98 protein-coding genes, 1 tRNA gene and 2 pseudogenes (2 of these 101 running past the window's edge) are annotated in these 115,343 nt (G+C 68.1%); 60 read left to right on the top strand and 41 right to left on the bottom strand.

Annotated features, from left to right (window positions below; genetic code table 11):
- Positions 1-143: the final stretch of a CCA tRNA nucleotidyltransferase gene (locus tag DFQ14_RS02745; protein ID WP_114451374.1), read on the top strand. Its footprint begins 1,354 nt before the window's first position; 143 of the gene's 1,497 nt are visible here — the last part of the coding sequence; its start codon lies beyond the left edge, outside the window; it ends in the stop codon at positions 141-143.
- 195 nt (positions 144-338) lie between these two features.
- Positions 339-911, top strand: a complete 573-nt coding sequence (locus DFQ14_RS02740; RefSeq protein WP_114451373.1) for a YqgE/AlgH family protein — start codon at positions 339-341, stop codon at positions 909-911.
- 30 nt (positions 912-941) lie between these two features.
- On the opposite strand, the gene DFQ14_RS02735 is transcribed toward DFQ14_RS02740, so the two are convergent.
- From DFQ14_RS02735 to DFQ14_RS02725, 3 genes are all read right to left on the bottom strand, one after another.
- Positions 942-1,376 carry an SdpI family protein gene (locus DFQ14_RS02735; protein ID WP_114451576.1) on the bottom strand — a complete coding sequence of 145 codons (435 nt, stop codon included), beginning with the start codon at positions 1,374-1,376 and terminating at the stop codon, positions 942-944.
- A 175-nt stretch (positions 1,377-1,551) separates the two neighbouring features.
- Positions 1,552-3,855, bottom strand: coding sequence for an N-6 DNA methylase (locus tag DFQ14_RS02730; RefSeq protein ID WP_114451372.1), 2,304 nt, complete (start codon positions 3,853-3,855; stop codon positions 1,552-1,554).
- Entirely contained in the window at positions 3,852-4,268 is a 417-nt protein-coding gene (locus tag DFQ14_RS02725) for a hypothetical protein (protein ID WP_114451371.1), read from the bottom strand. The genes DFQ14_RS02730 and DFQ14_RS02725 overlap by 4 nt, the downstream gene beginning before the upstream one ends.
- 527 nt (positions 4,269-4,795) lie before the next feature.
- On the opposite strand from DFQ14_RS02725, the gene leuS reads away from it, so the two are divergent.
- Both leuS and DFQ14_RS02715 read left to right on the top strand, forming a co-directional pair.
- Positions 4,796-7,717: a leucine--tRNA ligase gene (gene leuS / locus DFQ14_RS02720; protein ID WP_114451370.1), complete on the top strand. Its 2,922-nt coding sequence runs from the start codon at positions 4,796-4,798 to the stop codon at positions 7,715-7,717.
- A gap of 110 nt (positions 7,718-7,827) precedes the next feature.
- Entirely contained in the window at positions 7,828-9,801 is a 1,974-nt protein-coding gene (locus tag DFQ14_RS02715) for an acyl-CoA dehydrogenase family protein (protein WP_114451369.1), read from the top strand.
- Positions 9,802-10,026: 225 nt separating this feature from the next.
- Here the strand turns inward: DFQ14_RS02715 and DFQ14_RS21755 are convergent, their stop codons facing one another.
- Positions 10,027-10,167 carry a hypothetical protein gene (locus tag DFQ14_RS21755; RefSeq protein WP_158546640.1) on the bottom strand — a complete coding sequence of 47 codons (141 nt, stop codon included), beginning with the start codon at positions 10,165-10,167 and terminating at the stop codon, positions 10,027-10,029.
- Positions 10,168-10,327: 160 nt separating this feature from the next.
- Here DFQ14_RS21755 and DFQ14_RS02705 point away from each other — a divergent pair, with 160 nt between their 5' ends.
- Positions 10,328-10,720, top strand: coding sequence for a hypothetical protein (locus DFQ14_RS02705; protein ID WP_114451367.1), 393 nt, complete (start codon positions 10,328-10,330; stop codon positions 10,718-10,720).
- 59 nt (positions 10,721-10,779) lie between these two features.
- Here DFQ14_RS02705 and DFQ14_RS02700 read toward each other — a convergent pair whose 3' ends face one another.
- Entirely contained in the window at positions 10,780-11,505 is a 726-nt protein-coding gene (locus DFQ14_RS02700) for a TetR/AcrR family transcriptional regulator (protein ID WP_114451366.1), read from the bottom strand.
- A 198-nt stretch (positions 11,506-11,703) separates the two neighbouring features.
- On the opposite strand from DFQ14_RS02700, the gene DFQ14_RS02695 reads away from it, so the two are divergent.
- Together DFQ14_RS02695 and DFQ14_RS02690 are read left to right on the top strand one after the other, a co-directional pair.
- Positions 11,704-13,851 carry an MMPL family transporter gene (locus DFQ14_RS02695; protein WP_114451575.1) on the top strand — a complete coding sequence of 716 codons (2,148 nt, stop codon included), beginning with the start codon at positions 11,704-11,706 and terminating at the stop codon, positions 13,849-13,851.
- 4 nt (positions 13,852-13,855) lie between these two features.
- A complete protein-coding gene (locus DFQ14_RS02690) occupies positions 13,856-14,179 on the top strand; it encodes a glutaredoxin family protein (RefSeq protein WP_114451365.1) in 324 nt (107 codons plus the stop codon).
- Positions 14,180-14,644: 465 nt separating this feature from the next.
- Here DFQ14_RS02690 and DFQ14_RS21620 read toward each other — a convergent pair whose 3' ends face one another.
- On the bottom strand, positions 14,645-15,106 hold the full coding sequence (locus DFQ14_RS21620; RefSeq protein WP_141921380.1) for a hypothetical protein: 462 nt from the start codon (positions 15,104-15,106) through the stop codon (positions 14,645-14,647).
- 218 nt (positions 15,107-15,324) lie between these two features.
- Between DFQ14_RS21620 and ptsP the strand changes: the two genes are divergently transcribed.
- Entirely contained in the window at positions 15,325-16,953 is a 1,629-nt protein-coding gene (gene ptsP, locus DFQ14_RS02680) for a phosphoenolpyruvate--protein phosphotransferase (RefSeq protein ID WP_114451574.1), read from the top strand.
- Positions 16,954-17,049: 96 nt separating this feature from the next.
- Here the strand turns inward: ptsP and DFQ14_RS02675 are convergent, their stop codons facing one another.
- Together DFQ14_RS02675 and macS are read right to left on the bottom strand one after the other, a co-directional pair.
- Positions 17,050-17,724, bottom strand: a complete 675-nt coding sequence (locus tag DFQ14_RS02675) for a response regulator (protein WP_114451363.1) — start codon at positions 17,722-17,724, stop codon at positions 17,050-17,052.
- A gap of 12 nt (positions 17,725-17,736) precedes the next feature.
- Entirely contained in the window at positions 17,737-18,993 is a 1,257-nt protein-coding gene (gene macS / locus DFQ14_RS02670) for a MacS family sensor histidine kinase (protein ID WP_246195761.1), read from the bottom strand.
- Positions 18,994-19,171: 178 nt separating this feature from the next.
- On the opposite strand from macS, the gene DFQ14_RS02665 reads away from it, so the two are divergent.
- Positions 19,172-20,368 carry a diguanylate cyclase gene (locus tag DFQ14_RS02665; protein ID WP_114451361.1) on the top strand — a complete coding sequence of 399 codons (1,197 nt, stop codon included), beginning with the start codon at positions 19,172-19,174 and terminating at the stop codon, positions 20,366-20,368.
- 2 nt (positions 20,369-20,370) lie between these two features.
- Here DFQ14_RS02665 and DFQ14_RS02660 read toward each other — a convergent pair whose 3' ends face one another.
- Complete coding sequence (locus DFQ14_RS02660; protein WP_114451360.1) at positions 20,371-21,660, bottom strand: AI-2E family transporter; 1,290 nt, start codon at positions 21,658-21,660, stop codon at positions 20,371-20,373.
- 273 nt (positions 21,661-21,933) lie between these two features.
- On the opposite strand from DFQ14_RS02660, the gene DFQ14_RS02655 reads away from it, so the two are divergent.
- Entirely contained in the window at positions 21,934-22,962 is a 1,029-nt protein-coding gene (locus DFQ14_RS02655) for a hypothetical protein (RefSeq protein WP_114451359.1), read from the top strand.
- A gap of 261 nt (positions 22,963-23,223) precedes the next feature.
- A complete protein-coding gene (locus tag DFQ14_RS02650) occupies positions 23,224-24,867 on the top strand; it encodes a hypothetical protein (protein WP_114451358.1) in 1,644 nt (547 codons plus the stop codon).
- Between the two features lie 137 nt (positions 24,868-25,004).
- Here the strand turns inward: DFQ14_RS02650 and DFQ14_RS02645 are convergent, their stop codons facing one another.
- Positions 25,005-26,303, bottom strand: a complete 1,299-nt coding sequence (locus tag DFQ14_RS02645; RefSeq protein ID WP_114451357.1) for a glycosyltransferase 87 family protein — start codon at positions 26,301-26,303, stop codon at positions 25,005-25,007.
- Positions 26,304-26,602: 299 nt separating this feature from the next.
- On the opposite strand from DFQ14_RS02645, the gene DFQ14_RS02640 reads away from it, so the two are divergent.
- On the top strand, positions 26,603-27,454 hold the full coding sequence (locus tag DFQ14_RS02640; RefSeq protein WP_114451356.1) for a GGDEF domain-containing protein: 852 nt from the start codon (positions 26,603-26,605) through the stop codon (positions 27,452-27,454).
- 52 nt (positions 27,455-27,506) lie between these two features.
- Here DFQ14_RS02640 and DFQ14_RS02635 read toward each other — a convergent pair whose 3' ends face one another.
- The 6 genes from DFQ14_RS02635 to DFQ14_RS02610 form a co-directional block, all read right to left on the bottom strand.
- A complete protein-coding gene (locus tag DFQ14_RS02635) occupies positions 27,507-29,546 on the bottom strand; it encodes a putative bifunctional diguanylate cyclase/phosphodiesterase (RefSeq protein WP_246195759.1) in 2,040 nt (679 codons plus the stop codon).
- A 452-nt stretch (positions 29,547-29,998) separates the two neighbouring features.
- A complete protein-coding gene (gene purL, locus DFQ14_RS02630) occupies positions 29,999-32,275 on the bottom strand; it encodes a phosphoribosylformylglycinamidine synthase subunit PurL (protein WP_114451572.1) in 2,277 nt (758 codons plus the stop codon).
- 140 nt (positions 32,276-32,415) lie between these two features.
- The gene (gene purQ / locus DFQ14_RS02625; protein WP_114451355.1) at positions 32,416-33,135 is read right to left on the bottom strand and encodes a phosphoribosylformylglycinamidine synthase subunit PurQ; all 720 of its coding nucleotides are present in this window, start codon (positions 33,133-33,135) and stop codon (positions 32,416-32,418) included.
- On the bottom strand, positions 33,132-33,371 hold the full coding sequence (purS, locus tag DFQ14_RS02620; RefSeq protein WP_114451354.1) for a phosphoribosylformylglycinamidine synthase subunit PurS: 240 nt from the start codon (positions 33,369-33,371) through the stop codon (positions 33,132-33,134). The genes purQ and purS overlap by 4 nt, the downstream gene beginning before the upstream one ends.
- A gap of 233 nt (positions 33,372-33,604) precedes the next feature.
- Complete coding sequence (locus tag DFQ14_RS02615; RefSeq protein WP_114451353.1) at positions 33,605-34,480, bottom strand: MaoC/PaaZ C-terminal domain-containing protein; 876 nt, start codon at positions 34,478-34,480, stop codon at positions 33,605-33,607.
- Position 34,481: 1 nt separating this feature from the next.
- Positions 34,482-35,819 (bottom strand): 3-oxoacyl-ACP reductase, encoded by a 1,338-nt coding sequence (locus DFQ14_RS02610; protein ID WP_114451352.1) that lies wholly within the window; start codon positions 35,817-35,819, stop codon positions 34,482-34,484.
- 235 nt (positions 35,820-36,054) lie between these two features.
- Here DFQ14_RS02610 and DFQ14_RS02605 point away from each other — a divergent pair, with 235 nt between their 5' ends.
- The 6 genes from DFQ14_RS02605 (at position 36,055) to DFQ14_RS02585 (ending at position 44,065) form a co-directional block, all read left to right on the top strand.
- Positions 36,055-37,332 carry an acetyl-CoA C-acetyltransferase gene (locus tag DFQ14_RS02605; RefSeq protein WP_114451351.1) on the top strand — a complete coding sequence of 426 codons (1,278 nt, stop codon included), beginning with the start codon at positions 36,055-36,057 and terminating at the stop codon, positions 37,330-37,332.
- Positions 37,333-37,872: 540 nt separating this feature from the next.
- Positions 37,873-37,995 (top strand): hypothetical protein, encoded by a 123-nt coding sequence (locus DFQ14_RS22150; protein WP_257233555.1) that lies wholly within the window; start codon positions 37,873-37,875, stop codon positions 37,993-37,995.
- Positions 37,996-38,105: 110 nt separating this feature from the next.
- Entirely contained in the window at positions 38,106-40,037 is a 1,932-nt protein-coding gene (locus tag DFQ14_RS02600) for an NHL domain-containing thioredoxin family protein (RefSeq protein ID WP_179951470.1), read from the top strand.
- 84 nt (positions 40,038-40,121) lie between these two features.
- Positions 40,122-40,442: a GroES family chaperonin gene (locus DFQ14_RS02595; RefSeq protein WP_114451349.1), complete on the top strand. Its 321-nt coding sequence runs from the start codon at positions 40,122-40,124 to the stop codon at positions 40,440-40,442.
- A 155-nt stretch (positions 40,443-40,597) separates the two neighbouring features.
- Positions 40,598-42,829 carry a VanW family protein gene (locus DFQ14_RS02590; protein ID WP_246195758.1) on the top strand — a complete coding sequence of 744 codons (2,232 nt, stop codon included), beginning with the start codon at positions 40,598-40,600 and terminating at the stop codon, positions 42,827-42,829.
- Positions 42,830-43,030: 201 nt separating this feature from the next.
- Positions 43,031-44,065, top strand: a complete 1,035-nt coding sequence (locus DFQ14_RS02585; RefSeq protein WP_114451348.1) for a zinc-dependent alcohol dehydrogenase family protein — start codon at positions 43,031-43,033, stop codon at positions 44,063-44,065.
- A 199-nt stretch (positions 44,066-44,264) separates the two neighbouring features.
- On the opposite strand, the gene DFQ14_RS02580 is transcribed toward DFQ14_RS02585, so the two are convergent.
- Positions 44,265-46,124, bottom strand: coding sequence for an acyl-CoA dehydrogenase (locus tag DFQ14_RS02580; RefSeq protein WP_114451347.1), 1,860 nt, complete (start codon positions 46,122-46,124; stop codon positions 44,265-44,267).
- Positions 46,125-46,448: 324 nt separating this feature from the next.
- Between DFQ14_RS02580 and DFQ14_RS02575 the strand changes: the two genes are divergently transcribed.
- Together DFQ14_RS02575 and DFQ14_RS02570 are read left to right on the top strand one after the other, a co-directional pair.
- Positions 46,449-47,462 carry an ATP-binding cassette domain-containing protein gene (locus tag DFQ14_RS02575; protein ID WP_170206375.1) on the top strand — a complete coding sequence of 338 codons (1,014 nt, stop codon included), beginning with the start codon at positions 46,449-46,451 and terminating at the stop codon, positions 47,460-47,462.
- The gene (locus DFQ14_RS02570; protein ID WP_114451346.1) at positions 47,459-48,259 is read left to right on the top strand and encodes an ABC transporter permease; all 801 of its coding nucleotides are present in this window, start codon (positions 47,459-47,461) and stop codon (positions 48,257-48,259) included. Before DFQ14_RS02575 ends, DFQ14_RS02570 begins: the two co-directional genes overlap by 4 nt.
- Before the next feature lie 181 nt (positions 48,260-48,440).
- On the opposite strand, the gene DFQ14_RS02565 is transcribed toward DFQ14_RS02570, so the two are convergent.
- Positions 48,441-48,773: a YnfA family protein gene (locus DFQ14_RS02565; protein ID WP_114451345.1), complete on the bottom strand. Its 333-nt coding sequence runs from the start codon at positions 48,771-48,773 to the stop codon at positions 48,441-48,443.
- A gap of 313 nt (positions 48,774-49,086) precedes the next feature.
- Between DFQ14_RS02565 and DFQ14_RS02560 the strand changes: the two genes are divergently transcribed.
- From DFQ14_RS02560 to DFQ14_RS02540, 5 genes are all read left to right on the top strand, one after another.
- On the top strand, positions 49,087-49,554 hold the full coding sequence (locus DFQ14_RS02560) for a fluoride efflux transporter FluC (RefSeq protein WP_338072560.1): 468 nt from the start codon (positions 49,087-49,089) through the stop codon (positions 49,552-49,554).
- Positions 49,551-49,928 (top strand): fluoride efflux transporter CrcB, encoded by a 378-nt coding sequence (crcB, locus tag DFQ14_RS02555; protein WP_114451344.1) that lies wholly within the window; start codon positions 49,551-49,553, stop codon positions 49,926-49,928. Before DFQ14_RS02560 ends, crcB begins: the two co-directional genes overlap by 4 nt.
- Before the next feature lie 87 nt (positions 49,929-50,015).
- On the top strand, positions 50,016-50,351 hold the full coding sequence (gene cmtR, locus DFQ14_RS02550) for a Cd(II)/Pb(II)-sensing metalloregulatory transcriptional regulator CmtR (RefSeq protein WP_114451343.1): 336 nt from the start codon (positions 50,016-50,018) through the stop codon (positions 50,349-50,351).
- Complete coding sequence (locus DFQ14_RS02545) at positions 50,348-51,040, top strand: cation efflux transmembrane domain-containing protein (protein ID WP_114451342.1); 693 nt, start codon at positions 50,348-50,350, stop codon at positions 51,038-51,040. Before cmtR ends, DFQ14_RS02545 begins: the two co-directional genes overlap by 4 nt.
- Positions 51,041-51,271: 231 nt before the next feature.
- Positions 51,272-52,177, top strand: a complete 906-nt coding sequence (locus DFQ14_RS02540; protein ID WP_246195757.1) for a mechanosensitive ion channel family protein — start codon at positions 51,272-51,274, stop codon at positions 52,175-52,177.
- Positions 52,178-52,247: 70 nt separating this feature from the next.
- On the opposite strand, the gene DFQ14_RS02535 is transcribed toward DFQ14_RS02540, so the two are convergent.
- The gene (locus DFQ14_RS02535; RefSeq protein WP_114451340.1) at positions 52,248-52,607 is read right to left on the bottom strand and encodes a LapA family protein; all 360 of its coding nucleotides are present in this window, start codon (positions 52,605-52,607) and stop codon (positions 52,248-52,250) included.
- Positions 52,608-52,729: 122 nt separating this feature from the next.
- On the opposite strand from DFQ14_RS02535, the gene DFQ14_RS02530 reads away from it, so the two are divergent.
- Together DFQ14_RS02530 and DFQ14_RS02525 are read left to right on the top strand one after the other, a co-directional pair.
- On the top strand, positions 52,730-53,287 hold the full coding sequence (locus DFQ14_RS02530; protein ID WP_114451339.1) for a GNAT family N-acetyltransferase: 558 nt from the start codon (positions 52,730-52,732) through the stop codon (positions 53,285-53,287).
- A 344-nt stretch (positions 53,288-53,631) separates the two neighbouring features.
- Positions 53,632-55,716 carry a putative bifunctional diguanylate cyclase/phosphodiesterase gene (locus tag DFQ14_RS02525; RefSeq protein WP_114451338.1) on the top strand — a complete coding sequence of 695 codons (2,085 nt, stop codon included), beginning with the start codon at positions 53,632-53,634 and terminating at the stop codon, positions 55,714-55,716.
- 116 nt (positions 55,717-55,832) lie between these two features.
- On the opposite strand, the gene DFQ14_RS21750 is transcribed toward DFQ14_RS02525, so the two are convergent.
- Positions 55,833-56,381, bottom strand: coding sequence for a DUF1697 domain-containing protein (locus DFQ14_RS21750; protein WP_158546639.1), 549 nt, complete (start codon positions 56,379-56,381; stop codon positions 55,833-55,835).
- An 80-nt stretch (positions 56,382-56,461) separates the two neighbouring features.
- On the opposite strand from DFQ14_RS21750, the gene DFQ14_RS21745 reads away from it, so the two are divergent.
- Positions 56,462-56,605, top strand: coding sequence for a hypothetical protein (locus DFQ14_RS21745; RefSeq protein ID WP_158546638.1), 144 nt, complete (start codon positions 56,462-56,464; stop codon positions 56,603-56,605).
- 159 nt (positions 56,606-56,764) lie between these two features.
- Positions 56,765-57,448, top strand: coding sequence for a class I SAM-dependent methyltransferase (locus DFQ14_RS02515; RefSeq protein WP_158546637.1), 684 nt, complete (start codon positions 56,765-56,767; stop codon positions 57,446-57,448).
- A 171-nt stretch (positions 57,449-57,619) separates the two neighbouring features.
- Here the strand turns inward: DFQ14_RS02515 and DFQ14_RS02510 are convergent.
- Positions 57,620-57,693: transfer RNA gene (locus tag DFQ14_RS02510), tRNA-Gly, on the bottom strand.
- Between the two features lie 119 nt (positions 57,694-57,812).
- On the opposite strand from DFQ14_RS02510, the gene dcd reads away from it, so the two are divergent.
- Positions 57,813-58,394 carry a dCTP deaminase gene (gene dcd, locus DFQ14_RS02505; RefSeq protein WP_114451336.1) on the top strand — a complete coding sequence of 194 codons (582 nt, stop codon included), beginning with the start codon at positions 57,813-57,815 and terminating at the stop codon, positions 58,392-58,394.
- Positions 58,395-58,594: 200 nt separating this feature from the next.
- Positions 58,595-59,998, top strand: a complete 1,404-nt coding sequence (locus tag DFQ14_RS02500; RefSeq protein ID WP_114451335.1) for a sugar porter family MFS transporter — start codon at positions 58,595-58,597, stop codon at positions 59,996-59,998.
- A 127-nt stretch (positions 59,999-60,125) separates the two neighbouring features.
- On the opposite strand, the gene DFQ14_RS02495 is transcribed toward DFQ14_RS02500, so the two are convergent.
- Positions 60,126-60,761, bottom strand: coding sequence for a Uma2 family endonuclease (locus DFQ14_RS02495; protein ID WP_179951469.1), 636 nt, complete (start codon positions 60,759-60,761; stop codon positions 60,126-60,128).
- Between the two features lie 145 nt (positions 60,762-60,906).
- Positions 60,907-63,222 carry a (Fe-S)-binding protein gene (locus DFQ14_RS02490; protein ID WP_114451334.1) on the bottom strand — a complete coding sequence of 772 codons (2,316 nt, stop codon included), beginning with the start codon at positions 63,220-63,222 and terminating at the stop codon, positions 60,907-60,909.
- 382 nt (positions 63,223-63,604) lie between these two features.
- Here DFQ14_RS02490 and DFQ14_RS02485 point away from each other — a divergent pair, with 382 nt between their 5' ends.
- The 9 genes from DFQ14_RS02485 to DFQ14_RS02450 all read left to right on the top strand — a co-directional run bounded on the left by DFQ14_RS02485 (position 63,605) and on the right by DFQ14_RS02450 (position 70,894).
- The gene (locus DFQ14_RS02485) at positions 63,605-64,060 is read left to right on the top strand and encodes a DUF1707 SHOCT-like domain-containing protein (RefSeq protein WP_114451333.1); all 456 of its coding nucleotides are present in this window, start codon (positions 63,605-63,607) and stop codon (positions 64,058-64,060) included.
- Between the two features lie 162 nt (positions 64,061-64,222).
- Positions 64,223-64,546, top strand: a complete 324-nt coding sequence (locus DFQ14_RS02480; protein ID WP_114451566.1) for a DMT family transporter — start codon at positions 64,223-64,225, stop codon at positions 64,544-64,546.
- A 125-nt stretch (positions 64,547-64,671) separates the two neighbouring features.
- Positions 64,672-65,187, top strand: a complete 516-nt coding sequence (locus DFQ14_RS02475) for a TetR/AcrR family transcriptional regulator (RefSeq protein ID WP_246195771.1) — start codon at positions 64,672-64,674, stop codon at positions 65,185-65,187.
- A 65-nt stretch (positions 65,188-65,252) separates the two neighbouring features.
- Positions 65,253-65,396 (top strand): PIN domain-containing protein, encoded by a 144-nt coding sequence (locus DFQ14_RS21740; protein ID WP_158546636.1) that lies wholly within the window; start codon positions 65,253-65,255, stop codon positions 65,394-65,396.
- 105 nt (positions 65,397-65,501) lie between these two features.
- Positions 65,502-66,290 carry a DUF4097 family beta strand repeat-containing protein gene (locus DFQ14_RS02470; RefSeq protein ID WP_114451565.1) on the top strand — a complete coding sequence of 263 codons (789 nt, stop codon included), beginning with the start codon at positions 65,502-65,504 and terminating at the stop codon, positions 66,288-66,290.
- A gap of 273 nt (positions 66,291-66,563) precedes the next feature.
- Positions 66,564-68,441, top strand: a complete 1,878-nt coding sequence (dnaK, locus tag DFQ14_RS02465; RefSeq protein WP_114451331.1) for a molecular chaperone DnaK — start codon at positions 66,564-66,566, stop codon at positions 68,439-68,441.
- Positions 68,442-68,506: 65 nt separating this feature from the next.
- Positions 68,507-69,214 (top strand): nucleotide exchange factor GrpE, encoded by a 708-nt coding sequence (gene grpE / locus DFQ14_RS02460; protein WP_246195756.1) that lies wholly within the window; start codon positions 68,507-68,509, stop codon positions 69,212-69,214.
- A 25-nt stretch (positions 69,215-69,239) separates the two neighbouring features.
- The gene (gene dnaJ, locus DFQ14_RS02455) at positions 69,240-70,430 is read left to right on the top strand and encodes a molecular chaperone DnaJ (RefSeq protein WP_114451329.1); all 1,191 of its coding nucleotides are present in this window, start codon (positions 69,240-69,242) and stop codon (positions 70,428-70,430) included.
- Positions 70,427-70,894, top strand: coding sequence for a heat shock protein transcriptional repressor HspR (locus tag DFQ14_RS02450; RefSeq protein WP_114451328.1), 468 nt, complete (start codon positions 70,427-70,429; stop codon positions 70,892-70,894). The genes dnaJ and DFQ14_RS02450 overlap by 4 nt, the downstream gene beginning before the upstream one ends.
- Before the next feature lie 65 nt (positions 70,895-70,959).
- Here the strand turns inward: DFQ14_RS02450 and DFQ14_RS02445 are convergent, their stop codons facing one another.
- The gene (locus DFQ14_RS02445; RefSeq protein ID WP_420810118.1) at positions 70,960-72,132 is read right to left on the bottom strand and encodes a globin domain-containing protein; all 1,173 of its coding nucleotides are present in this window, start codon (positions 72,130-72,132) and stop codon (positions 70,960-70,962) included.
- Positions 72,133-72,604: 472 nt separating this feature from the next.
- Here DFQ14_RS02445 and DFQ14_RS02440 point away from each other — a divergent pair, with 472 nt between their 5' ends.
- The 5 genes and pseudogenes from DFQ14_RS02440 to DFQ14_RS02420 all read left to right on the top strand — a co-directional run bounded on the left by DFQ14_RS02440 (position 72,605) and on the right by DFQ14_RS02420 (position 78,087).
- Positions 72,605-73,249 (top strand): pyridoxamine 5'-phosphate oxidase family protein, encoded by a 645-nt coding sequence (locus DFQ14_RS02440; protein WP_420810128.1) that lies wholly within the window; start codon positions 72,605-72,607, stop codon positions 73,247-73,249.
- Between the two features lie 386 nt (positions 73,250-73,635).
- Positions 73,636-74,091: a MarR family winged helix-turn-helix transcriptional regulator gene (locus tag DFQ14_RS02435; RefSeq protein ID WP_246195754.1), complete on the top strand. Its 456-nt coding sequence runs from the start codon at positions 73,636-73,638 to the stop codon at positions 74,089-74,091.
- 94 nt (positions 74,092-74,185) lie between these two features.
- The gene (locus DFQ14_RS02430) at positions 74,186-74,686 is read left to right on the top strand and encodes a MarR family winged helix-turn-helix transcriptional regulator (RefSeq protein ID WP_114451327.1); all 501 of its coding nucleotides are present in this window, start codon (positions 74,186-74,188) and stop codon (positions 74,684-74,686) included.
- The gene (locus DFQ14_RS02425) at positions 74,683-77,238 is read left to right on the top strand and encodes an MFS transporter (RefSeq protein WP_114451326.1); all 2,556 of its coding nucleotides are present in this window, start codon (positions 74,683-74,685) and stop codon (positions 77,236-77,238) included. The genes DFQ14_RS02430 and DFQ14_RS02425 overlap by 4 nt, the downstream gene beginning before the upstream one ends.
- A pseudogene (locus DFQ14_RS02420) lies at positions 77,235-78,087 on the top strand (YceI family protein). Before DFQ14_RS02425 ends, DFQ14_RS02420 begins: the two are co-directional and overlap by 4 nt.
- A gap of 118 nt (positions 78,088-78,205) precedes the next feature.
- Here DFQ14_RS02420 and DFQ14_RS02415 read toward each other — a convergent pair.
- Positions 78,206-78,367, bottom strand: a pseudogene (locus DFQ14_RS02415) (M24 family metallopeptidase); the annotation flags it as partial.
- Between the two features lie 347 nt (positions 78,368-78,714).
- Here DFQ14_RS02415 and DFQ14_RS02410 point away from each other — a divergent pair.
- Both DFQ14_RS02410 and clpB read left to right on the top strand, forming a co-directional pair.
- Positions 78,715-79,140 carry a type II toxin-antitoxin system VapC family toxin gene (locus tag DFQ14_RS02410; RefSeq protein ID WP_114451324.1) on the top strand — a complete coding sequence of 142 codons (426 nt, stop codon included), beginning with the start codon at positions 78,715-78,717 and terminating at the stop codon, positions 79,138-79,140.
- Between the two features lie 287 nt (positions 79,141-79,427).
- Complete coding sequence (gene clpB / locus DFQ14_RS02405; protein WP_114451323.1) at positions 79,428-82,010, top strand: ATP-dependent chaperone ClpB; 2,583 nt, start codon at positions 79,428-79,430, stop codon at positions 82,008-82,010.
- Positions 82,011-82,215: 205 nt separating this feature from the next.
- Here the strand turns inward: clpB and DFQ14_RS02400 are convergent, their stop codons facing one another.
- A complete protein-coding gene (locus DFQ14_RS02400) occupies positions 82,216-83,469 on the bottom strand; it encodes an MFS transporter (RefSeq protein ID WP_114451561.1) in 1,254 nt (417 codons plus the stop codon).
- Between the two features lie 215 nt (positions 83,470-83,684).
- Here DFQ14_RS02400 and DFQ14_RS02395 point away from each other — a divergent pair, with 215 nt between their 5' ends.
- The 4 genes from DFQ14_RS02395 (at position 83,685) to DFQ14_RS02380 (ending at position 88,414) form a co-directional block, all read left to right on the top strand.
- Positions 83,685-84,503, top strand: a complete 819-nt coding sequence (locus tag DFQ14_RS02395) for a type III secretion system chaperone family protein (RefSeq protein WP_246195753.1) — start codon at positions 83,685-83,687, stop codon at positions 84,501-84,503.
- Positions 84,504-84,512: 9 nt separating this feature from the next.
- On the top strand, positions 84,513-85,286 hold the full coding sequence (locus DFQ14_RS02390) for an SDR family NAD(P)-dependent oxidoreductase (protein ID WP_114451322.1): 774 nt from the start codon (positions 84,513-84,515) through the stop codon (positions 85,284-85,286).
- 201 nt (positions 85,287-85,487) lie between these two features.
- Positions 85,488-87,575 (top strand): PhoX family protein, encoded by a 2,088-nt coding sequence (locus DFQ14_RS02385; RefSeq protein ID WP_114451321.1) that lies wholly within the window; start codon positions 85,488-85,490, stop codon positions 87,573-87,575.
- Positions 87,576-87,727: 152 nt separating this feature from the next.
- Entirely contained in the window at positions 87,728-88,414 is a 687-nt protein-coding gene (locus tag DFQ14_RS02380; RefSeq protein ID WP_114451560.1) for an SDR family oxidoreductase, read from the top strand.
- Between the two features lie 62 nt (positions 88,415-88,476).
- Here the strand turns inward: DFQ14_RS02380 and DFQ14_RS02375 are convergent, their stop codons facing one another.
- Positions 88,477-89,808, bottom strand: coding sequence for an amidohydrolase family protein (locus DFQ14_RS02375; protein ID WP_179951467.1), 1,332 nt, complete (start codon positions 89,806-89,808; stop codon positions 88,477-88,479).
- Between the two features lie 245 nt (positions 89,809-90,053).
- On the opposite strand from DFQ14_RS02375, the gene DFQ14_RS21985 reads away from it, so the two are divergent.
- Positions 90,054-90,194: a hypothetical protein gene (locus tag DFQ14_RS21985; RefSeq protein WP_170206374.1), complete on the top strand. Its 141-nt coding sequence runs from the start codon at positions 90,054-90,056 to the stop codon at positions 90,192-90,194.
- Between the two features lie 77 nt (positions 90,195-90,271).
- Here the strand turns inward: DFQ14_RS21985 and trmB are convergent, their stop codons facing one another.
- Both trmB and DFQ14_RS02365 read right to left on the bottom strand, forming a co-directional pair.
- A complete protein-coding gene (trmB, locus tag DFQ14_RS02370) occupies positions 90,272-90,985 on the bottom strand; it encodes a tRNA (guanosine(46)-N7)-methyltransferase TrmB (protein ID WP_114451320.1) in 714 nt (237 codons plus the stop codon).
- A gap of 72 nt (positions 90,986-91,057) precedes the next feature.
- Complete coding sequence (locus tag DFQ14_RS02365; protein WP_246195752.1) at positions 91,058-91,555, bottom strand: hypothetical protein; 498 nt, start codon at positions 91,553-91,555, stop codon at positions 91,058-91,060.
- A 339-nt stretch (positions 91,556-91,894) separates the two neighbouring features.
- Between DFQ14_RS02365 and DFQ14_RS02360 the strand changes: the two genes are divergently transcribed.
- Entirely contained in the window at positions 91,895-92,362 is a 468-nt protein-coding gene (locus DFQ14_RS02360) for a universal stress protein (protein WP_246195751.1), read from the top strand.
- A gap of 346 nt (positions 92,363-92,708) precedes the next feature.
- Here DFQ14_RS02360 and DFQ14_RS02355 read toward each other — a convergent pair whose 3' ends face one another.
- The 6 genes from DFQ14_RS02355 to DFQ14_RS02330 form a co-directional block, all read right to left on the bottom strand.
- Positions 92,709-93,443 (bottom strand): hypothetical protein, encoded by a 735-nt coding sequence (locus DFQ14_RS02355; protein ID WP_114451319.1) that lies wholly within the window; start codon positions 93,441-93,443, stop codon positions 92,709-92,711.
- A gap of 4 nt (positions 93,444-93,447) precedes the next feature.
- Positions 93,448-94,407 (bottom strand): ABC transporter ATP-binding protein, encoded by a 960-nt coding sequence (locus DFQ14_RS02350; RefSeq protein WP_114451318.1) that lies wholly within the window; start codon positions 94,405-94,407, stop codon positions 93,448-93,450.
- Between the two features lie 197 nt (positions 94,408-94,604).
- On the bottom strand, positions 94,605-95,420 hold the full coding sequence (locus tag DFQ14_RS02345) for an HAD family hydrolase (protein ID WP_246195750.1): 816 nt from the start codon (positions 95,418-95,420) through the stop codon (positions 94,605-94,607).
- A 45-nt stretch (positions 95,421-95,465) separates the two neighbouring features.
- The gene (locus tag DFQ14_RS02340; RefSeq protein WP_114451316.1) at positions 95,466-96,119 is read right to left on the bottom strand and encodes a response regulator; all 654 of its coding nucleotides are present in this window, start codon (positions 96,117-96,119) and stop codon (positions 95,466-95,468) included.
- 5 nt (positions 96,120-96,124) lie between these two features.
- The gene (locus tag DFQ14_RS02335) at positions 96,125-97,351 is read right to left on the bottom strand and encodes a sensor histidine kinase (protein WP_246195749.1); all 1,227 of its coding nucleotides are present in this window, start codon (positions 97,349-97,351) and stop codon (positions 96,125-96,127) included.
- A 306-nt stretch (positions 97,352-97,657) separates the two neighbouring features.
- Positions 97,658-98,053: a hypothetical protein gene (locus DFQ14_RS02330; protein WP_114451315.1), complete on the bottom strand. Its 396-nt coding sequence runs from the start codon at positions 98,051-98,053 to the stop codon at positions 97,658-97,660.
- Positions 98,054-98,251: 198 nt separating this feature from the next.
- Here DFQ14_RS02330 and DFQ14_RS02325 point away from each other — a divergent pair, with 198 nt between their 5' ends.
- The 4 genes from DFQ14_RS02325 (at position 98,252) to DFQ14_RS02310 (ending at position 104,897) form a co-directional block, all read left to right on the top strand.
- Complete coding sequence (locus DFQ14_RS02325) at positions 98,252-99,817, top strand: dynamin family protein (protein ID WP_114451314.1); 1,566 nt, start codon at positions 98,252-98,254, stop codon at positions 99,815-99,817.
- Positions 99,818-99,877: 60 nt separating this feature from the next.
- On the top strand, positions 99,878-101,749 hold the full coding sequence (locus tag DFQ14_RS02320) for a dynamin family protein (RefSeq protein ID WP_114451313.1): 1,872 nt from the start codon (positions 99,878-99,880) through the stop codon (positions 101,747-101,749).
- A gap of 186 nt (positions 101,750-101,935) precedes the next feature.
- Positions 101,936-102,670 carry a DUF6802 family protein gene (locus tag DFQ14_RS02315; protein WP_114451312.1) on the top strand — a complete coding sequence of 245 codons (735 nt, stop codon included), beginning with the start codon at positions 101,936-101,938 and terminating at the stop codon, positions 102,668-102,670.
- A 403-nt stretch (positions 102,671-103,073) separates the two neighbouring features.
- Entirely contained in the window at positions 103,074-104,897 is a 1,824-nt protein-coding gene (locus DFQ14_RS02310; protein WP_114451311.1) for a phosphoenolpyruvate carboxykinase (GTP), read from the top strand.
- A gap of 49 nt (positions 104,898-104,946) precedes the next feature.
- On the opposite strand, the gene DFQ14_RS02305 is transcribed toward DFQ14_RS02310, so the two are convergent.
- From DFQ14_RS02305 to DFQ14_RS02290, 4 genes are all read right to left on the bottom strand, one after another.
- Positions 104,947-107,232 carry an oxidoreductase gene (locus tag DFQ14_RS02305; protein WP_114451555.1) on the bottom strand — a complete coding sequence of 762 codons (2,286 nt, stop codon included), beginning with the start codon at positions 107,230-107,232 and terminating at the stop codon, positions 104,947-104,949.
- Between the two features lie 156 nt (positions 107,233-107,388).
- The gene (locus tag DFQ14_RS02300) at positions 107,389-108,156 is read right to left on the bottom strand and encodes an amino acid ABC transporter ATP-binding protein (protein WP_114451310.1); all 768 of its coding nucleotides are present in this window, start codon (positions 108,154-108,156) and stop codon (positions 107,389-107,391) included.
- Complete coding sequence (locus DFQ14_RS02295; protein WP_114451554.1) at positions 108,153-108,968, bottom strand: amino acid ABC transporter permease; 816 nt, start codon at positions 108,966-108,968, stop codon at positions 108,153-108,155. Before DFQ14_RS02295 ends, DFQ14_RS02300 begins: the two co-directional genes overlap by 4 nt.
- Positions 108,969-109,077: 109 nt before the next feature.
- Complete coding sequence (locus tag DFQ14_RS02290; protein ID WP_420810117.1) at positions 109,078-109,887, bottom strand: transporter substrate-binding domain-containing protein; 810 nt, start codon at positions 109,885-109,887, stop codon at positions 109,078-109,080.
- Between the two features lie 288 nt (positions 109,888-110,175).
- On the opposite strand from DFQ14_RS02290, the gene DFQ14_RS02285 reads away from it, so the two are divergent.
- Positions 110,176-111,228: an NAD(P)-dependent alcohol dehydrogenase gene (locus DFQ14_RS02285; RefSeq protein ID WP_114451309.1), complete on the top strand. Its 1,053-nt coding sequence runs from the start codon at positions 110,176-110,178 to the stop codon at positions 111,226-111,228.
- Positions 111,229-111,306: 78 nt separating this feature from the next.
- On the opposite strand, the gene DFQ14_RS02280 is transcribed toward DFQ14_RS02285, so the two are convergent.
- A complete protein-coding gene (locus DFQ14_RS02280; RefSeq protein WP_179951466.1) occupies positions 111,307-112,725 on the bottom strand; it encodes a M20/M25/M40 family metallo-hydrolase in 1,419 nt (472 codons plus the stop codon).
- A 48-nt stretch (positions 112,726-112,773) separates the two neighbouring features.
- Positions 112,774-113,487, bottom strand: coding sequence for a GOLPH3/VPS74 family protein (locus DFQ14_RS02275; protein ID WP_158546635.1), 714 nt, complete (start codon positions 113,485-113,487; stop codon positions 112,774-112,776).
- A gap of 373 nt (positions 113,488-113,860) precedes the next feature.
- Between DFQ14_RS02275 and pdhA the strand changes: the two genes are divergently transcribed.
- On the top strand, positions 113,861-115,108 hold the full coding sequence (gene pdhA / locus DFQ14_RS02270; protein WP_114451306.1) for a pyruvate dehydrogenase (acetyl-transferring) E1 component subunit alpha: 1,248 nt from the start codon (positions 113,861-113,863) through the stop codon (positions 115,106-115,108).
- Positions 115,108-115,343, top strand: partial view of an alpha-ketoacid dehydrogenase subunit beta gene (locus tag DFQ14_RS02265; protein ID WP_114451305.1) — the 5' portion only. The gene runs 784 nt beyond the window's last position; only the first 236 of its 1,020 coding nucleotides appear in the window; it begins with the start codon at positions 115,108-115,110; its stop codon lies beyond the right edge, outside the window. The genes pdhA and DFQ14_RS02265 overlap by 1 nt, the downstream gene beginning before the upstream one ends.

Genomic DNA, 115,343 nt, shown 5'->3' with positions numbered 1-115,343 from the left:
CACCGGGTCCGGTCGTGGGCCAGGCGTGGCGGCACCTCAAGGACGTGCGGCTGGATCGGGGGCCGATGGAACACGACGAGGCTGTTGCCGAGCTGTACCGCTGGGCGCGTGACCAGGGAATCGAGTTCTCCGAGTCGGAGTGAGTACGAGCCGTTGATAATATTCGGTAGTACTGCCCTGTTGTACTGCCGAATATTGTCGCCCGGAAGTCATTCGCCGCCTTCGTGCCGGCCGCGAGGCAGGATGCCCCGCTTTCGCGGAAGCGGGTGCGACTGTGACGGCATGCGGACAACGGTGGGGCGCGCCCGAATCGGGCCGCGTAGTGAGATCATGCGTGTGTGGGAACCGACGCGGAAGTGAAACCGGGCATGTTGCTTGTCGCTGCCCCACAGCTGCTGGAGGACAACTTCCGCCGCACGGTGGTTTTCGTCATCCACCACCGGGAGCAGGGGACGCTCGGTGTCGTGCTGAACCGCCCGAGCGAGATCGCGGTGCACGATGTGCTACCCGAGTGGGGGAGCTACGCCAGCGAACCGCAGTCGCTGTTCGTGGGCGGCCCGGTGGAGCAGCGCACCGCGATCTGCCTGGCCGCTTTCCAGACGGGGGAGGATGTCGAGGCCCTCTCGGGAGTGGTCGGTGTCCGGGGGCCGGTGGGCCTGGTGGATCTCGAAAGCGATCCCGGCGGTCTGATGACCCGCACTCGGGGGATGCGCTTCTTCGCCGGTTACGCCGGCTGGGAGCCCGAGCAACTGGCCGGGGAGATCGACCGTGGTGACTGGATCGTCGTCCCGTCGCTGCCGGACGACGTCATCGCGGTTCCCGCGGGGAACCTGTGGGGGCGCGTCCTGCGAAGGCAGGGAACTCCCCTGGCGTTTCTGGCCACTCATCCCGGGGATGTCCAGCTCAACTAGGCAGAGAGGCGGCCCTGCGCAACCGTGTCCTCAGCCTCCCTGCAGGGAGCCGCAGCACCCTCCCGCGCAGCCGGCACACGGATTGGCCGAGACCGCTCCGGATGCCGTGCCCGTCGCCGGGACGGTTGCGGCGGCACGGTGGCCGAGCACGCCACCGACGATGGCGAGGGCCAGCGCGCCGACAAACCCGATGCCCAGCACCATGGCGGCGCTCAACGTCGTTGTGAGCATCGGCAGGGATGTGCCGGACAGCAGCAGCACCGCCCCGCTGCCCAACGTGGCCGGTGCCGCGACGCGGTTGCCGAGTTCGAAGGCGTCGCCGTTGCGCATCGTCGCGGGAGTGCGCACACCGACGTAGTTGTTCCGGGGAAGCCGCCCGCGCAGGCTGCGCCACCCGACGAATACCAGCGCGGCACCGCCGAGGAGCAGGAGCGCGCAGAGGATGAGCCGAACCACCGGTGTCACGGACACAGGGTAAGCTCCCGCCCGGATCTCGGCTGCCGGGCACCCGTCTCGGGTGTGCTCTTCCTCATGAAGTGCGAGCGGCAGGCAAGCCGGCTGTGGTTCCTTACCGGGCGGAATCTGCGCGGCTGTACTCGTCGCTTCGGTGACTCAGCGGTCGTTGCGCCGAGGCGCCCGGCTACTCGTCCAACGGGAATGTCCCTGTACCGAGCAGTGCTGTCAGGGAATCGCGGAGTTCGGCGGTGGATTGCTCGATCCGCTCGTATACCGCGATCTTGTCGTCCAGTGCCCCGAGGATCTCCCCGATCGCTTCTTGTGTCCGCAGCGGGGGGAGCGCGACGGGCATGGATCGCAGCATTCGGGCATTCAGGCTGGGAACGGTCGTTCCCGGCGCGTTACCGGCGATCCAGTCCTGTGCCGGTGGGGTGCCGAGCCAATAAGTGAGGTACCGACCTGTTATCGGACCTCGTGGACGTAACCGGAAACAGGCGGTTCCGAGTAATGCCCCGGCGTGCTCCGCGTCGACCAGGGCCTGGCGACCCAACGTGCCGGTTCGCACACACAGCACGTCACCGGCAGCGAGTCGATACCGGGACCATCTCTCGGCAGTGTCAGGATCGACTTTGTCCACGTCTTCGGTGATGAGGCGGTTGTCGCGGATGTTCTTGGGCTTGATGACCGATGTTCCTCCGGCTGAATACTCGAACTTTTTTCCGACTGCTCCCCCCGGGCCGGAAAGCACATCGCAGACTTCACCCAGTGTCACCTGCTCCCATGGTTCCGAGTCATCGCCCATGCGCGAGCTGATCCGATTCAGCTGGTGCTCGGCTTCCGTGTCGGCGCTTGTGCGCAGATTGGACAGTCTTACCAGGTCATTGCGGTGGGCACGTGTTGCTGTGGCGGCGTTGGAGGGAGTGACCTCGGCTGCCGCATCGCTGAGGTATCCCCGTGGGGAGAGGAGGTACTCGTGCTCACGAATTTCGGCAATGGGCACTGCTCGACAGAGCCCTGATTCTGCGGTAGCACTTCCCGCACGAAACTTTCGGTACAGGTCGGCAATCCGCTCGATTTCCTCATCAGCGAGAGCTCGACGGGTGCGCTCGACCATCCGTCCCATACCGGTTGCGTCGAGGAGGAACACCGTCTCCGGACTCTTGTCCTCCGGCTTCTTGAGCACCCAGACACTGACCGATATCCCTGTGGCTTTGAAGAGCTGACCAGGCAACGCGACGACGGCCTCGACCGCTCCGGCTTCGACCATCGCGGCGCGAATCTCACGTTCCCGTCCTCTGCGGAAGGAGGCCCCCTCGGGCATGAGCATCGCCGCACGTCCTTCCGGAGCGAGTGCTGCGATGCTGTGCTGGAGCCAGGCGAAATTAGCCCTGTCCTTTGGTGGAGTGCCGTAGCGCCAGCGTGGATCGCCGGCAGGGTCTCCCCGGAACCAGTCTTGCATGGCAAACGGTGGGTTGGACACGATCACGTCGAAGTCGTGATCTCCTTCGGGGGCATCGTGAAGAGCGTGTACCGCCCCGGGGCCGAGTTCGGCGTCAGCGCCGTGCACGGACAGGTTCATGGCTGCCAGTTTCCGTGAGGACTCCGTGAGTGCGTGGCCGGAAACCGACAACTCCGATGCACTCCCACCGTGCTCCCGAACGAACTTCACCACACCGGTGAGCAGGCTGCCTGTACCGCAACATGGATCATGGATTCTTTCACCGGTACGCGGTTCGACGAGTTCGACCATGGTGCGTACCACGGAGTATGGTGTGTGGAACTCCCCGTGAAATCTGTCGGTGGTGGCGAGCCGCTCCAGCAGGAATTCGAAGAGCCGGTGGGCGTCGGTGTCGGTACCGCTCACCGCATCCGGTGGCTGTACCTGATTCAGCAGGTGGACGATGTCGGCCAGCCCGGTCGCTTGTGCGTGTGATTCGAGTTGCGCCGGATCGACAAGGTCGGGAAGCGTGGATCGGTGGTCATCCGTCGCCTGTGTCAGCACTTCCCGGATTCGCTGCGGTTCTCCACGGGACGAAGCCACTGCCAGCTCACGCCAGCGGAAGGTGTCGTGGACTCGCAGGTAGAGCAGTCCGAGGACCAGATCGCGATAGAAGGGTGCTTCCAGATAATTGCGGTACCCGTCCAACTCCTGCCACAACCCCCGGAGGAAGTCCCCAGGTTTCGATGCGGATGTTTCCGGAGCATTCGGCTGCCGTGGAACCACGATGCCCGCCGAGTCGAGATTCCTTCGGAACCGCTGCCCGTATTCGGCATCCAGCGGCTCGCCGGCTTTGAGTGCGTTTTTCGGGATCTTGCGGCCATCGAGCCAGGCGGCCACATCGTCGACGGCAAACTGCTCACCATCGACGGTGTTCGCCGGGTCCGGGAAGCCCGGCGAGCGCCGTCTCCAATTACTGACCGCAGCCGGTTTGACCTCGGCCAGGCGTGCGATATCGGCCATCGAGATGTGGCCTTCAGAAGTGGTCATCGCAGATCGTCACTTTCGTTGCCGTCCGGTCGTTCGTCTCCGTTCCACACCTCGCCATACCGGACCAGTGCCTCCGGTATTCGATCGAGCGGCCGGACTCGGTCGGCGATGACCGGCGAAAGATGACCGAGCTGCCGGTAGATCCCGGCTCGATAGGAGTGGAGATCGTATTCGAAGATCGGTTCGTAATGCATGATCCGGTTGCGCAGTTTGCGGATATCCTCCAGCTCGCTGTGCAGCGGTCGCCGGGGACCCGAGTAGTGGGGAAAGGCCTTGTGCAGTACCGGGACCCAGAACCTACGATCATATGCTCGACCGCGACTGAGCAACGAGATCCAGAACCCGAGCGTGAGCTTGGCGACGATGTCGTCGGTGCAGGGGGCGATGGAGCTCCGTTCGCCCTGTTGATCCAATCGGATGAGGCGGTGTGCACGCTGTCCTCCGCAAGGTAGCTGTCGTACGGCGCTGAGATCGTGCTAAGCTGACGGTGTAGACCCCGGATTCGCCTCTGCAGCATCAGCTCGAGCTGCAAGCCGTCCGGGGTATTTTTCGTTTCGCCGGAGCTTCGTCGCACCCTGTGTGCTCACCCCGTTGTCGCGATGGCCGCTGTTGTCGATCACGGTATCCGGCAGGCCACTACAGGCCAAGCGCAATGCAATGCGCTCATGTTGTTAACACTCCTCGGAGGAGGAGTTCCCTGGTTCCGGGCGGTAGTGGCGTACGCGCTACCCTGGGCGCGTGAGTACGGCCCGACTGCTTCTTGCGTGGCCGCGCTGACCGCTCCCGCGAAAGCCGGATCTTGCGAGCGGACAGGTCGGCGCGGCAACCCCTCACGCCCGTAAGGCTGAGGGGTTTTCGACTTTTCGGGGGCGGCACCTTCGACAGGTCCAGGGGCCGAACCAGGCGCGCGTTTCGGGCGATGAGGGAAGGAACGCACACGATGAGTGGCGCGGCAGAGAACTCGGCCGACGGCAGGGCGGACCGGTCCGGTACCGAGGAAGTCCCGTCGTTTCGGTACACGGCCGAGATGGCCGGTGAGATCGAGCGACGCTGGCAGCAGCGCTGGGAGGAACTCGGAACCTTCCACACCCCGAACCCCTCGGGGTCGTTGCAGGGGGACACCTCCGGAGCGGAGAAGCTCTTCGTTCAGGACATGTTTCCCTACCCGTCGGGTTCCGGCCTGCACGTCGGCCACCCGCTGGGCTTCATCGGCACCGACGTCTACGCCCGCTTCCACCGGATGCTGGGCCGCAACGTGCTGCACACGATGGGGTTCGACGCCTTCGGTCTGCCCGCCGAGCAATACGCGGCGCAGACGGGTACGCACCCGCGCACGACCACCGAGAACAACATCGAGCGGTACCTGAGCCAGATCCGCCGCCTCGGTCTCGGACACGACGAGCGCAGGCGCATCGCCACCACCGACATCGATTTCTACCGGTGGACCCAGTGGATCTTCCTGCAGATCTTCCACGCCTGGTACGACTTCGACGCCGACGACGGCAAGGGACGTGCCCGCCCGATCGGCGAGCTGGAGCAGCAGTTCGAGTCCGGCGAGCGGGCCACTCCCGACGGTCGGCCGTGGGGAGACCTGACCCGCGCCGAGCAGCGAGCGGTACTCGACTCCTACCGGTTGGTGTACCTGTCCGAAGAGCCGGTGAACTGGTGCCCCGGGCTGGGCACGGTCGTGGCCAACGAGGAGGTCACCGCCGAGGGGCTCAGTGAGCGCGGCAACTTCCCGGTGTTCCGCCGCAATCTCAAGCAGTGGATGATGCGGATCACCGCCTATGCCGATCGACTGGTCGATGATCTGGACCGGCTGGAATGGCCGGAGAAGGTCAAGACCATGCAGCGCAACTGGATCGGCCGCTCGCGGGGTGCCAACGTCGTGTTCGAGCTGCCGGGCTCGACCTCCGGCATCGAGGTGTTCACCACCCGTCCGGACACCCTGTTCGGCGCGACCTACATGGTGCTGGCACCGGAGCACCCGCTGGTCGACGAGCTGATCGCCGCCCGGGGCGAGGACCAGGGCTGGCCGGAAGGCACCGACGAGCGCTGGACGCAGGGTGCGGCGAGTCCGGCCGAAGCGGTCGCCGCCTACCGGCATGCGGCGTCGATGAAATCCGAGCTGGACCGGCAGGAAACCCGGGAGAAAACCGGCGTGTTCACCGGTGCCCATGCGACGAATCCGGTCAACGGCGAGTCGATCCCGGTGTTCATCGCCGATTACGTGCTGATGGCCTACGGCACCGGAGCGATCATGGCGGTGCCCGGCCAGGACCAGCGCGACTGGGACTTCGCGAGCGTGTTCGGGCTGCCGATCGTGCGCACGGTCGAGCCGCCCCAGGACTTCGAGGGCGAGGCCTACACCGGGGACGGCCCGGCGATCAACTCGTCTTCGCAGGTCACCGGCCTGAGCCTGAACGGCCTCGACGTCGAGGAGGCCAAGAAGGAGATCATCTCCTGGCTGGAGGAGCACGGGCACGGTTCGGGCAGTGTGCAATACAAGCTGCGGGACTGGTTGTTCGCCCGCCAGCGTTACTGGGGGGAGCCGTTCCCCGTCGTCTACGACTCCGACGGCACCCCGCTGGGGCTGCCCGAGGATCAGCTCCCGGTGGTACTGCCCGAGGTCGCCGACTACTCGCCGCGCACCTTCGATCCCGACGACGCGAACAGTGAGCCGGAGCCGCCGCTGGCGCGGGCCGGCGACTGGGGCGCGGTCGAGCTGGATCTCGGTGACGGCCTGCGGAAGTACGAGCGGGACAACAACGTCATGCCGCAGTGGGCGGGGTCCTGCTGGTACCAGTTGCGCTATATCGACCCGGACAACGACGAGCGGTTCGTCGACCCGGACAACGAGCGGTACTGGATGGGCCCGCGTCCGGATCGGCACGGCCCCGACGACCCGGGTGGTCTGGATCTCTACGTCGGTGGTGTCGAGCACGCGGTGCTGCACCTGCTGTACTCGCGGTTCTGGCACAAGGTCCTCTACGACCTCGGGCACGTTTCCTCGGAGGAGCCCTACCGGCGGCTGTACAACCAGGGCTACATCCAGGCTTACGCCTTCACCGACTCGCGCGGGGTCTACGTTCCCGCCGAAGAAGTGCAAGAGCGCGACGGAAAGTTCTTCCACAACGGTCAGGAGGTCACCCGCGAGTACGGGAAGATGGGCAAGAGCCTGAAGAACTCGGTCTCGCCGGACGAGATGGCCGATGCCTACGGCGCCGACACGCTGCGCCTGTACGAGATGTCGATGGGTCCGTTGGAAGCCTCGCGTCCGTGGGCGACCAAGGACGTCGTCGGATCGCACCGGTTCCTGCAACGGCTGTGGCGCAACATCATCGACGAGCACACCGGGCAATTGCGGGCCGTCGACATCGAACCCGATCTCGAGATGCGGCGTGCCCTGCACAAGACGATCGCCGGGGTCCGGGAGGACTACGGCGAGTTGCGGTTCAACACGGCCGTGGCGAAGCTGATCGAGCTGAACAATCGGGTCACCAAGGAGTACTCCGCCGTTGCGGGCACCCCGCGTGAGGTCGTGGAGGCGCTGGTGCTGATGGTGGCGCCGTTGACACCGCATCTGGCCGAGGAGCTGTGGTCGCGGCTGGGGCACGAGGCCGGACTCGCGCACGGGCCGTTCCCGGTGGCCGATGAGCAGTACCTGGTCGAAGACACCGTCGAGTACCCGATCCAGTTCAACGGCAAGGTGCGCTCGAGGACCGTCGTGGCCGCCTCGGCCGGGCAGGACGAGATCCGGGAGGCTGCGCTGGCCGACGAGAAGATCGCGGCGGCTCTCGACGGCAAGGAGCCGCGCAAGGTCATCGTCGTGCCCGGCCGCCTGGTCAACGTTGTCGGCTGAGTCGCCTTCCGCGGGGGACGGGCATCACATGGTGAAGTTACCGGTGAGTAACTAGTCTGGGTGGGGAACGCTCCGGCCGGAGCGTTCCCCACACTGGACTGGAGAGGCCGATGCAGATCCCGAGGATGCCCGCAGGATTCGACGCGGCGAAACTCGGCGAGGTACTGGACGGGCGCTGGGCCGATGTCCGGGTGCAGGTACGCGAGACCCTGCGGGACACGGAACTGCCCCCCGGCGATGGCCTGGATGTCGACAGCCACCGGAAGCTCATCCTCGACCAGTTGCACCGCCTGGCCGCAAGCGGGATCCCCCGGCTGGGATTCCCGGGCGAGTACGGCGGCAAGGGCGACACCGGCGGTTCCGTGATCTCGCTGGAGATGCTGGCCGGGAACCTGTCGCTGATGGTCAAAGGCGGCGTGCAGTGGGGCCTGTTCGGTGGTGCCGTGGTGGCCCTGGGCACCGAGCGGCACCACAGCCGGTATCTCGAGCCGATCATGAACATGGAACTGCCCGGCTGCTTCGCCATGACCGAGACCGGGCACGGTTCGGACGTGCAAAGCCTGCGCACCACGGCGACCTACGATCCGGATTCCGAGGAGTTCGTCGTCCACAGCCCGCACGAGTCGGCGCGCAAGGACTACATCGGCAACGCCGCACGGGACGGTCGCATGGCCGTGGTGTTCGCGCAGCTGCACACCGCCGGGCAGGACCACGGGGTGCATGCGCTGATGGTGCCGATCCGCGACGAGAACGGGCATCCACTACCCGGTGTGCACATCTCCGACTGCGGCCACAAGGCCGGCCTCAACGGTGTGGACAACGGTCGCATCCTGTTCGACCGCGTGCGGGTGCCCCGCGAGGCCCTGCTCAATCGCTACGGGGACGTCGAACCGGACGGTACCTACCGCAGCCCGATCGAGGGGCGCAACAAGCGGTTCTTCACCATGCTCGGCACGCTGATCCGGGGGCGGATCTCGGTCGCGGGGACAGCGGGCAGTGCGACGAAGCTCGCGCTGGAGATCGCCCTGCGCTACGGCGATACGCGCAGACAGTTCGAGAACCCCGGCACCGGTGACGAGACTCCGGTACTCGACTACCTCGGCCACCAGCGGAAATTGCTCCCGGCGTTGGCGACGACATTCGCCCTGCACTTCGCCCAGGAGGAGCTCGTCTCGACCCTGCACGATCTGCACAACGCCGAGGAACACGACGAACGCGCCCAGCGCGAGCTGGAGTCGCGGGCAGCAGGGATCAAGGCGGTCACCACCTGGCACGCCAGCCGGACCATCCAGACGTGCCGGGAGGCCTGCGGCGGTGCCGGGTACCTCTCGGAGAACCAGCTTCCACAGCTCAAGGCCGACACCGACGTGTTCACCACCTTCGAGGGAGACAACACCGTCCTGCTCCAGCTCGTCGCCAAGGGCCTGCTGACCTATTACCGGGACCAGTTCGACGATCTCGGCACCCTCGGTCTGGCTCGCTACGTCGCCGACCAGTTCGTCGGCACGGTGATCGAGCGCACGGCAGCCCGGAGGCTGGTCCAGCGGCTGGTCGACGCCGCGCCCGGCCGGGACGACGAGGACGAGATCTTCGACCGCGGTTGGCAGCTCAGGTTGTTCGAGGATCGCGAGAAGCACGTCCTGGACGCTCTCGCGCGGCGCCTGCGCCGAGCGACCGGAGGTGACGCGGACCCGTTCGAGGTGTTCAACAACGCCCAGGACCACGTGCTGCGAGCGGCGCGCGTGCACGTGGACCGCGTCGTGCTCGAGGCGTTCGTCGCCGGCATCGAGCGCTGTGCCGATCCGGACATGGCCTCTGTGCTGGAACGGTTGTGCGATCTGTACGTGCTGTCCAACATCGAAGAAGATCGTGGATGGTTCCTCGAGCACGAGCGGATCGGCACGCGCCGATCGAAGGCCGTCACCGAGGCGGTGAACACGTTGTGCCAGCAGATCCGGCCGCACGCCGTCTCCCTCGTGGAGGCGTTCGGCATCCCGCGTCAGTGGTTGACGGCCCCGATCGCCACCGGTGCCGAATCCGCCCGCCAGGAGGCTCAGCGGGCTCACGACCGCCCTCGGGACTGAGAGGCTTCTCGGACGTGGCCGGGTGGTTGTTCCGATCCCGAGATCCCGTATCAGTGGGTCTTCGGAAGGCGTCCGAGGGATCACTCGCCTCGTTGTGTGCACGGTGGATCTCGGAACGTGATCACTCGGCTCTCCCGGCGTGCCAGGAGAGGAATCTCACGCACGGCGACTTCGGTGTGGCCGCTCGATGTTGGTATGTTGCGCCGCTATGAGGGCTCCCATGCGTCACTCCGTTCCCACCGCTGCTTTGCTGGCGCTGCTGGCCGGTTCCGGAGTCGCGGGTACGGTCACCCTGATGACCAGGGTGGTGCCCTCCATGTCGGAGGACAGTGCCGTGTCGTCGACGGAGTTTCCGCGGCACTCCACGGAAACTTCCCTCGCCGTACCGCGAGGGCCGCTGCCACAGGTGTCGCCGACCTCTCCCGGTCGCCCGCCGGTGGCCGCACCCTCCACGCCGACTTCCGTTCCCGCGCCGCCCCCGGCATCGTCGGATGACCGGAGTGCTCCGGCCGGTATCACAGCACCGATGCCGACCGAGGATTCCGGCTCCACGGAAACCGACGAGGATCCCGGCTCGATCGTGGAAGGGAATCCCGGTGATTCCTCCACGCGGGAGCAGGCCGGGAAGGAGCGGCTCGGCGGTGCGAAGCCTGATGACTCGTCCACGAAGAAACCCACACCGCCGACCGAGGGCGGGCAACCCCCTGCCGAGGGTGAGGAACCCCCTGCCGAGGACCAGGAACCCCCTGCCGAGGACCAGGAACCCCCTGCCGAGGACCAGGAATCCCCTGCCGAGGGTGAGGAACCCCCTGCCGAGGGTGAGGAACCCCCGGATGAGGACGACACCACCCCGCCCCCTTCGTCCGAACCGGACGCCTTGCTCCGGCTCCGGCTGTTGGGGTTGGAGGTGGAGCTGTAACGCGCCTTGCGCGGCTGGATCTCGGTGCGGCAGGCCGATGCCGGACCGAGATCCGGCGGTCAGCTCTCGCCGAGTCCGGCCTCGTGGGCGAGCTCGGACAGGATCGATTCGAACAATCGGTCGGCCTTCCTGATGTCGAAGGGGAAGCGCCCGAACACTTCCAGGGCGACGTGGCCGTACAGACGCGCCCACCAGCGGAGCAGTGAGTGGACCGCATCGGGACCGAGCGCTTCGGGGGGCATCTCGATGCCCTCGTGGGAAAACGCGCTGGCCAGTGCTTCCTGGTTGGTCGCCAACTCGGGCCCGATGTCCGCCGGTGCTTGCTCGGAACTCGCCAGGGAGGCCCCCTCGGCCATCAGGGGCCCGAGGATTCCCAGGAAGACACTGCCGAACTCGTCCTGGCGGATTTGCTCGTCACCGCCGATTTCGCCGGTGGGAGAGGCGAAGACCAGCGCGAATTCGCGAGGGTGGGCGAGTGCCCACTGCCGGAAGCCGCGGCAGACCGTGAACACCTTGGTCAGGTGGTCATCGGACCCCACCGAGTCCAATTTCCCGTCGAGTTCGGTGGCGAGGTCGGTGCAGATGTCCTTGCCGAGCCTGCGGAGCAGGTCCTCGCGGGAGCCGTAGTACCGGTAGAGCGCCGGGGCTGTGATGCCGAGTTCTCGAGCGATGGCGCGCAGGGTCACGGCATCCTGGCCTTGCTGGACGAGAAGCCGATGCGCGTGCTGGCGGATCTCCAGTTCCGTCGCCGCGCGGAGCCGCTCGCGCCGAGTGACTTCGGCCATGTGTCACCCCATCCGGTGTTCGCTGCGATTCGCTGCCCACTGCCGTGAGCAGTACGGTGTGAACGGCGTTTACTTAGTTCACGGCATTCACCTCACCGTAGTCGTTCCACCGGGCGCCCACCACGGATCCGGAGGTCGGAATTGTTCGCTCGCTGGGGATCCTTCGCGCACCGCCACCGGGTTCCGGTGGTGTTCCTCATGCTGCTCGCCGTCGTCGCCGGCGGGGTGTGGGGGCTCGGTGTCTTCGACCGGATGAGTCAGGGTGGCTACGAAACCCCCGGCAGCGAAGCCGCGAGGGTAGCGGAGATCGCCGGGAGTGTGCTCGACGCGCAAAGCGGGGACCTCACCGTCATCTACAGCGTGCCTTCCGGCCGTACCATCGACGACCCGGAGATCGCCGCGCGGATCGAGCGGACTCTGACCGACCTTCCCGACGGTCCCGTCGAGGGGGTCAACTCCTACTGGCACACGCAGAATCCGCAACTGGCCAACCCGGAACACACCAGTGGACTGGCCCTGATCGACCTCGCCGGTGCCGACATCAATGCCGAGAACGAGGCCTACCGGCAGCTGCAGGGGCGGTTCGGCGTCGCGGGAGCAGAGACCGACGTCGCAGGCCAGGTCCCGCTCCAGGTGTCCATCTCGCAGCACTCAACCCGAGATCTCGCCGTGGCCGAAGCGATCTCGATGCCGATCGTGCTGGTACTGCTGGTGATCATCTTCGGTGGTGTGGTCGCCGCCTCCCTGCCGGTACTCGTCGGTGGGATGGCCGTGTTCGGCTCGCTCGGCCTGCTGCACCTGATCTCGCTGCTGGCCGAGGTGAACGTCTTCGCGGTGAACGTGGCCAGCTTGCTCGGGCTCGGATTGGCCATCGACTACGGTCTGTTCCTCGTCGGTCGGTTCCGGGAGGAACTGGCCACCGGTACGGGCACCGGGGAAGCGGTCGGCCGCTCGGTGGCCACCGCAGGCCGCACCGTGGCCTTCTCGGCAACCCTGCTGGTCATCGCCCTGGGCGGCCTGCTGATCTTTCCACAGAGCTTCTTGCGGTCGCTGGCCTTCGGCGGCATGTCCGCGGTCGCCCTGGCCGCGGTGATCTCGCTGACCGTGCTGCCCGCAGTCATGAGCATGCTCGGTCACCGCATCGACAAGCTCGCCGTGCCGTGGCGCAGGAAGTCCGGTGCCGCGGCAGATGAGCAGCGCAGGAAGGAGCGCGGCTGGCGCCGATTCGCCGATGCGGTCATGAAGCGCCCGCTGTTGACAGCCCTACCGATCGTGGTGGTACTGGGTGCGCTCGCCACCCCCTTCGTCACCAGCGCCCGGTTCGGCACTCCGGACGAGCGGATCCTGCCGGAGAACGACCCGGCACGGCAGGCGATCGAGAGGCTGGCGCGCGAGTTCCCCGCCATGGCGGGCACCGACATCAGGGTGGTGCTGCGAGGAGAGGGGCGGACACCACCCGACAGGCAGGTTGTGCAGCGATTCCTCGACCGGATTGCCGACGTGCCTGCAGTCGGCGGGGTGCGGCCCGCCGGATCCGAGGGCGATGTGGTCGTCCTGCAGGCCTCGACCACCGCAGATCCCTACAGTTCCCCGTCGAACCGGGCCGTCGAGGACATCCGCGAACTGCCCCCGCCGCAGGGCGTCGACGTCCTGGTCGGTGGGCCGACGGCGCTGAACCTGGACAGCCTGCAGGCGACCGTGGACAAGCTGCCATGGGTCGCGGCTTTGCTGGTCGGTGCGACCCTGGTGTTGATGTTCCTGGCATTCGGCTCGGTCCTGTTGCCGATCAAGGCGGTCATCATGAGCGTGTTGAGTCTGTCGGCCACTTTCGGGGCGCTCACGTGGATTTTCGTCCAGGGACACGGTGCCGAGCTGCTCGGTGTGACACCGGCACCGATGGAGGTCGGCATCGCCGTGCTGATGGCTTCGGTGGTGTTCGGGCTGTCCACGGACTACGAGGTGTTCCTGCTGTCGCGCATGGTGGAGGCTCGTGCTCACGGCAGTTCCACGAAGGAGGCGGTCCGTACCGGGCTGGCCAAGACCGGACGGGTGATCACGGCCGCCGCCCTGCTGCTCATCGTGGTCACGGGCGCTTTCGCCTTCTCCAGCGTCACCGTGATGCGGCTGATCGGGGTCGGCATGATCATCGCGTTGGCTCTGGACGCGACGGTGGTACGAATGATTCTGGTGCCTGCGTTGTTGGCCCTGATGGGCAATGCCTCGTGGTGGGCGCCGGGCCCGTTGAAGCGGCTGCAGAAACGAGTCGGCGCCGGTGAGGCCGAGGCCGGGCAGCCGGCCGCGAGCGTGTCCGCCACTGATGAGCCGAGTCACAAGCCGGGAGGCTGAATCCATGGGATCGCAGGAAGTCACCGTCTACACCCGCCCCGGGTGCCCGTTCTGCATGTCGTTGCGTGCCGGGCTGCGGCGCCGGGGAATGGACTTCACCGAGGTGGACATCTGGCAGGATCCGGATGCCGCGGCCACCGTCCGCTCCCTTGCCGAGGGCAACGAGACGGTACCGACCGTCGTGATCGGCGAGTGGTCGGCGGTGAACCCCTCGGCGAGCCAGGTTGTGGAGGCTGCCGATACACACGCCCCCGAACGGGTACCGGACCGGAAACCGGGAGCGGTCGAGGGAGCGATCAACGCTCTCGGCTTCCGAAGCAACTCGTAAGAGAGTCCACGGATTGGCTTGCGTAGGGATCGGGTAGGGGAATCCCCCGGCGGTGCCGATTGCGTGCGTGGGAAGAAAGCGGCCGGTGCCGCCTACCCGAGGACCGATGTGACCAAGCAGATGGCTCTACCAATCCGCGCGACCACCAATCCGCGTGCCGGAGAAACCCGTGGTCGCGGCGATACCGCGGGACTTCGGCCCGAGGTCCGAGCTTTCGGCCGTGGTGGCTCGGATGACGGGCCGGGCCGCTGCTGTGGCCGTTCCCGTTCCCGGGGTTCGAGAGGCTGGGGCCGGACGTACGGGGGGCGTTACGGCCGACCCCAGCGGTTGCTGTTCGTCGGTGGCGCGAGACCGGCGAGCAGCAACCACCCCAGTCTGAGGCCTGTACCGTCCACAATGACGTGCCGTGCCCCGAAAGACCCCGAACGGGGGTGTGTTCGAAGGCGCCGAACCGTTCGCAGTACGTCAAACGGCGTACCGGAGTCCCGGAAGGCGTATTGCCGGCCCGGAGTTCCACAGCGAGCCGCAGTCCCGGAACGCCCGGCTGCTTCGTGGATACGAGCCGGGACAGCACTCGGGGCGACGGCGTGAGAGCGGTGCCCTCATCACCCACCGCAGCCCGTTGCGGGCACTGTCGGTGGTTTCCGGGTTCGAAGGGGACGCAGTCCCGGAGAACTCGGCGACCGGAGTTTGCTCGGGCCCCGCCCGGCTGGTGTCCACCGGCTCCCGGTGAAGCAGTTCCGGTCGGCGGGCACCCGTGGACACCGGGCCCCCTTCGGTGCTGTTGCCCTGGTGAGTCTCCCGAGAGCGGACGTCGGTCCGGGGGCGCACGCCCTCCTCGGGAGCGGTGCTCCGGGACTCCGGGAATCCGGCCGCTCTGGCGCCGGGGTCCGGTTTCGCGTTCCTGGTGTCCTGCTGTCGAGTCATGTCTCCAGCATGCGAGTCCCCCGCTCCGGGCGGATCCGTATGGCTGCTCATCAGTTACTCACCGACCATGACCTGCCTACTCCGTTCGAGCGAAGTAGAACTCGCCCGGCCGTGCTGAGTAAGACCGTCTCGGCCGGTCCGTACGGCCACGTCGCCTCCAGGCGTCACCACAGGTCGGAGAGTGTCGCAAACAGGTATGGTCTCCGACCATGGTGCGAATGAGCGGGGTGGGAGTGAGTTCGGGAAGGGCCGCGGGGCCGCTGGTGCGCGTGGCCGAACCACTGCCCGACCCTCCCACCACGCCGACTCCCGCGGACCCGGACAGTGAGGCGACCCGCATTCGCCCCGCTGCCGAAGCCGTCGCGAACCACCTGTTCACCCGTGCTGCCGGAGCCGGAAGTGCCGGGAGGACGATCCTGGAGACCACGGCTGCGATGGCGATGGACCCCGCTCTGATCTCCCGGGCCGAGCAGCAGGTCACCGAGCAAGCCTTGCCCGCGGCTCGCGCGGTTCTGGAAGCCGCCGACACCTTCGCCGATGCACTGCGCGAAGCGGGTGGTTACCTCTCCGAGCGCATCCGTGACGTGCGCGATGTGCGCGATCGGATCATCGCCGAACTGCTCGGTGTCGCCCCTCCCGGCGTCCCCGCCCTGGAGGGCCCCAGCGTGCTGCTCGCCCGCGATCTGGCCCCCGCCGACACCGCCGACCTCGACCCCGAGCTCGTACTCGCCCTCGTCACCGAGGAAGGGGGACCGACCAGCCACACCGCGATTCTCGCGCGGTCGCTGGGCATCCCCGCCGTGGTCGCCGTACGCGGCATCCTGTCCGTGGACAACGCCGTGGCGGCGGTCGTCGACGGGGAAGCCGGGACCGTGGAGGTCTCCGACCGGCCGGTCCGGATCGAGGCGGCCGAGCACGTCACCGATCGCGCATGGAACGGGATCGGCACCACCGCCGACGGCATGCGGGTCTCGGTGCTGGCCAATGTCGGTTCGGTGACCGACACGCAGACAGCGGTCGAGGCAGCAGCGCAGGGTGTGGGCCTGTTTCGCACCGAGTTCTGCTACCTGGCCGCGTCCGACGAGCCCGATGTCGATACACAGCGGTCCGCCTACGCCGAGGTGCTCACGGCTTTCACCGGTAAGCCGGTCGTGGTACGCACGCTGGATGCGGGAGCGGACAAACCACTGCCGTTCCTCGACTCCGGTACCGAGCCGAACCCGGCACTCGGCGTGCGCGGAGTACGGGTCTCCTTCGAGCGGACCGCGATGCTGGAGCGCCAGTTGGAAGCGATCGCGGCGGCCGCGGCCGACTCGGGGGCCGAGGTGGCGGTGATGGCGCCGATGATCTCGACCGTGAGTGAGGCCATCTGGTTCGTCGAGCGGGCTCGTGCCGCCGGAATCCGGCGGGCCGGGGTGATGGTCGAGGTTCCGGCGGCCGCGCTGAGCATCCGGGAGATTCTGGGAGCCGTCGACTTCGTCAGCATCGGAACCAACGATCTCGCCCAGTACGTGTTCGCGGCGGACCGGACGCTGGGGGCACTGGCCGAACTCAACGATCCGTGGCAGCCCGCACTGCTCCGGATGATCGCGACGATCGGGCACGCCGGTGAGGAGCTCGGCAAGCCGGTCGGCGTGTGCGGGGAGGCGGCAGCCGATCCCCTGCTCGCCCGCGTGCTGGTCGGGCTCGGTGTGACCAGCCTGTCGATGGTGGCGGCATCCGTGCCTGCCGTGGGATCGGCGCTGGCGGGGCACTCGCTGGCCGTGTACCGGCAGGCTGCCGAGGAAGCACTCGCCGCGCCGGATCCGGCGCGGGCACGCGAAGCGGTGCACGCCGTGCTGGGGTGATCAACCTGAGCGGTGACCTCGCCGATGTCGGGCTCTTCAGCAGTGAGGCGGCGCCGGACCGCTACCCGCATCGGCACGCGAGCCGCCCCGTGACCTCTACTGCTTCCCGAAGGCGCCGTCCTCGTCGAGCCCGTGCTCGATGGCGTAGCGGGCGAGTTCGACACGGTTGTGCAACTGCAGCTTGCGCAGCGTGGACTGCACGTGGTTCTCCACCGTGCGATGCGAGATCACCAGTTTGCTCGCGATCTGCCGTGCGGTGAGTCCCTTGGCCACCTGACGGAGCACATCGGTCTCGCGGTCGGTCAGTTGCGGGGCCTGCGATCCCGCATCCGGAGCAATGGCCATGCGCCGGTATTCGCCCAGAACCAGCCCGGCCAGTCCCGCAGTGAACACCGCATCCCCGACAGCGGTACGGCGCACCGCGTCCACCAACTCGTCCACGGAGGCGGATTTGACCAGGTAGCCGGACGCTCCCGCCTTCACCGCCTCCAGGACGTCACCGTGCTCGCCACTGGCGGACAGGACCAGCACCCGTGTCCCCGGGATTTCCTGGGTGATCTGCCGCGTCGCCTCGACACCGGAGGTGTCACCGAGGTTGAGGTCCATCAGCACGACGTCGGGTCGCACCGTCCGGGCGATGCGCAGCGCCGAGACCGCGTCCCCGGTGGTGGCTCCCACTTCGAAGCCGCGTTCTTCGAGGTCCCTGGCGACCCCGTTCCGCCACATCGGGTGGTCGTCGACCACCATTACCGAAATGTCCGGCCCGGTCATCGTGTCACTCCTTCACTGCGCTCCCGGGGATTTCTGCCGATGTCCTGCGGTGCCCTGTCCGATGCTGTTCGTATCACCGGGCCGGGGGACCCGGATCTCCCATTCGGTGCCGTCACCCGGCGCCGTGTCCAAAGTGGCCGTCCCGCCCCGGTCCTCGACCCGGCCCCGGATGGACTGGGCAACCCCCATCCGGCCTTGGAACTCCGCCGCGCTCAGTCTGCCCTCGGGAATACCGGGGCCGTTGTCGCGGATGCTGATGACGATCTCGTGCCCGAGGTCCTCGAGCAGAACCCACGCTTTCGCATCGTCTCCCGCATGCCGATCGACGTTGTCCAATGCCTCCCGGACCACCGAGAACAGATCCGATGCCATCGGCGCAGGCAGCAGGACCGGGGTCGCGGGCACCGACACCTGAACCCCGGCAGTGCCGAGGACCCGGATCCGGGCGGCGAGATCGGTCTCGTCGTGCTCGGTCGACTCGGGCGGGGCCGCGGCCATCAGCGAGCGCAGTGCGACCTCCTGCTCGCCGGCCAGCCGTCCGAGTTCGGCGGATTCGCCTCCCAGTTGAAGACCGCGCTTTCGTACCTGTGCGAGAACCTGCAGCACGCTGTCGTGGATGGAGCGGGCCAACCGCTCGCGTTCGGCTGTGGCGGCTTCCGCGCGCAGTGCCCTGCTCAGTCGCTCGGTGGAGGTGCGCGCCGTGTCGGAAGCCAGCCCGAGCAGCAGACCGGCGCCGACGTGCAGAACCGTGTCCATCCACATGTTGCTGTCGATGTAGCCGCGGAGCAGGAAATTCGACAGGGCCGCGACAGCGCCGACGACACCGCCACCGAGCATGCCCCACTGCACGGAAGCCGCGGTGACCATCGACCCGTGCCATACCGTGACCACCGTGGGCAGCCCGGCCTGCATCTGCTGCTCGGTCAGGACGAACTCGTTGGCCAGGAACAGGACCTGGGCCACGGCCAGGTCGATGAGCACCAGCCGGTTCGTCCGCCCGTTGGGCGTCCGGTACCGGTGGATGGTGAATGCGGTCCACACCGCCATGAGCACCAGCACGATCGAGCCCAGTACCGGCCGCGCGTAGTCGTTCACCAGCAGGGCGAACCACACCAGGGCATACAGGAACGCGACGGCACGCAGGCCGTTGTGTGCTCGCCACAGTGGCGATCGGCCGTCCGGTGCCTCGTGGGAACCCTGTTGCGCCGGTGCCTGTCGTGGTACGCGCTCGCCGCCCGGGTGTGCGGATCCTGCTCGTCGGCTGGTCAACCTGTGCTCCTTCCCGGCGCTATCGTGCCGTATACGCGTGTGGGGGCAACCCCTCACGGTGAGTCGAGCACGGAGAGTGCGTATTTTCGCAGGCTGCTTGACCCGAATGGATGGGATTGGCGGCCTTCTGCCCAGTCTCGCCATGTGCGAGGCTGCCGCAGGGGAGGTGGAAAGCTCCATGGGGGTATGGGCACTGTGGAAGCTGCGCCCACCGGCACTGGTCTACGTGCTCCTGGTGCAGGTCATCGCTGTGGTGACCGCTGCGGTGGTCATTGCCACGACCCCGCCCCCGGAGTCGCGTGCCCTCACGATGTTCGCCGTGCTCGCGCTCACGGCCGGCTTGGTGATCGTCGGGACGTCGGTATCGATTCACCTCCGGCATGACGTGCGGCGTAATCCGTGGATCGTCCACATCGCCTACTTGGCGGCCGGAATTCTGACCCTGCCCCCCAGCCTGCTCGTGCTGCTGCTGCTCGGACCGGCGTTGCACGGTGTGCTGGACGTACGGCCGGAGCTGTACCGGTGGTTGTTCACCACTGCCTCGACCACCTTGGCGGTCTTCGCCGCACGGTGGGTGGTCGGCTGGGAGCAGCCACGCTGGGAGCCTGCCCTGCTCGTACTCGCAGGTGCTGTTCTGCTGCTCGTCCGCGCGGTGCTCGTGGCCATCGGGCTGCGGTTGCGTGAGCCGGCGGCACGCCGGGAGGAGGTGCTGGGTGAACCGATCGACGTGCTGCTGGGCGTCGTCGCCGTCAGCCTGGGTGGCCTGATTGCGATCGCGGTGAGCTCCTACCCCGCTGCCGCGCTGCTGGCCGGGCCACCACTGGCGCTGCTGGACCTCGCCTGCCAGTTGCCGCAGTGGCGACGTTCGGCCCAGCGTGACGGCAAGACCGGGCTTGCCAACGCGGTGCACTGGGAGCGGATGGCGCGCGTGGAGTTGTCGCGCGCATGCACCCGGGCACAACCCACGGCGGTGTTGTTGCTCGATCTCGACCACTTCAAGCGGGTCAACGACGAGCTCGGTCATCTCGCGGGGGATACCGTTCTGGCAGCGGTGGCACTGGGATTGCGTGGCGGTGTGCGCAAGGAGGACGTCGTCGGTCGCTTCGGTGGTGAGGAATTCGTGGTGCTGCTACCGGGAGCCGACACCGACGTCGCATGCACGGTCGCACAGCGGCTGCGGCTGTCGACCGCCTCGCTGTCCGTGCCTGCGCGGGACACCCACGGCAGCCGGCGTGTACTCGACGACCTGACCGTGAGCATCGGTGTCGCCACCACACTGCGATTCGGTTACGAGCTGTCGGACCTGCTGGTGGCCGCCGACGCGGCACTGCTCGCCGCGAAGTCGAGCGGGCGCAACGCCGTCACCGTGGCGTGAGCTCACCGGTCCTCGTCCGGTCGCTCACCGGTGTTTCCGTCGTCCGGCGTCCGGTCCCCGTCGGGGCCGCCTTCCGTGCTCTCGTCCGTTGACGTGCCTCCCGTGGCCGACTCCGGGGTTTCTCCGTGTCGTGTGACCGCCGGCTTTTCGGGAGGTTCCGGGTCCTTCCGTTCCTCGGGGGGCAGGGACTCGTGCGAATCGGTGGGACGGACCTGCGTGTCCCCGTCCTCGTCGGAGACCAGCGATCGGATCGCCGAATTCAGTACGGCCATCAGCGGCACGGCCAGCAGCGCCCCCACGATCCCGGCCAGGACCACGCCCGCACTGACGGCCAGCACGACCGCCAGGACGTGCAGGTGGACCGCACGGCCGACGATCAGGGGCTGCATCACATTGCCCTCGAGTTGCTGCACTCCGAGCACCACCGCGAGTACCAGCAGTGCCGCGATCGGTCCTTTGGTCACCAGGGCCACCAGGACGGCGACGGCACCGGAGGCGATCGCACCGACGATCGGGACGAAACTGCTGAGGAAGATCAGGGCCGACAACGGAACCGCCAGCGGTACGCCGATGATTGCCAGGCCGATTCCGATCCCCACCGCATCGAAGACGGCCACGAGGGCGGTACCGCGGACATAGCCGACCAGCGAGGCGAATCCCCGCGACCCCGCGATGTCGACCCGGTGCCGGGCGGACCGCGGCACGATCCGCAGCAGGAACAGCCAGATCCGGCGGCCGTCGTGCAGGAAGAAGACCAGCGTGAACAGCATCAACAGCAGCCCGGTCAGGAGAGTCCCGAACGTCGTGGCCGTGGCCAGGGCGCCGGAGGTCAGTGCGGACTGGTTGCGCTGCAGCCACTGCCGGGCCTGATCGATGAAGTTGTCGAACTGCTGTTGGCTCAGGCGCAGCGGGCTGTTGGCCAGCCATTGCTGGATCTGGTTGAAGCTTGCCAGCACCTGGGACTGCAGATCGGAAAATCCGGTGATGAACGCGTTGATCACGAAGGTGAGTACGCCACCCACGGCGGCGAGTCCGCCGATCATCACGATCGCGGTCGCCAGGGCGCTCGGAACCCGCATCCGGATCAGCCTGGACACGGCGGGGGCCAGCAGTGCCGCCAGCAGCAGCGCGATCGCGACCGGAATCAGGACGACGTAGAACCTGCGCACGACCTGGCCGAGCACGTACAACATGCCGAGGACGACGAGCACGCGCCAGCTCAGAGCGGCCGATACGCGCAGGACGCCGGGGACCGCGTCATCATCCGAATCGGTGATCTTGGAGTTGCTCACGCCGACACAGTATCGGCAGTTCGGTGTTTGTGGGTCCCAATGCGCCGATAGCAGGAAGGACCGTGTGGTGGAGAACCGACACTGATCGCAGTGCGTGACAGGAAGCGGCCCGGCAGGGTGCTCCGGTAACACGATGTGGCGACATTGTTATGCGATGGATGCGGAAGCACGTTCGGTTTTGGAAGAGTGCCCCTCGGTGACCCGGCCGCCCTTTGGGGGCGGTGGGGCTCCCGAAGCAGAACAAGCCGACTGCCCGGAGGTTTCGCCCCCGCCATGTCCGGAGCCGATCAGTGTTCGGAAGGTACCCGCGTACGGCGGGTGCTGAACCGTGCTCTGGTTTTCACGGGTACGACGGTGGCGGGAACCTCGATCGCGTGGTTGCTCTGCACCGGAGTCGCGGCCGCGGCGGACAGTGACCCCTCGGATGCCCCTGACTGTGCCTCCCCGGTGTCCTCGGAGGAGAAGCGAGCCGCCCCGGAAAGCGATCCCCCCGTCGGTGAGGGACTCGGGAAAGCGGTGACGCTTGTTTCCTCCGGCCTCGGCTCCGCGGCACCGGACACGGACCGGTCCGTGTCGGACGATTCCACACGGTCCATACCGGACGGTCCCACTTCGGACGAGCCCGCAGCGCAGGGGCGTGGGGAGTCCTGTGGCGTGCTCGCCCCGGTGGCCGGTGCCGTCCGGGACACAGTGCACAGTGCCGACCGGGTTCTGACACCGGTGCGGCGAGCTGCCGACGAGGTCCTTGCCGGAGAAGGGGGCCACGAGTCACTGCCCGGGGCGATCGACCGGAGCCTGGACGCTCTGGAACGGCCCCTGCGGTCTCTCCTTCCGGGGACGTCCGCACCACCCCCGGAAGACCGGAACACGCCGGACTCGTCGCACGGTGGGGACGATGACGACGCGGGCGCCGAAGACGAGGTGTCCGCACCTCCGCGGGATTTCGCGGTGACGTCCCCCACCGGACCCGTGTCGTCCACCCCGAAGATCGAGGAACACTCCGCATCCGCCGAGGCGGGAGCAGCCTTCCACGCCGATTCGGCGTGGTCCGCACCGGGCAGCCGCGGAGCTCCCGACGTACCTCCGGGTCCCGGTCCGGTTCCCATGCAACCGATGGCAGCGGTTGTCCCCGCCGTGGGCAACAGCGGTGGCACCACGGACGGGCACGCGCACATCGGTCTCCTCCCCGGCCGTTCGGACGGCTCTTCGCTCTCCACCCCGCTGTCGAGCAGTGCTCTCGCTCGGAGCGCACTCGCCCTGGAAAGGGGAACACGCCCCCAACCGGGCATCACACCCGACTGATTCCGCTCTCTCGGCGGCGGATTGCCCGGTAGCTGCGATCCGGTTTCGTCCCCGGCCACCGCATGCCTCCGGCAGCTCGGCACGGGAAGAACCGACAGGATGCAGGTCTGCGAGGTAGGGCGATGCCTGTGGAGTCCTCGCCACCGGAGGCCGGCAGCAATCGGTCTCGACCGGCTCCTCCCCCCCCGCCGCAAGCAGCAGACCACAAGCACGGCTCATGTTTTCCCCTTCGACGGTGGAAACCACGCAAAGGAGAGTTCCATGCAGACTTGGGCGAAGCGCGGAGTCCAGACCGGATCGATGGCCGGTGGCATGCCCGCTACCGGTCACGGAGCCGCCTCGGCGACCGCGAATTGCTCCGACCGCTCGATCTCCGAAGGGACGGCTCCCGAACCCGGTGCCCTCGACAGGGCCGCACCCGGCCGTAGCGGCCACTGCTTCGCGGGCGAACTGCTCCCCGACGAAAACCGGTCGCTGCCGTCCCGGGGCTTCGGCAAGCCCGCACAGCAGACCGTGACTGCGCTGAGCGGCACCATCGACCCGCTTCGTGATCTGCTGCCTGCGATCGAGGACGCCCGCACCCGCGAACTCCCCCACATCACCAACCAGCCCAAACATGCGGCCCGTTCCGAACGCTCCGACAGGAACGTGTCCCGTCGAGCCGGACCGACCCTCCGAACCGAGCCGGCCCACGAGGCCGGGCGCACGTATGGCACCGGGCAAACCGGCCCGGTGAGCACGGCAGAACAAGTTTGGATCCCTCCGGAATCCGTGGACGATTCCCTCTCGACCACCCGGCCGTTCGCCCGGATCGGTCATCCGTTGACACTGGCCGGGTGGATCACCGACTCCCCGCAGTCCGGTGATGCTCGAGCCGGAGAGCTCACACCTGCTTCGGGACATCCCTGCGCGGCACTGGGCATCCTGCCGCACAACGACACGCGTGGCCGGCATGCGAGGGAAGCAGTGTCGGGAACTCCCTCCGAGGGTTTCCATCGCTCGCTGAGCTGGTCCGGTTCCATCGGCAATGTCGTCACGAACGGTCGCGGTACGAGCAGCGGCGCCACTGTCGGAAGTCCGGCGAGTACGGGCACGAGCGCAGCTCTCGTCGTTCCCAGCGGCGACCCCACCGTCGTCGAGGGGATACGGCAGCCCGGGAGCATCGTGGCCCTGTGGGAGGACACGCTCGGCCGGATGAAGTTACCCGGTCGGTTGTCGTCCCCGGCCGTGGTTCCTGCCCGGGACGTGGAGCTGACATCCGGCAGGCTGGGTGGCGGTGCGGAACTGCTGACGGTACCGCATTCCCTGCTCAGCGCGGCGCTGTCGAGCACACCGGACACGCGGGAACCGGCGGAGCAGAACTCCGATTCGCTGGAGATTCCCGGGCTGTGGCAGGAGCAGGCCACCGAGGTCCCGAATCTGTCCGGTCTCGTCCCGTTCGAGGCCCTCCCCTCTCCCGGTGCCGCCGCACACGGCGGTGCGGAGCTTCCGGAGGTCGAGGTGTCGCCGGCATCGGTGTTCGGCGAGCTCGACATTCCCGGGGAGAGCGAGACCACCGCGCCCATCACCGCGATCACCAGGGCACTGGAAGGCCACTGGTTCCGGGAAGAGCCGGTCGGGTTCTCGGAAGAGCCGATGTCGCCGGCCTTCTCGACTGATCCCCAACTCACCGATGTCCGGGTGACGGTGCTCGATGAACTCGTGGCCGCCATGCCCGAGCGAATGCAGGTCGTCCGCAATCCGTTCGGCCCGTCCCCGGCCACGCGCACCGCGCCTGCCGGGGGTATGGCCCTGCCGGTCCTCACCGGGGGCGTCCCGGACATCGCGGTCATGCAGGACGAGACCCGGCCGCTGCCGAGGCTCCGCTCGGACGGGGCTCCGGTGCTCACGGCAGTCGCTCCCTGATATGGCCCACAACGCAGCTTTGGCCTCGTGGGAGATCGAAAGTTCCGCCCGGCGACCGGAATGCTCGTCCGAGCAGGCTTGCACAGCGCTCTGCCGCTGCCGCAGTGGCGGACACCGCGGGCGTGTGCGGTATGTGCTTACTCGGCGGTCATCGAGCTTGTACTCGGCGGAACGGACGAGTTTCCCGCAACGGATTCGTCGATGGGTGTGGGGGCGGCCGGACCACGTGCCTGCCACCAGCCGTGGACGTGGTACAGCAGGAAGGCCACCCCGAAAAAGACGTAGGCGTTGCCGATCAGGAGTTCGAAGAAGTTCCAGGTCAGTTCCTTGCCGTCGCCCTGAGGCACGGTCCAGTGCGGGCCGAGCACGAAGAATTCGGCCACCAGCGTCCCTGCTACGACCAGGGGCCAGTGGCTCCGCATGATGGCGGCACCGAGCAGCAGCACCAGGCCGGGGACCACCCACACCCAGTGATGCGACCAGGAAATCGGTGAGATCAGCAGCGCCAGGATGCCGTTGACGGTCAGGGCCATGGGCAGGTTGTCCCTGCGTAGGTTGTGTCTCATACCGAGCAGGGCCAGCGCCAGCATGATCAAGACCAGCAGACCGAAGACCACGGTCAGCCACGGTTCGGGAATCTGAATCTGGGTCAGCAGCGAGCGCAACGACTGGTTGCCCGCGTAGACGGCCGCGTTGCCCTCGAATTGCGGACCGAACGACACTTCCCCGTTGGTCAGTATCTCATACGACCAGAACCGCGTGGCGGAGTCGAATGCCAGGACCAGCCCGATCAGCACCGTGCCCAGAAAGGTGGCCAGCGCCGTGGCGATCGATCGGTAGTCCCTGCGCAGGAGGAAGAACAGCAGGAACGCCGCCGGGGTGAGCTTGATACCCGCGGCCACACCGATGAGCATCCCGCGCGGGTAGGGCAGTCTGCGGTCGCCGCCGGTGCGCCACAGGCAGTCGACGGCGACCAGAGCCATCAGCACCACGTTGATCTGGGCGTAGGTGAAGGTTTCGATGACGGGTTCGGTGACCGTGGCCAGGGGGAGTACGGCGGCGGCGACCATCAGCACCTTGTCGCGATGCGCGGCGAGAAAAGGTGCGGTGTTCAGAACCACGTAGAGCGTGCCCAGCAGGGACAGATGTGTGATGATCATGATCATCACGACCGCCGTCGGCTTCGGCACCAGGGCGAGCGGGGTGAACACGATCGCCGCGAACGGCGGATAGATGAACGGCAGGTACAGGCCGGACTCGGTGGCGGGCAGTTCCTGGTAGAGATTCTGGCCGGACAGCCAGGTTTGAGCGCCGAGCCGGTAGACCTCGCCGTCGATATGGGCATGCGGGTTGATCGCGGAGACCATGATGACGGCGATCAGTTCGGCGAGGCCGATCACGGAAAGTAGCTTGCGATGCTCCCGAATCTTCTGCATCGGGCTGCTTCGGGGCGGAGAAGGTTCCGTCAACGCCACGATTCACCTTCCATGTCCGACCGTGGCCATCGAGGGAAGGGATGGCCGACGACCAGAGTAAGCGGTACGCCCGGTCGGCTCTGAATGCGGTCCGTGGTGTGTCGGCCGAGGCGGACGCGAGCACCGCGGGGGCCACACTCTGTTATGGGCAATGGAGAAGATATCACCTTGATGTGGGCACGATGTTCCCTTGAATTTCCCACCGCATGGCGGGGAGGCTCGAATGACACTGTGCCATCTGGCGGGGAGGACAGGGCCAAATGAGTGTTGTCGATGTTGCTGTGCCATCACAGTTCACAGGATTCTGGGATGAGCTCATCGCCGGCCTGGCAGTGGGTTTTCTGCTCACCGACGAGCGAGGTCAGGTCCTGGCCACCAATGACGCCGCAGCGGAGTTGATGCGGCTCGACAGATCCGATTTGCTGACGGGATCACGGCCGGACGGGTGGGTCATGCGAGATGACGCCGGGTCGGCGCTTCCCGATTGGGCGGAGCTGGCCGGTCAGGTCCTTCGCACGGGAACGCGCCTGTCGACACCGCTGGTGATCGCGCCGAACGGGCAGGTGTCGAGCCGGATCTGGGTGGATTACCAGCCCGTGCGCACGCATGGACGAGACAGAGTTCTGATGCTGCTGCAACCGGTGGACTCGGCGATCGCACACAGCAGGGGGCTGCTCGATCCGCTGACCGGGTTGCCGGGGCGTGCGCTGTTGCTCGATCGTCTGGAACAGGCATTGGTGCGGTCGCGGAATCGGGGAACGCTGACGACGCTGGTGCTCGTCGATGTCCGGCATCTGTCGGAGTTCAACCGGGATCACGGATTCGACCAGGGTGACGAACTGCTCGGGATGATCGCGGCGCGGATCCGCCAGGGCATGTCCGACGAGCACACGGTCGCCCGATACGGCGGTGACGAGTTCACGGTGGTCGCCGAACACGCGAACGGTACCGGTGTCCGGATCGCCGAGCAGGTCCGGGACTTCGCGGGTCGACCGATGCGAATCGGCCGTAGGAGGGTGCGCCCGAACCTGAGAGTGTCGTGGGTGACCAGCGACGGCCATGCCCCGGTGCATTCGGTCGTGTCCCGAGCGGAGCGCCAGCTCACGCACTGAGGCCGGTGTCGAAGCCGGTGCAGTACTCGTCGACGCACCTTCCGAGAGGTACCTAGTCCGTTCCGGATGTGAGCAGGGAGCGGAGTGTCTCGGCCGAGCAGGGACGGGCGAAGAACCAGCCTTGCCCGGTTTCACATCCCATATCGGTCAGGCACTGCGCCTGGGCATGTGTCTCGACACCTTCGGCGGTGACCGTCAACCCGAGCGTGTGCGCCAAATCGACGAGAGTGTTCACGATCCGCGCATTGATCGGATCGGTGCCGGCGACTTCCCGCAGCCCTTCCGTGAACGACCCCGCGATCTTGAGCTCGTGCACCGGCAGCCGTCGCAGGTAGGCGAGATTGGAGTAGCCGGTACCGAAGTCGTCGATGGCGATCCGCACACCCATCCGCGAGAGAGCGTGCAGTGCCTCGAGCGGTTCGTCGGCGGTGTCCATCACGGCGCTCTCGGTGAGTTCGAGCTGCAGCTTCGACGGAGGCAGTCCGGTCTCGGCCAGGATCTCGGCCACATCGGAGACCAGGCGTGGATCACGGGATTGCCGGACCGCGAGGTTGACACTGACGAACGGAGCCGCCGTGCCGAACTCACGCTGCCACTGCGTGGCCTGCCAGCACGCACGCCGGAGCACCCAGCGCCCCAGCGACACGATCCACCCGGTCTCCTCGGCCAGGCCGATGAACCGGTCCGGTCCGAGCCTGCCGAGTTCGGGATGCCACCACCGCACCAGTGCCTCCACGCCGGCCATCGACTGCTCGTGCAGGTCGATCAGAGGCTGGTACTCGACGTAGAACTCCTCGTGCTCCAGTGCGGCGGGCATCCTCGCCGAGAGCTGGAACTGCGCGACCTCGGCTGCGTTGCGTTCGGTGTCGAACAGTGCCCACTGATTCTTGCCATCGGCCTTGGCCCAGTAGAGGGTCACATCGGCATCGCGCAGCAGCCCGGCCGCTGTCTGGCCGTCGATGCACCGCTCGACAATGCCGATACTGCCCATGATCGACAGTTCTTGACCGGCGACCCGGAACGGCTCGACGAGTGACTCGAGTACCTGCTCGGCCACCTCGATGGCCTGGTCGGTGCCCTGCGACCCCTCGATCAGGACCACGAACTCGTCTCCGCCCATGCGGGCGATCAGTCGGTCGGAACCCTGCACCGAGGCCGCGAGGCGTTCGGCCACCACCTCCAGCAGGTCGTCGCCCACGGGATGGCCGAGACTGTCGTTGATGGTCTTGAATCCATCGAGATCCAGATAACACAGCGCGACGCGGTCGCCGGTGTTTCCCTGCAATGCCCGCTCGAGCCGTTGCAGGAACAGCGACCGGTTCGGCAGGCCGGTCAGCGGGTCGTGCAGGGCCTGGTGGCGCAGGCGCTCCTGCAGCAGTTTGTGGTCGGTGATGTCCTCCATCATCGCGACCTGGTACAGCGGTAGCTTGTTCTCTCCGCGCAGCAGGGACACGATCAGTTCGGTCCACCTCTTGCTGCCGTCGGGTCGGGTGAACGGCTTTTCCACCCGGAATTGCTCACGCTCGCCGCGTACCAGTTCCTCGTACTGGTGCCACACCTCGTCGGCGTCGTCCGGATCCATCAGTTCGTAGACCGTCATGGACTGCAGTTCCTCGTCGTCGCGCCCGACGATGCGCTGCAGGGAGGTGTTGGTTTCCAGGATCCGGCTCTCGGTGTCGGCGATGCCGATGCCGATGGCGGCTTCGGCGAAGATCGCCCGGAACCGGGCCTCGCTGGTGCGCAGTGCCTGCTCCACGGAATCCCGGGCGTCGAGTACCGCTTGTCGGATCGCTTCCTGCTCGTCGAGCGTGCGCTTGTGCGCAGCCCGCATGAACCCGGAGCAGACAGCCGCCTGTATCGACGAAACCCTGCTACGCCACTCGATGGTCTCCTCGATGCGCAGGAGCGGCAACGTACCTTCGCCGAGTGCCTCGATGGTGCGGGCGAGTGACTCGGCGCCGGTGAAGTGCATCGTCACGAGACCCGCGCCGATATCGCGGGCAGCCGTGGTGTCGAAGGGGTCGCTGAGCAGGGATTCGAGTAGTTCGTCCGTGTGGCGACGGAGCCGCTGTTCGACCTCGGCGCTGGTCATCGGGACATAACTCGTGCCGATGAGCGCCTCTGCCCAGGCAGAAGCGAAGCGCTGCCGCTCCGCTTCGCTTGCGGCCGCAGCCCCGTGCGAGCTCGGCACAGGCGCTCTCCAGCCGGTCATGCTCGCAGCGCCCTCCGCTCGTCGTGCCCGCCTGCGTCAGGTACGCCCCGGAGCATACGGCCGGGGTCACCCGGAGGTCGAACATCCATTCCGGACACCACCCGGAGTAGTGAGAGGGCCACTGCTGCCGAATCGGCAGCACACAAACCCGATACGGGTGCGCCGATCCGGTTGTGCGATCTGTTCCGGGGCTTGTCCGGGCAGGATTCGACGCGGTGAAAAATACTCGCCGGTCTGTTTGTGACACGACTTTCTCGATTCACCGCCGCCAAGACCGCTCCCGGTGGCAGGGCGGGTGGGTGGCGGCCGTGAGAACCACCCGCCCCGCTCGGTCACCCGAAAAGCTGCGGCAGGGTGCCTTCCCAGGCCTCGCGAAGCTCGGTGAGGGCGATCGCGGCGACGTCCTGGATCTCCAGGGACCGGGATTCGGTGTCGACGACACCGATCTTCGTGCACGGCAGCTCTCGCGCGCTGCACATTTCCGTGAAGCGCAGCTCCTCGCTGCGCGGGACGGCGACGAGTGCCCGTCCGGCGGACTCGGAGAACAGCCAGACGAAGGGGTCCGCTCCCTCGGGCAGCACCACGCGCGCACCCGTCTCCCCGATCAGTGCCGTCTCGACCAGCGCCTGCGCCAGACCGCCCTCGGACAGGTCGTGGGCGGCCGAGACCATGCCGTCCCGCGATCCCGCGCGCAGCACCTCGGCGAGCAGCTTCTCCCGTGCCAGGTCCACCTCCGGCGGAGTGCCACCGAGGTGATCGTGGGTGACCTTGGCCCATTCCGAGCCGCCGAACTCCTCGCGGGTGTCGCCGAGCAGCAGCAGCGTCTCCCCGTCTTCCTCCCCGATCCCGGTCGGGATGCGACGGGTGACATCGTCGATCGTGCCGAGCATCCCGACCACCGGAGTGGGCAGGATCGATTTGACGCCGGTCTGGTTGTAGAAGCTGACGTTGCCGCCGGTGACCGGGATGCCGAGCTCGACGCAGCCGTCGGCGAGGCCGCGCACGGCCTGCTGGAACTGCCACATGACTCCCGGGTCCTCGGGCGAGCCGAAGTTCAGGCAGTTGGTGACCGCCAGTGGAGTGGCGCCGGTGACCGCGACGTTGCGGTAGGCCTCGGCCAGGGCCAGCTGCGCGCCCCGGTACGGGTCGAGTCGGGTGTAGCGGGCGTTGCAGTCGGTGGCCACGGCGATCCCGCGGCCGCTGTCCTCGTCCACCCGCAGCACTCCGCCGTCGGCCGGCTGGGCGAGCACGGTGTTGCCTCGCACGTAACGGTCGTACTGGCCGGTGACCCAGTCGCGAGAGGCGAGATTCGGCGAGGCCGCCATCCGCAGCACCGTGTCCCGCAGTTCGTCCGGGGTACCGGGCCGGGGCAGGGTGTTCGGGTTGTCCTCGGCGATCAGGTCCTGCTCGGCGGGACGTGCCACGGGGCGCTCGTAGACCGGCCCCTCGTGGGCGACCGTGCGCGGCGGCACGTCCACCACGAGTTCACCCCCGGCATAGACCTCGAGGTTGTCGCCGTCGGTGACCTCGCCGATGACGGTCGCGGTAATGTCCCACTTCTCGCACACCTGCATGAACGCGTCCACGTCGGACGGTTGCACGACGGCGCACATGCGCTCCTGCGACTCGCTGGACAGGATCTCGGCCGGTGTCATGCCCGGTGCGCGCAGCGGGACCTCGTCGAGGTCGACCCGCATCCCGCCGTCCCCGGCGGAGGCGAGCTCGGAGGTCGCGCAGGACAGGCCGGCACCACCGAGATCCTGGATACCCACGACCAGCCCGGAGCGGTACAGCTCCAGGCAGCACTCGATGAGCACCTTCTCGGTGAACGGATCACCGACCTGCACGCTCGGCAGCTTTGTGCGTCCCGCACCCGACTCGTCACCGGAGAAGGTCTCCGAGGCCAGGACCGACACTCCGCCGATGCCGTCCAGACCGGTGCGGGCGCCGAACAGGACGAGCTTGTTGCCGGTGCCGCTGGCGTGGGCCAGGTGCAGGTCATCGGACTTGAGCACGCCGACGCACATCGCGTTGACCAGCGGGTTGCTCGCATAGGTCTCGTCGAAGACGACCTCGCCGCCGATGTTGGGCAGGCCCAGGCAGTTGCCGTAGCCGCCGATGCCGCCGACCACGCCCGGCAGCACCCGTGCGGTGTCCGGTGCGTCGGCCGGGCCGAAGCGCAGCGGGTCGGCCACGGCGACCGGGCGGGCCCCCATCGCCATGATGTCGCGCACGATTCCGCCGACACCGGTGGCCGCACCCTCGTGCGGCTCCACGTAGGACGGGTGGTTGTGGCTTTCCAGCTTGAACGTGACCGCCCAGCCGTCACCGATGTCGACCACACCGGCGTTCTCGCCGATCCCGGCCAGCATCTTGGCCCGCATCTCGGGTGTGGTCGTCTCCCCGAAGTACTTCAGGTGCACCTTGGAGGACTTGTACGAGCAGTGCTCGCTCCACATGACCGAGTACATGGCCAGCTCGGCCTCGGTGGGCCTCCTGTCGAGGATCTCGCGGATCCGGGCGTACTCGTCGTCCTTGAGCCCCAGTTCGCGGTACGGCTGGGTGTGTTCCGGTGTGTTCCTCGCGTGCCCGACGGAATCCGTCGGCACGCCCGCACCGTCGGGGCCCCACCCGTCGGTGTGGACGGTGCTCAGCTCGGTGCCGGTTTCGACGGTGGGGCCGTCGGTGGCTGCTTCGACGGCCGAACCGCTCGCGGCCACCGGCGCCTGCGGGTCTTCCGGATTGTTGCTCACGCTGCCACCAGTGCGTCGAGGGCGGACAGGAACATGCCGAGACCGTCGTCGGTCGGGCCGGTCAGCGGGTCGATCGCGTGCTCGGGGTGCGGCATCAGGCCGGCCACCCGGCCGCGCGCGTCGGTGATGCCCGCGATGTCGCGCGCGGAGCCGTTGGGGTTGCCGTCGACGTAGCGCAGCAGCACCCGGCCCTCGCCTTCGAGCTCGTCGAGGGTCGCCCTGTCGGCCATGTAGGAGCCCTCACCGTGCTTGACCGGGATGAGCAGCTCGGCACCGGGCTCGTAACGAGTGGTCCACAGGCTGGTGGTGTTCTCCACCTGCAGCCACTGGTCGCGGCAGACGAAGTGCAGCCCGGCGTTGCGGGTCAGCGCCCCGGGCAGCAGTCCGGCTTCGCAGAGCACCTGGAAGCCGTTGCAGATGCCCAGAACCGGCAGGCCTTTGCCCGCTGCCTCGACGAGCTCGGTCATCACCGGGGAGAACTTCGCGATGGCCCCGCAGCGCAGGTAGTCGCCGTAGGAGAATCCGCCGGGCACGATGACGGCGTCGACGCCGTGCAGGTCGTGGTCACCGTGCCACAGGGCGACGGCTTCGGCGCCGACGCGGCGTACCGCGCGCTGGGCGTCCACGTCGTCCAGCGAGCCGGGGAAGGTGATGACCCCGATCCTGGCGCCGTCGGCGGCGGGAGTCCGGGAGTTCTCGGTGGCGGGGGCGCTCATGAGTCGACCCTGCGCACGGTCCAGTCCTCGATCACGGGGTTGGCCAGCATCGTCTCGGCGATCTTGGCCAGCGTCTCGTCGTCGACCGAGTCGGCGACCTCCAGCTCGAAATGCTTTCCCTGGCGAACTTCGGAAACTCCCTCGAATCCCAGGCGCGGCAGTGCGCCTGCCACCGCCTGTCCCTGCGGGTCGAGGATCTCCTGCTTGGGCATGACGTCGACAACGACTCGGGCCACGGGTGCTGCTCCCGGTTTCCGTGCAGATCCACTGCCGTCCGCGTGGCAAGCGCCACGTACGGCAGTGAATGGCCAGCAGTACGCCAAAAGGGTAACTGACCTGCACGTTCGCTCCGTCCCACAGGGTGCGGAGGTGCGGTATAGGTCACGCTGCGGTGCGGCGCTCGATACGAGTGAACGCCAACTTTCGTCACTTCTGTGCGGGTGAAAGTTGGCGTTCACTCGCCACGGAATCAGCGCACCGATCCGCGCAGGTGTGGTTTGCCGGAGCGGGAGTGCAGGGCGAAGTCCCTGTTCTGCCCGTGGTTCTCCCGCCCGGAGCTGTCCTGCCCGGTGTCCCGCTCGGTGAACTCGACCGTCGACGGCAGCAGCACCGGCTTGGCGAAGGAGACCTCGGCGGTGTAGGTCTCCGGCAGGCGCCCCTCGAACACCGCGAGGCAGCGCGCCTTCGACCACATGCCGTGCGCGATCGCGCGGGGAAACCCGAACGCCTTGGCCGTCAGCGGGTGCAGATGGATCGGGTTGCGATCCCCCGACACCGCCGCGTAGCGGCGCCCCAGATCGCCCGGAAGTCGCCACGTCGCCGTGGGACTGCCTGCCTCGATCGTCGCGGTCCGCTCGGATTTCGCGGCGGACTCGTCCGGCTTGCCCCGACGCAGGTAGGTACTGCTCTCGGTCCAGACCGTCTCACCGTCGGCGTCGGTCTCGGTGACGATGTCGAACTGCCTGCCCTTGGGGTGCGGCCGCAGATTCGCCAGGTGAACCCGCTGGGTCAGTGTCTCGGTCACCAGCAGCGGCCGGCGCTGGGTGATCGTGTTCGCCACATGCACCAGACCGACCAGCGGGAACGGGAATCCGGGATCGGTCATCAGCCGCACCGCCGCGCCGAAGGACAGGATGTGCGGATATGTCGGGGGCAGCTCGTCGCGCATCCCGAAGCCGCACACCCGGTTGTACTCGGCCAGGTGGTCCCGGTCGACGGTGATGCCCCGGCGCACGTACTCGGTGTCCGGTAGCTCGTTGCCACCACGACGGGTGGGCGTCGACGCCACCGCCTTGAGATACAGCGCGGCCAGGTTCGGTGCCTCGTTCAGCTCCGTCGCCGTCATCTCACGCTCCCAGCAGGCTCTGCCCGCAGACGCGAACCACGTTGCCGTTCACTCCCCCCGAGGCGGGGTTGGCATACCACGCGATGGTCTCGGCCACGTCGATCGGCAGGCCGCCCTGGGACAGGCTGTTCATCCGCCTGCCCGCCTCGCGGACCACGAGCGGGATCGCGGCGGTCATCGATGTTTCGATGAAGCCCGGTGCGACGGCGTTGATCGTCACTGCACGCTCGGCCGCGCGGGGAGCGAAGCTCTGGACATGGCCGATCACGCCGGCCTTGGAGGTCGCGTAGTTGGCCTGGCCGACGTTGCCCGCGATCCCGGCGATCGAGGCAACCCCGATCAGCCTTCCGCCCCGGCGCAGCGGTGACGATTCGGCCAGCAGGGCCTCGTTGATGCGTTCCTGCGCCCCCAGGTTCACCGTCAGTACCGAGTCCCACTGCTGCTCGGACATTCGGGCGAGTGTCTTGTCCCGGGTGATTCCGGCGTTGTGCACCACCACGTCGAGTCCGTCGTGGCGTTCGGCGAAGTGGTCCATGATCCGCTGCGGAGCGTCCTCGGCGGTGATGTCGAGCTGCAGGGTCGAGCCGCCGATGCGGTTGGCCACGCGCGCCAGGTCCTCACCCTGGGCGGGGATGTCCAGGCAGACCACGTGAGCGCCGTCGCGGGCGAGGGTTTCGGCGATCGACTCGCCGATGCCGCGCGAGGCTCCGGTGACCAGCGCGGTCCTGTCACGCAGCGGGTGGGATCGGTCGGTGTGGGGTACGTCGGCTGCCCCGATGCGGATGACCTGCCCGGACACGAACGCCGACTTCGGCGAGAGCAGGAACCGCAGTGTCGAGTCGATGGCGTCCTCGGCGCCCGCGGAGACGTAGACGAGCTGGGCGGTTGCCGCCTGCTTGAGTTCCTTGCCCACGGTGCGGACGAAGCCCTCCAGGGCGCGCTGCGCGGTCCGCTCGGCGGGATCGGTGATGTCCTCGGGAGGGGTTCCCAGGACGATCACCCGGCCGCAGGTGTCCACCTGCCGGACCGACGGGGAGAAGAACGCGTGCAACTGCCGGAGCTGGTCGCTGGACGTGATGCCGGTGGCGTCGAAGACGAGTGCCGCATAGCGGGTGTCCTCGTCGGGGGCTTCCGCGACCTGTGCGGGCAGCTCGTCGAGCGTGCCCGCCACGGCTTTGCCCAGCCGGGAGTTCTCGGCAGCGGCAGCCAGCACCGTTCCCGAGAGGACGGGGTCGCCCGTGCGGTGGCGCCGCAGGGGTGTGGGGGTCGGCAACCCGGCCCACCGGGCGAGTTGCCGTCCGAGTCCGGACGAGGTGAGCTGCTGATACCGGTCGGCCATGGAATCTCCCTGGATCGTGGACGAGAGTTCGACGCATAAGCTACCCGTCGGTAGGTTAAGTTGGCGAGGTAGACCACACTATCCGTGCGGGTCTCCTTGTCGGGGGATGTGACCATCGACTCGGACCTGCACACTGCCACCTGCGTCGGACGGTCGGCCCCGTGTGGGAGCGGACCCGGGAACGAGCCGAGCCGCACCGGCCGGACCTGCACACAGATCAGTCGAGGAGTCGGGCATGTCAACCATTCGCCGGGTCGCCATCGTCGGAGGCAACCGGATTCCGTTCGCGCGTTCCGGAGGGCCCTACACCCGAGCATCCAATCAGGACATGCTCACGGCCGCGCTGGACGGGCTCATCGCGCGTTTCGGTCTGCAGAACGAGCGGGTCGGCGAGTTCGTCGCGGGGGCGGTCCTCAAGCACAGCCGGGACTTCAACCTCGCCCGCGAGACCGTCCTCGGCTCCCGTCTCGATCCCCGCACGGTCGCCCACGACGTGCAGATGGCTTGCGGAACCGGGCTCGAATCGGTCATCTCGGTGGCCAACAAGATCGCCCTCGGACAGATCGACTCCGGTATCGCCGGGGGCGTCGACTCGGCCAGTGACGCCCCCATCGCGCTCAACGACGAGTTGCGTCGCGTGTTGCTGCAGGTCAACCACGCCAAGAGTCTCGGTGGGCGCTTGCAGGCACTCACCGGGGTACGGCCGCAGCACGTCGTGCCCGAGATCCCGCAGAACGCCGAGCCGCGCACGGGGTTGTCCATGGGCGAGCACGCGGCGAAGACCGCTGCCGCCTGGCAGATCGAACGCGCCGAGCAGGACGAGTTCGCCGCGCGCAGTCACCAGCGCCTTGCCGCTGCCTACGACCGGGGTTTCTTCTCCGACCTCGTGACGCCGTTCCAGGGATTGTCCCGTGATCAGAACATGCGGCCGGACAGTTCGGCGGACAAGCTCGCCAAGCTCAAGCCGGTCTTCGGGCGCGACGAGAACGCGACGATGACCGCAGGCAATTCCACTCCGCTGTCCGATGGTGCCTCCACCGTGCTGCTGGCCAGCGAGGAGTGGGCCGAGCAGCGGCGGCTGCCCGTGCTGGCCTACCTCTCCGACTTCGTCTCGGAGGCCGTCGACTACGTCAGCGGTGAGGAGGGGTTGCTCATGGCGCCGGTCTACGCGGTGCCGAAGTTGCTCGACCGTGCCGGTGCCGGTCTCGGCGACTTCGACTTCTACGAAATACACGAGGCCTTCGCCTCGCAGGTGCTGACCACGCTGAAGGCCTGGCAGGACCCCGAGTTCTGCAAGGACCGCCTCGATCTGGACACGCCGCTGGGTGGGATCGATCCGGAACGGCTCAACGTCAACGGTTCCTCGCTGGCTGCCGGACACCCGTTCGCGGCGACCGGAGGCCGTATCGTGGCGACGCTGGCGAAACTGCTCGCCGAGCGCAGCTCCGGTCGTGGGCTGGTTTCGATCTGTGCCGCCGGTGGTCAGGGCGTGACCGCCATCCTCGAACGCTGAGGTCCGGCGGGAGCACAGGACGAGGGCTCGCGACATCCGGCGGGCACCCGCGAGCCCTTCCCGGATCACCCTGCTCGGTACTGGGCCGTCGCCATGACGTCCCGACGCTCCCGTACGCCGAACGATCCTGGTCAAGCCGTTGATGCGGAGTGACGGCACGCCTCGGAGAGCGGCCGTGAGCGCGCTCCTCCTGTGAGCTGAGTCATATCGAGACATAGTTGTAACGCTCACGTGGCAACCCACGATGAACAGGGTGACTCCGCGATGCTGTCGGACCCCCGACCTGGCAGCATCGCGGGGCCTTCCACCTCCTTGATGTTTTTCCGGGTTCGACGTTTCGAATCCGGGCCAACATTCAAATGTCCTCGCCCCCGGAGTGGCCTCCACGCCGTCGGTCGAGGTGTCTCTTCGTCACCGTCTCGGTGATGAATCCGATCAAAGCAGCTCTGTGTCAGCAGAGCTGCTCCCGCAGCTCTCATATCGGTTACCCGCGGTGGTCACCTGATCACCCGGCTCTTCATTGGCGAAGGGGAGACACCCATGCAAACCACGGTCACGATTCTCGGTGCGCTGGTGCCGATCATGGCGGCGAGCATGTTCTACCTCAGTGATCACCGAGTGCAGCAGGAGCAGCAGTCCTCCTTCGATTCCGAGCAGGACTGACCGGGGCTGACCGGTTGTCCGGATCACCCCCGGGCCCGGGAACAGCGGCCGCAGCGCAGTGGTTCGATGCGGGTGTGGGTACTTCCGCGCAACAGAGTCATCGCGCACGCGTGCGTGCGCCCGAACTCGTCGGGCGCCGGTGGTTGAACACCGGTGGTGAGTCCTGTTCGATCAAGGACTTCCGGGGCAGAGTCCTCCTGCTGGACTTCTGGTCCTTCTGCTGTATCAACTGCCTGCACGTGCTCGACGAGCTGCGGCCGTTGGAGGAGGAGTTCGCCGACGAGCTGGTCACGGTCGGTGTGCACTCGCCGAAGTTCGAACACGAGGCCGACCCCGATGCCCTGGCGGCGGCCGTCGAGCGCTACGCCGTCCGGCACCCCGTCCTCGACGATCCGCAACTGTCCTCGTGGCAGAACTATGCCGTCAAGGCATGGCCGACGCTGGTCGTGGTGGACCCCGAGGGCTACATCGTCCATGTCGCGGCAGGTGAGGGCCACGCCGAGGCGCTCAGGGCTGTCATCGGGGATGTGGTCGCCGAGCACGACGCGAAAGGCACTCTGCAGCGTGGCGAGGGCCCCTACGTCCCGCCGGAGACCCCCACGACCACGCTGCGCTTTCCCGGCAAGGTGATCGGGCTCGAGGGCGGGACCGTGCTGGTGTCCGACTCGGCGCAGCACTCGCTGGTCGAGTTCGCCGCCGATGGCGAGACCGTGGTGCGCCGTATCGGCAGTGGAGAGCGGGGCAGCACCGACGGTCCCGCCGCCGACGACTCGTCCGCCGACGACTCGTCCGCCGGCGGCCCGTTCACCGAGGGGCGGGCCGAGGTGGCGAGGTTCAGCGAGCCGGCCGGACTGGCGTTGCTGCCCGAGTCGGTCGCGTCCGAGGTCGGCTACGACGTCGTGGTGGCCGACACCGTCAACCATCTGCTGCGGGGAGTGTCCCTGGCCGATGGTCGGGTGACCACCGTCGCCGGGACCGGGCAGCAGTGGCGGTCCGGTCCCGCACAGCCGGGAGAGGAATCCCTGCCCGCACTGCAGGCCCCCCTCACCAGCCCTTGGGACGTGTGCTGGTGGGAGCCCGCGGGTGGGCTCGTGGTCGCCATGGCGGGCAACCACACGCTCGGCCTGTTCGATCCGGTCGCGGGCGAGGTGCGCCGGTTCGCGGGTACCACTGTGGAGGGCTTGCGCGACGGCGAGACCACCGAGGCCTTCTTCGCCCAGCCCTCGGGGCTGGCCGACGGTGGGCGGCGGTTGTGGCTGGTGGACTCGGAGACCTCGGCGCTGCGCTGGATCGAGGCCTGCCCGCACGGAGCCGAACACGGATTCGAGGTGCACACCGCCGTCGGAACGGGACTGTTCGACTTCGGGCACGCCGACGGGCCCGCCGATCAGGCGCTGCTGCAGCACCCGCTCGGTGTCGAGGTGCTCCCGGACGGCACGGTCGCGGTCTGCGACACGTACAACGGCGCGATCCGTCGCTACGACCCCGGAACGGGTGAGGTCTCCACCCTGGCCACCGATGTCGCCGAACCGTCCGGGGCGACCGTGCTCGACGGCGAGTTGGTGGTGGTCGCCTCGACGGCACACCGCTTGGAACGTCCCGTGCCGCCCGGGGTGACCGCGCAGCTCATCCGGGGGGCGGCACAGCAGGTCACGCGCCCGGCGACCGAGATAGCACCGGGCGAAGTGGAGCTGGCGGTGGTGTTCACGCCGCCACCGGGGCAGAAACTCGACGAGCGTTACGGTCCTTCCACCCGTCTGGAAGTCAGCGCTTCACCGGAAGGGATGTTGCTGGAGGGTGCGGGTACGGGTACCGAGCTGACTCGCCGCCTGGTGGTGGCCGAGGGACGAGAGTCCGGAGCGGCGGCGGACGGTGTTCTGCATGTCGTCGCGCAGGCTGCCAGCTGCGACGATGATGCGGAGGTCGAACATCCTGCCTGCCGCCTGACCCGCCAGGACTGGGGTGTGCCGATCCGGGCCACCGCCGCGGGAGCGGACCGTCTGCCGCTGGTGATGGGTGGGATGGATCACCCGGAGTCGTAGAGGTCGAGCGAGAGGCAAACCGCCGTTCCCGAGGTGACGACCCTGTGCGGCGGTGCCGTCGGCGACAGCACGTAAACTTTTCGGGTGACCGATGCCAAGCTTGAGATCCAGATGCTGCATGACCGGGTCATGGTGCGGGTCTCCGAAGACTCCGGAGAGCGCCGCAGTAGCGGCGGTATTGTGATCCCCGCGACCGCCCAGGTGGCCAAACGGCTGGTCTGGGGGGAAGTCTTCGGGGTCGGTAACCATGCCCGCTCCGTTCAGGTCGGGGATCGGGTGCTGTTCAACCCCGAGGAGCAGTTCGAGGTCGAGGTACAGGGGCAGTTGTACTTGGTGCTGCGAGAGCGCGACCTGCACGCGGTGGCCTCGGAGCGCCCCGAGCAAGGAACGGGTCTGTACTTGTAATAGGCAGGACCGCCGAATCGATATCCACAGCAGCGTACGGCGGAAACCGGCCGTGCGCCGAGTACGCCGGCGCAGCGAACGCTTTCCCGACCGGAGCTTCGGTCTGCTGCCGTTCGCCGTCGGCACCACCGCACGACCGACGAGAAGGGAACGCGGTGCCGGAAGACGACGAATACCCCGACCACGTGGGTGCGGGATCGGACGACCACGTGCGGTCACCCACCGAACGGATGGACCGGCAAGCGGGTTCCGGCGACGGCAATGGCGAGTCCTCCGGGGAGGAGCCCGGGCAGGAATCCGCGAGCCCGTCGGAGTCCAAGCGGGAATCCGGCGGTGGCTCGGCCGGTGGTGAGCGAACCGTTCGCATCTCGGGTGGCCTCGCCGGTCCCGAGGAGCCGACTCACTCGCATCGGGATCCGTCCCGGCCGGGTCCGTCCGAATCGGATTCCGAACGTACGCAGCGGATTCCGGCGGTTCCCGCCGAGCCGACCGACGCATTCTCCGAATCCGACACCGAACGCATCCATGCGGTCCCCGCGGACGAGGGGCTGTATCGGAACCCGGCCGCGGAGAGTCCCACGGTCTTCACCGCCGATGGCCGGACGATGTCGATGTCGCAGGCAGGTGGCGCGGTCCCGCCGCCCGGCCCGGCCGACGGGCAGCAGGGTGCCGCCGGCGAAGGTGGCCGGAACCGTGCGAGGCTCCTTCGCGCGGGTGTGGCCGCGGGAATTGCCGTGGTCCTGCTCGCCCTGCTGTACCTGGGGGATCTGGCATTCAGCAGTGGCCTGGTGCCGCGCGGTACCACCGTGGCCGGCGTCGATATCGGCGGCCTGAACAAGGCAGCGGCCGAGCGCAGACTGCGGGCGGAGCTCGGTCCGAGCCTCGACGAGCCGATCCGGCTCCGGTCCGGTGACGCCGAAGCCTCGATCGACCCGGCCGCTGTGGGCCTGTCGCTGGACTGGCGAGCGACCCTGGACAGGGCCGGTTCCCAACCGCTGAATCCGATCACCCGGGTGACCTCGTTCTTCACCACCCGAGAGATCGGCCCGGTCAGCAATGTCGACCGGGACAAGCTCACGGCGGCGTTGCAGGAGGTCAAGCCGGAGCTGCAGCGGAAGCCGAAGGAAGGCACGATCAAGTTCGAGGGCACCGAACCGGTCGCGGTGGAGCCGACACCCGGGCGGAAGATCGACATGCAGCGAGCCCTCGATGTGATCGTGGCCGAGTGGACCGGGTCCGGCGCGGTGCGGTTGCCGTCCACCAGTCAGCCGGTGAGCACGACCAGCGAGGGCGTGCACCGGGCATTGAACGAAATCGCCGTACCCGCGGTGTCGGCGCCGGTGACGGTGCTCGGAGACGGCGCGAAGGCCACGCTCGACCCCGAGGCGATCGCGGACTCGCTGCGCTTCGAGCCCGATGGCAAGGGCGGGCTGAAGGCGCACATCGACGTCCCGACCGCGGTCGAGGCCGTGAAGCCGCAGCTGGCGGAGACCATCAAGCAGGGCAAGGACGCGAGCTTCGTCATCGAAGGCGGCAAGCCGGTCGTGCAGCCGTCGGTGCACGGCCGCACCGTCAACTGGGAGAAGAGCTTCGCCCCATTGATCAAGGTGCTGCGACAGCAGGACGGGCGCCAGGTGCGGGCGGTCTACGAGGACCAGCCCGCGAAGCTCACCACCGAGGAGGCCAAGCAACTCGGCATCAAGGAGCAGGTCAGCACCTTCACCACCGGAGGTTTCAGCCCGGACTCCGGGGTGAACATCAAGCGGGTCGCCGAGGAGGTCGACGGGGCCATCGTGAAACCGGGCGAGACGTTCAGCCTGAACGGCTACACCGGCGTCAGGCAGAAGCCGCAGGGCTACATCGCCTCGGGCATCATCAAAGACGGTCGCCCGGCCAAGGCCGTGGGCGGCGGGATCTCCCAGTTCGCCACGACACTGTTCAACGCCTCCTACTTCGCGGGCATGAAGGACATCGAGCACCGCGAGCACAGCTACTACATCAGCCGCTACCCGATGGGTCGGGAGGCGACGGTGTTCCAGCAGCCGGACGGCACCAGCCTCATCGACGTCAAGTTCAAGAACGTCTCGGACAGCGGCATCCTGATCGAGACCGCGTGGACTCCGCAGTCGGTCACCGTCACGTTCTGGGGTACCAAGCAGTTCGAGGTGACTTCGCACACGAGCCCGAAGAGCAATTTCAAGCCTCCGGAGGTGGTCCCGATTCCGCCGGGAGAGCCGTGCAGTCCCGCCGGCGGCCAGAAGGGCTTCACGGTCTACAACACCCGGACGGTCAAAAACCTCAAGACCGGTGAGGTGACCAAGCAGCGCGAGCGGACCGATTACGAACCGCAGCCGATCGTGAAGTGCGGACAGCCACCGACTCCATAACGGTTCGGCCCGCACCGTTTTGCCGGTGCGAGCCGAGCACCGTCGGGTGTTCGGCTCGCACCCGCTTTCACGAGGGCCGGAGTGCGCACGGCGAGCGTCCGGGACCTCGTGTTCTTTCCCATACGCGTCGCGGGAAATGCCGCCGCCGTTCGTGGCGTCCTGCGTGGGTGGAAACGTCAACTGCAAGAGGAGTGGTCTTCAATGCGTGCCACCGTGATCCACGGTGCCGGCGACGTCCGGGTGGAGCAGGTGCCCGACCCGGTCCTGCGCGAGCCGACCGACGCGCTCGTGCGGGTGAGCCTGACGTGTATCTGCGGCAGTGATCTCTGGCCGTACAAGAGCATGGACCACGATGCGGCAGGCAGGCGCATCGGCCACGAGTTCGTCGGCATCGTCGAGGAGACCGGTTCCGAGGTCACCGGGGTGCAGCCGGGCGATCTCGTGGTGTCCCCGTTCACCTGGTCCGACGGCGAATGCGAATTCTGCCGGGAATCCTTGCACACCTCGTGCGTGCACGGCGGCCTGTGGGGCCAGCCCGGTTCGGACGGGGCCCAGGGTGAGGCGGTCCGTGTCCCGTTCGCCGACGGGACCCTGGTCAAACTCCCGGTCGAACCGGACGACAAGCTGCTACCCGCGTTGCTGACCCTGGCCGATGTCTTCCCCACCGGTCACCACGCCGCCGTCTCGGCCGGGGTGCGGCCCGGACACACGGTGGCGGTCGTGGGAGACGGTGCCGTGGGGTTGAGCGGTGTCCTCGCCGCCTCCCGGCTCGGTGCGGAGCGCATCATCGTCATGGGTCGGCACACCGAACGCACCGATCTGGCTCGCGAGTACGGTGCGACCGATGTGGTGCCCGAACGTGGTGACGAGGCCGTCGAGCGGGTGCGTGAGCTGACGAAGGGACAGGGTGCTCATTCGGTGCTGGAGTGCGTCGGCACGGGTGAGTCGTTGAGTACCGCACTGCGGCTGGCCCGCGGTGGCGGCAACGTCGGCTATGTCGGTGTCCCGCAGGACGGCGAGGGTGTGGACGTGCGCACGATGTTCATGCGCAATGTGGGGCTGCGGGGCGGGGTGTGCCCGGCGCGGGCCTACATCGACGAGCTGATGCCCGATGTCCTGTCCGGGCGGTTCGACCCGTCTCGGGTGTTCGACCACACGACCGGTCTGAGCGGGGTGCCCGACGGGTATCGCGCCATGGCCGATCGGAAGTCCCTGAAGGTCCTCGTCCGGCCCTGATTGCAGTTCGTCCGGTTGGCTCGAGCAGCGGTGCCTGTGGCAGAACCCCGCGGCGGTGCCGGTTGCTTGCGTGGCTGAAAGCAGCTCTACGCCGCTCGCCCGACATCCGGGGTGGGACCGGCCAACGACAAGAGGGCGCCCCTTACCGAACCCGTCGGTAAGGGGCGCCCTTCGTGTCCGGACCGCCGGTGGCGGCTGATCAGAACGCGGCCTCGTCGACCTCCATCAGGCTGTTGTCGGCCGCCTCGACGATCGTGCGGCGCGAGCTCAGCTCGGGCAGCACGTTCTTGGCGAAGAACTGTGCCACGGCGACCTTGCCCCGGTAGAAGGGCTCGTCCTTAGCCATCCCATGGCCCTCTGAGGCTCCCGCGTCCAGCGCCTGCAGCGCGACCTCGGCCTGGCGCAGCAGCAACCAGCCGATCAGCAGGTCACCCATGCTCATCAGCAGCGTGACGGCGTGCTGACCGACCTTGTAGACGTTGTCGAGCTCCTCCTGGGCCGAGGTCACGTAGCCGATCATGGAGCCGAGCATGCCCTGGGCGTCGTCCAGTGCCTGTCCGAGCAGCCGGCGCGTCTCCTTGAACCGGTCGTCGGCGCTGTCGACCGACAGCGAGTTCTGCACCTGCTCGGCGATGTGGCCGAGTGCCTGACCGTTGTCCTTGACGATCTTGCGGAAGAAGAAGTCCTGTGCCTGGATCGCCGTGGTGCCCTCGTACAGGCTGTCGATCTTGGCGTCCCGGATGTACTGCTCGATCGGGTAGTCCTGCAGGTAACCGGAGCCGCCGAGGGTCTGCAGCGACAGGGTCAGCATCTCGGAGGCGCGTTCCGAGCCCACGCCCTTGACGATCGGCAGCAGCAGGTCGTTGACCTTCTCGGACAGTGACACGTCGCTGCCGTCGGCCTTGCCCTGGGCGATTTCGTCCTGGAACGTCGCGGTGTAGGTGTAGACCGCGCGCAGCCCCTCGGAGTAGGCCTTCTGCAGCATCAGGATGCGTCGCACGTCGGGGTGGTTGGTGATCGTCACCCGCGGCGCGGTCTTGTCGGCCGCCCGTGTCAGGTCGGCGCTTTGCACCCGCTCCTTGGCGTAGTCCAGGGCGTTGAGGTAGCCGGTGGACAGGGTGCCGATGGCCTTGGTACCGACCATCATCCGCGCGTACTCGATGACCTGGAACATCTGGGCGATGCCGTCGTGCACCTCGCCGAGCAGCCAGCCCTTGGCGGGAGTGCCGTGCTGGCCGAAGGTCAGCTCGCAGGTCGCCGAGGCGTTCAGGCCCATCTTGTGCTCGACGTTGGTGACGAAGGCACCGTTGCGCTCACCGGGCTCGCCGGTGGAGTCGTCGAAGTGGAACTTCGGAACCAGGAACAGGCTCAGACCCTTGGTGCCGGGCTTGTCCTCGATGCCCGGTCCCTCGGGGCGGGCCAGCACCAGGTGCATGATGTTCTCGGTCATGTCCTGGTCGGCGGAGGTGATGAACCGCTTCACGCCGTCCAGGTGCCAGGTGCCGTCTTCCTGTTGGAACGCCTTGGTGCGTCCGGCGCCGACGTCGGAACCGGCGTCGGGTTCGGTGAGCACCATCGTGGCGCCCCAGCCGCGCTCGATCATCAGCTCGGCCCAGCGGCGCTGCTGCTCGGTGCCGTTGTTCCACAGGATGGTGGCGAAGTTGGGGCCCGCCATGTACATGAAGACGGCCGGGTTGGCGCCGAGCATCAACTCGGCTGCGGACCACTGCACCGACGGCGGGATGCCGTAGCCGCCGAGCTCGTCGGGCAGCCCGAGCCGCCACCACTCGCCGTCCCACACCGCCTGGTAGGACTTCTTGAACGACTCGGGCAGCGTCACCGAGTGCGTCTGGGGGTCGAACGCGGCCGGAACGCGGTCGCCCTCCTCGAACGACTCGGCCAGGGGGCCGGTGGCCAGCGTGTTGAGCTCGGTGAGCACGCCCCGGGCGGTGTCCTCATCGGACTGCTCGAAAACGCCGGTGCCCAGCTGCTTCTGTACCTGGAAGACCTCGAAGAGGTTGAACTCGAGGTCGCGGACATTGCTCTTGTAATGGCTCATGGCGGGTTCTCTCTGCTGATGTTCCGGGCGGGCCCAGCTCATCGGACACCACGCCCTTACTCGTCGGTAACAAGAGGGTATTACCTAGCGGTAACTTCTGCCAAGGTCGGGGGGTGGGTGAACTTCCACCGCTCCCGGTGCGTTGCCCCACGTTCCCCTGCCACGTCGTCGGCTCGGCGGCGCGAACGGCGGTGATCGAAAACCGGCCACGCCCGGAGCGAGCTCGGAAAATCCCGCGCGAAGTGTCGGTGCCCCCGCATACAGTGGCCGCATGTTCCCGGGCCGCAGGCCCGTTCGGCCGATCACGATCCCCCGGAGGCGGGCATGACCGCGTCGATCGCGGTGAGCACCGAAGCGCTGGTGAAGACCTTCGGCACCAACCGTGCCCTGGACGGAGTGGACCTCGAGATCCGCTCCGGCCGGGTCCTCGGACTGCTCGGGCCGAACGGAGCGGGCAAGACCACCACAGTGCGCATCCTGACGACCCTGCTGCGCCCCGACTCGGGCCGTGCCTTCGTCGCGGGCAACGATGTCCTCGCCGATCCGCATGCGGCCCGGCACGCGATCGGCCTGTCGGGGCAGTACGCCGCCGTGGACGAGAATCTCACCGGTTACGAGAACCTCTACATGGTCGGCCGTCTCTACGGGATGTCCCGCGCGGACGCGTCCCGGCGAGCGCGGCAGCTGCTCGACCGGTTCCGCCTGCAGGAGGCCGCCGAGCGCCCGTCGAAGGGCTATTCCGGTGGTATGCGCAGACGCCTGGACCTGGCGGGTGCGCTGGTGGCGGCACCGCCGGTGGTGGTGCTGGACGAACCGACCACCGGTCTCGACCCGCGCGGGCGGATGGAGACCTGGGAGGTCGTCGGCGAGCTGGTGGACGACGGCACCACCGTCCTGCTCACCACCCAGTACCTGGAGGAGGCCGACGCGCTGGCCGACTCCATCGCCGTGATCGACCAGGGCCGCGTCATCGCACGCGGTACGTCGGACGAGCTCAAGGCGCAGGTCGGCGGCGAGCGCCTCGAACTGGTCGCGCAGGAACCCGAGGATCTCGCGGTCGTGACGCAGGTACTCGACGAGGTCGGTTCGGGGTCTCCGCACACCGAGGAGCGGGCGCGCCGCGTGCAGGTCCCCGTCGAGGTGGGACCGAAGGCGCTCATGGAGGCCTTGCGCCGGCTGGACGCACAGGGCATCGAGGTGTACGACGTCGCGCTGCACCGGCCGACGCTGGACGACGCGTTCCTGTCGCTGACCGGTCGTGCGGCCGGACGCGCGGACGGAGCGGCAGAGCGGGACGAGGTCGGGGGCGGCCACATCGAGCAGGGGGCACGGGGATGAGTGTGATCACCGCAGGGGCGAGGGACAGCGGCGTCGTGGCATGGCGCAACCTGCTGAACATCAAACGCAATCCCGACTGGCTGCTGGCCGGAACGGTGCAGCCGATCATGTTCGTGCTGCTGTTCGCCTACGTCTTCGGCGGCAGCCTCGGCGGCGCGCAGTACCGCGAATTCCTGATCGGGGGCATCTTCGTGCAGACCGTCGCGTTCAACTCGAGCTTCACCGTGATCGGCCTGGCCAACGACCTGCAGAAAGGGATCGTGGACCGGTTCCGCGCGCTGCCGATGTCCCGGGTGGCGGTGCTGCTCGGGCGCACCACCTCCGATCTCGCGGTGGCGGTACTGACCGTGGCGATCATGTCGGTGTGCGGGTTGCTGGTCGGTTGGCGGATCCGGGGCAGCGTCACCGACGCACTGCTGGCTTATGCCGTACTGCTGCTGTTCTCCTTCGCCATGTCCTGGGTGGGCGCGTTCATCGGCCTGATCTCACGCAGCGTGGAGGTGGCTCAAAGCGCGGGACTGCTGTGGTTGTTCCCGGTGACGTTCATCTCCTCGGCATTCGTCTCGGCGGAGAACATGCCCGGACCGCTGCGCGCGTTCGCCACGTGGAACCCGATCACGGTCACGGCGGATTCGTTGCGCATGCTGTTCGGCAATCCCGTCCGCGTGGACCGGCTCCCGCCGGATGCGTGGCCCGCGCAGCATGCCGTGCCCTACGCGGTCGGGTCCGCACTGCTGATCATCGCTGTGTTCGTGCCGCTCGCGGTGGCCCGATACCGTCGCGTCGCCAGCCGCTGAGCGTTCCGCTCGACCCTCACGTCGCGTGGGGGCGTGCGCTCGTGCGTGGAGGTGAGGACGTGAGCGAGGCGGTAGGCAGGCACTCGGTGGACGCCGACCTGGATCGACTGCCCTGAGTCCTGGCATACCGCTGGCTCGGGTGCAGTTCCGGCATCGGGTGAACGCCTCCGTTCACCCGTCTTCATCCCCTCGGCGCGTACATGATGACCGCGACACCGACCAGGCAGAGCACCGCGCCGGTGATGTCCCACCGGTCGGGTCGGTAGCCGTCGACGAGGACGCCCCACAGCAGCGACCCGGCGACGAACACGCCACCGTAGGCGGCGAGGATGCGCCCGAAGTGCGGGTCGGGCTGCAGCGTGGCCACGAAGCCGTAGACCCCCAGCGCGAGCACCCCCGCGCCCATCCACAGCAGGCCCTTGTGCTCGCGCACGCCCTGCCACACCAGCCACGCGCCGCCGATCTCGGCGAGCGCGGCGAGCAGGAACAGCGCGATCGAGCGCAGCACGGTCATCGGGGCAAGAGTATTCGTCGCGGATGAGCCTCGGTGCAGGACGGTCGAATCCCGCCGACCACGGTTGACGAGTGGCGTTGTCCGCCAACTCGCCGGCGGCCTCCGGGAAAGTCTCCTCCGAACCGCCCTGAAGGATTGCGCGGATTCCCGCAGCACCGGCGAGTGAACCCGACCGTGGATACCGTCCAGTAGGCTGGAGGAGGTCCCGGATGCCGGGGCTCGCGGCGGTGGGGCTCGCCGGAACCAACCGCGGAAGGACTTTTCGCCAACGGTCCCTACCTGGTGTTGCAGCGCGCCGGTAGGAGGATCGCCAGTGAGTTCCGATGCCACCCCGACCGAGACCACCGATGCCCCGTCCGTGGCGCCGCGCCGGCACGGGCCGCCCTGGGATGTGCTGTCCGTGGTGGCCGCGGGTGGTGCCCTGGGAGCCGTGTCGCGATACGGGCTGTCGCTGCTGTGGCCGCATCCGCCGGGATCGTTCCCCGGGGCGACCTTGCTGATCAACGTGGTGGGCTGCCTGCTCATGGGAGCACTGATGTGCCTGCTCACCGAGTTCGTCACCACGCACCGACTGGTGCGCCCCTTCCTCGGGGTGGGTGTGCTCGGCGGATTCACCACCCTGTCGGCCCACGTCCTGGACACGATGCACCTGGCGGCGGCGGGGCGCCTCGGCCTCGCCGTGACGTACGTGTCCGCGACGGTGTTCGGTGCGCTGCTCGCGGTGCTGCTGGGAGCGCTGGGAACACGCCTGCTGCTTCGGCGGGCGGCGGGCACGCGATGACCGTGCTGCTCGTCGCCGTCGGCGGGGCTGCCGGGGCGTGCCTGCGATACCTGGCGGATCGCAGTGTGCGAGGGAGATTCGGCTCGTCCTTCCCGTGGGGCACGTTGACGGTCAACGCCGCCGGCTCGCTGATTCTGGGAGTTCTCACCGGTGTGGCGCTGCCCGGCGTGCCGATGCCGGTGCTGCACCCGCTGCTCGGAACCGGTCTCTGCGGGGCGCTGACCACCTACAGCACATTCGGCTACGAGACCGTCCGGCTGTTCGTCGACGGCGCTCGCCTGCGTTCCGTGGCCAATGCCGTCGCCACGGTCTGCGCGGGCCTTGGCTGCGGGGTGCTCGGTTTCCTCGGCGCCGCCGCGCTCGGGGGAGGTTGAGTGAGCGGTCTGCTCATGCCCTTCAGAAGCAACGGCCGGGCTGTCCACTCCTTTTCTCGATACACGATTCGCTGTATTGTTCAGCACATGCTGACCAGTGAGACGCACGAGGCGGCGCTGGCCCGGATCGGCAAAGCACTCGCCGACCCCACACGGTGCCGCCTGCTCGTGGCGCTGATCGACCGCCCGAGCTACCCCGGAGAGCTGGCCACCGAGCTGGGCCTGTCCCGATCGAACGTGTCCAACCATCTGAGCTGCCTGCGCGGGTGCGGCCTGATCGTCGCCGCGTGGGAAGGCCGCCGGACCCGCTACGAACTGGCCGACCCACATCTGGCCGAGGCGCTGCGGGAACTGGCCAAGGTGGTCCTGGCGGTCGAGCCCACCGTCACCTGTGTCGACGAGCCGACGGAGGCACCGGCATGACCGGCGACGTCGAGCCCCGGAGCCGGGAACGGACCTGCGCCGACGGCTGCGAGTGCTGCGCCCCCACGACTCCTCCGGCAGCCGCCACGCTCTCCCCGCAGCGCCAGGCGGTACTGACCCGCCGCGTGCGGTGGCTGGTCACGGCGACCATCACGTACAACGTCATCGAGGCCATCGTGGCGATCTCGGCCGGTGCGGCGGCATCCTCGACCGCGCTGATCGGCTTCGGCCTGGACTCCACGATCGAGGTTGCCTCGGCCGCCGCGGTGGCCTGGCAGTTCAGCGGTCCCGACCCGGAGGCACGCGAACGGATCGCCCTGAAGGTCATCGGGCTCTCGTTTTTCGCACTGGCCGCCTACGTCACCGTCGAATCCGTCCGCAGCCTGTTCGGAGTGGCATCGGCGGAGCACTCCTCGGTCGGGATCGTGCTGGCCGCCGTCAGCCTGGTGGTGATGCCGGCGCTCTCGCATGCGCAGCGTCGCGCGGGACGTGCACTCGGCTCGGCCAGCGCGGTCGCCGACTCCAAGCAGACCCTGCTGTGTGCGTACCTGTCCGGAGTGCTGCTGGTGGGACTGCTGCTCAACAGCCTGTTCGGCTGGTCCTGGGCGGATCCGGTTGTGGCACTGGTGATCGGAGCTCTCGCGGTGAAGGAGGGGCGCGAGGCCTGGCGCGGCGAGCACTGCTGCTGAAGCGGCGGGCGTTTCGCACATGGTGGCGACACCACAGCGGCGTTGCGGCCGTGGTGATCATGTTGACAGGATGTACGTCACCTGATCGGGCCAGGAGAGTCACCGCGAATCGGCTCTGCCCCATGCCGGACCCGCCCTGAAAGAAAGGTCTCGTCCTTGCTCTTTCCTGCACATTCTTCGCCGATCCCCACCTTGGCTGGTGACCTTGCTGTGCCGGTACAGGCCGGCGTGGTGACGGACTGGTTCGCCGAGAACAGCAGCGCGCTCGTATCGGGCCTGCTGAACATCGTGCTCATCCTGGTGCTCGCACTGATCCTGCGGGCAGTGGCCGGGCGCATGATCACGCACGCGGTCAGGCGCATGATCGGTTCACAGCAGCGCCTGAACCGGGCCGCCTCCAAGATCGGCAGGCAGGAACAAGGGCCGGAGCGCGCCGACGAGCGGCAGTCCCAGCGGGCGGAGACGATCGGATCCGTGCTGCGCAGCATCGCCACGGCCGTCATCGCCGGTGTCGCGTTCGTGATGGTGCTCGGCGAGTTCGGAATCGAACTCGCGCCGATCATCGCCGGCGCGGGAGTGCTCGGCCTCGCGGTCGGCTTCGGCGCGCAGAGCCTGGTGAAGGACTTCCTGGCGGGCATGTTCATGATGATCGAGGATCAGTACGGTGTCGGCGATGTGGTCGACACCGGTGACGCCGTTGGCACCGTGGAGGCCGTGAGCCTGCGCCTCACGAAGATTCGCGACCTCAACGGTGGCCTGTGGTACGTCCGCAACGGCGAGATCATGCGCGTGTGCAACCTCAACCAGGATTGGGCGAATGCCGTCGTCGAGCTCCCGCTGGACTACAGCGTCGACATCGCGCACGCCGAGCGGGTCATCGAGGCGAGCATCGGCGAGTTCGCGGCCGATCCGCAGTACAAGCCGAAGATTCTGGAAGCTCCGGACCTCAATGGTGTGATCGGCATCGGCAACGGCTCGGTGACCGTGCGCATCATCGTCACAACCAAGCCGGGTGCGCAGTGGGAGCTGGGCAACGCGCTGCGCGCCCACCTGAAGAACAGCTTCGACACCCACGGCGTCCAGGTCGCCCATCCACTGCTGCCCACCGGCGGGAGCGGGGCCGTCAAGCAGGGCTGAGGCCGCGACGCAGAAAGGGTGGCCCGGCCCGGCCGGGACCCCCTTTCTCGCGTGCCGTGATCGGGGAGACCTACGAGCCGGTGTGCTCCTGCTTGCGCCGGCGGTTGGCGGTGCGGCGCAGCTGCAGGATGCGGGCGGCACCGGCGAAGGCGACGAGCAGGCCACCGATCGCGGCGGCGAGCAGCAGGGCGACGCCGATCGGCAGGTTGGTGCGCACCCCGAAGAACGTGATGGCGGCCGGCTGCAGGTTCTGCAGGATGAACACCAGCAGCACGATCAGGGCCACGGTGGCGACGACGACCGCCGCCCAGGTTCCCGCAGTGCGGGTGTGCCCGGAACCGGTGGGTTTTCCGGCCGAGGTGCGCTCGGGCTTGCTGGGCCCCTTGTCCGTGCGTCCGGAGTGCGCCTGCTGGTCGTCATTGCTCGACATGCCTCCATTCTGCGAGCACATCGTGGGAATGCAGCCGTGGTGCGTGACGACACGCCGGGCCGGCACGAGAACGGATCATGACGCGGTGGATCCGTCCTCGTACGGTGCGTAGTGTTCGTCGGGTGCTGAGTCCTGACTACCCCGTCGAGACCGAGCGGCTCCTGCTTCGGCCGTTCCATCGTGATGACCTCGGTGATTTCCACGCCTACCATTCCCGCGCCGACGTGGTGCGCTACCTGTTCCAGGAAGTCCACGGCCTCGAGCAGGCGCGTGTGGCACTCGAACGCAACATCGGCCGGGCCGCTCTCACCGAGGAAGGCCAGCGGCTGATACTCGCCGTTGCCACGCGGCAGGACGGGCAACTCGTCGGTGAGATCCATCTGGAATGGCTGAGCCGCAAGCACCGGCAGGGGGAGATCGGATTCATCTTCAACCCCGAGTACCAGGGGCGGGGTTTTGCCTCGGAGGCGGCGTGGGCCGTGCTCGGTTTGGGTTTCGAGGACCTCGGCCTGCACCGGATCGTCGGGCACTGCGATGCGCGCAACCACCCCTCCGCGCGCCTCATGGAACGGCTCGGGATGCGGCGGGAAGCGCATCTCGTGCACCACCGGATCTTCAAGGGCGAGTGGGACGAGGAATTCGTGTACGCGATCCTCGAACGCGAATGGCGCGAGCGGTAGGCGCCGCATTCTCCGGTGACACCGTGCTCGATGGGGGACTCGACTCGAAGTCAAGACTGCGATTCCCGCGGTTCGAAGGCTCCGAAGGAGCCGTGGTCGGCTGGATACGACTTTCGGAGGGAGCGTTGTCGAAGAGGGACACACGACGGGGAGAAACGGGATCCGGTCGTGTGGTGTGGCGATACCGGCCATCTCGGGCGGTGCCGCCGGCCGGCGTGGTCGAGATGCGCCACTGCGGGTGAAGTGCTGTGTTGGAGGCGGAGAGGGACTCGGGGCCGAGCAGGGCCGGTGAGGTGGGCAATCGGCTTGCCCGGCGTGTTCCCGGCCGAGGAAGGTTGCCGGAGATGAGCGGCCGCAGCGAGAACGTCGACGTCGGCAAGCGAGCCGAGACCGAAGGTGATCTCGAGCTGCTGGCCGGCATCCTGCACGAGTACGCGGTGATCACCCTCGATCCGAAAGGCAAGGTGACCAGCTGGAATCCCGGCGCCGAGCACATCAAGGGCTACAGCGCGGAGGAGATCATCGGGCAGCACTTCTCGGTGTTCTACACCCCCGAACAGGCCGCTGCGGGACGCCCGGACCGAGTGCTGGCCATGGCCGCCGAGGCCGGAAGCCACATCGACGAGGAGTGGCGTGTCCGCAAGGACGGCACCCGGTTCTGGGCCCATGTGGTGATCACGTCGCTGCGAACGAGCAGCGGTAAGTTGCGCGGCTTCGCCAAGGTCACCCGCGACGACACCGAGCACCGCGCGCGGCTGGAGCGGCTGAGCCGGAGATTCACCGACCTCTTCGATCTCGCCCCCGTGGGGATCGGTCTGCTCGACACATCCGATCGGGTGGTCGAAGCCAATCCCGCACTGTGCTCGCTGCTCGGTTACTCCCAGCACGAGCTTCAGGGCATGGCCGCCACGGAGCTGCTTCATCCGGATGATCCGGGCGGAGCGTTGACCCCCGAGGCACCGGAGCCGGGAACCCCGACCGGCATCCCGAGCCTTCCGCAGCGGATGCTCGTCCACTCCGACGGGCGAGTGGTGCACTGCGAACTGCACATCACGCGGTCGGTGCGGGACAGCGAGAGCGACTTCTGGCTGGTGGTGTTCCAGGATGTGACCGAGCGGCAGCAGCAGGCCGAGGAGCTGCACTACCGGGCCACCCACGACGAGCTGACCGGCCTGCCGAACCGCGCGGCGGTCGGTGACCTGCTCGGCGGTGCCGATCTCGAAAGTGCGGCGGTGCTGTACTGCGATATCGACAACTTCAAGCGGATCAACGATTCGCTCGGGCACGCGGCCGGTGACGAGTTGATCCTCGCCGTGGCCAGGCGCCTGGAGGCGGGACTGCCGGACCGGTGGTCGCTCGCTCGTCCCGCCGGGGACGAGTATCTGATCATCTGCCCGGACGTCTCCGCGGCGGGTGGTATCGACGCGGTGGTCACCACGGTTTCGAGCCTGCTGCGCATGACGGTTCCCCTGCGCGGGAAGTCCATCCGGGTGTCGGCATCGATCGGTGTCGCGGTGGCCGACGACTCCGTCGCCGACGGTGAGGACCTCGTGCGGTTCGCGAGTGCGGCCGTGCTCGAAGCGAAGAGGGAACCGGAGCGCATCTCGCAGGCGGGGCCCACCCTGATCACCTCGTTGGATCGGCAGTTGCAGATGGAGGAGCAGCTGCGGGTGGCGATCGAGTCCGATGAGCTGACGCTGCACTACCAGCCGATCGTGATTGCGGACGGGACCATCGTGGGGGCCGAGGCGTTGGTGCGGTGGTCACACCCGGAGCGTGGTCTGCTCGGCCCCGACGTGTTCCTGCCGGTGGCCGAACGAGGCGGTCTGCTGCGCGACCTGGACTGCTGGGTACTGCACACGGCACTGTGCGAGGCCGCGGAATGGCCCACCTCCGCCGGGCAGCCGGTGGGGATCGGGGTGAACCTGACGGCGCTGGTTCCCGGGGCCCCGGATTTCGGGCAGGCGGTGGCCGACTTCCTCACCGGCAGCGACGTCGCCTGGCAGCGCGTGGTTCTCGAACTGGTGGAGACCTCTCTGATCGATCTGCCGTCGCGGTCCATGCAGGCGATGAACGATCTCGTCGAGCAGGGTGTGCGGTTCGCCGTGGACGACTTCGGGACCGGGTACTCCTCGCTGATCCGGCTCAAGGAACTGCCGGTTCGGATCATCAAGATCGACCGTCAGTTCACCTCCGGCATCGAAACCGACCCTTCGGATTTCGCGATGGTGCGGGCCATCAACGACATGGCACGCGCCATGGGTTACGACTGCATCGCCGAAGGGGTGGCCACGGCCGGACAGCTCGACCTGTTGCGCGGCATCGGCGTGGAGAGCCACCAGGGCTGGCTGTTCTCCCCCGCGGTACCGGCCCCGGAGTTCCGTGCCCTCATCGAGGGTGGACCACTGCAGCCGGTCGAACCGGACTGAGGCGGTGCGGCGCCGATGAAGTCACCGGTCTGCTCGCGCGGTACGGCTCGCCGGAGCGGGTGACGGAAACCGGCCCTCCCGGCGGGCGCGGGAGCGAGGGAGCGGGGCCGCCCGGGTCACGCATCGAGCAGAGTCATCAACTTCGTCACCGTTGCCCAGTTGCGCGCTGTTGTTCCGGCCTCCGGCCGGACCAGCTTGGTGGCCAGCTCGCTGCGCGCAAGCCCGTCGGGAGTGTGCAGGAACAGCGTGCGCCCCATGACGTGCGCGTCCTCTCGGCCGCCTCGCTCCCGAGCTCGCTGTACGGCGACGGTGACGGCGGTGACCTCGTCGGGCCCGAACTCCTCACCGCGGAACACGGCGTGCAGGCACTTCGGGCTCGTCTCCTCCGGGAAGGGATTGGCCGCGATCACCCGCGCCAGTTCGCCGCGGGAGAGCACCACGGCCCGGACTCGCACCCCGAGGTCCTCGGCGATCGCGTGCTCCAGCGCATTGCTGAGCGTCGCCGTCTCGGTTTCCGGGCAGGAGAACACGACGTTGCCGCTCTGGATGTACGTTGCCACGTCGGTGTGTCCGAGTGAACGTACGACCTCGCGCAGATCCGCCATGGCGACCTTGTTGTGTCCACCGACGTTGATGCCTCGCAGTAAGGCGATGTGTGTGGGCATGAGCGGATTGTGCCGCGCAGGACCGACTTCCCCGTGCACGCGTCGTTCGATTCGTGGACGCACCGCGCTACCGTGCTGCCATGACAGCGTTCGAGCGTTCCACCGCCCGGCTGCGCCTGCGTCGCGTGATCGAAGGTGACGTCGCCGAACGAGCCGGACTGACCAGGCGGGAAGCGCAGGACGGCGACAAGTACACCGCCCTCCTCCTGGAGACGACGCGCTGACCCGGCGGGCGGTGGGCAAGCCGCACGTCGGGATGTTGCGGTGCAGGTGGCCGCGCGGTCCGAGGCGCGTCATCGTGGGGAGATCGACAACATCCGACCCGTGGCTCCACGAGGCCGGACCCGTCGAGCGAAACGTTCCCCGCGAGGGAGGTGATGAGCGTGAACCCGCAGGTCCGGACATTCGCCAGAGCGTCGCGTCGCGGCCTGGCGCGGCTGCGCCGGCGCGCACAGCTGCGTGACTACCTCGCGTCGACGAGCACGCCGAAGCTGCATCTCGGTGCGGGACACAACCACCTCGACGGCTGGCTCAACACCGACAGCGACGTCGACTCCGGCGCGGTGCTGCTCGACGTCTCCCGGACTTTCCCGCTGCCGAGCGGTGCGTTCCACTACGTGTTCTCCGAGCACCTCATCGAGCATCTCCCGTACGCGACCGGCGTGGCGATGCTGCGGGAATGCCGGCGCGTGCTCGCCCCCGGCGGGTGGATCCGGACGGCGACCCCGGACCTTTCCGCGATCGTGTCCGTCCTCGACGGGGCCGGTGGGCAGCTCGGCGAACGCTACGCCACCTGGCTCGCGGACTCCTACTTCCCGGACACCCCCGGCTCCCCCGCGACGTTCGCCGTCAACCAGGTCATGCGGGGGTGGGGGCACCGGTTCGTCTACGACGAGGCGACCCTGCGGGCGACACTGGAGGCGGTCGGGTTCACTGACGTCCGGCGGTGCTCCTTTCGCGACAGCACCGACCCGGCTCTGGCGGGGCTGGAGGATCACGGCGTCGCCGACGGCAACGAGGAGTTCACGCGGTTCGAGACGATGAGTCTCGAGGCCCGCCTGCCTTGATCCCGCCGTGCTTCGGCGCAGGCACACGGCGTGTGGGCGGTGTCGTGATCGGTCCGCAACGGCCGCGCGGTCGCGAATGTCCCCGACCTGTGGCCGAAAGATCCCGCAATACGCGGAAGGGGCGCCCCCGATGATCCGGGAGCGCCCCTTCCGCGCTACGAAAAACGCTGCTGGAGCGGGTGACGGGGATCGAACCCGCGTTCTCAGCTTGGGAAGCTGATGTTCTGCCATTGAACTACACCCGCACCGCCTTCTGCGGCACTGAACAGCCTAGCACGGCCACCGCCGAAGATCGCCAGGGCCCCTGGGGCGGCTCCGGGGGCGGATGCGCTGTGCCCCGCACTGCGCGGATACGCTGTGTTCCGTGCTGCTGAGTGACCGCGACCTGCGTAAAGAGCTCGACGAGGGACGGCTCGAACTGGACCCGTTCGACGTCTCCCTGATCCAGCCGTCGAGCATCGACGTGCGGCTCGACCGGTTCTTCCGGGTGTTCGACAACACCAAGTACACCCACATCGACCCCTCCCTGCAGCAGGACGAGTTGACCTCGCTGGTCGAGAACACCGACGACGACCCGTTCGTGCTGCACCCCGGTGAATTCGTGCTCGGATCGACCTTCGAGGTCGTGCGACTGCCCGACGATCTCGCAGGCCGCCTGGAGGGCAAGTCCTCCCTGGGGCGCCTCGGCCTGCTGACCCACTCCACCGCCGGATTCATCGACCCCGGCTTCCACGGGCACATCACGCTCGAGCTGTCCAATGTGGCGAACCTGCCGATCACTCTGTGGCCGGGCATGAAGATCGGGCAGCTCTGCCTGTTCCGCCTGTCCAGCCCCGCCGAGCACCCGTACGGATCGAAGCGGGCGGGCTCGCGGTATCAGGGCCAGCGCGGCCCCACACCCTCGCGCGCGTACCTCAACTTCGGGCGGGTCGACACCCGGCGCTGAGCATCGAGGGACACTTTCGCCGTTCAGACACGGCGTGAGATCGATCCAGACACGCGACGTTTCTGTACTCGTCACAGTGGGAATTCTCACGCTGAATCGAGGCAGTCAAGGCGTCACCCTGTGACTTACGTTGTCCGAAACCCGACGTTCAACGAACGGTCATGCAAGGGCAACCGGCGATCGGGCACAGGAGTACTTCGATGTCGCTAGCGCAGCCACGAGGTGGTACCCCCACTCACCTCGTGCACGTGGTGATGATCGCCGGAGCCGCGGCTCTCGGCGGCTTCCTGTTCGGTTACGACACCTCGGTCATCAATGGTGCGGTGCAGGCGATCCAATCCGAGTTCCGGGTGGGCCCGGCCATCACCGGGGTGACCGTGGCGGCGGCCCTGTTGGGCTCGGCCGTGGGTGCGGCCATCGCGGGCGGTCTGGCCAACCGGATCGGCCGGATCCGGGTCATGCAGATCGCTGCTCTGCTGTTCATGGCCAGCGCTATCGGTTCGGCCCTGCCCTTCGCCGTCTGGGACCTGGCGATATGGCGTGTTGTGGGCGGCATTGCGGTCGGTATCGCCTCGATGATCGGCCCTGCCTACATCGCCGAGATCGCTCCCGCCGCGTATCGGGGACGCCTCGGATCCCTGCAGCAGCTGGCGATCGTGTTGGGCATCGCCATATCCCAGCTCGTCAACTACGCCCTGGCCGCCTTCGCGGGCGGCAGCGCCTCCGAACAGCTCGGGCCGCTGGAGGCCTGGCAGTGGATGCTGGCCGTGGAGGCCGTCCCCGCCCTGATCTACCTCGTGGTCTCCTCGGTGATCCCGGAATCGCCGCGTTACCTCGTGGCCGTCGGCAAGACCGCTCGCGCCCGCAGCATCATCTCCACGATCGAGGCCGGCGATCCCGACGAGAAGATCGACGAGATTCGACACGCCCTCGGCAGCGAGTACAAGCCCAGGCTCAGCGACTTGCGCGGCCGGTTCGGTCTGCTACCGGTCGTGTGGGTCGGCATGGCCATCGCCGCGCTGCAGCAGTTCGTCGGCATCAACGTCATCTTCTACTACTCGGCCTCGTTGTGGCAGTCCGTCGGCGTCAATGCGAGCAACTCGCTGCTGCTGAGCCTGTTCACCTCGATCGTGAACATCGTCGGCACATTCATCGCGATCGCACTGGTCGACAAGGTCGGGCGCAAGCCGCTGCTGGTCATCGGCTCGTCCGGAATGACGATCGCGCTCGCGGTCACCGGCTGGGCGTTCAGCCACGCCCGCGTGGTCGGTGATGACGCGCAGCTGCCGTTCCAGTGGGGCGCGGTCGCGCTGTTGTCGGCGAGCGCGTTCGTGCTGTTCTTCGCCGCTTCCTGGGGAGTGGTGATGTGGGTGCTGCTCGGCGAGATGTTCCCCCCGCGCATCCGCGCCGCCGCGCTCGCTCTCGGCACCGCGACCAACTGGATCGCGAACTGGCTGGTCACCGTCAGCTTCCCGGTCCTGCGGGACTGGAGCCTGCCGATGACCTACTACATCTACGCGGCGTTCGCGCTGCTCTCGCTGGTGTTCGTGGTGCGCTACCTCAAGGAGACCAAGGGCCGTTCCCTGGAGGAGATGGGCACCTGAGGCGTCGGGGGCGGCGGGCGGTCATGGCCTGCCGCCCCGCACTCACGCCGAAGGCGTGGTCGACGTTCCTGGCGAGCCTGCGCTGAACCACCCGCGCCGCTGAGCCGGCACGGACACTCCGGCAGCCTCAGTCCTCCAGCAGTTCGGCGGGGTCGAAGGACAACGGGAACGGCAGCTCGGTGGCGAACGTGCTGCCCACCAGCGCCTTGGCGTGCACGCGGTAGCTGTCGTCGTCGAGGCGCAGCAGCACTACCTCCGCGTGTCGGCGCGTGTAGGAGACCTCCACCCGCATGAAGTACTCGATCCCGGCTGCGGCGCACAGAGCGGGCTTGTCGATGCGGTCGGCCTGGCGGCTCGACGGGGACACGCATTCGCCGACCAGGAGAACCTTGTCTGCCGGAATCCAGACTTCGCCCCGTGCGGGTTGCTTGAGCACCGCGAAATCGGGCTGAATCCAGCGCTTGGCTCCGAGCTGGATGTTCAGCGTGGTGTACGCGCCGCCTCCTGCGTCGCGCGCGGGCTTACGCAGCCGCACGAAGAGCTCGTCAGCGGCATGGATGTTCGCGGAACCTTCGTAGGGGCTCAAGATCAGCTTTCCGTCCAGGCACTCGTACTTCGCCGGGGGCATCCCGGGAATCGGTAGGTACCGGTCGGCGAGCTCAGGGGTCCACAACCCGTGCAGCTCGACCAGCGGGTCGAACTCGTCCGGGTCGTACGCTGGTGCGGCCACGGTCATCACCCCTTCCGTCACCACAGTACGCATGAGCCCATGATCCCGGCATCGGCGACATCGTTGCCGGGTTCCGGTGATTTTCCCCCGAACGGGTGCGGACGCTGCCGCATACGCGAAAAAGGGGCGAACCCAGCGGGGTCCGCCCCTTTTTCGCGGTCGCGTGCGAGCAGCCGAGTCAGCCGTTCGTCTTGTCCTCCTGCGGCAGCGTTGTGCCGGTGGGCTCGACGTCGGTGGGGGTGTCGGCCTTGCCGTCGGCCTCGGCCTCCCCACCGATCTCGGCGCCGCCGGGCTGCTCGGCCGAAGCACCGTCGGTGCCCCGCTTGACCGAGGACAGCAGCAGCTGCGCGACGTCGACGACCTCGACGCTTTCCGAGGCGACCTGCTCGTTCTGCCGGGTGGTGAGGCCGTCGGTGAGCATCACCTTGCAGAACGGGCAGCCGGTGGCGACCTTCGACGGAGCGGTCCCGAGGGCCTCGTCGACACGCTCGTTGTTGATGCGCTTGCCGGTCTTCTCCTCCATCCACATGCGCGCACCGCCGGCACCGCAGCACATCGCGCGGTCGGCGTGCCGGGGCATCTCCCGGAAGGAGGCACCCGAGGCGTTGACCAGCTCACGCGGCGGCTCGTAGACCTTGTTGTGGCGGCCGATGTAGCAGGGGTCGTGGTAGGTCACGTCCTCGGCGATCGGCGCGACCGGGACCAGCCGCTTCTCGCGGACCAGCTTGTTCAGCAGCTGGGTGTGGTGCACCACCTCGTAGTTGCCGCCGAGCTGGGTGTACTCGTTGGCGAGGCTGTTGAAGCAGTGCGCACACGTGGCCACGATCTTGCGCTTGGCCGGCTCGCGGTCGCCGAAGGTCGCGTTCAGCGTCTCCACGTTCTGCTGGGCCAGCATCTGGAACACGAACTCGTTGCCCGCCCGTCGTGCCGGATCCCCGGTGCAGGTCTCCTCCGAACCGAGCACCCGGTAGTTGACCCCGGCGATGTGCAGCAGTTCGGCCACGGCACGGCTGGTCTTCTTCGCGCGGTCCTCGAACGCGCCCGCACAGCCGACCCAGAACAGGTACTCGACGTCGTCGTCGAGCTCCCCGTCGGCCACCGGCACCTCGAAGTCCAGATCCTCGGTCCAGGCCAGCCGGTCCTTGGCGTTCTGGCCCCACGGATTGCCCTTGTTCTCGAGGTTTTTGAACATCCCGCCGAGCTCGGTGGGGAAGTTCGACTCGATCATCACCTGGTAGCGGCGCATGTCGACGATGTGGTCGACGTGCTCGATGTCGACCGGGCACTGCTCCACGCAGGCCCCGCAGCTGGTGCAGGCCCACAGCACCTCGGGGTCGATCACACCGGCTTCCTCCGGCCCGCCGACCAGCGGGCGCTCGGACTCGGCCAGGGCGAGCGCGTCGATCTTGCCCAGGCGCTGCTCGGCGTCCTCACCGGTGATACCGACCTCGTCGCCTGCCATGTCCTTGCTGCCGCCGGCCAGCAGGTAGGGGGCCTTGGCGTGTGCGTGATCGCGCAGGCCGGTGATCAGCATCTTCGGCGACAGCGGCTTGGCGGTGTTCCACGCCGGGCACTGATCCTGGCAACGGCCGCACTCGGTGCAGGTGGTGAAGTCCAGCCAGCCCTTCCAGGAGAAGTCCTCGACCTTGCCCGCGCCGAAGACGTCCTCGTCGGGGTCGGCTTCCTCGAAGTCGAGTTCTTTGCCACCGCTCATCATGGGCTTGAGCGCACCCAGCGCGGTGCGTTCGGGGTCGCGCTTGAAGTAGATGTTGAAGAACGCGGTGAACCGGTGCCAGGCGACACCCATCGTGATGTTCGCGGCGATCACGATGAGCCAGATCATCGCCGAGAGGATCTTGAACGCGGCGAAGATCGACACGGCCGCGGCACTGGCGGGCAGGATGCCGCCCAGCGCATAGGTCAGCGGCGACGACCACACCGGGGCGTGGAACAGCCCCGAGGACTCCTTGAACGCGCGCAGCCCCAGGATGCCCACGCCCTCGAGCACCACCACGGCCTCGACGAAGTAGGCCTGCCAGAAGTTGGAGCCGGAGAAGCGGGACACCCGGCCCGACCGGCGCGGGTGGTTGAGCTGGCGAACCCCGATCAGCCAGAAGCCACCGAGCACCGTGGTGATGCCCAGGAGCTCGATGAGCAGATTCCACGGACCGAACCCGCCGAGGAAGGGGAATTCGAAAGAAGGTGAAAACACCTCGCCGTAGGCTTCGAGAACGCTCAGGCTCAGGCCACCGAAGCCGAGCATGACGAACCAGTGGGCGATGCCCACGTGGGTCAGCTTGAGCATCTTGGTGTGCCCGAGCACTTCTTTCAGCATGTTGCCGAAGCGGGCGCCGAACGGCCCCTTGCGGTCCGGATCGGGTTGTCCGAGTCGGATGGAAGCGACCATCCGCCGCACGGTCCTGACGACCATCACCACCGCGACCACGGTCACGGCCAGACAGATCAGGCCCAGGACGAGCTGTAGTGCTCCCATGCTCGCGGCCTCCTGTTCGCAGGTTTCTTGGGAGCGTACGCCCTATTACTCGCCGGTAACTCATGGGGGCGGCGCTCGCGGCGGGAACAGACGGTGATTCTGCGAGACGGGGCGGTGAAAAACCAATCGGACCGTAGTGCGATTTATACCACGCCTCCCGTGGTGCGGCAGCCGGTCTCGTGCTGGTACCCCCCACCGTCGCTGCTTCCCTCGTCCGCGTGGCGGGGGCACGACCTTCGACGCCGCACAGTCTGCACGGTGACACACGGCCGGGCACTCTCGGTATCGTCGGGTTTCAACCGGCGATGTCCGGCAGCCGTCTTTCGAGGATGGTCCGGGCCGGTTCGGGCCGGATCCGATCTCTTCTTGGGCGGGGGCTGTGATGGCGGAGCCGGACAATTCCTCGATACGTGCCTCCGATGCGGACCGGGAGGCAGTGGCCGAGCGGCTGCGGGTGGCGCTGAACGAGGGGCGTATCACGATTGCGGAGTACGACGATCGCCTGCGAGCCACCTATGCCTCGGCCACCCGGGCGGAGCTGTCTCCCCTGACCGCCGATCTGCCCGAGCCGGCGCCCCCCTCGGTGGAGAAGGTCAAGCGAGACAGGGATCGCAAGAAGCTCGTCAAGGATTGGCGGGACTGGGCGGGTACGTCGTTCCTGCTCATCGGGATCTGGTTGATCACCTCGCTCTTCTCCGGGGAGATGTTGCCGTTCTGGCCGATCTTTCCGGTCGGTATCTGGGCGGTGGTCCTGCTGGCCGGGATGCTCTTCGGCGGCGACGACACGGACATCGGCGACGGCGACGACGGCGGCTCCAACGGTTCCGTGGCCCGCTGAGGCCGAAAGACTTTCGGACGTGTCGCCGGACCTGCGGCCTCGGCAGCGGGATCGTGTGCTGGCCGGATGCGGCCACCGGAAGTACCCTGAACAAGTGGTGCATTCGTTCAGGTTTTTCCTGTTCGAGTGCGCGAGCGCGGGTTCGGTGGTTGGAGGCTCGGGTTGATCTACGTGGTGTTGGCGGCGGCGATCCTGTGCGAGGTCGTCGGCACGGTCTCGCTGAAGTTCATCGACGGCCTGAGCAGACCGCTGCCCCTGATCCTGGTGATCCTCGGATACGGATCGGCCTTCGTTGCCCTGGCCAGCGTGCTCAAGATGGGTCTGCCGGTCAGCGTCACCTATGCCATCTGGTCCGGGGCCGGTGTCGCCCTGGTCGCCGTCATCGGCGCTGTCTTCCTGCGGGAGAGCATCACCCTGGTGCAGGTGGGCGGTATCGCGCTGATCGTCGGTGGTGTGGTCGCGCTGGAACTGGGAGGGACGCATTGACGGCATCGAACGAGACCTCGTCCCGTCCGGACGGGAGCCGGCGGAAGGGCGAGCAAGGGGCCGGGGACGAGGCAGGACAGCATCCCGACGGCCGGCGGGCCAAGGGCGAGCGTCGCCGCCGCGCGATCATCGACGCCACCCTGCGGGTCGTCGAGCGCGACGGCGTGCCGGGCGTGAGCCACCGCAACATCGCGCGCGAGGCGGGGATTCCTCCGGCCTCGGTCGCCTACTACTTCGACGGTATCGACGAGGTGCTCGTGGCGACCCTGCTGGACAGCTGCGAGACGCTGATCCTCGAGATGGGCCGGCTCCGCGACGAAGTGGCCGGTGACGACGCGCGGTGGGCCCCGGCCGTGGCGGAGATGCTGGCGAGCATGGTTCGCGACCACCGGGGGCGCACCGTCGCCGAGTACGAGCTCTACCTGCTGGCCGCGCGCCGCCCGGCGCTGCGCCCGGCGGCCCGCCGCTGGATCGAGGCCGCTTCGGGACGTGTCGGCACTGGCGAGGATGCCGACGAGGGTGCGGTCACGGCCCTGCTCGCGACGATCGACGGATTGCTGCTGCAGGCGCTGATCGCCGACGAGCCACCCGGCCGCGAATACTTCGAACCCGCACTGGCGTATCTCGTCCGGCACGGGTGAAGCACCAGGTGAGGCATCAAGGCATCGACCTCGCCAGGACGTGATGCACGAGGACGACGGTCACCTTGGACGGTGATCTGCACGCGCAGCCGGAGAAGCCTCTCGCGGCACTGGCCGAGGCCAACGGCCTGATCGTCGCCTCTGCGGACAGCGGCTTCGCGAAGTTCGACGACGTGAAGTGGATCAGCCCTCTCTTCGGGCCCGGCTGAGCCGGTTCCGGGCAGGGATCCGGGGCGGTGTCAGGGTGCCCCCGGATGTTCCCGGCCGCGCGCCTGCGTAGGTTCGCTCGTGACGGCGGACACAAGGGGGCGGACATGGCTCGCACGGGACTCGCGGTCGGAGGGATACTCCTCATTCTGGGGGGCGTATCGGTGCTGACCTGGGGAGGCTTCGACGATGCCGAGGCGCGCACCACGGCTGTCGGTGACATCCGCAGGGTCGAGGTCGACAGCGGCAGCGGCAGCGTCGACGTGCGGTACGAACCCGGCGCCGAGGCCGAGGTGCAGCAGCGGAAGCACCGCTGGTGGGGCGGCTGGTGGAGCGACGACTCCGGATCGAACCACGGCGTCATCGACGGTGTACTGCTTCTCGATACCCGCTGCGGATGGAACTGCACCATCGACTACACGGTGACCCTGCCGAAGCGGGTGCCGGTCACCGGCGACCTCGGTTCCGGCTCGATCGACATCGCGGGTATGTCGTCGGTGGACATCGAGGTCGGCTCCGGATCCATCGCGGTGCACGGGAGCCCCGGTCCGGTCACGGCTCGTACCGGGTCCGGGAGCATCGAACTCGGCGACGTCGCCGGAAAGATCGATGTCGAGACCGGCAGCGGTGGGATCGAGGGCCGGAATCTGCGCGCTGACGACATCGCGGCGCACACGAACTCCGGAAGTGCCGTGCTGCAACTGCTCTCACCCCGGTCCGTCGACGTCGAGACCGGCAGCGGCGAGATCGACCTGACCGTGCCGCCCGGCCCTTACCGGGTGGATGCCGAAACCGGCAGCGGGTCGACGGAGATCGACGTCGACCGCGACCCGGGCGCCGAACGCAGCCTGACGCTGTCCACCGGCAGCGGTGGGATCCACGTCGACCGCACCTGAGCGGCGGCGCCCGTGCTGGCTTCACTCCCCTCCGCCCCGCAGGCGAAGTCGGAGTCCGTTGTTCGAGTTCCGCAGCCGCCTGTCCTGGGAGCGCCGTCGCCCCGATCCGGGAACATTCATCGCAGGTCAGGCGTTATTCTGGCAGAAATCTTGAGCTTGCCGGGCTCAACTCCGGTTTGACGACCGGACAGGGTCGGCGGTAAAACTTGAGTCGTGAAGGCTCAGGGCCGATGAGTCCCTGAGCATGTACTGCAAGAAGCTGGAGGAACTTCCATGTCGCGAGCGGTCGGTATCGACCTGGGGACGACCAACTCCGTCGTTTCCGTCCTCGAGGGCGGTGAATCGACGGTGATCGCCAACTCCGAGGGCTCGCGGACCACTCCGTCCACCGTCGCCTTCGCCAAGAACGGCGAGATCCTCACGGGCCAACCCGCCAAGAACCAGGCCGTCACCAACGTGGATCGCACCATCCGGTCGGTCAAGCGCCACATGGGCACCGACTGGAAGACCACGATCGACGAGAAGGACTACACCCCGCAGGAGATCAGCGCCCGCGTGCTGATGAAGCTCAAGCGGGACGCCGAGGCCTACCTGGGCGAGGACGTCACCGAAGCCGTGATCACCGTCCCCGCCTACTTCGAGGACGCCCAGCGGCAGGCCACCAAGGAAGCCGGCCAGATCGCCGGCCTGGACGTGCTGCGGATCGTCAACGAGCCCACGGCCGCGGCCCTGGCCTACGGCCTGGAAAAGGGTGAGAACGAGCAGACCATCCTGGTCTTCGATCTCGGTGGCGGTACGTTCGACGTCTCCCTGCTGGAGATCGGCGAAGGTGTGGTCGAGGTCCGTGCCACCAGCGGTGACAACCACCTCGGTGGTGACGACTGGGACGAGCGCATCGTCGAGTGGCTGGTCGACAAGTTCAAGAGCGCCAACGGCATCGACCTGAACAAGGACAAGATGGCGCTGCAGCGGATCAAGGAAGCCGCCGAGAAGGCGAAGATCGAGCTGTCCAGCTCCTCGCAGGCCAACATCAACCTGCCCTACATCACCGTCGACGCGGACAAGAACCCGCTGTTCCTCGACGAGACGCTCTCCCGCGCGGAGTTCGAGCGGATCACCTCCGACCTGCTGGAGCGCACTCGCAAGCCGTTCGAGTCGGTCCTCAAGGACGCGGGGGTCAAGGTCGGCGACATCAACCACGTGGTGCTCGTGGGTGGTTCCACCCGCATGCCCGCGGTCACCGACCTGGTCAAGAACATGACCGGCAAGGACCCGAACAAGGGCGTCAACCCGGACGAGGTCGTGGCGGTCGGTGCCGGTCTGCAGGCCGGTGTGCTGCGCGGTGACGTCAAGGACGTCCTGCTGCTCGATGTCACGCCGCTGTCCTTGGGTATCGAGACCAAGGGTGGTGTGATGACCAAGCTGATCGAGCGCAACACCACGATCCCGACCAAGCGTTCGGAGACCTTCACCACCGCCGACGACAACCAGCCGTCGGTGCAGATCCAGGTCTTCCAGGGTGAGCGCGAGATCGCCGCGCACAACAAGAAGCTCGGCATGTTCGAGCTCAGCGAGCTGCCCCCGGCCCCGCGTGGTGTGCCGCAGATCGAGGTCACCTTCGACATCGACGCCAACGGCATCGTGCACGTCAGCGCCAAGGACCAGGGCACCGGCAAGGAACAGTCGATGACCATCACCGGCGGTTCGGCACTGCCGAAGGAGGACATCGACCAGATGGTCGCCGATGCCGAGGCCCACGCGGAGGAGGACAAGAAGCGCCGCGAGGAGGCCGAAACCCGCAACCAGGCCGAGTCGCTGGTCTACCAGACCGAGAAGGTGCTCAAGGACAACGACGAGCAGCTTCCGGACGAGACCAAGCAGAAGGTCCAGACGGCGATCGACGAGGTCAACGAAGCCCTGAAGGGCGAGGACACCTCCGCGATCTCGTCGGCGGTGGAGAAGCTGGCCACCGAGTCGCAGTCGCTGGGTCAGGCGCTCTACGCCGATGCGGGTGCCGGTGCCGCCGGCGCCGGTGCCGGTGCCGGTGCGGGCACGGACGGCGCCACCGGTGAGGCCGGTTCGGACTCGTCCGGTGCTGATGATGTGGTGGACGCCGAGGTCGTCGACGACGAGGACGAGAAGAAGAAGTGACCCCGAACAGGCCAGGCAACGCGGACAGTCCGGAGACACCGCGAGAGCAAGGTGAACAGGAGCCCGTGGTGGTGCGGGACCGGCGCCGGATCGACCCGGAAACGGGCGAGCGCCGGTCCCCGGCCGACGGGGAGCAGCCCGCCGGTGGGCAGACCGAAGAGGTTACGGAAAGCATGTCCGGAACGTTGGATGACGAGCTCGCTCAGGTGGCAGACGAGTCCGGCGACTCCGGTGAGTCCGAACAGGCCGGCGAGCAGGACGAACTCCAGCGCCGGGTGGACGAGCTCACCGCGGACCTCAAGCGGGTCACCGCCGAGTACGCCAACTACCGCAAGCGCGTCGATCGCGACCGGGAGTCGGTGATCGAGAGCGCGAAGGCATCGGTGGCGGGTGAGTTGCTTCCCGTGCTCGACGACCTCGAGCGAGCCGAGTCGCACGGTGACTTGACGGGGCCGTTCAAGGCGGTGGCCGACAAGCTCACGAGCTCACTCGGCAGCGCGGGCCTGGAGTCCTTCGGCCAGGAAGGCGAGGAGTTCGATCCTTCCGTGCACGAGGCCGTTCAGCACGGCACCTCCCCGGAGGTGGCCGGGCCCACGGTGACCACGGTGCTGCGCCGTGGTTACCGCCTCGGTGAGAAGGTGCTGCGATCCGCGATGGTCGCGGTGACCGACTACGAGCCGGAGCAGCCCGAGGACTCCCCCGCTGCGGATTCGCCCGCCGGGGACCAGCCGGACGTCGTCGACGCCGACGGCGATCCGGCACGAGAAGGTTGATCTTCAGCGGAAGGAGGGGCGTCCGGTGAGTGCCAGGGAATGGCTGGACAAGGATTTCTACGCCGAGCTGGGCGTCTCTTCGGACGCTTCGGCGGACGAGATCAAGAGGGCTTACCGGAAGTTGGCGCGGGAGAACCATCCCGACGCCAACCCCGGTAACAGTCGCGCCGAAAGCAAGTTCAAGGCCGTTTCCGAAGCGTACGGCGTGCTGTCGGACCCGGAGAAACGGAAGCAGTACGACGAGGCGCGCTCGTTGTTCGGCTCCGGCGGGTTCGGCGGAGGCGGCCAGGGCGGCTTCGGCGGATTCGGTGGCCCGGGCGGAGCCGGTGGGGCCGGCGGGTTCGACCTCGGTGACCTCTTCGGGGGCGCCCAGGGCGGTACCGGCGGCATCGGTGACCTGTTCGGTGGGCTGTTCGGCAATCGGCGCGGCGGTACGGCGAGCGCGAACCGCCCCCGGCGAGGGTCCGACGTGGAGACCGAGGTCCGCATCGACTTCGCCGAGTCGGTGCACGGGGCCACCGTGCCGCTGCGGCTGTCCAGCCCGGCGACCTGCACGACGTGCCACGGTTCGGGCGCACACCCCGGTACTCGGCCGCGCACCTGCCCGACCTGCTCGGGTGCGGGACTGGTGAACCGCAACCAGGGTGCGTTCGCGTTCAGCGAGCCCTGCCCGGACTGCCGTGGCCGGGGCAGCATCATCGACAACCCGTGCCAGGAGTGCCGCGGTGAGGGTGTGAGCACCCGCACCCGGACGTTGACCGTCCGCATCCCGCAGGGTGTCTCCGACGGTCAGCGGATCCGGCTGGCCGGGCAGGGCGAGCCGGGCCGCCAGGGCGCGGCCGCCGGTGACCTCTACGTCACGGTGCACGTGAACCCGCACCGGGTCTTCGGGCGCTCCGGTCACGACCTGACGATCACCGTGCCCGTCACGTTCCCCGAGCTGGCGTTGGGAACGACATTGACCGTGCCCACTCTGGACGGGAAAGTGTCCGTGAAGGTTCCGCCGGGTACCGGCAGCGGCCGCACGTTGCGGGTGCGCGGCAAGGGCATCGGCAAGAAGGACGGCGGAAGCGGGGACATGCTGGTGACATTGCACGTGGCTGTTCCGTCCAAACTGAACGGGAAGGCCTCCGAGGCTCTGGAGGCGTACGCCCAGGCCACTGCCGACCATGACCCGCGGTCCGAACTGCACGAACTGCTCGGAGGCTCGGCATGACCGCACGGGGATGGCCGCCGGGAACCGGCACTCCGGCCGGTTTCCCGGCAGGAGCCACCGAGGACACACCGGTGTTCGTCATCTCGGTTGCGGCCGAGCTCTCCGGGCTGCACGCCCAGACGTTGCGCAGCTACGACCGGCTGGGCCTGGTGTGCCCCGGCCGCACCGCGGCAGGGGGACGGCGCTATTCGGCCAAGGACATCGCTCTGCTCCGCGAGGTACAGCGCCTGTCCCAGGAGGAAGGCGTCAATCTCGCGGGGATCAAGCGGATCATCGAGCTGGAAAACCAGGTCGATGCCTTGCGTGGGCGCGTGCAGGAGCTGATGGAGGAACTGGCTTCCGCCCACGCGGCTGCCGAGCAGGCGGCCGCGCAGGTGCACGCCTCCTACCGCCGGGACCTCGTTCCGGTTCGGCAGGAGACGGCGCTGGTGGTCTGGAAACCGAATCGCAGGCGTAGGCGCTGAGCCGGTGGTTCTTACGGGTTCGCGCTTCGGGCAGGGCCGGTGTTCGGATACACCGCCCTGCTTGTTCAGTCCAGAGTGAACGGATCGTATTGGATCCGATCGATCGGTGTGCCCGCAACGAGCATCCGGGAGACGGTGCCGCGGATCATCGCGGGAGATCCACTGACCAGAACGTCCCGCTCGGCCCAGGCGCCGTGCCTGGTGACGGCATCGGCGAGGGTGCCGTGCTCGACGTTCGGGGCGTCCGGATCGTTCTCCAGCACCGGAGTCACCGTCAACCACGGGTTGCTCATGGCCAGCCGCTGCAGATTCTCCAGGTCGTAGATGTCCTCTCGGGTGCGTCCGCCGTAGAAGACATGGACGTGCGGGTTGTTGCCGTACTGGGCGAGTTCGTCGAGGATCGCCCGCATGGGGGCGAGTCCGGTGCCCCCCGCGATCATCAGCACATCGCGCTCGGAATGCCGGTCCACGGTCAGGCGCCCCATCGGTGCGCCGATGCGCCACCGGTCGCCGGGTTGGGAATGGCCGACGATCGCGCGGCTGACCCAGCCGCCCGGCACGTTGCGGACGTGAAACTCCAGGATCCCGTCGTCCGCCGGAGCGTTGGCCGGGGTCATGTAGCGCCACAGCCGCGGACGCTGCGGCGTCTCGATGCTGACGTACTGGCCGGCCTGGTAGGGAACCGGCTGATCGGGCCGGACACGGATCACCGCCACGTCCCAGTTCAGCCGTTCGTGGTGGATGACCTCGCCGCTGTACCAGGCGGGACCCTCGTCGGCGGCGGCAGCTTCCGTCATGGCCGAGGCCATCACGGTGTAGGCCTCGGCCCAGGCGCGCTCGACCTCATCGGTCCAGGTGTCCCCGGCGTATTTCTTGACGGCGGCGAGCAGTGCGGTACCGACGGATTCGTAATGGTCGGCGACGACACCGAACTTGCGGTGGTCCCGGCCGAGTTGGTGCAGGAACGGCAGCAATTCGTCCGGCCGGTCGACCATCTGGATGAAATGTACGAGGGCACGCAGCAACCTGCTGCGCTGCACCTCCATGTTCACCGGGAACAGTTCGCGAGTGGCCGGCGAGAGGCTGAACAGCATGCCGTAGAAGAACTGTGCGACCTCTTCGGTGTGCGGCTCGACCTCGGCCCAGCTCTCGCGGATCAGGCGGACCATCGTGTCGACCCCGGGTGACACCTCGTCGTTCGGGGACGGTTCGGGGTTCAAAGCGGCATTCGCTGTCATGGCTCGCGCGCAGTCTTCTCCATGTTGGCGGCGTACCTGTGCAGGTACGTCTTCTCCGATATGCGTCCCCCGACCCGATGCACCATAACGCCTTTCCGGCCGAATGTGTCTCGTGATCCCACTTTCGAGTGTGTCGCGGTTACTCGCTGCCGGTTATTGGTCACTCTGCAGAGTGGTACTTGGTTTTCGGTGCGTTCGGAACGATTGACACGGTGGTTCGTGGTGCCCCGAACGTGGCACGGTGTCCGCCGTGATCCCCGACTTTCACATTTCCCCCGAGCCGCTCCCGCCGACCGGTACGGCCCCCGACGACCTCCTGGACCTGGAGATCTCCGACTCGCCCGATCCGGCCGGGGAACCGACCCGCCCCGCAACGGCCCTCGCGCACCAGGAAGAGCAGCCCACCCGGCATATCGTGCCGCACTTCGCGCGCACCCGGCCGGGCGAGAGTGCCGACCCCCAAGACCCGTTCGTGGGCCACGAGCAGACCGTTCGCCTCCCCGGATCATCCGGTGAACACCTGCTGCAGTGTGCTTACTCGACCGAGCAGCGGGCCAAGCGCTTCTACGACGACCAGGTTCTGGATCATCTCAATCCGGAAATGAAGGAATTCGTCGCGCGGATGGACATGATGTTCATCGCCACCGCCGATGCCCGGGGTGAATGCGACTCCAGCCTGCGTGCCGGCCGGAGCGGATTCATCGAGGTGCTCGACGATCGCCATCTCGCCTACCCGGAATACCGGGGTAACGGCGTGATGGCCAGCCTCGGCAACATCAGCGAGAACCCGCACGTCGGCATCCTGATGGTGGACTTCGTCACCGACCTCATCGGGTTGCACGTCAACGGTAAGGCCCGCATCGTCGAGGACCCCGACCTGCGCGCCATCCATCCGCAGCTTTCCGCGGAGTTCGAGCGGGGGCGTACCCCCGAGCGCTGGGTGGTCGTCCAGGTGGAGGAGGCCTACATCCACTGCCGCAAGCACATTCCCCGGATGGCTCCGGTGCAGCGGGAGCGTAGCTGGGGCTCGGACAACCCCAAGCGCAAGGGCGGAGATTACTTCGGGGCCAAGGGGATGCCCAGGCCCTGGCATCATCCCGAACCCCAGCGGAATTGAGGTCTCCCATGGCTTGCGTAGGTGGTCACTGAACCGGCGCCTCATTTGGCGCCTTGCTGCGTTGCAGGCCACATCGAGTAGCCACCTACGCCACGTGGCCCGCTGCCTTGCAATGCATCCAAATGAGGCGCCGGAGCTGGTCGTCTTGCCCGGGCTGGTCAATCAGGCGAAAGGCCGTCCATCACGTCGGGACTGTCCTGGTGAGGCTGTGCGGTGAGAACCCGCGGCGGTGCCGGCTGTGTGGGTAAGTGGCCGGGGTCGCTTGCCTGGTGACCGGAGGTGGGCACTGAACCGCCGCCTCACCCGTGGGTGGATGGGCTGCCGGATACGACAAACCGGGCGGGCACACTGGTCGTCGACGGCGAGTCCCACGGGAAGGCACGGATGTGAGCGACCAGGACCAGGACGGCGATGTCCGGTGTAGTGCTGCGGACGCGGTCGAGCGCGAACTGGCGATGATGTTCCGGCGCGCACGCAAGCTGTCCCTGACCGTGGCAGCGGAGGTGCACCCCGATCTGGACGCGGCCTCCTACAGCCTGTTGTTGCTCGTCGACGATGCGGGTTCTCTGCGCGGGATGGACGTGGCCGAGCGGACCGGTCTCGACAAGTCCACTGTGAGCAGACAGATCGCCACCCTCGTCGATCTGGACCTGCTGGAGCGTGTGCCGGATCCCGACGACGGCCGTGCCCGGCGCATCCAGCTTTCGGAAACGGGCAGGTCCAGGTTGAACGAGGTTCGCCGGCGGCGCAGCGAGAGCCTGCACGACGAGTTCGCCAACTGGTCGACCGCGGACCTGCGGGAATTCGCTCGCCTGCTGGCGAAGCTCAACAACCCCGGATAACCCCGGTGGGCTCCGTACGCCTTGGTGCGACCCGAAAGTTGCCTTTAGCAACTAAATAAATTATAGTTGCATGTAGCAACCAAAGGAATGTTGTATGCAACCTGATGCCGACCTCTGCGGGGAACTGCTCACCCCGCTGCGGGCTCTGATCGGGCTCAAGCAGCTCGCGTCGCACTGGGGAGCCGTTCATGGTGACGACACACTGCCCTACGCGGCCGCCGGGCTGCTCGGTGAGCTCGTGCACTGCGGGGAGTCCCCGCTCGGCGAGCTCGCCCAGCACCGGATCGTCGACGCGTCGGTGGTCAGCAGGCAAGCGGCCCAGCTCGAGCAGGCCGGAATGATCGCGCGCAGGCCGGATCCGGCCGACCGGCGGATCTCGCTGCTGAGTGCCACCCCTGTGGGCGAGCAGGCGTTCGCCGCGCTCGAAAGGGAGAAGAAGGAGTGGCTCAGCCACGCTTTGCGCGGCTGGAACGACTCCGAGGTGCAGCAGCTGACGAACCTGCTGCACGCGGCCTCCCGCGACCTGCGCACCGCTGCACACGAGCTACTGGAACACACCGACCCGACCCACTCGACGCAGGAAGGAGCCCGATGACGACCGCGACAGGTCAGCAGGGTCAGCAGGCGGCGCCGGACGAGGTGGTGTCCGAGCGCAGCGAGCCGCAAGCGTCAGGCGCGCCGATGACGCGCAGGCAGGTCGCCAAGGCGATGGTGGGCCTGATGCTCGCCCTGATCGTGGCGATCCTGAGTTCGACGATCGTGTCGACCGCCCTGCCCGTGATCACGGCGGACCTGGGGGGAACACAGGGTCAGTACACCTGGGTGGTCACGGCGATGCTGCTGACCTCCACGGCCACCACACCACTCTGGGGCAAGCTCTCCGACCTCTACAGCAAGAAGGTGCTGTATCAGCTCGCGATCACCATCTTCATGCTCGGATCGGTGCTGGGCGGCTTCGCCCAGTCGATGTCGATGCTGATCGGTTTCCGCGCGCTGCAGGGCATCGGGATGGGCGGCCTGCAGGCACTGATCCAGGTCGTGATCGCGGCGATGGTCTCGCCCCGCGAGCGCGGACGCTACAGCGGTTACATCGGTGCGGCCTTCGCGGTCGCCACCACCAGCGGGCCGCTGGTGGGAGGACTCATCGTCGACGTCCCCTGGCTCGGCTGGCGTTGGTGCTTCTGGGTGACGGTGCCGATCGCGGTGATCGCGTTCATCGTGCTGGGCAGGACGCTGAAGCTGCCCGTGATCAAGCGGGACGTCTCCATCGACTGGTTCGGAGCGCTGTTCCTGGTCGGCGGCGTGAGCCTGCTGCTGGCCTGGGTGTCGCTGGCGGGCAAGCAGTTCGACTGGCTCTCGACGCAGACGGCCGCCTGCGTCGGTGGTGGGCTGCTGGCGCTGATCATCGCGCTGGTCATCGAGACGAAGGTCCGCGAGCCGATCGTGCCGCTGGGGATGTTCCGCAACCCCACGGTCAGCCTGGCCATCATCGCGATGATCTCCGTGGGGACGGCGATGTTCGGTGGAGCGGTCTTCCTCGCGCAGTACTTCCAGATCGGCCGGGGGTACTCGCCCACGCATGCGGGGCTGATGACGCTGCCGATGGTGCTCGGTCTGTTCGTGTCCTCGACGCTGTCCGGACAGATCATCTCCCGCTGGGTCGGAAGGGTGAAACCGTTCCTGGTCGGCGGCAGCATCGTGCTGATCATCGGGATGGGGCTGCTGAGCACCATCGATTCCACGACCGATCTCGTGCTGGTGGGCTGCTACCTGGCGCTCATGGGTATCGGTGTCGGCTGCCTGATGCAGAACCTCGTGCTGGCGGTGCAGAACAGTGTGGGTACCAGGGACATGGGGTCGGTCACCTCGGTGGTGACCTTCTTCCGCACCCTCGGAGGTTCGGCCGGTGTCTCCGTGCTCGGTGCGGTGCTGGGCATGCGGGTGACCGACTACGTCCGCGAGGGGCTCGCCGATCTTCCCGGGGCGCCGAGTGGCGGTGCAGGCTCCGGGCAGATGTCACTGGACGTCAACGCCCTGCCCGCACCGATCGAGGAGATCGTGCGGCACGCGTACGGGGCCGGTGTGGGGGACCTCTTCGCCATCTCGGCCTGTGTCTCCGTGGTCACGCTCCTCGCGGTGCTGTTCATCAGGGAGGTTCCGTTGCGCACCACCATCGAGATGTCGAGCGACCAGTCCGGAAACGCATCGAACGAGCGGCGGAACAGCGCCGACGGCTCCGGCGAGCCCGTGGACACGTCCGAGAACCGTTCCGCCGAGCCCCGGGCGGAACAGCCCACGGTGAGCGGTCCTTCCGCAGCCGGACCCCGGCTCTCCTCCGACACCCGCTTCGAGGGTTCTCCACCTCCCGGCGAGGAAGGGGGTGTGTTCGTGCACGGGACCGTGCTCGACCCGGATGGTGAGCCGGTTTCCGGTGTGGTGCTCACCCTGACCGATGCCGGTGGGCGTCAGATCGATCGCACCCGCACCGGTGAGGACGGTCGCTACCGGATGACTCCCGGCAGTGGTGGCAACTGCGTCCTGATCGCTTCCTCGGGTCGGTACCAGCCCGCCGCGTCGATGGTCGCGGTGCTGGATCGGCCGGTGCGGCACGACGTGGAACTTTCCGGTGCCGCGGTCCTGTCCGGCACGGTTTCCGCAGGAACCGTGCCGGTGTCCGGCGCGACGGTCGTGCTGACCGACGTGCGGGGCGAGGTGGTCGCCACCGGGCAGACCGGTGCCGCGGGTGACTATCGGCTGCCTGATCTGCTCGGCGGCTCGTACGCGGTCACCGTGACCGCGCAGGGGTACCGACCGGTGGCCGTGCAGGCCGCTCTCCCGGACGGGCAGGAGACCACCGTCGACGTGCCGCTGCGGACGGGTGTCCGGCTGTCCGGCGTCATCCGCTCGGCGACGTTGGGGCATGCGATTCCCGAGGCGCAGGTGACCCTGCTGGATTCCGCCGGAAGAGTGGCCGCGTCCATGGTCACCGGCGCCGATGGCGTCTACACCTTCACCGACCTGCCCGACGGCGAGTACACGGTGATCGCCACCGGATACCCACCGCTCGCCACTCCGGTGAAGGTCGCCGGGGAGGAACTCGACCACGACATCGCCCTCGACCACTCGCACGAGGAGGAGCGGGCATGACCCTCGGACAGGAGGAAGCCGGTACGCAGGCTGCGGCGCCGGGTACCGGTGCGGTGACGGCCCACCTGCAGTCGGTGTCCGGATGGCCGTTGCCGGATGCGGTGCTGACCGTGACCGATGCGGTCGGAAGGCAGGTCGCCCGGATCCAGGCCGACGACGAGGGCGTGGCTTCCGCTTCCGGCATGGATTCCGGTCACTACACCGTGATCGTCACCGCGCTCGGGTACCAGCCACTGGCTCGCACCGCGGTGGTGTCCCCGGGTAGGGGGGGCGGAGCTGGGCGTGCTGAAGCTGGAGCGTGCGGGCGGTGCCGACCTGCCGGCCTCGGGGATGTGGCGGATCGATCCCGTGCACTCCTCGATCATGGCGACCGTGCAGCACCTCGGGCTCGGCAGCATTCACGGGCGGCTCAACGAGTTCACCGGGCAGGTCCGGGTGGCCGAGCCGATCGAGTCCTCGCAGGTCGAGGTGCGCATCGACGCCGCCAGTGTGGACACCGCCAACGCCGCGCGCGACGAGCATCTGCGCGATGCGGACTTCTTGAACGTCGAGCGCTACCCGGAGATCACCTTCGTCTCGACCGGCCTGTCCCCGCGTGGTGACAGCCGGTGGGATCTCGACGGCGAGCTGACCCTGTGCGGGGTGACCCGGCCGGTGCGGCTCGACACCCGGTTCACCGGGGTCGGGCCCGACCCGTGGGGAGGCACTCGCGCCTCGGCCACCGCCACGACGCGACTGCGTCGCGAGGACTTCGCGATGACCTTCAACCAGGCGCTGAGCACGGGCATCGCGGCGATCGGCACGACCCTGCGGATCGACATCGACATCCAGGCCGTCCGCCAGGACTGACAGGTGCGTGGATTGGTTTGAGCGGGGGTGCGGGATGTCGCTTGCCTGACGACGTAAGGGTCATGGGGCGGTGAGCACGAGTGGACCCTCTTCGGTGATCGCGATGGTGTGCTCACCATGGACGGCTTTCGTTGGGCACGTGCGGGTCCTCGTGCATGGCCCGTCCGACTCCGTGCCCGCCGTGCTCGGCCAGTAGTCCGCATCCGGCCTGGCGAGCAGCAGAGCCGATGGCATGCCCGATATCGCCGGGTGCGGCCCCGACTCGGGCAGCGTGGACGCCGCGCTGTGGAGACACCTGTGGTGAGACAGCGCGGAGAGCATTTGATGCAAAACGCATCTTTTTGCATCATCAGGTGCTATACTGGTGCTCATGGCGAGAGCTATCACTGTTCGCCTCGACGAGGCCGACGACATTGCATTGAGGGAGCAGGCCGAACGGCTTCGAGTTCGACCGGGAACTCTGGCGCGGATGTTGGTGCACGCCGGGCTCAGCGGGAACACTCCAGCCCAGGGACGTTCAACTGCACATGCCGCACTCGACCGGCTGGTGCGGCGGTCTCACCAGCAGCCCTCGGCCGATGCGGTGGCTTTGGTGAATGATGCTCGCGCCGATCTCGGTGCCGAGCGGTGAGCGTGGTCCTTGATGCCAACGTGATCGTTGCTCTGCTGGTGGCCGATGAGCATCAACCTGCGGCACGAGCCCGCATCGAGGAATGGCTCAATGCCGGAGAGGAGCTCCATGCTCCTGCAGTGCTGCCCTACGAGGTCGCCAACGTGCTCGCTCGCCTGGTCTTCGAAGGTACGCTCACAGTCCACGACGTGACCGGGACCTGGCATGATCTCGCCGCTTTCGACCTGCAGCTGCACCCGTTCGATTTCACTCGTGATGGCCCCGACGTCGCAGCGATCACCGCGCAGCTGCAGTGGCGGCACGCCACGGACTCGACCTACGTCTGTCTGGCACGGCGGCTCGGGACAACCCTGTGGACGCTCGATGGTGCGTTGGCCCGCAATGCTGCCGACAACGGATTACCCGTCAAGCTCGTCACCTGACTCGTAGGGCGCAGATGGTGACGGGAACTCGTCACCATCCCAGTGGCCGATCCCGCGGATGATGGCGGCTCACTGCCCGCTGCCACCCTCGATCTCGGCGATGACCTGCCCCCCACGGGACGGTTTGCTCGTCTTGCCATGCCGGGTCCTCCGAAGTGCCATGCCACCGTGCTCGCCCCCGTTCTCTCGTGCCGCTATACTTGAGTCGTACAGGCTCAAGTTTCTTGTAGTGGGATTTCGGTGCGCGAGTGTGGAACCACCGCGCCGCTGCTGCGATGAGGTGAGGGATGGACGCTTTCAACCCGACCACGAAGACCCAGCAGGCGATCTCGTCGGCGGGGCAGGCCGCGACGGTCGCCGGTAACCCCGACATCGTCCCGGCGCACCTGCTCGGTGCGCTGCTCGCGCAGGGCGACGGGTTGACCGCACCGCTGCTGTCGGCCGTGGGCGCCGATCCGGTCCGGGTGCGCACCGAACTCGATCAGCTCGCCAATGCGCTTCCCGCCGCGAGCGGCTCCACCGTGTCGACCCCGCAGCTGTCCCGGGAGGCCGTCAAGGCACTCACCCACGCCCAGCGCCTGGCCACCGAGATGGGCGACGAGTACGTCTCCACCGAACACCTGCTGGTGGGGCTGGCAGCCGAGGGTGGGCAGGTGGCCGACCTGCTGCGCAGGCACGGCGCCACCCCGGAGGCCCTCAAGGAGGCCTTCACGAAGGTGCGCGGATCGGCGCGCGTGACGAGCCCGGACCCCGAGGGCACCTACCAGGCTCTGGAGAAGTACGGCCAGGACCTCACCGAGCGTGCCCGCAACGGTGACCTCGACCCCGTGATCGGCCGGGACGCGGAAATTCGGCGTGTCGTGCAGGTGCTGTCCCGGCGCACCAAGAACAACCCGGTCCTGATCGGCGAGCCCGGTGTCGGCAAGACGGCCATCGCCGAAGGACTCTCCCAGCGCATCGTCGCCGGCGACGTCCCGGAATCGCTGCGGAACAAGCGGGTCGTGGCGCTGGACCTCGGGTCCATGGTCGCGGGTGCGAAGTACCGGGGCGAGTTCGAGGAACGTCTCAAGGCCGTGCTCAAGGAGATCACCGAGTCCGAGGGTCGGATCATCACCTTCATCGACGAGCTGCACACCATCGTCGGCGCCGGCGCCACCGGCGAGGGTGCGATGGACGCGGGCAACATGATCAAGCCGATGCTGGCCCGCGGCGAGCTGCGCATGGTCGGCGCGACCACCCTCGACGAGTACCGCAAGCACATCGAGACCGACGCCGCCCTGGAACGGCGGTTCCAGCAGGTTTTCGTGGGCGAACCCACCCCGGAGGACACCGTCGGCATTCTGCGCGGACTCAAGGAACGCTACGAGGTGCACCACGGTGTGCGCATCACCGACGGAGCGCTCGTGTCGGCCGCGACGCTGTCCGACCGCTACATCACCGACCGGTTCCTGCCGGACAAGGCGATCGACCTGGTGGACGAGGCCGCCTCCCGGCTGCGGATGGAGATCGATTCCCGTCCGGTGGAGATCGACGAGGTCGAGCGGGCGGTGCGGCGCCTGGAGATCGAGGAGATGGCGCTGACCTCCGAGAGCGATGAGGCATCCCTGGAGCGGCTGGCCGCGTTGCGTGCCGAACTCGCCGATCGCCGGGAACGGCTGTCCGAGCTCACCGCGCGGTGGCAGGGCGAGAAGGAGTCGATCGAGAAGGTCCGCGACCTCAAAACGCAGCTCGAACAGCTGCGCGGCGAGTCCGAGCGGGCCGAGCGCGACGGCGACCTCGGCAAGGCCGCCGAGCTGCGCTACGGCCGGATCCCCGAGCTGGAAAAGGAACTCGAGTCGGCCACCGAGTCGCAGAGCGAGCACAAGGTGATGCTGCAGGAGGAGGTCACGCCGGACGACGTCGCCGACGTGGTCGCTTCCTGGACCGGCATCCCCGCGGGCAGGCTGCTGGAGGGCGAGACCGCCAAGCTGCTGCGGATGGAGGACGCTCTCGGTGCCCGCGTGATCGGCCAGGCCGAGGCGGTGCGGGCGGTTTCCGACGCGGTGCGCCGGGCTCGTGCCGGTGTCGCCGACCCCGACCGGCCCACCGGATCGTTCCTGTTCCTCGGCCCGACCGGGGTCGGCAAGACCGAGTTGGCCAAGGCGCTGGCGGGATTCCTGTTCGACGACGAGCGCGCGATGGTGCGCATCGACATGAGCGAGTACTCCGAGAAGCACTCGGTGGCCCGCCTGGTCGGTGCTCCGCCCGGCTATGTCGGCTACGACCAGGGTGGGCAGTTGACCGAGGCGGTGCGCAGGCGCCCGTACTCGGTGGTGCTGCTCGACGAGGTCGAAAAGGCGCACTCGGACGTGTTCGACATCCTGCTGCAGGCGCTCGACGACGGCAGGCTCACCGACGGCCAGGGCCGCACGGTCGACTTCCGCAACACGATCCTGGTGCTCACCTCCAACCTGGGCTCGCAGGCGATCGCGGACCCGACACTGTCCGAACAGGACCGCGACGAGGCCGTGATGTCGGTGGTGCGGGGGCAGTTCAAGCCGGAGTTCCTCAACCGGCTCGACAGCACCGTGGTGTTCCACTCGCTGTCCACCGAGGAGCTGACCGGCATCGTGGACATCCAGGTCGACCGCCTGGCTCGCCGACTCTCCGATCGCCGGTTGACGCTCGACGTGCAGCCCGCGGCACGGGACTGGCTGGCGCTCAACGGGTTCGACCCGGTCTTCGGTGCGCGCCCGCTGCGGCGGCTGGTGGAGTCGGCCATCGGCGACCAGCTCGCGCGCAAGCTGCTGGCCGGGGATATCCGCGACGGCGACAAGGTCGACGTGGACGTCACCGACGACAATGCGGAGCTCGTCGTCTCGGCGCGGTGACCTCCGGCAGGTGGTGACCTCCGGTGGGCCGGGGGTCACCACCGGGATTCCGGTGCGGATTCCCGGCCCTGCTCGGCGATCAGCGCGGACCGGCAGTACCCGCAGGTGGGTATCCATGTCCCGTTCATCTCGTCCGGCTGGGTCAAAGCCACGGTGACACCGCAGAAACCGCAGCGACGGCCGAGGCTGCTCCGCCCCGGTGCGATCAGGTGCGGGCCGGGGCGGAGCCGTGCAACAGCGTGCTCAGCCCCGCCACGGCTGCGAACAGCGCCGCGGCCGAGCCGAACACGACGGTCGCCGTGAGCAGTCCCAGGGCCGTGGTGAGAAAACCGATCGCGACCGCGGGCACACCCATCGACAGGTAGGCGACGACGTAGATCATCGCCGTCGTGCCCGCCCGATGTTCGGGAGTGGCCAGTCCGGCGAGCATCCGGAAACCACCCATGAAGGTCAGCCCCCAGCCGATCCCGAGCAGCACGGAACTCGCGTGGAACATCACCGGAAGGTGCGCGAGCACCGACCAGGTCAGCGCGGCGAGACCGGCGATGAGCAGCGGTGTCCCCGCCCGGACGGCCCGGATCCCCGGCCAGCCGGACAGCACCGACTGCACGATCGCTCCGGTACCGGTCAGCGCGGTGATCGTGAGCCCGCCGACGAGGTGGGGGGTACCGTCGACCATCTCCCTGGCCAGCGACGGACCCAGTGACAGGTACATGCCACCGACGGTCCACGAGGCCAGGATGCTCGTTGCCAGCAGAGCGAAGGTGCCGCGGCGCCCCGCGGGGACGCTCGGGCGTTGCGGGCGCAGCGCCCGGCGCAGTGAGACGGTCCCGGATCCGGCCGATTCCGGCATGGCCACCACGCCGAAGAACGTCAGGACGAGCGCGGCGAGGATCACCAGGTAGCCGAGTACGGTGGGTGCCGGCGCGAACTGCACGAGCACGCCCGCCAGAGCGGCCCCGAGCGCCAGCCCCGCGGAGGAGGCGACGGTATTGACCAGTGCTCCGAGCTGCTTGCCGGGTGGCTGGAGATCGAGCAGTGCCCCGCTCGCCGCACTGGTCACCGCGCCCGTCGCCAATCCCTGCAGGACACGGCCGAGGTAGAGCCACCCGACACCCGGAGCGGCCGCCAGCACCACCACGGACAGGATCTCCAGCACGACGGCACCGAGCAGCACCGGACGGCGCCCCACGTGATCGGACAGCGAACCGAACAGCAACAGGGAAATCAGGATGGCCAGGCCGTACACCGCGAACACCGCGGTCAGCACGGTGGCCGAGAAATCCCAGCGCTGCTGATAGACGGCATACATCGGGGAGGGCACGGTCGCGGCCATCAGAAACACGCACAACACGGCACCGACCAGCCAGAAGGCTGCGCCGCGCGGTAATGCGCGGCGCCGGGACGGGGATCGCCGCCCGTCCGGCCTGTCGGGGGCCGCGAGCTGCTCGGTGGTCACCATGTCTCCTCGGAAAGCCGGCAACGTACCGTTCGCGGCAACCGTCACGCGCCGGAGGGGCATTTCCGTTTCCCGGCGAATGAGGTGACGAACACACCGGCACCGAGTCGATGTGACCCCATCGGCGCAGCGCAGTGATCCGTCGATAGTGCGATTCGGCGTGGCATCCCCCGGTGATCTTCGTGTTCGGCGATCAGCGGACTACCCTGCGCGGTGTGGGTATACCTGCATGGGTCTGGTTCGTCGTTGCCGTCACCGCGATCGTGGCGGGTGCCACGATGCTGGTCACTGACCGGACGCGGCGAACGTCGAAGAACCGTGAACGGCGCCGGTGGGCCACTCTGCGCGGCTGGCAGTACGCCGAGAGCGACCAGGTACTGCCGACCAGATGGGAGCGCGGTGTTCTCGCGCAGTACAGCGGAGCCGTGGCCACCGACATCGTCGCCGGATCCACCTTCACCTCCGACGGCCGTCGCCAGGTTTCCGTGTTCGACCTGACGGTCGGCGGCAGGACGGTCGCAGTGCTGGTGGGAGTGCGTTGTCGCCGCCCGATGCCGGTCACGATCGAGCTGTGGCTGCCCGAGGTACCGGTACCGCAGGAGTCCGGGTTGGACCTGCTCGGCCCCGTCGGTTCCCGCTACGCCTTCGTCACCGATGTCGCCACCGCCCGGCCGCAGGTGACACCGGCCATGGTGGATGCCGCCGAGGAGGTCGGTGGGGACGTCACCGTGGTCTGGATGGAACACGACTGGGTGCTGGCGGCTGCCGAACCCGGCGCGGATCCGTCGCGGCTGGAGAGCCTGCTGCGCGCGCTCGGCGGCCTGGTCGATCTGATGGACCCGTTCGAGCGCGACCCCAACGAGCAGCACCTGCCCGAGTGGCGCTCCGCCGGGGAGGAGATCGCCGACGACGACGCTGCCGACGACGACGTTGCCGGGGACGACAGCAGCGGGGACGAGGAACCCGAGGAAGAGGATCAGGGCAGCGGCGTGGATCACCCCGAGCCACATCAGGCCGAGGAGAGCAACCGATAGGCTCCGGGTATGCCTACCGCTGTCGTCACCGGTGCCACCGCGGGTATCGGCCGGGCCTTCGCCCGCCGCCTCGCCGCCGAAGGTCACGATCTCGTTCTGGTCGCCCGTGACGCCGACCGGCTCCGGTCACTGGCCGAGGGGCTCCGGACGCGTCACGGTGTGCAGACCGAGGTGCTGCGCGCCGACCTGACCGACGAGTCCGGCTGCGCCGAGGTCGAGCGGCGGCTCACCGACCCGGACAGGCCGGTGGATCTGCTGGTCAACAACGCCGGATTCGGGACCTCCGGAGCTTTCTGGGACCTCGACGCCGCGGCGCTGCGCACGCAACTGGAGCTCAACGTCGCCGCCGTGCTGCGGCTGACCCACGCGGCCGTGCCGACGATGCGGGAGCGCGGACGCGGGGACGTGATCAACGTGTCCAGCGTCTCCGGCTTCTTCTCGGTGTCCGGGTCGACGTATGCGGCCTCCAAGGCGTGGGTGACCACGTTCTCCGAAGGTCTGTCCGTGGCGCTGGCAGGCAGCGGGGTGCGGGTGATGGCGCTGTGCCCGGGTTTCACGCGCACCGAGTTCCACGAGCGTGCCGAGTTGGACATGAGCGCGCTGCCGAAGGCGTTCTGGCTGGACGCCGATGCGGTCGTGCACGAGGGGCTGGCGGACCTGCGGCGCGGCAAGGACGTGTCGATCCCGGGCACGCAGTACAAGGCACTCGTCGCGCTCGGGCGGCTCATCCCGCAGCAGCTTCAGCGCTTCATCGTGTCGCGTACCGCTCCCGGCCGGACCTGAGTCCGCGCCTCATGCGGCCTGCTTGCGCATGATCACACCATGTGATCGGCATGCACGTCCAGTGGTGATCGTTCCCGAATCGAGCGAGAAGGCGATCACCGTCGGTCGTGAATTTCTTTTTCGTTCACTTCGCGTCTTCCGTGCCCTTGCTCGGCTCTTCTAGCGTGCCGGTGTTCGCCCATCGATGCCTTGGAGATCCGCATGTCCGTCAGACCGAACGGCGGGCGGGTTATCCCGCTTTCGCTGCTGCCCCAGCGTTCCGGCCGATCCGCGGTGACCTGCGAGTACCGCTGCGGCAACGCCTGTGCTCACGAAGCGCCCAACCCCTCGGACAACGCCTACTTCGGTGACATCGTGGAAAGCGCGCTCAGCCGCCGGAACGCACTGAGGGGAGCCGCCGTGGTGGCCCTGGCCACCGGCGGTGCCGCGGCACTCGGCGGCACGGCCGCGGCACGGCCCGCCGGGTCGTCCCGCCCCGGCCAGGACGGTGCCGCGGCGGTCGGGACGGATTTCGACCCCGTGGCCCCCAACACCGAGGACCGCGTCGTCGTCCCCGAGGGCTACGAGCAGGGAATCGTCATCCGCTGGGGTGACCCCGTCGTCCCCGGTGCACCCGAGTTCGACTTCGACCACCAGACGGCCGCCGCCCAGGAACGGCAGTTCGGCTACAACAACGACTTCGCGGGCCTGATCCCGTTGGACGGGGCCGGTGTGCGCAACCTGCTCGTGGTCAATCACGAGTACACCAGCGAGCCGCACATGTTCCGCGGCTACGACGAGAACAACCCCACCGAGGAGCAGGTTCGCATCGCCTGGGCCGCGCACGGGCAGTCCGTGCTGCTGGTGCGGCGCGACACCGCAGGCGGCGGTCTGTCGCCGGTACCGAGCAGCTACAGCCGCCGTATCACGCTGAACACGGAGTTCGAGGTCCGCGGGCCCGCGGCGGGCAGCGGGCATCTCAAGACCTCCGCCGATCCCAGCGGCACTCGTGTGCTCGGCACCCTGAACAACTGTGCGGGCGGTATCACCCCGTGGGGCACCATGCTCGCCGGGGAGGAGAACTTCCACCAGTACTTCGCTCACGCCGACAGGGTCACCGATCCGCAGGCCCGGCAGCGGCTCGACCGGTACGGGCTCGGCGCCGGTGCCAGTACCCGCAAGTGGGAGCGGTTCGATTGGCGCTGGGATGTCGGCAAGGAGCCGAACGAACCCAACCGGTTCGGGTGGATCGTCGAGATCGATCCGCACGATCCCGACTCCACACCGGTCAAGCACACGGCACTGGGCCGGTTCAAGCACGAGGGTGCCACCATCACGGTGGCCGACGACGGTCGTGTCGTGGCCTACAGCGGTGACGACGAGCGTTTCGAGTACGTCTACAAGTTCGTCTCGAACGGCCGGATGAAGCCCGGCCGCAGTGCACGTGCCCGGCGGCACAACATGTCCCTGCTGGACGACGGAACCCTCTACGTCGCGCGATTCACCGGGGACAGCCCGGGCAAGGAGATCGACGGCAGCGGCGAGCTGCCCTCGGACGGACGGTTCGACGGCAGCGGGGAGTGGCTTCCGCTGGCCAGCGGGAACCGATCCCACGTGCCGGGCTTCACCGCCGAAGAGGTCTACGTCTTCACCCGGATGGCAGCCGATGCCGCCGGAGCCACCAGGATGGACCGTCCGGAGGACATCCAGCCCAATCCGGTCAACGGTCGCGTCTACTGCGCACTGACCAACAACTCCGACCGAGGCGCCGCCGGGCATGCCGGGGTCGACGAGGCGAACCCGCGAGTCGGCAACAAGCACGGCCACGTGCTGGAGCTGCAGGAGAACGACGGCGATGCCACGGGGACCGGGTTCTCCTGGAACCTGCTGCTGGTCTGTGGTGATCCGAACGACCCGAACACCTACTTCGGCGGGTTCGACAGCAGCCGGGTCAGCCCGATCTCGTGTCCGGACAACGTCGCCTTCGACCGGCACGGGAACCTGTGGGTCTCCACCGACGGCAACGAGTTGGGCTCCAACGACGGCCTGTTCGCCGTACCGGTCGACGGTGCCCACCGTGGTCACGTCAAGCAGTTCCTGACCGTGCCCAGGGGAGCCGAGACGTGTGGGCCGGTCATCACCGACAACGTGGTGACCGTGTGCGTCCAGCACCCGGGCGAGCTCGACGGAGCCGACGCCGACAAGCCCGCCTCGCACTGGCCCGGCGGGGGCGAATCGCAGCCGCGCCCGTCGGTGGTGGCGGTGTGGCGCAAGGACGGACCCCGGCCCGGCGAGATCGGTCGCCGCTGATTCACCCACCGCGGACGGGCGCGGGGTTCTCGCCTCCTGCCGAGCACGTCCGTTCCGTGCCCGGCTCCGCCTCGCGCGGGGCCGGGCACACGTCCTCGGTGGACGCCACGCCGAGAGGTGGGGGACACCTCGCCATGGGATACGGTGCGGGTATGGCTTCACGACCGATCGCGCTGGTCACCGGTGCTTCTCGCGGTATCGGTGCTGCGGTCGCACGCTCGCTGTCGGCCACGCACGAGGTGCTGTTGGGTGGCCGCGACAGCGACGCGTTGCGCACCCTCGCCGAGGAGATCCCCGGAGCGCGCCCCTGGCCCGTCGAGCTCACCGATGGCGAGGCGGTGGCCGCTGCGGCCGACGACATCGACACACTGGACGTGCTGATCCACAGCGCGGGCACGATCGAGCTGGGCGCGGTCTCGGAGGTGTCGGCGGACTCGTGGCGGCGCACCTTCGAGCTGAACCTGTTCGCCGTCACCGAGTTGACCCGGGCCCTGCTGCCCGCACTGCGCGCGGCCTCGGGGCACGTGGTCCTCGTCAATTCCGGTGCGGGGTTGGCCGCGAAGCCGCACTGGGGTTCGTACGCGGCCAGCAAGTTCGCGCTGCGTGCTTATGCCGACGTGCTCCGTGCTGAGGAAGCCGGCAACGGGCTGCGGGTGACCTCGGTGTTTCCCGGGCGGGTGGCCACCGACATGCAGCGCGACGTTCGCGACTCCGAGGGCGGTGCGTTCGAACCGGAGCGTTACCTGCGCCCGGAGTCGGTCGCCGAGTCCATCGTCTCCGCCGTGCGGGCTCCCGCCGACGCCCACCTCACCGAGATCACCGTCCGGCCACACACCTGAGGTTTAGCCCCCCGCACTCGACACGACCCATCGCAAGCCAATCCGCCCACTTCTCCTGCAGGTCAGGTGCGGATGTGCTGGGCGGCCCTGCGCGCTGCGGCTTGTACGGAGCGGCGATCGACGCGGGTGGGCTCGCCGTCCCGCAGGATCTCCTCGCCCGCGACCCAGACATCGCGGACGCACCGCGATCCCCCCGCCCACACCAGGTTGGACAGGATCTGCTCGTCCGGTGCTTCCAGCCCCGTCGCGAAAGCGGGAGTGTCGACATCCATGTGCACGATGTCGGCCCAGCAACCGGGTTCGAGCGCTCCGATGTCCTCCCGGTGCAGTGCAGCGGCACCACCCCGCGTGGCGGCCAGCAGGGCGGCCCGAGCCGTCACCGCGGTGGCGTCCCCGGTGGACAGCCGGGCGAGCATGCCGGACAGCTGGACTTCCTCCCACAGATCGAGGTCGTCGTTGCTGGACGGCCCGTCGGTGCCGAGTCCCACCGGCACCTGCGCCGTGAGCAGGTCGACCAGCCGTGCCGTTCCGGAGGCCAGCTTGGCGTTGGAGCCGGGGCAATGGGCCACGCCGACCCCGCGCCGCGCGAGCAGGTCGATGTCCTCGTCGGACAGGTGCACACCGTGCGCGGCCGTCACACGACCATCGAGCACGCCGAGTTTGTCCAGCAGCTTCGGGACCGAACCGTGCCGCTGCCGTATCTCGGCGTCCTCCGTCGCGCTTTCGGCGACGTGGGTCTGCACGAGCGCGCCGCGCTGTTGCGCACTCTCCCCGATGAGCTGCAGCGCTTCGGGGGGCAGTGTGTACGCCGAGTGGGGTCCGTAGCCGAGCTCGATGCGCTCGCCCGGTCCGAACCGCAGCCCGTCGGCATCGATCCATCGGTCGATGCCTTCCACCATCTGCCGCCAGGTGCCGAGCGTGCTCAGGTCCGGGGCGTCGATCACGGCCGGGGTCAGCAGGATCCGGGAACCGACCGCGAGCGTGGCCTCGGCCACCGACTCCCCGGTGAAGTACATCTCCGCGCTGGTCGTCACTCCGGCTCGGAGCATCTCCACGGCACCGAGCGCCATGCCGGCACGCACGTCGGAGGGGCGCAACTTCGACTCGGCGGGCCAGACCACTTCGCGGAGCCAGCGCAACAGCGGCAGATCCCCGCCCATTCCCCTGAGCAGGGTCATCGGGCTGTGCGCGTGAGCGTTGATCAGCCCGGGCAACAGCATTCCCGCGCATTCCCGCACGACGGTGTCGTGGGGAAGCGCCGGGGCCTGCTCACGCGTCCCGCAGTAGGCGAGGCGGCCGTGGACGTCGATGTCCACCACGGCGTCCCGGACCACCGAACAGGCCGGATCGCAGGGAAGGAGCATCGGAGCGTGCAGGCGCAGGGCGATCGGCATATCCGCATTCTGCACGACCCGTCCCGGCACCGGAGCCGGCCAGGGGCGGGGAGAGACGTGCATCGACGTTCGCGAATCTCCACGGGAGCGGGACGCGCATGTCACCCGAATGGACCCGTCGCGAGGCATAACCGGGCACATCCTGGCCGAATGACTCTGAGTTCCTCACCACATGGGCGATTCACCAACGGTGCTTCGCCTACCACGCTCAAGAGGGACAGTACCGTTTGGCAGAGGTGATCACGATGATGATGACCGTCCTGACGACAACGGGCACCGTGCTGGCGCTGGGAGTGCTACTGCTCATGGCGCTGAGCTCGGTCCTCCCGGATCTCTGGGAGGTGAGACGCCACAGCAGGAAAGCAGCACGCAGAAGCACCTCCTGAACCGCCGGATCCAGGCTCCCCCGGCCTTTTTCGACCCCCGGCCAACGACGCCCCGCACACAGCGGCGTCGGAAACGATCAGACGCGCTCGAACCGCAGGTCGTGAATGACCCGGCCTTCTTCGTGCGCGCGCTGCTCGAACTTCGTCACCGGCCGCCACTGCGGGCGCGGCGCCCAGCCTCCCGGGCTGTCCGGATGGAGATTGCGCAGCATTCCCTGCGCCTGGCAGATTTCCAACATCTGCTCGGCGTACTGACTCCAGTCGGTCGCCAGGTGCAACACGCCGCCCCCGACGAGCCGTGTGGCGATCAGCTCGACGATGTCCGGCTGTACGAGCCTGCGCTTGTGGTGGCGCTTCTTCGGCCACGGGTCCGGGAAGAAAATGCGCACCTCGGACAGTGAGGCGGGCTCGATGTGGTTGCGCAGCAGCACGACCGCATCCCCCCGCAAGAGCCGGAGGTTGCTCACCTCCAGACTCTCCGCCCGGAGCAGCAACTGGGCCAGGCCGGGTTTGTAGACCTCCACGGCCACGTGGTTGGTGTCCGGCTGAGCTGCGGCGAGCTGGGCGGTGGTTTCCCCCATGCCGGAACCGATCTCCAGTACCAGCGGTGCGTCGCGGCCGAACCAGCCGGCGGCATCCAGGGGCCCCTCGGGCAACGAGGCGATCTCGCTGCCCAGCTCCGCCCAGTGGCGGTCCCATGCACGCTGCTGGCCGCTTGTCATCCGATCGCCGCGCTGGACGTAGCTGACGACCGTGCGCCGGTGGCGGACTTGCTGGTCAGAGGCACTCACGAGAACCCAGTATCGCAAACCCGTACGGTGGGCCGACCGCCCCGGGTTCGGCCGCCGGACCGGTCGCTGCGGCTACCACGCCTCCACGCGCGGGAGCGCTCGCTCGAGCTCGGCCATCGACCGCATCGGGACCGGCCGGGCAGGCGCGGTGTCGGTATGCGCGGGCACCACACTCACCCAGCCGGGATGCCGGTCGGTCAGCACGACGGTGGTCGGCATCGTCATGGGGGTCCGGTCGGAGGGACCGTACTCCCAGTACACGGCCTCTCCCGGTGCCGCCCAGGGCACGAAGGCCCAGCCGGGTCGGCTGGTCAGCAGGGCATGGAGGGCGTCCTCGAGAGAGAACGCCGCGGCGCGGGAGGGCAGTTCGCCCCGGTCGAGTGCGGTCAGCCACCAGGGAGCAGGCAGGCGGCTCGCGGTCCCGTCGAGTTGCCGGAACAGGGTGAGCACCCGAGTTTCCGGAGCGCGGTGGATCCAGCTCCGGCGGGTGGACTCGGGGGAGGCGGCTTCCCCGGTCGGTGGTGAGGATTCCGTGGCCAGGGACCACTCCAGATGCGGGAGCGGCTCCACACGGACATCGATCTGCGGACGTGAAACGCGAATCGGACTTCGGGATACGGGTACTGTCGAGCATTCGGCAAAGCGGGCCACGGCTCACCGTCTCCTTTGCGAAAGTTGCGAACACACCCGGCCGGTGGTTCTGCGGAAGTGCTTTCCCGTCGGTGACCACTCGGGCAAGGCCGGGGCAATACCGGGCCGGGACAACACACCTGATTCATGCACTACCAGAAATGACCGAAAAAGCGAAGAAAGGAATCAAATTGTGTTCAAGATAACGATGTGGCAACCTTCTGTGAGGCTCGGATTGCCCGCCTCGACAGCCCCACCCGCCTGAAGTGGAGTGGAAAGGTGACGGATCAAACGCAGGAACGAGTGATCATCGACGGTGGAGTGGCCGTCGGTGTGGACAACTCCGCTTCCTCGATGCGTGCCCTGACCTTCGCGGCGCAGGAGGCGGTGCGGCGGGGCACCGTCCTGCACATCATCCGTGCGTGGAGCATGCGGACGACACCGCTGCCCAAGGACTGGCCGACCGGCACCGTGCCGAGCGTCGAGCAGTACGAGGAACTCGTGTGTGCCGACACCGAGCAGCTCGTGACCGGCAGGCTCGGCACGGACCCCGGCTGCGAGATACGGATACACGCGGTGCACTCGCCTCCCCCGCAAGCTCTGCTGTCCGCATCGCGCGGGGCGGACCTGCTCGTCGTCGGGCACCGCGGCCGCGGCGGTTTCTCCGGATTGATGCTGGGCGCCGTGGCGGAGCAGTGTGTTCGGCATGCCGCCTGTCCCGTGACCGTCGTCCGCCCCAGCGTGTAGGACAGAGTTTCGCGGGGTCGTCCGTCGTTGCTTCAACAGGAAAGTCCGTTCTGCGGAAAGCACAAGGCCCGGGCTATCCCCCGAATGACAGCCCGGGCCTTCCCCCGTCCCGACCGCCGGCGCCCCCGAGCGCTACTGCAGTCGGTCGATTTCGGTTGTGCCATGATCCGTATTCCGCAGGACCGTCCACTCCGGATCCGGCCGGCGGTGTCCTCGCCGTGGTCGAAGGGAGAGCACAGTGGACTATGCTGCGGCTGCGATCGCGGCTTCGATCCTATCGGTCGGGGTGACCAGTCTCTCCACCGGGATGGGTAACACTGGGTAACGGCATTGACGATATGCCCTGTCACGCGTCCCGGCGATGAGCCGTGATCAGCGCGATGATCAGCATTCCCACCGCGATGGCGACGAAGTAGGCCAATGCCCCCCACGGCCCCAGCGGCATATCGGATGAATCGCCCGCGGATCCGGTGAGGAAATGGTTGGCCATCATGAAGGGCATCCAATTCTGGATGTCCTCGCCGATGGTCGGGATCATCCCGACCAGACCTTCCACCAGCATCGACCAGGCGATCACCAGAGTCACCGCGCCCGCGGTCTGTCGAATGAGGACACCGACGGCCAGCGCGAGCACCGCGCTGCCCGCGAAAATCGGGCCGAGTCCGACGAGCATGCGCCACTGCTCGGACGTGGTGATCGCCAGGTCGGCCTCCGGTGCGACCACCTGCGCGACTCCCCAGGAGCCGAACGCGGCGGTCTCACCGATCAGCAGTGCCAGCACGGCGATGAGGGCGGTCTTGGCCAGCAGTGCCGCCGTCCGGTTCGGTACCGCCTGGAAGGTGGCCTTGATGGTGCCGAACCGGTACTCGGTGGTGACCGTCAACACCCCCATCACCAGCACGACCAGGATGCCGAACTGCCTGCCGACCTGGGTCATCGACAGCGTCAGCGGGAACTCGGGTCCACTCTGGAGCGCCATCATCGCGGCGAAGCCGATGGTCAGCCCCAGCGCGAGGAACATCGACCACCAGGGTGAGCGGGTCGAGAACAGTTTGATGCGTTCAACAGCGAGCAGTGTCATCGCTTCACTTTCCTGCCGTCGTGAGTGTGGTGGTGTTCTCGCTCGGGTCGCCGGAGTCGGTCCGGTACTCCACGGAGTCGTTGGTGAGCTGCATGAACGCTTCCTCCAACGAACCGCGCTGCGACGCCAGCTCGTGCAGCACGATCCCGCCTTCGGCGGCGATCTCGCCGACGCGATCGCTGGAAGCACCATCGACGACGAGAGCGTCGGGCTCCCGCGTATCGGTGTCGTGCACGCTCAACCCCCGCGCGGTGATCAGCTCACGCAGCTGTGCCGCCTGCGGGGAGCGAACCTTGACCGAAGCGGTGCTCGCGCTCTCGACGAATTCCTCCGTGCTGCACTGGGTGATGAGCTCGCCGCGGCCGACCACCACCAGCTCCTCTGCGGTCAGTGACATCTCGGACAGCAGGTGACTGGAGACGAAGACCGTCCGGCCCTCGGCCGCCAGCCGTTGCATGAACCGCCTGATCCAGTGAATTCCCTCGGGATCGAGTCCATTGACGGGCTCGTCGAACAACAGGATCTGCGGATCCCCCAGCAGTGCGGAAGCGATGCCGAGACGCTGGGACATGCCCAGCGAGAACCCCCCCGCGCGGCGGTTGGCGACCTGCTCCAGGCCGACCACCTCGAGGACCTCGTCGACCCGCTGCTTGGGAATGTTGTTGGAGCGCGCCAGCCAGCGCAGATGGGCACGTGCGGATCGGTTCGGGTGCACCCACGTGGCCTCGACGAGCGCACCGACGGTGCGCAGGGGATGCTTGAGTTCCCGATACGGGTGGCCGTCGATGAGTACCTTGCCCGCACTCGGCCGGTCCAGCCCGAGCATCATCCGCATGGTGGTGGACTTCCCGGCACCGTTGGGGCCCAGGAAGCCGGTGACCCGGCCCGGTTTCACGGTGAACGACAGGTCGTTGACCGCCACCGTCGAACCGTAGCGTTTGGTGAGGCCCACAGCCTCGATCATGATCTCTCCTGTGCTGATCGCCGAAGGCGACCGGAGCCCACCCCCGGTTCTCGGGCTCCGGTGCCGATGCGATGACCAGGATGCCGCCGCGGAGGCTCCGAGCGCGTCGGTCCACGGTATGGAATCGGGTCCGCTTCAGGTCGTAGATCGTCCCCGATTCCGGCCGGCGGTCTCGGGGACTTCCCGAGGGGAAGGGTTCAGGGACGGCTCAGCCGCAACCAGCGGTCCAAGGCCATGACCAGGCCGTCCTCGGCGACCGTGTCGGTGACCTCGGCCGCAGCCGCCCGTACCGGATCCGGTGCCTGCCCCATCGCCACGCTGTGCCCTGCCCATTCGAGCATCTGGATGTCGTTGTCGCCGTCTCCGGCGGCGAACGTGTCCTCGACGGCGACACCGAGCTCGGTACGGAGCTTCTCCAGTGCCGCGCCCTTGGTGACGCCCTCGGGCACGACGGTCACCCACGCCGCGTAGTGATCGATGGTGTAAGTGCAGGTGGGCAGGTGCACGCCTGCGAGCACCTCGGTGGCCTCGTCCGGGGTGTGTCCCGCCCAGTGCGCGATCAGTCGCGGCACGCGCCTGCCGACGAGCTCGTCGACGTCGGCCGGCCGCTGGGGGCCGTGCAGGAGTGCTTCCGGGAACCAGCCGGTCACGAGACTGCCCGTGCCGACCTGCTCGGCCGCGAAGTTCGATCCCGGCAGCAGGGCCGACAGCCGCTCGTGGACCGGTGCCGGATCGAACGTCTCGACGGCGACGGTTTCGCGGGTGGCCGCATCCACCCGGACCGCGCCGTTGGAGCACAGGGCGGCGCCGCTGTGCAATCCGAGTTCGTCGAGGATGGGCAGGGTCCCCAGCATGCTCCTGCCGGTGGCCACGATGACGTGACCACCCGCGTCGACAACTCGGCGGACGGCTTCACGCACGCCGGTGGACACGGTCTGGGTTTCGGGGTCGAGCACGGTCCCGTCGACGTCGAGCGCGACGAGACGGGGGCGGTGCATGGCTGTTGCGGACACCCTTGCAGGTTATCCGCGATTGCCGGGATGCCTGCGAGCAGGCGTTCACTCCCCGGGACGCACCAGCCCGGTCTCGTAGGCCAGCACGACGGCCTGGACGCGGTCGCGCAGGTCGAGTTTGGACAGGATGCGCCCGATGTGGGTCTTCACGGTGGCCTCGGACAGGAACAACTGCGTCGCGATCTCGGTGTTGGACAGCCCCTTGGCGGCGTGTGCCAACACCTCGCGCTCGCGCTCGGTGAGCACTTGCAGGACCGAGGCATCCCGCGACGGGGTGCCGGACTCGCCGAGGAAGTGGTCCAGGAGCCGTCGCGTGACGGTCGGCGACACGACGGCATCCCCGCCGGTGACCGAGTGCACCGCCGAGACGAGAGCTTCCGGCGGCGTGTCCTTGAGCAGGAATCCGCTGGCCCCACCACGCAGTGCCGCCAGCGCGTACTCGTCCAGGTCGAAGGTGGTCATCACCAGTACCCTGGCGCTGCCGTCGGTGACGATCCGCCGTGTGGCCTCCACCCCGTCCAGCACCGGCATCCGGATGTCCATCAGCACGACGTCGGGGCGCAGGCTCCGGGCCAGTTCGACGGCGGCCGCACCGTCACCGGCCTCCCCGACGACCTCCACGTCGTCCTGCGCGTCGAGGACCATGCGCAACCCCATGCGCATCAGTTCCTGATCGTCCACCAACATCACCCGCGCCATGCGCCTCAGCCTATCCGCGCCGCCGGTTCGGACTCGGAGTGTGCGGTGGGACATCCGGGGACGGGGATCGTGGCGTGCACCCGCCACCCGCCGCTGCTGCCGGGGCCGGCCTGGAGCGATCCCCCGTAGGCCGTCGCCCGCTCGCGCATGCCGATCACGCCGTTGCCACCCGATGCCAGCGGGGGCAGCACCCCCTTCGCACCGGTGTCGGTGACCTCGATGGTGACCTGCTGCCCGTCGTGGCCGATCCGTACCGACGCGGCGGCTTTCCAGCCGGCGTGCTTGAGCACGTTGGTCAGCGATTCCTGAACGATGCGATACACACCGAGACCGAGCCCCCTCGGAAGTTCGTCCAACTCCCCCTCGATCTCCAGCGTGACCGGCAACTCGAGACCGCGAACCCGGTCGACCAGTTCCCGCACCCCCGATGCCGTGGGTTGCGGGCTGCGTTCGTCCTCGACGTCCTTCTCGTCGCGCAGAACCCGCAGCAGGCTGCGCAGCTCGGTCAGCGCCTCCCGGCCGGTCGTGCCGATGGACTGCACGGCCCGCTCGGCCAGCTCGGGCTTGCTGCGCACCGCGTAGGCGGCACCGTCGGCCTGGGCCACCATCACGCTCACCGAGTGCGCGAGGATGTCGTGGATCTCCCGGGCGATCCGGTTGCGCTCCTCGGCGACGGCGATCCGGGCCTGCTGGTCCTGCTCGAACTCCAGACTGCGCAACCGGTGCTCGACCTCGGCCTGGTATGCGCGGCGGGCCCCGGCGAACTCGCCGAGCACCCAGCAGAAGGCCAGTTGCAGCCCCTGCTGCAGCAGGAACAGCCCGAGCCCGGGCACGAGATCACCCGGCTCCGGTGATTGGGCCAGCGCCCCGGCCGCCCACAGTCCGAGTACGGCCGCGGCGTGGAGCGCAGCCGCTTTCCGCCCGACGTAGGCGACGAGCGTGTACAGCACGATCGCCAGCGAGAGATGGCCGGTGTGCAGGTCCGGCAAGTCGTGGGTGAGGAGGTGGACGAACAGGCCCAGCAGCACGACGCAGGAGGTCACGATCGGCATGCGGCGCCGGAGGACCAGAGGACCGACCAGCAGGGCGCTCGTGACGACATACTGGAACGGGCCCGCATGCAGGTTGTCGTCGACCAGGAACTTCGCGACTTCCGGCACCACCAGCAGTGCGGCGATGGTGCTGTCGCCCACCGTCGGGTGCGCACGTATCCACAGAATCAGCCTTCGCACGCCGCCAGCCTAGGCAGGACGCCGGTGGGCGACGTCCTCCCGCAGGTGGGGGGGGCACACTCCACCCGGGGTCGTAGGACCTCGGGCAGCCTCAGAGCCCGTCTTGGAACTTGGTCAGGTGGTTGCTGAACCGCCGTCTCAGGCGGCGCCTTGCGGCGTTGCAGGCCACATCGAGTAGCCACCCACGCCACGTGGCCTGCTGCCTTGCTGATGCCCGCCTGCGGGCATTCCGATCGAATACGCCGGAGCGGGTCACTCTGCTCAGGCTGATCATTCAAGCGAAAGAGCCAGATCAAAGACAGGCAGTCAGGGGTGGCGTTGCTCCATCCGCTCCTCGGTGCGGGCGGTGAGCTCGTCTTTGAGTTGCTGCTCCCGCTGCCGTGACCGCAGGCGGGCCATGACCCAGAGCGTGATGCCGTGTGCCACGGCCAGGACGAGCAGCATCACGCCGGTGCGGGCGACCACCGCTTCGGCGGCGTTGTCCGTGCTGATCTCGATCGTGGAGATCAGCGCGAGAACACCCAGGACGCTCAGGTGGAACAGCACCGTGATCAGGCGGTTCACCGAGTCCGCGATCCTCGTGGTGGGGTAGACCTCGGCCAGGTAGGTCGCACCGCTGCGGCGGATGAACCACCCGTCGATGAGCACGAGCGCGACACCGATGACCAGGAAGACGACATAGGACTGCACGCCCGGTTCCATTCGTCACACATCCTTCCAGGCGGTATGCGCCAAGATCGAAACAGGCCGTAAGGCCGCATTACCCACGGCAGTGGATCTTCTAAACACTCCGGTGGGCACGGAGACGAGTTCACCCGTCGAGTCGATCCTGTGCCGGGCGTGTGCGTGGCAGGATGGTGCGCGCATTTCTCACACACATGCTCGAGCGAGGGGCCCGGAGTGAGCACGGGAGCACAGCCGCACCAGTACTCGTGCGGGCCGCTCTCGACTGCCGTGGTCCGGCTGTGCACCGGCCTGCAGTCGCAGGTGTCCGCGGCGACGGCCGCCGGCTTCCACCGGGTGCTGCAGCGACTGGCCACCCCGCTGCGGGTGGCGGTGGCCGGACGAATCAAATCCGGTAAGTCCACACTGGTCAACGCCCTGATCGGGCGCCGTGTCGCCCCTACCGGTATCGGGGAGTGCACCCGGCTCGTCACCCGGTATCAGTACGGCACCGTGGACCGCGTCGAGATCGTGTTCCACGACGGCACCAAGCGAGCCCTGCCACTCGGCGCCGACGGTGCCGTTCCCGCCGCTCTCGGTGTCGCGCTCGACGGGGTCTCGCACCTGGAGGCCTACCTGACCAACGCCGTGCTGCGGGATCTGACGGTCATCGACACGCCGGGGCTGGGGTCACCGGAGGTGAGCTCGGCCGCGCGCGCCGAGCAGGTGCTCGGCCTCGATGCGCAGCAGCCCGTGGAGAGGCTCGACCCGGTTTCGCACAGTGCCGTGGTCGGCGCCGAGGCCGTGCTGTATGTCATGACCCAGTCTGTGCGGGCCGACGATCGCCAGGCGCTGGCGGCGTTCACCGCCGCGACCGGTGGCCGCGACGCCGGCCCGGTCAATGCGATCGCGGTGCTGAACAAGGCCGACACCGTCGAGCCGGATTCGGTCCGGGGATCCGGCGGGGATGTGTGGCAGGCGGCGTCGCTGCTGGCAGGCAAGCAGGCGGAGTTGCTCAAACCCAGGGTGGCCGATGTGCTGCCGGTCGTCGGCCTGCTCGCCGAAACCGCCGAAACCGGCGGATTCACCGCCACCGACGCCGAGGCACTGCATGCGCTCGCCCGGCTCGACCCGGCCGTCCGGGAGACACTGCTGCTGTCGGCGGACCTGTTCACCGACCAGGAATGCGACATCCCCACCCGGCTACGCCGTGGCCTGCTGGAGCGGATGGACCTCCACGGCATCGGGCGGGCACTGGAGGCCATCGACGCCGACCCGGGGATCACCACCGGTGCCCTCCGGCGCGCCGTGCTGGATTCCTCGGGGCTGGCAAGTGTCACGAGCAGGCTGGACTCCGCCTTCCGTGCCCGTGCCGATGGGATCAAGGCGGCGGCCGGGCTGACAGCGGTGAGCGCACTGGCCCGGAACTGCGGTGACCGTGACGAGCAGCGGCGGATTCACGACGCCGTCGAGGAGCTGCTCGCCCGCCCCGAGGCGCACCAGCTGCGCTTGCTGGAAGCGCTGACGATGGTGACCTCCGGCACGGTTCCGCTGCCCGACGACCTCGTCGAGGAGGTGCTGCGAGTCGGCAGCACCGTCGATGTCGGTGAGCGACTGGGTCTGCCGGGACATGCCCATCAGGAGCTGGTGGACTCCGCGCTGGAACGTGCGAGCTGGTGGCGCTCGTTCGCTTCCCTCGGAGCCACACCCGCGCAGAGCCGGGTGGCCCATGTGGTGCATCGGACGTACTTCCTGATCTGGCGCCGGCTGACGGGATCGGGGGACGTGCATGGGGCCGTGTAGGTGCTCGCGGCGCTGCCGTGCTCGCGGAAGGGCACGACAGGCGAGCGGAGGAGCATCGGCATGACCGCGGGCGACTCGACGCGGGAACTTTCCGCCACCGGTACCGTCACCCTCGCCACGCCCCTGCCCCGAATGGTCAAGCAGGCCAGGCAGGCCCTCTCCGCGCTGGTCCGCGAACTCGACCCGGACGCGGCCGAATGGGTCGAGCAGGTCCGCCGATCGAGGCCGACAACACCGAGTGTGATCGTGGTCGGCGAGACCAACCGAGGCAAGAGTTCACTGGTCAATGCGCTGATCGGTCACGCGGGTCTGTCCCCCGTGGAGGCCGATGTCACCACCGCGAGCCACCTGCGGTTCGAGCACGGCCCCGAATGGGCCGCGCAGGCCTGGTACCCGCGTCGGGACCCCGTGTCGTTCGGTCCGCTCGATCCCGGCGAGCCGACCGCCCGGCTGCCGATGGCCGAAGACGGGACTCCGCCGCGCTCCGTGCGGATACAGGCTCCGCTGGCCACGCTCGAACGGATCACGATGGTCGACACTCCCGGTGTGGGCGGGCTGGACTCCCTCCACGGTGAGCTGGCGATGGAGGCTGCCGCGTCCGCCACCGCACTGCTGTTCGTCGTCGATGCCTCGGCCCCACTCACCAGGGGAGAGCTGGACTTCCTGCACAACGCGGGCAACCGGGTGGAGACGGTGGTCGTCGCGCTGACCAAGACCGACCGGCACCGCGGGTGGCGGCAGGTGCTGGAGGAGGACCGCAGGCTGCTGGCCGAGCACGCACCACGCTTCGCCGACGTACCGATCCATCCCGTATCGGCACGGATGGACGAGCTCGCGGCGACGGCACCGAGCGAGCAGGCCGGCGCCGTGCTGCGGCAACGCTCGGGGATCACGGAACTGCGGTCCGCGCTGGAGCAGCTCGTCGGCGGCCGTTCGGCGATGCTCGGCGAGGCCAACACCATGCGCGCGCTGTCCACGGTGCTGGGCGAGCTCACCGCGAGGCTGGAGGCGGAACAGCGCGCGCTGACCACCGGCGAGGCCGAGGCCGAGTCGCTGCGTGCGCGCCGCGAGGAACTCACCGCCGCCCGGCGCTCCGCCACGCGTGGCAGCCAGGTGAGGTTGCGCGGGCGGATCCAGCGCACCAGGGTGGAGATCAATCACGAGGTCGCCAAGCAGATCCGCGACGTGCAGAACTGGTTCCGGCGGGTCATCGAGACCGCCGACCGGCGGCAGCTGGCCGAACTGCCGCCGCACGTGGATTCCGCGCTGCGGATGGTCTCGTCGCGGGTCGCCGCGACACTGTCGGACCGGCTTGCGAGCGTGGCGGAGGAAACACTGGCAGCGCTGTTCTCCCGTGCCGAGCTCGATGTGCTCCGTGCTCGGTTCGCGCGGGGCGCGCAGGCGCCCGTGGTGCTGCGCCCTCCGGACAGGCGGGCGCCTGCGGCGGAGGACAAGTTGCTGGTGTTCATGGGCGTTTCCGGCGGGCTCGGGGTGGGACGCGCGGCGGCGATGACGGGTGCCGGGGTGGCGGCGTCGAACCCGATCGTGCTGCCCGTGACGATCGTGCTCGGACTGGGTGCGGGTTGGTGGATGGCCCGGACGCGCAAGCACGTCGCGGACAAGCAGCATCTGAAGCAGTGGCTGACCGAGGCGATCACCGAGGCGCGCTCCACCTTGGAACAACTGGTTTCCGAGCAGCTCATCGAGGCCGAACAGCAGCTCGCGCTGTTGCTCGACGAGGCGTTGAGCAAGCGGCTCGAGGCCATCGACAGCGAGCTGCGCGAGGTGGACCGGGCACTGCGGATGGATGCCGCCGAGCGCGGCGAGCAGGTGCGTACCGTCGATCGGCGCCGGGAGGAGGTGCGGGCCGGATGGCAGCGGGCCGAGCAGCTGCTGGGCAGCATCCGGCAGTTGCGCGACGGTACGGCCTGACCCGCGAGTGCGGTGGGTGCCCGGATCGGGATGAACGGAACTTCCGGTGCCGCCCGTGGCACCGAGCGGCCCGTTCACCGCTGACCGGATGAGTTCGCGCGATGACTCGCTGTCGTCGTGAAGCCGGCATGACCTACGCTGCGTGGCGGCACACCGGGTTCGATCCGTGGTCGCTGGGAGAGAGGCATGTACGTCGAGGACACAGGAGCCGGCGACGGCGACATCCAGATCACCGTCGAGGGTGCGGAGTACACGGCCGAGGCCAACGTCGACCTCGACGGGGACGGTATCGACGATACGGTCGCGACGATGACCGACGACGGCTTCGTGGCCTACACCGACGCCGACGTCGACGGCGGTGCCGACGTCGTACGCACCTTCGGTCCCGAGGGCACCGTGCTCGACCAGGCCCGCTACGCGCAGGACCGCGGCTTGTGGATCTCCGAGCAGCCGCAGCACCCCGTCGCCGGCCGAGCGGGGCGGGAACCGATGGTGGTGGACACTCCGCAGGGCGAACGCAGGATCGGGCCTGCGACCGAGGACACCGACGACGACGGCAGGCTCGACACCACGATCGTGGACACCGGCGGCGGCCGGATGCTGGTCACCGACATCGACGGAGACGGCACGGCCGACCAGGCGGTCGAGGTCGACAGCACCGGCGAGGTGACCGTGGCGCAGCACACCGGTGACGGGCAGTGGACCGTGGTCGAGGAGGGTGGCATCGCCCGGGAAGGTGGCCGCGCTCCGGACCCGGCCGTGAGTGACACCGGCGATGCGGCGTGGGAGTCCGAGGAGGACATCCGGCCAGGAGGCAGCCAGGGCACCGGTCCTCGGCAGCTTCGGAGTCTGCCCTGGCAAGGCGGGGAATGGTGGACCGGCGCGGACCGGGACACGGATGCGGCCTGGGGATGGGACTGACAGCACACGGTCCACGTGTCGACGCGGATGGTGACCACCGGTGGTGCTCGGCGGTGCTCGTGTCCCGCATCACGCACCTGCGAGCCGCTTCGCCGTAACTCTGCGTTCGTGCGTGTGTCCGATACGCCGGAAATCCTCAGGCAGGATAGGGGAGCAACAGGCGGATCTTTTGCTCCCATGCCGGAAGAAGGGCTTTCTGAATCGATTCCCTTATCGTTCCTGTGAGCGAAGCGACAAGGCTGATCTCCGTCGGCGGCCTTTCATGCCGTTAACCTCGATGCATCCCCTTGAAGTGTTCCGCCCGGGTTCACCGGGCGGAGCGGAGCATTTCCAGAAATGCCACCGGGTAGTCCGGTGGTGCGAACATTCCGGGCTGTGGCGCCCAGTCAGGAGACACGACGCGATGACCGCTATGACCATCCCCGGTCTCGACCAGGCACCCGTGGAGCACGAGCGTCTGCTGTCGTGGGTACGTGAGGTCGCGGAGCTGACCACCCCGGAGCGGGTGGTGTGGTGCGACGGGTCGCAGGAGGAATGGCAGCGACTGACCGACCAGCTGGTCGAGGCGGGCACCTTCACGCGTCTGGACGACGCCAAGAAGCCGAACTCGTTCTGGACCGCATCCGACCCCAGTGATGTCGCCCGGGTCGAGGAGCGGACCTTCATCTGCTCCCGCGACCGCAAGGACGCCGGCGTCACCAACAACTGGATGCACCCGGACGAGATGAAGGCGACCATGACCGAGCTCTACCGGGGCTGCATGCGTGGTCGCACGATGTACGTCGTGCCGTTCTGCATGGGTCCGGTGGAGGCCGACCCGCCACGGCTGGGTGTGGAGATCACCGACTCCGAGTACGTCGTGGTCTCGATGCACATCATGACCCGGATGGGCCCGCGGGTGCTGGAGAAGTTCGGTACGGACGCCGAGTTCGTGCCCGCACTGCACTCGGTGGGTGCACCGCTGGAGCCTGGCCAGCAGGACGTCGCTTGGCCCTGCAACGACACCAAGTACATCACCCACTTCCCGGAGGAGCGGCTGATCTGGAGCTTCGGCTCCGGGTACGGCGGCAACGCACTGCTGGGCAAGAAGTGCTACTCGCTGCGCATCGCCTCGGCCATGGCCCGCGACGAGGGCTGGCTCGCCGAGCACATGCTCATCCTCAAACTGATCTCTCCGGAGAACAAGGTCCACTACGTCGCCGCCGCGTTCCCCTCGGCCTGCGGCAAGACGAACCTGGCGATGCTGCAGCCGACCCTGCCGGGCTGGCGGGTCGAGACCCTCGGTGACGACATCGCCTGGATGCGCTTCGGCTCCGACGGCCGGCTCTACGCGGTGAACCCGGAGGCGGGCTTCTTCGGTGTCGCGCCCGGCACCAACTGGAAGACCAATCCGAACGCGATGCGCACCCTGGACAAGGGCAACTCCATCTTCACCAACGTCGCGCTCACCGACGACAACGACGTGTGGTGGGAAGAGATGGAGGGCGACCCGCAGCACCTGACCGACTGGAAGAAGCGGGACTGGACCCCGGACTCCGACGAGAAGGCCGCGCACCCGAACTCGCGCTACTGCACGCCGATGGCGCAGTGCCCGACGCTGGCGCCCGAGTGGGACGACCCGAACGGGGTTCCGATTTCGGCGATCCTGTTCGGCGGTCGCCGCAAGACCACGATCCCGCTGGTCAACGAGGCCCTCGACTGGCAGCACGGCGTGTTCATGGGTGCCACGCTGTCCTCGGAGAAGACGGCCGCCGCCGCGGGCAACGTCGGTGAGGTTCGGCGCGACCCGATGGCCATGCTGCCGTTCATCGGCTACAACGTCGGCGACTACTTCCAGCACTGGGTCAACGTGGGCAAGGAGGCCGACTCCTCCAAGCTGCCGCGCATCTACTACGTGAACTGGTTCCGGCGTGACGAGTCCGGCAAGAAGATCGTGTGGCCGGGCTTCAGCGAGAACTCCCGCGTGCTCAAGTGGATCGTCGACCGCATGGAGGGCAACGCGGCCGCCGAGGAGACGGCGATCGGCCGGGTTCCCACCGCCGACCAGATCGATCTGTCCGGTCTGGACACCCCGCGGGAGGACGTCGAGACCGCGCTGCACGTCGACCTCGACGAGTGGAAGGCCGAGATCCCGCTGATCGAGGAGTGGTTCGACACCATCGGTGACGACCTGCCCACCTCGATGCGCGACGAGCTCGAGGCGCTCAAGCAGCGCATCAACGGCTGAGCCTCCTCGCGAGGAGCGATCGTCGGCGGGCGGTGGAAGCCGCCCGCCGCTATCGTTCGCGCCGCAGGAAGCGCGTGATGCCGGCGGCGACCGTGGTGGCCAGGATCCAACCCACGGCGATCAGCACGACCGTGATCCACTGCGAGTGACCCGTGGCCCGCCACATCACGTCGTGACCGAGATTGATGATCGGTACGAGCTGATCCACCGTGTACAGGAAGGGATTCCACACGGGACTGTCCTCTGCGTTGATCGGCTCCAGCCGGTGACCGGCGAACCACGCCGTTCCCGCGAGTGCGAACAGCAGGAGCCACAGCAGGGCGCGCACCGGCTGGTAGCCGTAGTTGACCGTCACGCGTTGCAGCAGGCTCCACAGCAGCACGGACAGCCGCAGCGGCCGCCACAGGGTGGCGGCGATCGCCCGGTACCGTCGCCGCTGCTTCTCGATCAGCACGGTGGCCGCATGCTGCTCGTTGCCGTTCTCCCGGAACACCGTCGCGAGCTGGTCGTACGGGCCGGGCTGATAGCGGCCGTGCGAGATGGAGCGCAGCCACTGCAACCGTTGCCGCACTCGCGCCCGGTCGGTGGGTTTCACCGGCTTGGCGAAGTTGTCGTAGGTGAAGCCCTCCACGTCGACGCCACCCGTGGCTGCCCACAGCGCATCGTTGTCCTCGAGCAGTTCGCAGTGTGCCTGGCGCAGCCGGATGCGGCCGTGGGGTGCCTTGGTGGGCAGCAGGGTCAGCTCCTGCGTGGACAGGCCGAAGGCGTTGACGGCATTGGCATTGGCGGTGCTGTCCTTTCCCAGCAGGCACCCCCAGAAGTTCGTCTGGCGTGCGACCGTCGCCCGCCGTAGCTGTATCTCGCCCTCGGCGCTGAAGGCTCGCCTGCCCGTGGCGCACACCAGGTCACCCCCGATGAAGCTCGCGCGCAGGTCCAGTGAGGGTTTGTACACCGCGCGGTGCGGATGCCAGGCGGGTTCGGTCAGGCAGGTGGAGCGCAGATCGAGGTTGGCGCCGACATGGGCACCCTGCAGGTGCAGCGTGCCCGAGATGTCGGCGTCCCGGCAGTTCAGGTTGCTGCCCACCCACACCCGATTGGCCAGTACGACGTCGGTACCCGGACCGTCGAGCACGGCACGGTTGAGCTGGAAGCTGCCGGAGACATGAACATCGACCATCCGGACCTGTCCGTACAGCACCGCCTCGACGGCATCGAGGTTGCCGAGGACCTTCGCGCTGTCGAGGTGCATCGCGCGTGGTGGCTGCTCGACCGAGTCCGCTTCCTGCCGCGTCCAGCCGAGGTCGATCCGCGCACCCGACATGCGCAGGTCACCGGCGATACTGGTGCTGACCATGCGGATGGTCCCGCCGCTGTCGAAACCCCGATCGAGCCGGGCGTCCCCACGGATCTCGCCACGGTCGAGGATCAGGGTGCTGAACGGATCACCGTGCACGGACTCGTCCTGCTGTGGCGGGGTACCGCCCGGTTCGAGCAGCGCACCGCACAATCGCAGTTCACCGTCCACGCGTGCGCTCGGCATGGCGAGTTGACCCGCCGCCGAGAACCTGTTGCCGAATCTGGGGTCCACCTCGGCCCGCAGCGACCCGGAGATCTGGATTCCGGTGGCATTGAGAGCGTGGCGGCCGCGGTTGCGCAGCGCGGCGCCGCTCAGGTTGAGGTTGCCGCCGATCTTCGCGCCGGGAATCCGCAGTTGCCCGGAAACCCGGGTGCCTATGGCCAGCAGCGCGCCGCTCACCTGGAGCCGGTCGGCGTGGACGGCGTGCCCGGCCGGATTGTGCAGGACGCTGTCGGTGAGTTCGAGCGATCCGTCGATCTGGGCGTCGGTGAGGTCGACGACACCGCAGGCACTGGTGCAGCCGAGCAGGCTGATGTCGTTGCCGGTGGACAGGTTGCGACCCCGGATACCGGGAAAGCGGCACCGTTTCAGCACCAGGCCGCCGAGCTTGGTCTGGCGCAGGTCCGGGACTTCCTCGAAGCGGCACCGGACGAATTCCAGCAGGTATGGCAGGTCCGCCGCGCGCAGGTCGAGCAGGCCGGTGATGACCGAGTCCTGCACGCGGATGACCGGCGGTTGTGCGCTGCTGCGCCAGAACAGGCGCCACCCGCCCTCGTCGGGGGATTCGACGAGCCTGCGGAGCAGGTACTCGCCGCGGAGCTCCTGTTCGGGGGCGTGCGAGTCGCCGTGCACGTCGAGCTGCTCGGGCTCGGCGTCGTTGCGGCGATTGCCCCGTGGCCTTCCCAGCCCGAGCGACTCGTCGAGACGCTGCTCGGCCAGGGTCGGCGTCGGGTTGTTCTCCCACGGTCTGCCCGCCACTGCTGCTCCCATGCCGGTGGTTCGGTGATCGACACGGTCGATGTGGCTCAGTGTGGCCCAGCGGGAGCGACACTGTCAGTAGTTGATCACGTACTCACTCACTCGGACGTATGGCACCGCCGGGTGTGCCCGGCGGCTGAACAACACTCACGGCTGTCATTCGGTGGGTGCGGCCTCGGTATGGGTGGGGTTGAGCACCCGGGCGAGGAAGGAGCGGGTGCGCTCCTCCTTCGGTGCGCCGATGACGTCGGCGGGCGGTCCCTGCTCGACGATGCCGCCGCCGTCCATGAACAGCACGCGGTCGGCGACCTCGCGGGCGAACTGCATCTCGTGGGTGACCACGAGCATGGTCATGCCCTCGTCGGCGAGTCCGCGCATGACGGCGAGCACGTCACCGACGAGTTCCGGATCCAGCGCCGAGGTCGGCTCGTCGAACAGCATCACGTCCGGGTTCATCGACAGTGCCCGCGCGATCCCCACGCGCTGCTGCTGCCCGCCGGACAGCTGCGCCGGCATGGCAGCGGCCTTGTCCGCCAACCCGACGCGTTCGAGGTTCTCGCGGGCGACGGCCTCGGCCTCGGCCTTGCCGCGCCCGAGCACCTTGCGCTGGGCCACGGTCAGGTTCGACAGCACCGACAGGTGCGAGAACAGGTTGAACTGCTGGAAGACCATGCCGAGGCGCCTGCGGGCGGCGTCGATGTCGGTGTCCGGGTCGGTCAGCTCGATGCCGTCCACGACGACCTTGCCCGCGGTCGGTTCCTCCAGCAGGTTCACGCAACGCAGGAAGGTGGACTTGCCCGAACCGGACGGGCCGATCACGCACACCACCTCACCGGCGGTGACCTGCTGGTCGATGTCGCGCAGGACTTCCACGGACCCGAAGGACTTGCGCAGGCCGGAGATGTCGATCTTCACGTCGTTCATGTGCCGCTCCCGTGTCCGCTGCTGCCTTTGTCCGCTCCGCCGCCGAACCTGCGTTCCAGCCGCTGCTGCACGACCGACAGCGGGATGATGATGATCAGGTAGCACAGCCCGACGACGAGGATGGGGGTCATGCTCCGGAAATTCGTCAGTGCGGCCCGTCCGAACTGGGTGAGTTCCTGCTGGTCCAGGGTGCTGCCGAGCACGAAGGCCAGTGAGGAGTCCTTGGTGAGCAGGATCAGTTCGTTGGTCAACGGCGGCAGGATGATCCGGAACGCCTGCGGGATCACGACCGTGATCATCGTGCGTGCCGGCGACATCCCCAACGAGCGCGCGGCCTCGATCTGCCCGCCGGGTACGGCCTTGATGCCCGCCCGGATCGTCTCGGCCATGTAGGCGGAGCCGACGATGCCCAGCGAGAGCATGATCGTGATGTTGCGGTTCAGGGAGAAGCCGGGGAACGCGGTGGGAATGCCGATGCCGACCGACAGGAAGATCAGCAGGGCGGGCAGTCCGCGGAAGAACTCGATGTAGGCGCCGGAGATCCAGCGGTACGGGCCGACCGAGGACATCCGCATCAGGGCCAGTATCAGCGCCAGCCCGAGGCCGAAGCCGAATCCGAGTGCGGTGTAGACGACGGTGTTGACCAGCGCGACGGTGATGACGTCGGGGAACAGGCCTGCGGCGACGTCGAGGTTGAAGAACGCCTCCTGGAGTCGCCCCCAGTCGGCCAGTACGGCGAGTGCCGCCAGGACCGCGATCAGCACCGCGTACTGTGTCCCGCGGATCACGCGGCCGCGCTGGCGCTTGCTCATCCCGCTCTTGGCCGGCCCGCTCTTGGTGGGAGGGGCATCCACTGCCATCAACACTCCTGAACGGTCGTGGGGGCCGGCACGATCGGCGCCGGCCCCACGGGTGTGCTTGTCAGTTCGCGGCCGGCGCCTTGTCGAACCACTTCTTGTAGAGCCGGTCGTAGGTACCGTTCTCCTTGAGCCGGGCGAGCACCTCGTTGATCTTCTCGCGCATCTTGTCGTTACCGGTGCGCACGCCCATGCCGTACTGTTCGCCGGTGGCGAATTCGGTGGTCACCGCCATGCTGGGGTTCTTGTCGACGTAGTTGTAGAGCACGAAGTCGTCGTTGATCCCGGCGGCCACCTCGCCGTTCTTGACGGCCTGCAGCAGCAGTCCCAGGTCGGGGTAGGTCTTCAGCTCCACCCCGAGCGGCGCGGCATTCTCCTCGGCGTACTTCTTACCCGTGGTGCTCTTCTGCACGGCCAGGGTCTTGCCCTTGAGCTGCTCGAAGCTGTCGATGCCCGAGCCCTTCTTCGTGATCAGGGCCTGCGTGGCCTCGAAGTAGGGGTCGGAGAAGTCGAAGTTCTTGTCCCGGTTCTCGGTGATCGTCATCCCGGCGGCGGCGAGATCGCAGTCCCCGACGTTGAGCGCCTGGCCCGATTCGATGGTCTCGAAGGGGATGTTGATGATCTTCTGCGGGACGCCGAGGTCCTTGGCGACGGCGTCCACCAGGTCGACGTCGAAGCCGACGATCTCGTCGTTCTGCCTGAACTGGAACGGCTCGTAGGGCAGGTGGGTGCAGGTGGTCAACTGCCCCTCGGTGACCAGCGGGACGCCTTTGGCCTGGCCTCCGCTGTTGCTGCCGCCGCACCCGGCCATCGCGGTCAGCAACGCCAGAGCCGGTACCAGGGCGACTGCTCGTAATGCTCTTCGACGCGCCACGGTGTCTCCTCCTCGACGAGAATCCGAATGCTGGGATCCTGCCATCCGAGTGAGTCCGTTAACACGTCCGAGTGGATTTCGATCCCGTGAATCTTCGCTCACCCGGAAAAAATCAGACAAAAAAGACAGACCTGGTTACTCCGAGTGATAAATGTGAGCGGACCGCGAACAGGAAACGCCGCTGCGGGTTCGGTACCTCCCGGGGCCAGCGCGGGTGATACGCGTGCGCCGAGGTGCGATCGGTGACACAGGCGACTTAGGGTGAACCGGCGTCGAGAGGAGCCGACCGTGCGTGCTGTGCAGTATCACACCGTGGGTCAGCCGCCGGAAGTGCGCCGGATCCCGGAGCCGGAACCCGGGCCGGGGCAGGTCCTGCTCGAGGTCACCGCCGCGGGGCTGTGCCACTCCGATGTCGCCGTCATGAACTGGACCGCCGAGGAGTTCCCCTACCCGCTCCCGCTCACTCTGGGCCACGAGGGTGCGGGGCGGGTGGCGGCCCTGGGCAGCGGCGTGGACCAGTTCTCCGTCGGCGACTCGGTGCTCGTCTACGGCCCGTGGGGCTGCGGCCAGTGCCACTACTGCGCGCGCGGGAAGGAGAACTACTGCCCGCACGCGGCCGAGCGGGCCATCCGTCCACCGGGGTTGGGCGCGCCCGGCGCGCTCGCCGACTACCTTCTCGTCGACTCGCCGAGGCATCTGGTGTCGATCGGTGACCTCGACCCGGTGCGGACGGTGCCGTTCACCGACGCGGGGTTGACCCCGTACCACGCGATCAAGAAGTCGCTGCCCAAGCTGGTGCCGGGCAGCACGGCCGTGGTGATCGGCGCGGGCGGCCTCGGCCACATCGCCATCCAGCTGTTGCACGTGCTGTCCCCGGCGCGCGTGGTCGCGCTCGACATCAGCGAGGACAAGCTCGCGCTCGCGCGCGAGGTCGGCGCCGACGAGGTGTTGCTGTCCGACGAGCACGCCGTCGGGAAAGTTCGCGATCTCACCGCAGGCCGCGGTGCCGAGCTGGTGCTCGACCTCGTCGGCAGTGACGTCACCGGCAGGACGGCCGCGGGCTGTGCGGGGGTCGAGTCCGACCTGACGATCATCGGTATCGGTGGCGGCAGCCTCGCGGTCGGATTCGGGCTGGTGCCCTTCGCGTGCTCGGTGTCCGCGCCGTACTGGGGTGGTCGTGACGAGCTGATCGAGCTGGTGAGCCTGGTCGAGCAGGGCGCGGTGCACTCCAAGGTCGAGGTGTACGGCCTCGAGGAGGTGCCCGATGCCTATTCGGGGCTGGAAAGCGGCACGATCGACGGTCGCGCCGTCGCCGTCCCATCGGGAGGCCCTCCCACCTGAGAAGCAGAGCGGACGGACCGTTCGCTCGCAAAGAGCGGGCGAGCGGTCCGTTCACTCCCGGCCCACCTGCCTCGGCGCTCAGCTCCGGGCGTGCGCGTCGAGGACGTAGGCGATGGCGGAGGTGACTTTCGTGGCGTAGGCCAGATTCAGCGACTCGTCCGGCACGTGGGCGTTGCTGCCCGGTCCCAGCGCGCCCGTGACGACGAACTGCGCCTCCGGGTAGGCGTCGTGCAGCAGCCCCATGAACGGGATCGAGCCGCCGAGGCCCATCGTGCGCCAGCCGTTGCCGTCGAAGATCTCCGCACCGACGGCGTCCAGCGCCGTGCTCAGCCACGGCGCTGTTTCCGGGGCGCTCCAGCCCGGGCTGGCCTCGGAGCGGCCGAAGGTGACGTGGGCGCCGTAGGGCACATCGGTCGACAGCATCGCCCGAAGTTCCTCCAGTGCCGCCTGCGGGTCGGCGGTCGGCGGGAGTCGGAAACTCAGGCTCAGCGTGGTGGACGGCCGCAGCACGTTGCCCGCATCCCCCGGGGCGGGCAGTCCCTCCGCGCCGATCACCGACAGCGTCGGCCGCCACCAGTTGTTCAGCGCCAGTTCCGTTTCCTCGTCGCTGACCAGGCGCATCCCGTCCAGGGGCGACACCGAACCCGCGACCAGACCGGGCGCGGCCTCGACTCCGGCGCGCGCTTGCCGCGCGCGATCGGCGGGGATGGCCACGTTCATCTCGGGCAGCAGAACCTCGCCGGTCGCCGAGTCCTCCAGCCGGTCCAGCAGCTGCCGAGCGATCCGGAAGGAACTGGGCACCACCCCGCTGGCCGTGCCGGAGTGCTGGCCGCTGTCGAGGACCTGCACGGTCATGTCGAGCTGGACCATGCCGCGCAGCGAGTTGGTCAGCCACAGCCGCTCGTAGTCGCCGCCGCCCGAGTCCAGGCAGACCACCAGCGAGACGGTGCCGAGCCGGTCGGCGAGGTGATCCAGGTAGGCGGGCAGGTCGGGGCTGCCGGACTCCTCACCGGTTTCCAGCAGCACCACGCAGCGCGCGTGCGCACCGCCGCCTGCGCGCACCGCCTCCAGGGCGGTGATCGCCGCGTAACCGGCGTAGCCGTCGTCGACCGCGCCGCGCCCGTACAGGTGGCCGTCCCGGATCACCGGGGTCCACGGGCCGAGGCCTTCGGACCAGCCGCCGACCGATGGCTGCTTGTCGAGGTGCCCGTACAGCAGCACGGTCCCGTCCTGCGCGCCCTCACTCGCGGGGATGTCGACCAGCAGCAGCGGGGTGCGTTCGGGCAGGCGTATCACCTCGACGTCCGCTCCGGTGATGCCGCGCGCCGAGATCCACGCGCGCACGTGCTCGATGGCCGCATCCAGATGCCCGCTGGTGACCCACTCGGCATCGAAGGCCGGGGACACCGCCGGGATCTCGACCAGCTCGCACAGGCTCGGCAGGACGGCCTCGTCCCACACTCGTTCCACGGTCTTGTTCACGGCTGCACGATCCACACTCGCGATCGTATTCCCACGTTCCGGGATACGGCGATCCAGGACGGTTCAGGCGCCCCCACCGCCATCGCCACCGCCGCCGTCCCCACCGCCACCGGCACCTGCGGCAGCCGCTCCGGTGGCGATGGCAGCGCCGGTCTCCGCGATGGCGGCCTCGACCGCACCACCGAGATGCTCGCCCTTGGCGATCGACTTCACCATCCTGCGCTCGTCCCGGCCGAAACCCAGTGGGCGCGCGAGATTGCTCGCGTGCACGAGAGCGGTGAGCAGGGCGAGCCGGTTGTCGATGGGGCGCTCGACCCGTATGACCTGCCGGATCTCGGAGATCAGGGAATCGCGCACCAGCTCGTCGACGAAGTGGCGGTCGTGGGCAATGACGCCGAGGAACTTGTGCTTCCTGCGGGTGAGCAACCCGTGCCGGGTGAGCCGGCGGCGGTGCTCGTTGAACGCGGAGGTCTGCCGGGACAACCAGGAGGAGAGCTCGATCGGCTTGCCCTGTGGCCCGGACTTCGTCACCAGGCGTTCCAGCAGGGAGTCCGCCCAGGGAGTGCCGGAGGAACTCGGGTCGAGAACGTGCAGCTTGACGCGCTTCCATTTACCGCGCTCGGCCGTGACGCGGTGCCGCAGCGCGAGCTCGCCGATCTCGGCGGCCGCTGTTGCGATGTTCGGGTTGGTGGCGGCGTAGTGAGACCCGTTCGGTTTGTGCAGCAGCAGCACGAGCTCGCCGGGAAGCGGGACTGCGCGGTGTGAGTGCTCGGACACGCACCACAGTCTGCCTTGTCCCGGTGCCCGGGCGAAGACGTTTCGAAAGTGGCGAACTCTCGTCAACCGATCATCGGTGATGCAACCGTCGCACGGACGTCATTCCGATCTCCATCCCTTGGATGACCTGCGAATTCGGCGCATGAAGGTACGGACTACGGTGATCGCGACAAGGCAGGTACCACGCGGCGAACGAATAACAGCTCTGTGGCAGGGCTCACGGAGTCGGGGGTTTTCGTGCCAGGATGACGGGGAGCGATCCAATGGCCCCGCTCGAACGCCCGAACGACCCACCCGGTCGACCGGGCCCGGACGGGGCTGCCGGGCCGTGCCGCCACAAGCGGCCGGACCGGTGCGAGACGAGGAGATCCACATGTCCCCCGAACACTGGACGCGACCGAGCCGACCCGACGAGCAAACCCGGAACGGAACCGCCTCCGGCCCTGCTGCCACCTCCGCAGTGCCGACGAGAGAGCAGGTGATCGCGGGTTTGCGCGCGACGAGCGAAGGTGGAGCCGACCTGGTTCAGCTCCTGACGCCGGAGGGTCAGCGGGTGTCGCACCCGGACTTCGACATCGAGGTCACCGACGAGCAGTTGCGCGGTATGTACCGCGACATGGTGCTGGTGCGGCGAGCCGACCGGGAAGGCAACGCGCTGCAGCGGCAGGGCCAACTCGGCATCTGGGTGCCGCTGCTCGGCCAGGAGGCCGCGCAGATCGGCGCGGGCCGGGCCATGCGACCGCAGGACATGGCCTTCCCCAGCTACCGCGAGCACGGGGTGGCCTGGTGCCGTGGGGTGGACCCCACCGAACTGCTGGGAATCTTCCGGGGCACCGACCACGGCAGCTGGGACCCGAACACGACGGGCATGGGCCTGTACACCATCGTCATCGGCAACCAGTGCCTCAACGCCGCCGGCTATGCGATGGGTCAGCGCTTCGAGGGCCGTGTCGGCAACACCGGCGGTGACTCCGCCGACAACGAAGCCACCATGACCTTCTTCGGTGACGGAGCCACCAGTCAGGGAGACGTGCACGAGGGGATGGTCTGGGCCGCGGTCTACGACGCCCCGGTGGTGTTCTTCTGCCAGAACAACCAGTGGGCGATCTCCGAGCCCACCGAGCGCCAGACCAGGGTCCCGCTCTACGAGCGGGCCCGCGGCTACGGGTTCCCGGGTATCCGCGTCGACGGCAACGACGTGCTGGCCAGTCTCGCCGTGACCCGATGGGCACTCGACGAGTGCCGCCACGGCAACGGCCCCGTGCTCATCGAGGCGTTCACCTACCGGATGGACGCCCACACCACCTCCGACGACGCCAGCCGCTACCGCCTCGACGACGACCTCGAGGCGTGGAAACTCAAGGACCCGATCGAGCGGTTGCGCGTGCACCTGGTCCGCGAGCAGATCGCCGACCAGGAGTTCCTCGACAGTGTGGACGCCGAGGCCGACGAACTGGCCCAGCGCTTCCGCGACTTCTGCGTCAACATGCCCGAGCCGCCACCGGAGCGGATGTTCTCCGAGGTCTACGCCGAGGAAAGCCCGGTCGTGGCCGCCCAGCGCCAGGACTACCTGCAGTACCTCGACGGCTTCGCCGACTCCGCAGCGGGAGGTGTTCACTGATGGCCGCTCCGACGATGGAAAACCCCACCTCGACGTCGACCCCGTCGCAGACGCTCACGATCGCCAAGGCCTTGAACACGGCCATGCGTTCGGCGATGGAACGCGACCCGAAGGTCCTCGTGATGGGTGAGGACGTCGGCAAACTCGGCGGTGTGTTCCGCGTGACCGACGGTTTGCAGAAGGACTTCGGTGAGCAGCGGGTGCTGGACACTCCCCTGGCCGAGTCCGGCATCAT

Origin of the sequence: Halopolyspora algeriensis, assembly GCF_003337235.1 — a bacterium.
Lineage (GTDB): Bacteria > Actinomycetota > Actinomycetes > Mycobacteriales > Pseudonocardiaceae > Haloactinomyces > Haloactinomyces algeriensis.
This window is presented reverse-complemented; position numbering and strand designations above follow the sequence as displayed.

What these genes read in the sequence shown, in the direction of transcription:
- DFQ14_RS02730 (WP_114451372.1), bottom strand. Translation starts at nt 3,855, where the DNA reads ATGACCACTTCTGAAGGCCACATCTCGATGGCCGATATCGCACGCCTG.
- leuS (WP_114451370.1), top strand. Translation starts at nt 4,796, where the DNA reads ATGAGTGGCGCGGCAGAGAACTCGGCCGACGGCAGGGCGGACCGGTCC.
- DFQ14_RS02715 (WP_114451369.1), top strand. Translation starts at nt 7,828, where the DNA reads ATGCAGATCCCGAGGATGCCCGCAGGATTCGACGCGGCGAAACTCGGC.
- DFQ14_RS02705 (WP_114451367.1), top strand. Translation starts at nt 10,328, where the DNA reads ATGCCGACCGAGGATTCCGGCTCCACGGAAACCGACGAGGATCCCGGC.
- DFQ14_RS02700 (WP_114451366.1), bottom strand. Translation starts at nt 11,505, where the DNA reads ATGGCCGAAGTCACTCGGCGCGAGCGGCTCCGCGCGGCGACGGAACTG.
- DFQ14_RS02695 (WP_114451575.1), top strand. Translation starts at nt 11,704, where the DNA reads ATGCTGCTCGCCGTCGTCGCCGGCGGGGTGTGGGGGCTCGGTGTCTTC.
- DFQ14_RS02690 (WP_114451365.1), top strand. Translation starts at nt 13,856, where the DNA reads ATGGGATCGCAGGAAGTCACCGTCTACACCCGCCCCGGGTGCCCGTTC.
- DFQ14_RS21620 (WP_141921380.1), bottom strand. Translation starts at nt 15,106, where the DNA reads ATGACTCGACAGCAGGACACCAGGAACGCGAAACCGGACCCCGGCGCC.
- ptsP (WP_114451574.1), top strand. Translation starts at nt 15,325, where the DNA reads ATGAGCGGGGTGGGAGTGAGTTCGGGAAGGGCCGCGGGGCCGCTGGTG.
- DFQ14_RS02675 (WP_114451363.1), bottom strand. Translation starts at nt 17,724, where the DNA reads ATGACCGGGCCGGACATTTCGGTAATGGTGGTCGACGACCACCCGATG.
- DFQ14_RS02665 (WP_114451361.1), top strand. Translation starts at nt 19,172, where the DNA reads ATGGGGGTATGGGCACTGTGGAAGCTGCGCCCACCGGCACTGGTCTAC.
- DFQ14_RS02655 (WP_114451359.1), top strand. Translation starts at nt 21,934, where the DNA reads ATGTCCGGAGCCGATCAGTGTTCGGAAGGTACCCGCGTACGGCGGGTG.
- DFQ14_RS02650 (WP_114451358.1), top strand. Translation starts at nt 23,224, where the DNA reads ATGCAGACTTGGGCGAAGCGCGGAGTCCAGACCGGATCGATGGCCGGT.
- DFQ14_RS02645 (WP_114451357.1), bottom strand. Translation starts at nt 26,303, where the DNA reads ATGCAGAAGATTCGGGAGCATCGCAAGCTACTTTCCGTGATCGGCCTC.
- DFQ14_RS02640 (WP_114451356.1), top strand. Translation starts at nt 26,603, where the DNA reads ATGAGTGTTGTCGATGTTGCTGTGCCATCACAGTTCACAGGATTCTGG.
- DFQ14_RS02635 (WP_246195759.1), bottom strand. Translation starts at nt 29,546, where the DNA reads ATGACCAGCGCCGAGGTCGAACAGCGGCTCCGTCGCCACACGGACGAA.
- purQ (WP_114451355.1), bottom strand. Translation starts at nt 33,135, where the DNA reads ATGAGCGCCCCCGCCACCGAGAACTCCCGGACTCCCGCCGCCGACGGC.
- DFQ14_RS02615 (WP_114451353.1), bottom strand. Translation starts at nt 34,480, where the DNA reads ATGACGGCGACGGAGCTGAACGAGGCACCGAACCTGGCCGCGCTGTAT.
- DFQ14_RS02610 (WP_114451352.1), bottom strand. Translation starts at nt 35,819, where the DNA reads ATGGCCGACCGGTATCAGCAGCTCACCTCGTCCGGACTCGGACGGCAA.
- DFQ14_RS02605 (WP_114451351.1), top strand. Translation starts at nt 36,055, where the DNA reads ATGTCAACCATTCGCCGGGTCGCCATCGTCGGAGGCAACCGGATTCCG.
- DFQ14_RS22150 (WP_257233555.1), top strand. Translation starts at nt 37,873, where the DNA reads ATGCAAACCACGGTCACGATTCTCGGTGCGCTGGTGCCGATCATGGCG.
- DFQ14_RS02585 (WP_114451348.1), top strand. Translation starts at nt 43,031, where the DNA reads ATGCGTGCCACCGTGATCCACGGTGCCGGCGACGTCCGGGTGGAGCAG.
- DFQ14_RS02580 (WP_114451347.1), bottom strand. Translation starts at nt 46,124, where the DNA reads ATGAGCCATTACAAGAGCAATGTCCGCGACCTCGAGTTCAACCTCTTC.
- DFQ14_RS02575 (WP_170206375.1), top strand. Translation starts at nt 46,449, where the DNA reads ATGACCGCGTCGATCGCGGTGAGCACCGAAGCGCTGGTGAAGACCTTC.
- DFQ14_RS02570 (WP_114451346.1), top strand. Translation starts at nt 47,459, where the DNA reads ATGAGTGTGATCACCGCAGGGGCGAGGGACAGCGGCGTCGTGGCATGG.
- DFQ14_RS02565 (WP_114451345.1), bottom strand. Translation starts at nt 48,773, where the DNA reads ATGACCGTGCTGCGCTCGATCGCGCTGTTCCTGCTCGCCGCGCTCGCC.
- crcB (WP_114451344.1), top strand. Translation starts at nt 49,551, where the DNA reads ATGACCGTGCTGCTCGTCGCCGTCGGCGGGGCTGCCGGGGCGTGCCTG.
- cmtR (WP_114451343.1), top strand. Translation starts at nt 50,016, where the DNA reads ATGCTGACCAGTGAGACGCACGAGGCGGCGCTGGCCCGGATCGGCAAA.
- DFQ14_RS02545 (WP_114451342.1), top strand. Translation starts at nt 50,348, where the DNA reads ATGACCGGCGACGTCGAGCCCCGGAGCCGGGAACGGACCTGCGCCGAC.
- DFQ14_RS02535 (WP_114451340.1), bottom strand. Translation starts at nt 52,607, where the DNA reads ATGTCGAGCAATGACGACCAGCAGGCGCACTCCGGACGCACGGACAAG.
- DFQ14_RS02525 (WP_114451338.1), top strand. Translation starts at nt 53,632, where the DNA reads ATGAGCGGCCGCAGCGAGAACGTCGACGTCGGCAAGCGAGCCGAGACC.
- DFQ14_RS21750 (WP_158546639.1), bottom strand. Translation starts at nt 56,381, where the DNA reads ATGCCCACACACATCGCCTTACTGCGAGGCATCAACGTCGGTGGACAC.
- DFQ14_RS21745 (WP_158546638.1), top strand. Translation starts at nt 56,462, where the DNA reads ATGACAGCGTTCGAGCGTTCCACCGCCCGGCTGCGCCTGCGTCGCGTG.
- DFQ14_RS02500 (WP_114451335.1), top strand. Translation starts at nt 58,595, where the DNA reads ATGTCGCTAGCGCAGCCACGAGGTGGTACCCCCACTCACCTCGTGCAC.
- DFQ14_RS02495 (WP_179951469.1), bottom strand. Translation starts at nt 60,761, where the DNA reads ATGCGTACTGTGGTGACGGAAGGGGTGATGACCGTGGCCGCACCAGCG.
- DFQ14_RS02490 (WP_114451334.1), bottom strand. Translation starts at nt 63,222, where the DNA reads ATGGGAGCACTACAGCTCGTCCTGGGCCTGATCTGTCTGGCCGTGACC.
- DFQ14_RS02485 (WP_114451333.1), top strand. Translation starts at nt 63,605, where the DNA reads ATGGCGGAGCCGGACAATTCCTCGATACGTGCCTCCGATGCGGACCGG.
- DFQ14_RS02470 (WP_114451565.1), top strand. Translation starts at nt 65,502, where the DNA reads ATGGCTCGCACGGGACTCGCGGTCGGAGGGATACTCCTCATTCTGGGG.
- dnaK (WP_114451331.1), top strand. Translation starts at nt 66,564, where the DNA reads ATGTCGCGAGCGGTCGGTATCGACCTGGGGACGACCAACTCCGTCGTT.
- DFQ14_RS02450 (WP_114451328.1), top strand. Translation starts at nt 70,427, where the DNA reads ATGACCGCACGGGGATGGCCGCCGGGAACCGGCACTCCGGCCGGTTTC.
- DFQ14_RS02445 (WP_420810118.1), bottom strand. Translation starts at nt 72,132, where the DNA reads ATGACAGCGAATGCCGCTTTGAACCCCGAACCGTCCCCGAACGACGAG.
- DFQ14_RS02430 (WP_114451327.1), top strand. Translation starts at nt 74,186, where the DNA reads ATGCAACCTGATGCCGACCTCTGCGGGGAACTGCTCACCCCGCTGCGG.
- DFQ14_RS02425 (WP_114451326.1), top strand. Translation starts at nt 74,683, where the DNA reads ATGACGACCGCGACAGGTCAGCAGGGTCAGCAGGCGGCGCCGGACGAG.
- clpB (WP_114451323.1), top strand. Translation starts at nt 79,428, where the DNA reads ATGGACGCTTTCAACCCGACCACGAAGACCCAGCAGGCGATCTCGTCG.
- DFQ14_RS02390 (WP_114451322.1), top strand. Translation starts at nt 84,513, where the DNA reads ATGCCTACCGCTGTCGTCACCGGTGCCACCGCGGGTATCGGCCGGGCC.
- DFQ14_RS02385 (WP_114451321.1), top strand. Translation starts at nt 85,488, where the DNA reads ATGTCCGTCAGACCGAACGGCGGGCGGGTTATCCCGCTTTCGCTGCTG.
- DFQ14_RS02380 (WP_114451560.1), top strand. Translation starts at nt 87,728, where the DNA reads ATGGCTTCACGACCGATCGCGCTGGTCACCGGTGCTTCTCGCGGTATC.
- DFQ14_RS02375 (WP_179951467.1), bottom strand. Translation starts at nt 89,808, where the DNA reads ATGCCGATCGCCCTGCGCCTGCACGCTCCGATGCTCCTTCCCTGCGAT.
- DFQ14_RS21985 (WP_170206374.1), top strand. Translation starts at nt 90,054, where the DNA reads ATGATGATGACCGTCCTGACGACAACGGGCACCGTGCTGGCGCTGGGA.
- DFQ14_RS02355 (WP_114451319.1), bottom strand. Translation starts at nt 93,443, where the DNA reads ATGACACTGCTCGCTGTTGAACGCATCAAACTGTTCTCGACCCGCTCA.
- DFQ14_RS02350 (WP_114451318.1), bottom strand. Translation starts at nt 94,407, where the DNA reads ATGATCGAGGCTGTGGGCCTCACCAAACGCTACGGTTCGACGGTGGCG.
- DFQ14_RS02340 (WP_114451316.1), bottom strand. Translation starts at nt 96,119, where the DNA reads ATGGCGCGGGTGATGTTGGTGGACGATCAGGAACTGATGCGCATGGGG.
- DFQ14_RS02330 (WP_114451315.1), bottom strand. Translation starts at nt 98,053, where the DNA reads ATGGAACCGGGCGTGCAGTCCTATGTCGTCTTCCTGGTCATCGGTGTC.
- DFQ14_RS02320 (WP_114451313.1), top strand. Translation starts at nt 99,878, where the DNA reads ATGACCGCGGGCGACTCGACGCGGGAACTTTCCGCCACCGGTACCGTC.
- DFQ14_RS02315 (WP_114451312.1), top strand. Translation starts at nt 101,936, where the DNA reads ATGTACGTCGAGGACACAGGAGCCGGCGACGGCGACATCCAGATCACC.
- DFQ14_RS02310 (WP_114451311.1), top strand. Translation starts at nt 103,074, where the DNA reads ATGACCGCTATGACCATCCCCGGTCTCGACCAGGCACCCGTGGAGCAC.
- DFQ14_RS02300 (WP_114451310.1), bottom strand. Translation starts at nt 108,156, where the DNA reads ATGAACGACGTGAAGATCGACATCTCCGGCCTGCGCAAGTCCTTCGGG.
- DFQ14_RS02295 (WP_114451554.1), bottom strand. Translation starts at nt 108,968, where the DNA reads ATGAGCAAGCGCCAGCGCGGCCGCGTGATCCGCGGGACACAGTACGCG.
- pdhA (WP_114451306.1), top strand. Translation starts at nt 113,861, where the DNA reads ATGTCCCCCGAACACTGGACGCGACCGAGCCGACCCGACGAGCAAACC.